106 protein-coding genes and 10 pseudogenes are annotated in these 113,236 nt (G+C 71.6%); 56 read left to right on the forward strand and 60 right to left on the reverse strand.

All coding sequences use genetic code 11. The features are described 5' to 3' along the window. Nucleotides 1–33: 33 nt before the first annotated feature. Nucleotides 34–1,248: an aminotransferase class V-fold PLP-dependent enzyme gene (locus OG472_RS42890; protein WP_405940653.1), complete on the reverse strand. Its 1,215-nt coding sequence runs from the start codon at nt 1,246–1,248 to the stop codon at nt 34–36. Nucleotides 1,249–1,611: 363 nt separating this feature from the next. Here OG472_RS42890 and OG472_RS42895 point away from each other — a divergent pair, with 363 nt between their 5' ends. Beyond that, nucleotides 1,612–1,791, forward strand: a complete 180-nt coding sequence (locus OG472_RS42895) for a hypothetical protein (RefSeq protein WP_405827039.1) — start codon at nt 1,612–1,614, stop codon at nt 1,789–1,791. Nucleotides 1,792–2,039: 248 nt separating this feature from the next. Further along, nucleotides 2,040–2,861 carry a BTAD domain-containing putative transcriptional regulator gene (locus OG472_RS42900; protein ID WP_405940652.1) on the forward strand — a complete coding sequence of 274 codons (822 nt, stop codon included), beginning with the start codon at nt 2,040–2,042 and terminating at the stop codon, nt 2,859–2,861. Nucleotides 2,862–2,912: 51 nt separating this feature from the next. Here OG472_RS42900 and OG472_RS42905 read toward each other — a convergent pair whose 3' ends face one another. The 5 genes from OG472_RS42905 to OG472_RS42925 form a co-directional block, all read right to left on the reverse strand. Next, nucleotides 2,913–4,955 carry a condensation domain-containing protein gene (locus OG472_RS42905; RefSeq protein ID WP_405940651.1) on the reverse strand — a complete coding sequence of 681 codons (2,043 nt, stop codon included), beginning with the start codon at nt 4,953–4,955 and terminating at the stop codon, nt 2,913–2,915. A 119-nt stretch (nt 4,956–5,074) separates the two neighbouring features. After that, entirely contained in the window at nt 5,075–5,992 is a 918-nt protein-coding gene (locus tag OG472_RS42910; protein WP_401614734.1) for a 4'-phosphopantetheinyl transferase family protein, read from the reverse strand. A gap of 98 nt (nt 5,993–6,090) precedes the next feature. Continuing rightward, entirely contained in the window at nt 6,091–7,053 is a 963-nt protein-coding gene (locus OG472_RS42915; protein WP_401614669.1) for an SRPBCC family protein, read from the reverse strand. A 68-nt stretch (nt 7,054–7,121) separates the two neighbouring features. Next, entirely contained in the window at nt 7,122–8,438 is a 1,317-nt protein-coding gene (locus tag OG472_RS42920) for a helix-turn-helix domain-containing protein (protein WP_405940650.1), read from the reverse strand. A gap of 407 nt (nt 8,439–8,845) precedes the next feature. Further along, on the reverse strand, nt 8,846–10,027 hold the full coding sequence (locus OG472_RS42925) for a serine hydrolase domain-containing protein (RefSeq protein ID WP_405940649.1): 1,182 nt from the start codon (nt 10,025–10,027) through the stop codon (nt 8,846–8,848). Between the two features lie 252 nt (nt 10,028–10,279). Between OG472_RS42925 and OG472_RS42930 the strand changes: the two genes are divergently transcribed. Beyond that, on the forward strand, nt 10,280–11,056 hold the full coding sequence (locus OG472_RS42930) for a MerR family transcriptional regulator (protein ID WP_405940648.1): 777 nt from the start codon (nt 10,280–10,282) through the stop codon (nt 11,054–11,056). Nucleotides 11,057–11,110: 54 nt separating this feature from the next. Here the strand turns inward: OG472_RS42930 and OG472_RS42935 are convergent, their stop codons facing one another. The 6 genes from OG472_RS42935 to OG472_RS42960 form a co-directional block, all read right to left on the reverse strand. Further along, nucleotides 11,111–11,944, reverse strand: coding sequence for a BTAD domain-containing putative transcriptional regulator (locus OG472_RS42935; RefSeq protein WP_405827034.1), 834 nt, complete (start codon nt 11,942–11,944; stop codon nt 11,111–11,113). A gap of 422 nt (nt 11,945–12,366) precedes the next feature. After that, entirely contained in the window at nt 12,367–13,053 is a 687-nt protein-coding gene (locus tag OG472_RS42940) for a ScbR family autoregulator-binding transcription factor (RefSeq protein WP_401614679.1), read from the reverse strand. 104 nt (nt 13,054–13,157) lie between these two features. Beyond that, a complete protein-coding gene (locus OG472_RS42945) occupies nt 13,158–14,045 on the reverse strand; it encodes a BTAD domain-containing putative transcriptional regulator (RefSeq protein WP_401614681.1) in 888 nt (295 codons plus the stop codon). A gap of 239 nt (nt 14,046–14,284) precedes the next feature. Next, nucleotides 14,285–14,962: a TetR family transcriptional regulator gene (locus OG472_RS42950; protein ID WP_405940647.1), complete on the reverse strand. Its 678-nt coding sequence runs from the start codon at nt 14,960–14,962 to the stop codon at nt 14,285–14,287. Between the two features lie 233 nt (nt 14,963–15,195). Next, nucleotides 15,196–15,873, reverse strand: coding sequence for a ScbR family autoregulator-binding transcription factor (locus tag OG472_RS42955; RefSeq protein ID WP_383577403.1), 678 nt, complete (start codon nt 15,871–15,873; stop codon nt 15,196–15,198). A gap of 183 nt (nt 15,874–16,056) precedes the next feature. Beyond that, a complete protein-coding gene (locus tag OG472_RS42960; RefSeq protein ID WP_401614685.1) occupies nt 16,057–17,343 on the reverse strand; it encodes a cytochrome P450 in 1,287 nt (428 codons plus the stop codon). 460 nt (nt 17,344–17,803) lie between these two features. Here OG472_RS42960 and OG472_RS42965 point away from each other — a divergent pair, with 460 nt between their 5' ends. Further along, nucleotides 17,804–18,790: a ScbA/BarX family gamma-butyrolactone biosynthesis protein gene (locus OG472_RS42965; protein ID WP_401614687.1), complete on the forward strand. Its 987-nt coding sequence runs from the start codon at nt 17,804–17,806 to the stop codon at nt 18,788–18,790. Nucleotides 18,791–18,867: 77 nt separating this feature from the next. Here the strand turns inward: OG472_RS42965 and OG472_RS42970 are convergent, their stop codons facing one another. Beyond that, the gene (locus OG472_RS42970; RefSeq protein ID WP_405940646.1) at nt 18,868–19,812 is read right to left on the reverse strand and encodes an NAD-dependent epimerase/dehydratase family protein; all 945 of its coding nucleotides are present in this window, start codon (nt 19,810–19,812) and stop codon (nt 18,868–18,870) included. A gap of 34 nt (nt 19,813–19,846) precedes the next feature. Between OG472_RS42970 and OG472_RS42975 the strand changes: the two genes are divergently transcribed. Together OG472_RS42975 and OG472_RS42980 are read left to right on the forward strand one after the other, a co-directional pair. Beyond that, nucleotides 19,847–20,623: an SDR family NAD(P)-dependent oxidoreductase gene (locus OG472_RS42975; protein WP_405940645.1), complete on the forward strand. Its 777-nt coding sequence runs from the start codon at nt 19,847–19,849 to the stop codon at nt 20,621–20,623. 184 nt (nt 20,624–20,807) lie between these two features. Further along, on the forward strand, nt 20,808–21,551 hold the full coding sequence (locus OG472_RS42980) for a class I SAM-dependent methyltransferase (RefSeq protein ID WP_405940644.1): 744 nt from the start codon (nt 20,808–20,810) through the stop codon (nt 21,549–21,551). Nucleotides 21,552–21,572: 21 nt separating this feature from the next. Here the strand turns inward: OG472_RS42980 and OG472_RS42985 are convergent, their stop codons facing one another. Together OG472_RS42985 and OG472_RS42990 are read right to left on the reverse strand one after the other, a co-directional pair. Beyond that, a complete protein-coding gene (locus OG472_RS42985) occupies nt 21,573–22,457 on the reverse strand; it encodes an aldo/keto reductase (protein WP_405940643.1) in 885 nt (294 codons plus the stop codon). Nucleotides 22,458–22,470: 13 nt separating this feature from the next. Beyond that, entirely contained in the window at nt 22,471–23,409 is a 939-nt protein-coding gene (locus tag OG472_RS42990; protein ID WP_405940642.1) for an NAD-dependent epimerase/dehydratase family protein, read from the reverse strand. A 70-nt stretch (nt 23,410–23,479) separates the two neighbouring features. On the opposite strand from OG472_RS42990, the gene OG472_RS42995 reads away from it, so the two are divergent. Next, complete coding sequence (locus OG472_RS42995) at nt 23,480–24,391, forward strand: LysR family transcriptional regulator (protein ID WP_401614699.1); 912 nt, start codon at nt 23,480–23,482, stop codon at nt 24,389–24,391. An 18-nt stretch (nt 24,392–24,409) separates the two neighbouring features. On the opposite strand, the gene OG472_RS43000 is transcribed toward OG472_RS42995, so the two are convergent. The 8 genes from OG472_RS43000 to OG472_RS43035 form a co-directional block, all read right to left on the reverse strand. Then, complete coding sequence (locus tag OG472_RS43000; RefSeq protein WP_401614701.1) at nt 24,410–25,192, reverse strand: lysophospholipid acyltransferase family protein; 783 nt, start codon at nt 25,190–25,192, stop codon at nt 24,410–24,412. Between the two features lie 167 nt (nt 25,193–25,359). Then, a complete protein-coding gene (locus OG472_RS43005) occupies nt 25,360–26,805 on the reverse strand; it encodes a hypothetical protein (protein ID WP_405940641.1) in 1,446 nt (481 codons plus the stop codon). 76 nt (nt 26,806–26,881) lie between these two features. Further along, a complete protein-coding gene (locus OG472_RS43010) occupies nt 26,882–28,363 on the reverse strand; it encodes a lipase family protein (protein WP_405940640.1) in 1,482 nt (493 codons plus the stop codon). 334 nt (nt 28,364–28,697) lie between these two features. Continuing rightward, a complete protein-coding gene (locus OG472_RS43015) occupies nt 28,698–29,486 on the reverse strand; it encodes a peptidoglycan recognition family protein (protein ID WP_405940639.1) in 789 nt (262 codons plus the stop codon). A 349-nt stretch (nt 29,487–29,835) separates the two neighbouring features. Beyond that, nucleotides 29,836–30,267, reverse strand: a complete 432-nt coding sequence (locus OG472_RS43020; RefSeq protein ID WP_401614708.1) for a hypothetical protein — start codon at nt 30,265–30,267, stop codon at nt 29,836–29,838. Nucleotides 30,268–30,424: 157 nt separating this feature from the next. Continuing rightward, nucleotides 30,425–31,171: an anti-sigma factor domain-containing protein gene (locus OG472_RS43025; RefSeq protein WP_405940638.1), complete on the reverse strand. Its 747-nt coding sequence runs from the start codon at nt 31,169–31,171 to the stop codon at nt 30,425–30,427. Further along, a complete protein-coding gene (gene sigK, locus OG472_RS43030; protein ID WP_405827024.1) occupies nt 31,168–31,752 on the reverse strand; it encodes an ECF RNA polymerase sigma factor SigK in 585 nt (194 codons plus the stop codon). Before sigK ends, OG472_RS43025 begins: the two co-directional genes overlap by 4 nt. A gap of 284 nt (nt 31,753–32,036) precedes the next feature. Next, a complete protein-coding gene (locus OG472_RS43035; RefSeq protein ID WP_401614714.1) occupies nt 32,037–32,951 on the reverse strand; it encodes a DUF4344 domain-containing metallopeptidase in 915 nt (304 codons plus the stop codon). A gap of 200 nt (nt 32,952–33,151) precedes the next feature. Between OG472_RS43035 and OG472_RS43040 the strand changes: the two genes are divergently transcribed. From OG472_RS43040 to OG472_RS43065, 6 genes are all read left to right on the forward strand, one after another. Further along, nucleotides 33,152–34,252, forward strand: coding sequence for an LLM class flavin-dependent oxidoreductase (locus OG472_RS43040; RefSeq protein WP_405940637.1), 1,101 nt, complete (start codon nt 33,152–33,154; stop codon nt 34,250–34,252). Beyond that, nucleotides 34,249–34,902 (forward strand): CE1759 family FMN reductase, encoded by a 654-nt coding sequence (locus OG472_RS43045; RefSeq protein ID WP_401614718.1) that lies wholly within the window; start codon nt 34,249–34,251, stop codon nt 34,900–34,902. The genes OG472_RS43040 and OG472_RS43045 overlap by 4 nt, the downstream gene beginning before the upstream one ends. A 145-nt stretch (nt 34,903–35,047) precedes the next feature. Next, nucleotides 35,048–35,518 carry a flavodoxin family protein gene (locus OG472_RS43050; RefSeq protein WP_405940636.1) on the forward strand — a complete coding sequence of 157 codons (471 nt, stop codon included), beginning with the start codon at nt 35,048–35,050 and terminating at the stop codon, nt 35,516–35,518. 135 nt (nt 35,519–35,653) lie between these two features. Continuing rightward, nucleotides 35,654–36,529 (forward strand): CPBP family intramembrane glutamic endopeptidase, encoded by an 876-nt coding sequence (locus OG472_RS43055; RefSeq protein ID WP_405940635.1) that lies wholly within the window; start codon nt 35,654–35,656, stop codon nt 36,527–36,529. A 22-nt stretch (nt 36,530–36,551) separates the two neighbouring features. Continuing rightward, the gene (locus tag OG472_RS43060) at nt 36,552–37,859 is read left to right on the forward strand and encodes a histidine kinase (RefSeq protein ID WP_405940634.1); all 1,308 of its coding nucleotides are present in this window, start codon (nt 36,552–36,554) and stop codon (nt 37,857–37,859) included. Next, the gene (locus OG472_RS43065) at nt 37,811–38,455 is read left to right on the forward strand and encodes a response regulator (protein WP_401614726.1); all 645 of its coding nucleotides are present in this window, start codon (nt 37,811–37,813) and stop codon (nt 38,453–38,455) included. Before OG472_RS43060 ends, OG472_RS43065 begins: the two co-directional genes overlap by 49 nt. A gap of 610 nt (nt 38,456–39,065) precedes the next feature. Here OG472_RS43065 and OG472_RS43070 read toward each other — a convergent pair. After that, a complete protein-coding gene (locus tag OG472_RS43070) occupies nt 39,066–39,686 on the reverse strand; it encodes a hypothetical protein (protein WP_405827018.1) in 621 nt (206 codons plus the stop codon). A 673-nt stretch (nt 39,687–40,359) separates the two neighbouring features. Here OG472_RS43070 and OG472_RS43075 point away from each other — a divergent pair. From OG472_RS43075 to OG472_RS43090, 4 genes are all read left to right on the forward strand, one after another. Next, nucleotides 40,360–40,965, forward strand: a complete 606-nt coding sequence (locus OG472_RS43075; RefSeq protein WP_401614730.1) for a hypothetical protein — start codon at nt 40,360–40,362, stop codon at nt 40,963–40,965. 116 nt (nt 40,966–41,081) lie between these two features. Then, nucleotides 41,082–43,190, forward strand: a complete 2,109-nt coding sequence (gene tap, locus OG472_RS43080; protein ID WP_405940633.1) for a telomere-associated protein Tap — start codon at nt 41,082–41,084, stop codon at nt 43,188–43,190. 95 nt (nt 43,191–43,285) lie between these two features. Beyond that, the gene (tpg, locus tag OG472_RS43085) at nt 43,286–43,840 is read left to right on the forward strand and encodes a telomere-protecting terminal protein Tpg (RefSeq protein WP_405827015.1); all 555 of its coding nucleotides are present in this window, start codon (nt 43,286–43,288) and stop codon (nt 43,838–43,840) included. 103 nt (nt 43,841–43,943) lie between these two features. Beyond that, nucleotides 43,944–45,143 (forward strand): SMI1/KNR4 family protein, encoded by a 1,200-nt coding sequence (locus OG472_RS43090; RefSeq protein WP_405940632.1) that lies wholly within the window; start codon nt 43,944–43,946, stop codon nt 45,141–45,143. Nucleotides 45,144–45,193: 50 nt separating this feature from the next. Here OG472_RS43090 and OG472_RS43095 read toward each other — a convergent pair whose 3' ends face one another. Next, the gene (locus OG472_RS43095) at nt 45,194–45,328 is read right to left on the reverse strand and encodes a hypothetical protein (RefSeq protein WP_405940631.1); all 135 of its coding nucleotides are present in this window, start codon (nt 45,326–45,328) and stop codon (nt 45,194–45,196) included. Nucleotides 45,329–45,596: 268 nt separating this feature from the next. Here OG472_RS43095 and OG472_RS43100 point away from each other — a divergent pair, with 268 nt between their 5' ends. After that, the gene (locus OG472_RS43100; RefSeq protein WP_405827012.1) at nt 45,597–45,944 is read left to right on the forward strand and encodes a hypothetical protein; all 348 of its coding nucleotides are present in this window, start codon (nt 45,597–45,599) and stop codon (nt 45,942–45,944) included. Nucleotides 45,945–47,452: 1,508 nt separating this feature from the next. Continuing rightward, nucleotides 47,453–47,995, forward strand: coding sequence for a hypothetical protein (locus tag OG472_RS43105; protein ID WP_405940630.1), 543 nt, complete (start codon nt 47,453–47,455; stop codon nt 47,993–47,995). A gap of 407 nt (nt 47,996–48,402) precedes the next feature. Here OG472_RS43105 and OG472_RS43110 read toward each other — a convergent pair whose 3' ends face one another. After that, on the reverse strand, nt 48,403–49,581 hold the full coding sequence (locus OG472_RS43110) for a CapA family protein (protein ID WP_405940629.1): 1,179 nt from the start codon (nt 49,579–49,581) through the stop codon (nt 48,403–48,405). Between the two features lie 331 nt (nt 49,582–49,912). On the opposite strand from OG472_RS43110, the gene OG472_RS43115 reads away from it, so the two are divergent. After that, a complete protein-coding gene (locus OG472_RS43115; RefSeq protein ID WP_405940628.1) occupies nt 49,913–50,425 on the forward strand; it encodes an EF-hand domain-containing protein in 513 nt (170 codons plus the stop codon). A 395-nt stretch (nt 50,426–50,820) separates the two neighbouring features. Here OG472_RS43115 and OG472_RS43120 read toward each other — a convergent pair whose 3' ends face one another. Continuing rightward, nucleotides 50,821–50,961, reverse strand: a complete 141-nt coding sequence (locus tag OG472_RS43120; protein ID WP_405940627.1) for a hypothetical protein — start codon at nt 50,959–50,961, stop codon at nt 50,821–50,823. Next, the gene (locus OG472_RS43125) at nt 50,958–51,344 is read right to left on the reverse strand and encodes a hypothetical protein (RefSeq protein ID WP_405940626.1); all 387 of its coding nucleotides are present in this window, start codon (nt 51,342–51,344) and stop codon (nt 50,958–50,960) included. Before OG472_RS43125 ends, OG472_RS43120 begins: the two co-directional genes overlap by 4 nt. A gap of 440 nt (nt 51,345–51,784) precedes the next feature. Between OG472_RS43125 and OG472_RS43130 the strand changes: the two genes are divergently transcribed. Next, nucleotides 51,785–52,318 carry a DUF3887 domain-containing protein gene (locus OG472_RS43130; protein ID WP_405827004.1) on the forward strand — a complete coding sequence of 178 codons (534 nt, stop codon included), beginning with the start codon at nt 51,785–51,787 and terminating at the stop codon, nt 52,316–52,318. A gap of 237 nt (nt 52,319–52,555) precedes the next feature. On the opposite strand, the pseudogene OG472_RS43135 reads toward OG472_RS43130, so the two are convergent. Beyond that, nucleotides 52,556–52,990, reverse strand: a pseudogene (locus tag OG472_RS43135) (winged helix-turn-helix domain-containing protein); the annotation flags it as partial. 65 nt (nt 52,991–53,055) lie between these two features. Between OG472_RS43135 and OG472_RS43140 the strand changes: the two are divergent. Further along, nucleotides 53,056–53,499 (forward strand): hypothetical protein, encoded by a 444-nt coding sequence (locus tag OG472_RS43140; protein WP_405940625.1) that lies wholly within the window; start codon nt 53,056–53,058, stop codon nt 53,497–53,499. Nucleotides 53,500–53,836: 337 nt separating this feature from the next. Here the strand turns inward: OG472_RS43140 and OG472_RS43145 are convergent, their stop codons facing one another. Next, on the reverse strand, nt 53,837–54,472 hold the full coding sequence (locus OG472_RS43145; RefSeq protein WP_405827002.1) for a TIGR03086 family metal-binding protein: 636 nt from the start codon (nt 54,470–54,472) through the stop codon (nt 53,837–53,839). A 97-nt stretch (nt 54,473–54,569) separates the two neighbouring features. Here OG472_RS43145 and OG472_RS43150 point away from each other — a divergent pair, with 97 nt between their 5' ends. From OG472_RS43150 to OG472_RS43160, 3 genes are all read left to right on the forward strand, one after another. Further along, the gene (locus tag OG472_RS43150; protein WP_405827001.1) at nt 54,570–55,541 is read left to right on the forward strand and encodes a helix-turn-helix transcriptional regulator; all 972 of its coding nucleotides are present in this window, start codon (nt 54,570–54,572) and stop codon (nt 55,539–55,541) included. 668 nt (nt 55,542–56,209) lie between these two features. Then, nucleotides 56,210–57,004: an SDR family NAD(P)-dependent oxidoreductase gene (locus OG472_RS43155; protein ID WP_405827000.1), complete on the forward strand. Its 795-nt coding sequence runs from the start codon at nt 56,210–56,212 to the stop codon at nt 57,002–57,004. 69 nt (nt 57,005–57,073) lie between these two features. Continuing rightward, the gene (locus OG472_RS43160; RefSeq protein WP_405940624.1) at nt 57,074–57,955 is read left to right on the forward strand and encodes a helix-turn-helix transcriptional regulator; all 882 of its coding nucleotides are present in this window, start codon (nt 57,074–57,076) and stop codon (nt 57,953–57,955) included. 150 nt (nt 57,956–58,105) lie between these two features. Here the strand turns inward: OG472_RS43160 and OG472_RS43165 are convergent, their stop codons facing one another. Next, nucleotides 58,106–58,969 (reverse strand): AraC family transcriptional regulator, encoded by an 864-nt coding sequence (locus tag OG472_RS43165; protein WP_405826998.1) that lies wholly within the window; start codon nt 58,967–58,969, stop codon nt 58,106–58,108. Between the two features lie 132 nt (nt 58,970–59,101). On the opposite strand from OG472_RS43165, the gene OG472_RS43170 reads away from it, so the two are divergent. Further along, nucleotides 59,102–59,659 carry a carboxymuconolactone decarboxylase family protein gene (locus tag OG472_RS43170; RefSeq protein ID WP_401614772.1) on the forward strand — a complete coding sequence of 186 codons (558 nt, stop codon included), beginning with the start codon at nt 59,102–59,104 and terminating at the stop codon, nt 59,657–59,659. 801 nt (nt 59,660–60,460) lie between these two features. On the opposite strand, the gene OG472_RS43175 is transcribed toward OG472_RS43170, so the two are convergent. Next, nucleotides 60,461–60,925, reverse strand: coding sequence for a MarR family winged helix-turn-helix transcriptional regulator (locus OG472_RS43175; protein ID WP_405835035.1), 465 nt, complete (start codon nt 60,923–60,925; stop codon nt 60,461–60,463). On the opposite strand from OG472_RS43175, the pseudogene OG472_RS43180 reads away from it, so the two are divergent. From OG472_RS43180 to OG472_RS43195, 4 genes and pseudogenes are all read left to right on the forward strand, one after another. Beyond that, nucleotides 60,848–61,195: pseudogene (locus tag OG472_RS43180) on the forward strand (serine/threonine protein kinase); the annotation flags it as partial. The gene OG472_RS43175 and the pseudogene OG472_RS43180 sit on opposite strands and share 78 nt — an antisense overlap. Nucleotides 61,196–61,317: 122 nt before the next feature. Beyond that, entirely contained in the window at nt 61,318–61,710 is a 393-nt protein-coding gene (locus OG472_RS43185) for a hypothetical protein (RefSeq protein ID WP_405826996.1), read from the forward strand. A gap of 194 nt (nt 61,711–61,904) precedes the next feature. Beyond that, complete coding sequence (locus OG472_RS43190; RefSeq protein WP_401614768.1) at nt 61,905–62,345, forward strand: hypothetical protein; 441 nt, start codon at nt 61,905–61,907, stop codon at nt 62,343–62,345. A gap of 158 nt (nt 62,346–62,503) precedes the next feature. After that, the gene (locus OG472_RS43195; RefSeq protein ID WP_405940623.1) at nt 62,504–62,731 is read left to right on the forward strand and encodes a hypothetical protein; all 228 of its coding nucleotides are present in this window, start codon (nt 62,504–62,506) and stop codon (nt 62,729–62,731) included. 287 nt (nt 62,732–63,018) lie between these two features. Here OG472_RS43195 and OG472_RS43200 read toward each other — a convergent pair whose 3' ends face one another. Then, the gene (locus tag OG472_RS43200; RefSeq protein ID WP_405940622.1) at nt 63,019–63,714 is read right to left on the reverse strand and encodes a hypothetical protein; all 696 of its coding nucleotides are present in this window, start codon (nt 63,712–63,714) and stop codon (nt 63,019–63,021) included. Nucleotides 63,715–64,403: 689 nt separating this feature from the next. Next, nucleotides 64,404–65,012 carry a ferredoxin gene (locus tag OG472_RS43205; protein WP_405940621.1) on the reverse strand — a complete coding sequence of 203 codons (609 nt, stop codon included), beginning with the start codon at nt 65,010–65,012 and terminating at the stop codon, nt 64,404–64,406. Nucleotides 65,013–65,455: 443 nt separating this feature from the next. Between OG472_RS43205 and OG472_RS43210 the strand changes: the two genes are divergently transcribed. From OG472_RS43210 to OG472_RS43225, 4 genes are all read left to right on the forward strand, one after another. Continuing rightward, entirely contained in the window at nt 65,456–66,676 is a 1,221-nt protein-coding gene (locus tag OG472_RS43210) for an alpha/beta hydrolase family protein (RefSeq protein WP_405940620.1), read from the forward strand. A gap of 197 nt (nt 66,677–66,873) precedes the next feature. Beyond that, a complete protein-coding gene (locus OG472_RS43215) occupies nt 66,874–67,017 on the forward strand; it encodes a hypothetical protein (RefSeq protein ID WP_405940619.1) in 144 nt (47 codons plus the stop codon). An 87-nt stretch (nt 67,018–67,104) separates the two neighbouring features. Continuing rightward, nucleotides 67,105–67,359: a hypothetical protein gene (locus OG472_RS43220; protein WP_405826992.1), complete on the forward strand. Its 255-nt coding sequence runs from the start codon at nt 67,105–67,107 to the stop codon at nt 67,357–67,359. 547 nt (nt 67,360–67,906) lie between these two features. Beyond that, complete coding sequence (locus OG472_RS43225) at nt 67,907–68,734, forward strand: hypothetical protein (RefSeq protein WP_405826991.1); 828 nt, start codon at nt 67,907–67,909, stop codon at nt 68,732–68,734. Nucleotides 68,735–68,756: 22 nt separating this feature from the next. Here the strand turns inward: OG472_RS43225 and OG472_RS43230 are convergent, their stop codons facing one another. After that, a complete protein-coding gene (locus OG472_RS43230) occupies nt 68,757–69,479 on the reverse strand; it encodes a C40 family peptidase (protein ID WP_405943258.1) in 723 nt (240 codons plus the stop codon). 44 nt (nt 69,480–69,523) lie between these two features. Between OG472_RS43230 and OG472_RS43235 the strand changes: the two genes are divergently transcribed. From OG472_RS43235 to OG472_RS43245, 3 genes are all read left to right on the forward strand, one after another. Beyond that, nucleotides 69,524–69,772, forward strand: a complete 249-nt coding sequence (locus tag OG472_RS43235) for a hypothetical protein (RefSeq protein WP_405940618.1) — start codon at nt 69,524–69,526, stop codon at nt 69,770–69,772. Next, nucleotides 69,769–70,458 carry a hypothetical protein gene (locus tag OG472_RS43240; protein WP_405940617.1) on the forward strand — a complete coding sequence of 230 codons (690 nt, stop codon included), beginning with the start codon at nt 69,769–69,771 and terminating at the stop codon, nt 70,456–70,458. Before OG472_RS43235 ends, OG472_RS43240 begins: the two co-directional genes overlap by 4 nt. Before the next feature lie 831 nt (nt 70,459–71,289). Continuing rightward, the gene (locus OG472_RS43245) at nt 71,290–71,523 is read left to right on the forward strand and encodes a hypothetical protein (protein ID WP_405943259.1); all 234 of its coding nucleotides are present in this window, start codon (nt 71,290–71,292) and stop codon (nt 71,521–71,523) included. Here the strand turns inward: OG472_RS43245 and OG472_RS43250 are convergent. Then, nucleotides 71,516–72,001 carry a hypothetical protein gene (locus OG472_RS43250; RefSeq protein WP_401614744.1) on the reverse strand — a complete coding sequence of 162 codons (486 nt, stop codon included), beginning with the start codon at nt 71,999–72,001 and terminating at the stop codon, nt 71,516–71,518. The two genes, OG472_RS43245 and OG472_RS43250, sit on opposite strands and share 8 nt — an antisense overlap. An 896-nt stretch (nt 72,002–72,897) precedes the next feature. On the opposite strand from OG472_RS43250, the gene OG472_RS43255 reads away from it, so the two are divergent. Beyond that, nucleotides 72,898–73,398, forward strand: a complete 501-nt coding sequence (locus OG472_RS43255) for a hypothetical protein (protein WP_362241918.1) — start codon at nt 72,898–72,900, stop codon at nt 73,396–73,398. A 155-nt stretch (nt 73,399–73,553) separates the two neighbouring features. Then, nucleotides 73,554–74,116, forward strand: a pseudogene (locus tag OG472_RS43260) (hypothetical protein). 35 nt (nt 74,117–74,151) lie between these two features. On the opposite strand, the pseudogene OG472_RS43265 reads toward OG472_RS43260, so the two are convergent. From OG472_RS43265 to OG472_RS43275, 3 genes and pseudogenes are all read right to left on the reverse strand, one after another. Continuing rightward, a pseudogene (locus OG472_RS43265) lies at nt 74,152–74,859 on the reverse strand (IS5 family transposase); the annotation flags it as partial. Nucleotides 74,860–75,296: 437 nt separating this feature from the next. Beyond that, the gene (locus OG472_RS43270) at nt 75,297–76,097 is read right to left on the reverse strand and encodes a maleylpyruvate isomerase family mycothiol-dependent enzyme (protein ID WP_405940616.1); all 801 of its coding nucleotides are present in this window, start codon (nt 76,095–76,097) and stop codon (nt 75,297–75,299) included. A 480-nt stretch (nt 76,098–76,577) separates the two neighbouring features. Continuing rightward, the gene (locus OG472_RS43275) at nt 76,578–77,513 is read right to left on the reverse strand and encodes a PIG-L family deacetylase (RefSeq protein WP_405940615.1); all 936 of its coding nucleotides are present in this window, start codon (nt 77,511–77,513) and stop codon (nt 76,578–76,580) included. A 681-nt stretch (nt 77,514–78,194) separates the two neighbouring features. Here OG472_RS43275 and OG472_RS43280 point away from each other — a divergent pair. The 3 genes and pseudogenes from OG472_RS43280 to OG472_RS43290 all read left to right on the forward strand — a co-directional run. Continuing rightward, on the forward strand, nt 78,195–78,485 hold the full coding sequence (locus OG472_RS43280) for a hypothetical protein (protein WP_405940614.1): 291 nt from the start codon (nt 78,195–78,197) through the stop codon (nt 78,483–78,485). A gap of 141 nt (nt 78,486–78,626) precedes the next feature. Then, nucleotides 78,627–79,481: a class I SAM-dependent methyltransferase gene (locus OG472_RS43285; RefSeq protein WP_405940613.1), complete on the forward strand. Its 855-nt coding sequence runs from the start codon at nt 78,627–78,629 to the stop codon at nt 79,479–79,481. A gap of 108 nt (nt 79,482–79,589) precedes the next feature. Next, a pseudogene (locus tag OG472_RS43290) lies at nt 79,590–79,921 on the forward strand (HNH endonuclease family protein); the annotation flags it as partial. A gap of 314 nt (nt 79,922–80,235) precedes the next feature. On the opposite strand, the gene OG472_RS43295 reads toward OG472_RS43290, so the two are convergent. After that, complete coding sequence (locus tag OG472_RS43295) at nt 80,236–80,580, reverse strand: hypothetical protein (protein WP_405940612.1); 345 nt, start codon at nt 80,578–80,580, stop codon at nt 80,236–80,238. A gap of 95 nt (nt 80,581–80,675) precedes the next feature. On the opposite strand from OG472_RS43295, the gene OG472_RS43300 reads away from it, so the two are divergent. Together OG472_RS43300 and OG472_RS43305 are read left to right on the forward strand one after the other, a co-directional pair. Further along, entirely contained in the window at nt 80,676–81,224 is a 549-nt protein-coding gene (locus tag OG472_RS43300; protein ID WP_405940611.1) for a hypothetical protein, read from the forward strand. 100 nt (nt 81,225–81,324) lie between these two features. After that, entirely contained in the window at nt 81,325–83,679 is a 2,355-nt protein-coding gene (locus tag OG472_RS43305; protein ID WP_405940610.1) for a glycosyltransferase, read from the forward strand. On the opposite strand, the gene OG472_RS43310 is transcribed toward OG472_RS43305, so the two are convergent. Further along, the gene (locus OG472_RS43310) at nt 83,680–83,856 is read right to left on the reverse strand and encodes a hypothetical protein (protein ID WP_405826982.1); all 177 of its coding nucleotides are present in this window, start codon (nt 83,854–83,856) and stop codon (nt 83,680–83,682) included. Between the two features lie 336 nt (nt 83,857–84,192). On the opposite strand from OG472_RS43310, the gene OG472_RS43315 reads away from it, so the two are divergent. Continuing rightward, entirely contained in the window at nt 84,193–85,278 is a 1,086-nt protein-coding gene (locus OG472_RS43315) for a lytic polysaccharide monooxygenase auxiliary activity family 9 protein (protein ID WP_405826981.1), read from the forward strand. A gap of 316 nt (nt 85,279–85,594) precedes the next feature. Here the strand turns inward: OG472_RS43315 and OG472_RS43320 are convergent, their stop codons facing one another. The 3 genes from OG472_RS43320 to OG472_RS43330 form a co-directional block, all read right to left on the reverse strand. Next, a complete protein-coding gene (locus tag OG472_RS43320) occupies nt 85,595–85,828 on the reverse strand; it encodes a hypothetical protein (protein WP_405835038.1) in 234 nt (77 codons plus the stop codon). Further along, nucleotides 85,753–86,352 carry a helicase associated domain-containing protein gene (locus OG472_RS43325; RefSeq protein ID WP_405940609.1) on the reverse strand — a complete coding sequence of 200 codons (600 nt, stop codon included), beginning with the start codon at nt 86,350–86,352 and terminating at the stop codon, nt 85,753–85,755. The genes OG472_RS43320 and OG472_RS43325 overlap by 76 nt, the downstream gene beginning before the upstream one ends. 387 nt (nt 86,353–86,739) lie before the next feature. Beyond that, nucleotides 86,740–87,642: a helix-turn-helix domain-containing protein gene (locus OG472_RS43330; protein ID WP_401614915.1), complete on the reverse strand. Its 903-nt coding sequence runs from the start codon at nt 87,640–87,642 to the stop codon at nt 86,740–86,742. 140 nt (nt 87,643–87,782) lie between these two features. On the opposite strand from OG472_RS43330, the gene OG472_RS43335 reads away from it, so the two are divergent. Continuing rightward, complete coding sequence (locus OG472_RS43335) at nt 87,783–88,298, forward strand: SRPBCC family protein (protein WP_401614918.1); 516 nt, start codon at nt 87,783–87,785, stop codon at nt 88,296–88,298. A gap of 641 nt (nt 88,299–88,939) precedes the next feature. Here OG472_RS43335 and OG472_RS43340 read toward each other — a convergent pair. Next, complete coding sequence (locus tag OG472_RS43340; protein ID WP_405826980.1) at nt 88,940–90,493, reverse strand: alpha/beta hydrolase; 1,554 nt, start codon at nt 90,491–90,493, stop codon at nt 88,940–88,942. 227 nt (nt 90,494–90,720) lie between these two features. Here OG472_RS43340 and OG472_RS43345 point away from each other — a divergent pair, with 227 nt between their 5' ends. Beyond that, on the forward strand, nt 90,721–91,212 hold the full coding sequence (locus tag OG472_RS43345) for a hypothetical protein (protein WP_405826979.1): 492 nt from the start codon (nt 90,721–90,723) through the stop codon (nt 91,210–91,212). Nucleotides 91,213–91,227: 15 nt separating this feature from the next. On the opposite strand, the pseudogene OG472_RS43350 reads toward OG472_RS43345, so the two are convergent. The 4 genes and pseudogenes from OG472_RS43350 to OG472_RS43365 form a co-directional block, all read right to left on the reverse strand. Continuing rightward, nucleotides 91,228–91,607: pseudogene (locus OG472_RS43350) on the reverse strand (transposase); the annotation flags it as partial. Beyond that, nucleotides 91,576–91,983, reverse strand: a complete 408-nt coding sequence (locus OG472_RS43355) for a hypothetical protein (protein WP_405826978.1) — start codon at nt 91,981–91,983, stop codon at nt 91,576–91,578. The pseudogene OG472_RS43350 and the gene OG472_RS43355, both read right to left, overlap by 32 nt. Nucleotides 91,984–92,683: 700 nt before the next feature. Beyond that, nucleotides 92,684–93,328, reverse strand: a complete 645-nt coding sequence (locus OG472_RS43360) for a hypothetical protein (RefSeq protein WP_405826977.1) — start codon at nt 93,326–93,328, stop codon at nt 92,684–92,686. Nucleotides 93,329–94,572: 1,244 nt separating this feature from the next. After that, nucleotides 94,573–95,097 (reverse strand): peptidylprolyl isomerase, encoded by a 525-nt coding sequence (locus OG472_RS43365; protein ID WP_405826976.1) that lies wholly within the window; start codon nt 95,095–95,097, stop codon nt 94,573–94,575. Between the two features lie 688 nt (nt 95,098–95,785). On the opposite strand from OG472_RS43365, the gene tpg (OG472_RS43370) reads away from it, so the two are divergent. Then, the gene (tpg, locus tag OG472_RS43370) at nt 95,786–96,340 is read left to right on the forward strand and encodes a telomere-protecting terminal protein Tpg (protein ID WP_405834720.1); all 555 of its coding nucleotides are present in this window, start codon (nt 95,786–95,788) and stop codon (nt 96,338–96,340) included. Nucleotides 96,341–96,629: 289 nt separating this feature from the next. Here the strand turns inward: tpg (OG472_RS43370) and OG472_RS43375 are convergent, their stop codons facing one another. From OG472_RS43375 to OG472_RS43395, 5 genes and pseudogenes are all read right to left on the reverse strand, one after another. Beyond that, on the reverse strand, nt 96,630–96,818 hold the full coding sequence (locus OG472_RS43375; protein WP_405826975.1) for a hypothetical protein: 189 nt from the start codon (nt 96,816–96,818) through the stop codon (nt 96,630–96,632). Nucleotides 96,819–97,096: 278 nt separating this feature from the next. Then, the gene (locus OG472_RS43380; RefSeq protein WP_405826974.1) at nt 97,097–97,816 is read right to left on the reverse strand and encodes an SGNH/GDSL hydrolase family protein; all 720 of its coding nucleotides are present in this window, start codon (nt 97,814–97,816) and stop codon (nt 97,097–97,099) included. Next, nucleotides 97,813–98,283: a cupin domain-containing protein gene (locus tag OG472_RS43385; RefSeq protein ID WP_405826973.1), complete on the reverse strand. Its 471-nt coding sequence runs from the start codon at nt 98,281–98,283 to the stop codon at nt 97,813–97,815. Before OG472_RS43385 ends, OG472_RS43380 begins: the two co-directional genes overlap by 4 nt. 82 nt (nt 98,284–98,365) lie before the next feature. Next, the gene (locus tag OG472_RS43390) at nt 98,366–99,202 is read right to left on the reverse strand and encodes a helix-turn-helix domain-containing protein (RefSeq protein WP_405826972.1); all 837 of its coding nucleotides are present in this window, start codon (nt 99,200–99,202) and stop codon (nt 98,366–98,368) included. A gap of 299 nt (nt 99,203–99,501) precedes the next feature. Next, nucleotides 99,502–99,911: pseudogene (locus OG472_RS43395) on the reverse strand (spore-associated protein). 233 nt (nt 99,912–100,144) lie between these two features. Here OG472_RS43395 and OG472_RS43400 point away from each other — a divergent pair. After that, nucleotides 100,145–100,455: pseudogene (locus OG472_RS43400) on the forward strand (transposase family protein); the annotation flags it as partial. 514 nt (nt 100,456–100,969) lie between these two features. Continuing rightward, the gene (locus OG472_RS43405) at nt 100,970–101,740 is read left to right on the forward strand and encodes a hypothetical protein (RefSeq protein ID WP_405826971.1); all 771 of its coding nucleotides are present in this window, start codon (nt 100,970–100,972) and stop codon (nt 101,738–101,740) included. 133 nt (nt 101,741–101,873) lie between these two features. Here OG472_RS43405 and OG472_RS43410 read toward each other — a convergent pair whose 3' ends face one another. After that, a complete protein-coding gene (locus OG472_RS43410) occupies nt 101,874–102,239 on the reverse strand; it encodes a hypothetical protein (protein ID WP_405826970.1) in 366 nt (121 codons plus the stop codon). 366 nt (nt 102,240–102,605) lie between these two features. Here OG472_RS43410 and OG472_RS43415 point away from each other — a divergent pair. Continuing rightward, a pseudogene (locus OG472_RS43415) lies at nt 102,606–103,259 on the forward strand (transposase family protein); the annotation flags it as partial. Between the two features lie 269 nt (nt 103,260–103,528). Then, the gene (locus OG472_RS43420; RefSeq protein ID WP_405826969.1) at nt 103,529–103,837 is read left to right on the forward strand and encodes a DUF6247 family protein; all 309 of its coding nucleotides are present in this window, start codon (nt 103,529–103,531) and stop codon (nt 103,835–103,837) included. A gap of 472 nt (nt 103,838–104,309) precedes the next feature. Here OG472_RS43420 and OG472_RS43425 read toward each other — a convergent pair. After that, nucleotides 104,310–104,499 (reverse strand): annotated as a pseudogene (locus OG472_RS43425) (hypothetical protein); the annotation flags it as partial. A gap of 608 nt (nt 104,500–105,107) precedes the next feature. Between OG472_RS43425 and OG472_RS43430 the strand changes: the two are divergent. Beyond that, nucleotides 105,108–106,466 carry a DUF4157 domain-containing protein gene (locus tag OG472_RS43430; RefSeq protein ID WP_405940608.1) on the forward strand — a complete coding sequence of 453 codons (1,359 nt, stop codon included), beginning with the start codon at nt 105,108–105,110 and terminating at the stop codon, nt 106,464–106,466. 359 nt (nt 106,467–106,825) lie between these two features. Here the strand turns inward: OG472_RS43430 and OG472_RS43435 are convergent, their stop codons facing one another. The 4 genes from OG472_RS43435 to OG472_RS43450 form a co-directional block, all read right to left on the reverse strand. Then, complete coding sequence (locus OG472_RS43435; protein ID WP_401614854.1) at nt 106,826–107,836, reverse strand: quinone oxidoreductase family protein; 1,011 nt, start codon at nt 107,834–107,836, stop codon at nt 106,826–106,828. A 168-nt stretch (nt 107,837–108,004) separates the two neighbouring features. Beyond that, nucleotides 108,005–108,385 carry a hypothetical protein gene (locus OG472_RS43440; RefSeq protein WP_405940607.1) on the reverse strand — a complete coding sequence of 127 codons (381 nt, stop codon included), beginning with the start codon at nt 108,383–108,385 and terminating at the stop codon, nt 108,005–108,007. A gap of 67 nt (nt 108,386–108,452) precedes the next feature. Further along, nucleotides 108,453–108,728 (reverse strand): isoamylase early set domain-containing protein, encoded by a 276-nt coding sequence (locus OG472_RS43445; RefSeq protein ID WP_401614857.1) that lies wholly within the window; start codon nt 108,726–108,728, stop codon nt 108,453–108,455. Between the two features lie 480 nt (nt 108,729–109,208). Next, a complete protein-coding gene (locus tag OG472_RS43450) occupies nt 109,209–110,963 on the reverse strand; it encodes an immunity 49 family protein (RefSeq protein WP_405940606.1) in 1,755 nt (584 codons plus the stop codon). 427 nt (nt 110,964–111,390) lie between these two features. Here OG472_RS43450 and OG472_RS43455 point away from each other — a divergent pair, with 427 nt between their 5' ends. The 3 genes from OG472_RS43455 to OG472_RS43465 all read left to right on the forward strand — a co-directional run bounded on the left by OG472_RS43455 (nt 111,391) and on the right by OG472_RS43465 (nt 112,891). Beyond that, complete coding sequence (locus tag OG472_RS43455) at nt 111,391–111,792, forward strand: hypothetical protein (protein WP_405826966.1); 402 nt, start codon at nt 111,391–111,393, stop codon at nt 111,790–111,792. A gap of 149 nt (nt 111,793–111,941) precedes the next feature. Beyond that, nucleotides 111,942–112,316: a hypothetical protein gene (locus tag OG472_RS43460; protein ID WP_405826965.1), complete on the forward strand. Its 375-nt coding sequence runs from the start codon at nt 111,942–111,944 to the stop codon at nt 112,314–112,316. Nucleotides 112,317–112,507: 191 nt separating this feature from the next. Continuing rightward, entirely contained in the window at nt 112,508–112,891 is a 384-nt protein-coding gene (locus OG472_RS43465) for a hypothetical protein (protein ID WP_405826964.1), read from the forward strand. Nucleotides 112,892–113,236: the final 345 nt, after the last annotated feature.

The raw sequence follows: 113,236 nt of genomic DNA on the forward strand, positions 1-113,236 counted from the left end.
CGGGCCCGGCGGCCTGACAGTGGGGGGCGGGGCTCAGGTCGTCCGGTGCAGTGTGAGGTGGCCGCGGCGGACCGGCGTCCCCCGGTACGGCGGCGGCCCGCCGAAGCGGTCCCCGCCGGCCGCGGCCAGCGCCGCACCCGGGGCCACGGCCGCGCCGCCGGTGTACTCCCGCTCCTCGCGCTCCTCCCGGAGGACGTCCCGCAGGGCCTGCTCGAAGCGGTCGATGTCCTGTGCGCTGTTGTCGCGGTGGACGGAGGCCCGCACGGCGGTGGCGCCGCCCCGCGCGGCCGGGTGGAGCGGGTTCTCCTGCGCGACGGTCTTCCAGAGGACGACCCCGCGCCGGGCCAGAGCGCGGCGGATGAGCGCGGCCGGCACCTCGCCGTGACGGAAGGCCAGCATCCCGGCCTGCTCCCGGCCCGGCGCGAGCACTTCGATCCCGGGCGTCCGCTCCACGGCGGCGCGCAGCCGGGGCAGCAGGTCCTCGTAGGGCAGGCGCACGGCGGCGGCATGGTGGGCGAGGGCGGCGTTCAGCGCGGCGACGGCGGCCGGGGCGGGCGCCGGCGGGCGTCCGCTCCACACCCCGTGCGCCGCGTAGGCGAAGCCCACGGCCTCCGGGCCGCGCAGGAACCGCCAGCCGTCCGCCGTGACCAGCTGCGCGCCGATGCGCGCGGCGTCGACGGGGAGCTGGCCGACCGAGTGGGAGGCGTCGACGGCGTACCGGGCCCGGTGGGGGGCCAGGAGCCGGCCCACCTGCTCGACGGGACTGACCGTTCCGCAGGCCGAGGAGACGTGGACCACCGAGACGAGGGCGACGTCCCCGTCGAGGTGGGCCCGCATCCAGTCCAGGTCGAGGTCGCCGTCCGCCCGCAGCGGGACGACCTCCAGCCGGCAACGGGTGCGGTCGCGCAGGGCGTAGAGGGTGCTCAGGCGGGCCACGCCCTCGTACGGGGTGGTCCAGATCCGGTCGCCGGGAGAGAGTTCCGCGGCGCGGACGAAGGCGTCGAAGGCCTCGGCCGCGCCGGTGGCCAGGACCGTGTCGCCGGCCGGGACGCCCAGCAGGGCGCCGAGTCGTTCGTGCACCTCGGTGTGCAGGACGGCGCCGAGGTGCTCCGCCAGCGCGCGGCTCCCGAAGCGGTCGTCGCGGGCCGTGCAGGCGGCGAGCACGGCCCGCACGCCGTCCGGCATCCGGCCCGTGCCCGCCGTGTTCAGGTGGGCCGTTCCTTCCGTGTCGTACGTCGGCGCATTCAATTCAGGGGCCTCCCCCCGCTGTCGGGGCCGCGGCACGTCCACGACCCTGTCTTCCACGCATTGCCAAAACGTCTGGCAATACATTGCCTATCGCTTGGCAGTTTTGGCAATGCCCGCTCCGGCGGCACTCGAGTTCCGGCCCCTTGGCAACACTTGGCAAGATTCCCCGCCGACCCCGCCCCATCGGCTTCCGCGCAGGTCGCAGCGATTCACAGCGGCATGCGGACCGCGCGGGAGACGGCAGGCGCCCCTTGCTCCAGTCCTTCTCAAGCGATTGACGAGCAAATCCCGAGCGGACGTTGCCAATCTTCTTGGCAGAGGACTTGCCAAAAACATTCGAAACGTTGCCACGGAGGAGCCACCATGAAGAACATCGCCCGCCTCGTCGCCACCGCCGCCCTGGCCACCACCGCCGTCCTCACCGCCGGCGCGGCCGCCCACGCCGACGGCGGCGACATCGACTGGCCGGTCGCCCCGGCCTCGGCCGGCGCCCCGGCCGCCCCCGGCACCGGCCCCGCCACCACCCTTATCGACTGGCCGTGACCGCCCGGGAATCCGCCCGGCAGGAATCCGCCCCGGAGTTCCCGAAACGGAAAAGACGACGGAATCCTTTCCCGCATTCCCGGCACCCGTGAGAAAAAGGTCACCCGGGCACGGCACCGCAGGTGGAAGGCGGCTCGAAACCCGCTACAGGAAAGAGATGGAACACATCCACCCCGGCTAGCGTGCCTCGAACGGGGGCAGCTCCTTGGCCACCGGAGGAAAAGAGCCAAGGAAGTACGGAGGAGACCGTGAGAATTCAGGTTCTGGGTCCACTGAGCGCCGAGGTCAACGGCGGATCCATAGTTCCGACCGCGGGCAAACCAAGACAGATCCTGTCACTCCTCGCGCTCTATCCAGGGCGCGTCATACCGGTTCCCACCCTCATGGAGGAGATCTGGGGAACCGCGCCGCCGCAGAGCGCCCTGACCACCCTGCAGACGTACATCCTCCAGCTGCGCAGGCGGCTGGGCACCGCGATGGGGCCCGACGCCCCCGGCGGCGCCAAGGAGGTGCTGGTCACCCGGCACGGCGGCTACCTCCTGCAGATACCCGAGGACGACGTCGACGTGCACGACTACGAACGCCTCGTCCGCGAGGGCCAGTCCGCCTTCGAGTCCGGCGACAGCCAGGTCTCCGCCGCCCGCTTCCGGGCCGCCCTGGACCTGTGGCGCGGCCCGGCACTCGTCGACGTACGGGTCGGACCGATCCTCGACATCGAGGTCATGCGCCTCGAGGAGAGCCGCCTGGTCACCGTGGAGCGGCGGATCGACGCCGACCTCAGGCTGGGCCGCCACGGCGAACTGATCGCCGAACTGACCGAGCTGACCGCACGCCACCCCCAGCACGAAGGACTCCACTCGCAGGTCATGGTCGCCCTGTACCGCGCGGGCCGGCAGGCGACCGCCCTGGACGTCTACCGCCGGCTGCGCGGCCGGCTGATCGAGGACCTCGGAGTGGAGCCGTCACCGCAACTCCAGCGCCTGCACCAGGCCATGCTGGCCGTCGACCCGCAGCTCGACGTGCTCGCCGGACCGCGCTGCACCTCCACCTTCGACCTCTTCGCCGCGTAACGCCCGGCCGGTCAGCCCCCGGCCGCCCGGCGGCCGGGCCGTCCGGCCGTTTCAGCCGCGCCGCACCGCCACCCCCGCGAGCCCCCGGGCGAGCGCGTCCGCGCTGCCCCGGGGACCGCCCAGGCCCGTCATGACCACGCTCACCGGCGATCCCGTCCCCTGCGCGAGGACCCGCCCGAGCTCGTACGCCGCCCCCGCGCCGGGACCGCACCCGCACAGCACCAGCCGCCTGCCCGACGCCAGCAGACCGGTCAGGGCGGTCAGCGCGGCGGGCACCACCGGGCCGGGCGGGCCCTCCAGGTCCAGCGCCACGATGGTCTGCGGGCCCCGGTGCTCCCGCGTGAACAGCTCGTAGCAGCCGCCCACCACCCCCGGGACCACCAGCAGACAGATCACGTCCGCCGAAGACGCCCCGCTGCGCAGCGTTCTGACGGCGGCGCGCCGCGCCGCGGCCGGCCGCCCGGCCATGACGGGGACCCCGTCGTCCGCCAGCAGGTCCAGCACCCGGCCGACGGTGGGATCCGGGTCCGGCAGATCGGTCAAGGCCCGCAGCAGGCCGACGCACTGGCCCAGGACCGCGGCCGCGTCCGCGTCCGCCAGCCTCGCCCGGTCGTAGACGGCGTCGAGCACCAGCGCGCCGCCGCTCTCGTGCCGGGCCACGACCGTGACGGGCACCCCGGCTCCGGCCCCGACGGTCCGCGGTGCATCCACGCCGATGCCCTGCGCCGCCAGTTCACGGCCCACGTCGGCCCCCGGCCCGGCCGGGCCGTCGAAGACGATGACACTCTCGGTGAGCCGCTCGCCCGGCCCCCGCCCGCTCCACACGCGGATGCGGTCGCCCGACACCCACGGGTAGGCGGCCATGTCCAGCCGGGCGTCGTGCACCTGCTGCAACAGGCCGGTCAGCGGGGCCGCCGGATCCACCCGCACCGTCATCGGCAGCGCACTGCCGAGCAGCCCGGGGATACCGGCCGCTCCGGGCAGCGCGATGTCGCCGCCGCAGAGCCGGACCCCGAAACTCACCGGCAGGGGCCCCTCGGCCGCAGCCGCCCGGTACAGCAGCAGCGCCCACACCAGGTGCAGGGCGCTGCTCTCACCGGCACCCCGGGCCGCGGCCCACGACCGCAGCCGGGGACCGTACGGTTCGCCCAGCCGCCGGCGCAGGCGCCCCTGACCGCTCTGGCGGGTGTCCGCACCGGGACGGCCCGGCGCGGTCGCGGCGCCGCGCGGGGGCGCCGCACGCGTCCACAACTCCCGGGCGCCCTCGTCGCTCTGCCGGGCCAGCCAGCGCGCGTGGTCCCACAGGTCGGGGCGGCGCTCACCCCCGGGCAGGACGCCTGCGGCCAGGTAGGCGCGGTAGAACGCGCGCAGCAGGAGACCGACGCCGCGCTCGTCGAGCAGGGCCCGGTGGCAGGTCAGCAGGATCCGGGTGGGCGCCCCCGGCTCCCCCTCCAGCAGGGTCAGGCGCAGCAGCGGCGGCCGGTTGAGGGCGAACCCCCGCGCCCGGTCCGCGTCGAGGAGGTCCTGCCAGGCGATCTCGGCGCGGGTGCGGTGGACGACCTCGACCTCGGCGCACGGATGCAGCAGGAGCCGTGGCACGGCCGTCCAGTCGAAGGCGGCCCGCAGGACCGACTCCCGCCCGCAGACGGACTGCCAGGCCGCGTCGAAGCGGTCCCGGTCGAGCGGTCCCGCCCAGTTCCAGTGGATCTGCTCCACGTACCGCTCCGCGCCCTCGGGACGGGTGACGGCCTCCACGAGCAGCTCGCGCCGGTACCCGTCCAGGGCCAGGGGTTCGCCGCCGCCCGGGTACGGGCCCAGCAGGTCGGCCAGCAGCCCGGCGCTCAGCGGAGCGGGGCCGGCCGCGGCGGCGTCCGGCAGGAGGCGCAGGGTGTGCCGGCCCGGACCGTGGCCCTCCAGGGTGACCCGGAAGCTGCGGTGGCGCTCGGCGATGCGGGCGGCGAACACCTCGGCGTCCGCGTCGTGGCGCAGCCCGCGCAGGCCGAGGACGAGCGTGGAGCCGGGCGCACCGCGGCCCGCCTCGTGCACCACCGCAAGGACCGGCCCCGGCCCGTCCGCGGCGTCACGGCGGCTCACCGGCCGGCCCGCACACAGCCGGCCCGGACGCCCGCCGCGCTCCCGTCAGTCGCCGGCACGGACACGGACACGACACGGCGGGGACGACGCGAAGGGCACCGCGGGACGTTCCCTTGCGTTCACGGCGTCCGCCTTCCCTCGCCCCGCCCGGAGGTCACCGGTCGCAGAAAGCGTAAGTGGTCCACCGGCCCGGACCCCCTTTCCTCGAGCGGGACTGCAGCGCTTCGCGAACCGGTGTCGACCTGCGCCTCCCGGGCCGCCGCCGGCAGGACGCGCCGGCGCCGGTGCGCGGCGCCGACCAGGTAGCGCTCCTGGACGAGATGGGTGGTGAACGACCAGTCCCCGGCCGGCCCCCCCTCCTGCACAGCGCCCGCCAGGACGACACGCCCCCGGTCGTCGTGGCCGAACCCGACGGTGGAAGAGCCGCGCCGCAGCCCGTGCCCGTGCCCGAGCGCCCTGGCGTGGGCCTCCTTCAGGGTCCACAGCCACAGCAGCCGGGCCCGGCGCTCGCTCTCGGGCAGCGCGGCCAGCGCCGCGCCCTCCGCCACGGTGCACAGGGGCCCGGCCGGCCCGTCGCAGGAGACGTCACGGTCTGCGGCCTGCACGTCCACACCGATCGGACCGGTGCGGCTGACGCCGACCACGATCAGCTCACCGGTGTGCGCCAGGCTCACCTCCAGGTCCTCGCCCGCACCCCGCACCAGGGGCTGTCCGCCCGGCTCGTACCCCAGTTCCAGGCCGTCCACGGGAACGTTCAGCGCCGCGGCGGCGGCGTGCCTGACCACGAACCGCGAGACGGCGAACCGCATCCTGCCGGCCGCGGGCTCCGTCTGCCGGTAGCGGGGCCAGTCGCTCCCGAGCAGGGGCCGCAGCGCGGGGTCGAGCAGCACGGCCGCCAGCCACTGGCCCCACGTCGTGCAGATGACCGCCCGGCCGACGTCGTCGAGCCGGTCGCCCACCTCGTCCCAGGGGCCTTCGGGACCGGCGATGTGCACCGGCGCGTCGAGCGGATCAGGGCGGTACCGGACGGGGACCATGGTCACGACCTCCTTCTCGTGCTCACAGCGGACCCGCGCTCACAGCGGACCCGCGCTCATCGCGGACCCGTGGACCCGCGGACGGCGAAACCCGGAAGTCACCGCAGCCGCCGGACGGCGCTCTGGGCGTGCCACCCGGCCAGGCGCAGCGTCTCGGTACCGGCCCGCCCCAGCCACGTCCGCACGTACCGGCGGGCCTCGACCAGGCCGCTCCCCGCACCCAGCACCTCCTCGACCGCTTCCTCCCGCAGCATCACCTGCCGGGCGCAGACCACCCGTACGCCGCCCCCGTCCGGGACCAGCGACCACTCGCCGCTGTGCGCGGCGATCAGCCGGGACGTCGTCAGCTCCTTGTGGACGATCCGCGCGGCCGAGGGGAAGCACAGCCGCACCGACCGGGTGGTGAGCGTGCGTCCGCCGGGGGCGGCGCAGGTGTCCACCGTGGCCAGCTGCACGCCGGGTACGTCCTCGATCACCCCGGCCGACTCCACGTGCGGGACGCGCTCGGGCCAGTCCCCGATCCGGTAGAGGAAGTCGTAGACCAGCTCGGCGGGACCGTCGACGTGCACGCTGTCCTCGAAGGAGAGCAGCAGCTGGTCCAGGCGCTCCCAGCGCTCGGCGACCTGCTTCACTTGGGCGAGCTGTTCGGCCGGCTCCGCCTGCCACTCCTGCCGGCTGCGCCCGGTCTCGGCGGCGGGCAGCCCCTCCAGGGTGCGTTCCTGACGCAGCGTCAGCAGTGATTCCGTCTCGCCGAGCGCCTCGACCGTCCAGAGGCCGGTGGTGGGCACACCCGGGCGGGCGGTGTCCTCCTGCTCGAACCCGACGGTCCTGGCGCGCGGGTCCAGCACCCGGCGCACGTGGAAGGAGCGGACCCTTTCGTCCCGCACGTCCCAGAGGCGCAGCCGCTCCCGGACCCCGTCGAAGTCCATCCGCTCGACGTGGACGTGCGAGGGCAGCAGAAGGGGCCAGCGGACCGCATCGGCCAGCAGTCCGTAGACGACGCCGGCCGGGGCGGCCACCCACGCCGTCTGCTCGCTCGCGTGCACGCGCTGCGACGACATGAGACGCACCCCCGCCCTGCTCGTTCCTGCGATGCCCTCCAGGCTGCACCACAGGACTCGAGCCTTCCTCAACCCCCGACGGGCGAGACCCCGCCGACCAGGCCCGACGGACCCGCCGGGCCCGCCTGACCGCCCTGACCGGCCTGACCTACCTGTCCTACCTGTCCTGCCTGTCCTGCCTGTCCTGCCGGGGTCAGTGCGTCGGCCAGCACTCGCCAGATCTCGGCGGCGAGGTCGATGTTGGCGTCCTCCTGAGCCTGCTGCGCCAGCGCCCGCAGGCCCTGGATCCCGCAGGGGTCGCCGCCGAGGATCAGCAGCTGATGCCGCAGGATCTCCAGCCGTACCCGGCCGCGGTAGGTCATCCTCGACTGGTCGCCGGCCAGCGCGGCGAGCAGGGCGCGCGCGTCGTCGTACCGGCCGGTGGCGAAGGCCAGGTCGGCCTGGAGCGCGGTCAGGTCCTGCCGCAGCGCCGGTGTGCCCACGAAGGCGAGAGCGGCCTCGGCCTCGGCGGCGCGGCGCTGGGCCTGCCCGGGATCGGCGGGCAGCTTCTGCAGGTGCAGCCGGGCCGTGGCCAGCCGCAGCCGGGTCCACAGGACCAGGTCCTCCTGGCTGCCGAACCGGTCGAGGGCATCGTCCAGGCAGGCCTGCGCGCCCGGGTAGTCGCCCTGGCGCATCCGGACGGCGGCGGCCGTCCACATGGCCTCGGCCCACAGCGCGTCGGCGCGGCCCTCGACGAGAACGGTCAGCTCGTCGGCGTGCACGCGCGCGTCGCCGATCCGGCCGGCCTCGGCCTGGACGGACACGAGCGCCAGCAGGGCGGTGGCCCGGTCCTCCACGCCCAACTCCTCGCCCAGCGCGATCCGGTGGGCCTCGACGGCGGCCTCCAGGGCCGCCTTGATCTCACCGATGGACCGCAGGCAGCGGGCGAGGCGGGTCAGGCCCCGTACGCGCAGCTCGCACACGCCCACTTCCTCGCCGAGCTCGACCAGGTGCGTGAGCCGCTCCCGTTCCAGCGCGTGGTCGCCCTGGACGCGGGCGGCACCGGCGAGCAGCCACAGCGCCTGCCAGCGCAGGACCGGGCTCTCGTGTTCCTCGGCGGTCAGCGCCTGGCGCAGAGCCTCGACGGCGTCGGGGGAGCCGGTGGACGCCGCGAGGGTGAGCGCATGGGCCAGCGAACCGGTGGCCGGCTCCTCGAAGTCGGCCGCCTCCAGGCCCAGTCGGCCGGCCAGGTACCCCACGGCCCGCTCGGTCGGCTGGCGTGCACCGGACTCCAGACGGGAGAGATAGCCGGTGGACATCCCCTCGCCGGCCAGCGCCGTCTGGGACAGTCCCCGGGCCGTCCGGAGCTTTCTCAGGCGGTGTCCGAACGCGGGCTGTCGCAGCATGAGCATCCCTGAGGTCGCGGGCAAGAAATCTGTCGGGAACCGCCAACGAGCGTAGGACGCCCGGCAATACGCGGGCAAACCTTTGCCAGGGGTTCGCGGCGGCTCTCATGCGCACGTCATGCGTTCCTCGAGCGTTCCTCGATCCGGCCGAGGCAGACTCTCCAGAACCCGGCCCCGGGACCCGGCCGGCGCCCCGCTCTTCCCGCATTCAGCGCCTTGGAGTCGACGATGAGGCCATCGGTGTGCGCATCCCGCGCGTCCTGGACGCCCGCAGCCCACACCACGCTCGCGGCCCCCGCCCTCCGGCCCGCCGAACCGACCGGGAAGACCCGCCCGGACGACGACATCGGCTGGCCCAGGAGATAGCCCCGGCCCGCACGACCGGCGTACGGGTCCCGGGCGGGTGCTCAGCCCGCCGGCCGAGCCGCCCCGGCCGCCGCCGAGGCGGCCGCACCGTCAGCCGATCCGGCCCGCCCGCCGCCGAACACCTCCTCGACGAGCCTGGCCTGCGCCTTCTGGAACGCCGCCGCCAGCGACATCGCCGCGTCGTCCACATAGTTCAGCGCGGCGGTCAGCGTCTTGCCGCCGTCGGGCGTGCTGTACATCAGCGCCGCATGGCCCGCCGCGCCGCCGTTGTGGAAGAAGACGGTGGCGCCGTTCCCGCCCACCTCCTGCACGCGCAGCCCCAGTCCGAAACCGCTCGCGGCGTGCGGCGTGCACATCTCGGCCAGCAGCGGGGCCGGCAGGAGCCTGCCGCCCAGCAGCGCGGAGATGAAGGTGTGCAGGTCCTTCGTGGTCGAGATCATGTCCCCGCCGGCGGAGATCCAGGAGGGGTTCTGCCGGGTGACGTCGACCGTCTCCTGCCGGCCGGCGTCCTCGTACCGGTAGTAGGCGTGGGCGTGCGGCTCGGGGATCTCCACGCCGGTGCCGGGCAGCGACGTTCCCGACAGGCCGAGCGGTCCCAGGATCCGCTCCTGCATCTCCTCGGCGCACGAGCGGCCGGTGACCCTCTCGACCAGCAGCCTGGCCAGCACGTAGTTGGTGTTGGAGTAGCTCCAGCCCGTCCCCGGCTCGAACCGCGCCGGCTTCGACAACGACAGCCGCACCAGCTCCTCGGGCCGGTAGGTCGTGAACCGGCCCTCCACCCACTCCCGGCCCGCGATCGTGGAAGGGATCCCGTGCGCGACCGTCCCGTCCTCCAGGAGCTCGCCGGTGTGGTTGAACACCCCGCTGGTGTGCTGCAGCAGCATCCGCACGGTGATCCGCCGGTCCAGCCCGAACCCGGGCAGGTGGCCGGCCACCGGGTCGTCCAGCCGGATCGCGCCCTCGGCCACCAGCTGCAGCACCACGGTCGCGGTGAAGGTCTTGGTGTTGCTGCCGATACGGACGTGGCCGTCGACCGGCGGCCCGGCGCTCTCGCCCAGCTCCGCGACACCGGCACTGCCGACCCACTCGCCCCGCTCGTCGTGCACGCGCAGCGTCACCCCGGCGATACCGGAACCGACGATCTCCCGGATGGCCTGCTGCAGCTCCGGGCGCTCCGGTACGGCGGCGGCGGAGTTCTTCGTGGTGGGGAGGGACTCGCTCATGGGTCATTCCTCAATCTCGCGATGGGCAGGCGTCCGGCACGGCTCGAAAGCGCAGCGTGGCCCCGTGAGTTGGAGGCCCGGTGGCCTCCGGCCCTTCCGAGGCGGCCGTGCGATGAGCGTGCACCCTGACCCAAGGTCAAGGTCAATCTCCCTCGCGACCGTGGACCGAGCCGATGCGCGCTACCCTCGCCCCTGTGATCGACTACAACCCGTACCTGAACGCCGCCCACGATCCGCAGGCGCGCTGATCCGATGGCAGACGGGCTCACGATCGGCCAGGCGGCGGCGTTCGTCGGCGTCACGATCAAGACCGTGCGGCACTACCACCGCCTCGGCCTGCTCGCCGAGCCGGAACGTGACGGTTCCGGCTACCGGCGCTACCGGTCGGCCGACCTGCTCCGCATGGTCCGGGTCCGGACCCTGGCCGGGGCCGGCGTGCCACTGGCCGAGATCGGTGACCTGCTCGACGCCGATCCCGAGCGGTTCGCCGCCGCCCTGGACGACGTCCACCGCCGGCTCACCGAACGGATCGAGGACCTGAGCGCACGCCGCGACACCCTGCACCGGCTCGCCCACGGCGACCGGGTCCTGCTGCCCGACCGGGCCTGCACGGCCTTGGACCGGCTCGCCGAACTCGGCTTCGCCCCCGACTACCTGGCCGGCCAGCGGGAGGCCCTGGTACTGGCCCGGGCCCTGGTTCCGGAGATCTTCGACAGCTTCCTGGCCCGCCTCGAGGACGTCCTCGACGACCCCGAGCACGTCGAGCTGACCAAGAGGGGCTGGGACGCGAGGTCCTGGGACCCGGACGACCCGCGCATCGAGGAACTGGCGTCCGCGCTGACCGGCAAACTGCTGGCCAACGGCGCGCTGCTGACGGCGCCGGCCGGCTTCCGGAACCGGCCCGACGCCGCCTCCCGGTACGCCCTGGTCAACCACCACCGCGAAGACCAGGCACCGTCCATCGCCCGGCTGAACACCCTGGTCGAGACGAACCTGCGCGCAGCCGGCATCGACATCCCGCATCAATGACGGCCACGGCCACGACCACGGCCACGGCCACCGCCGTGACCCCGGGCAGCGGGCTCAGACGGCGTACAGGTCGAAGGTCGACCCCCGCTTCGGCCCCGCCTGCACGTCCAGCGCCGGGTCGACGGCCAGCATGGCCTGGTGCAGGCGCTGCAGTTGCGGCGACGGCTCCACTCCCAGGTCCTCGATCAGCCGGCCCCGCAGCCGCCGGTACACGTCCAGGGCCGTCGCCTGCCGGCCCGACCGGTACAGCGCCACCATCGCCTGCGAGTGCAGCCCTTCGTGCTGCGGATGCCGGGCGATCAGCTCCGTGAGCTCGGCCAGCAGCTCCGAGTGCCGGCCCAGCCGAAGATCCACATCGATCCGCCGCTCCACGGTGACCAGCCGGCTCTCCTCCAGCCGCATCACCTCGATCTCCAGGATCGGGCCCACCCGTACGTCGACCAGCGCGGGCCCCTGCCACAGCGCGAGCGCCGCGCGCAGCAGGGCCGCCGCGCTCTCGTCGTCGCCCTGCTCGAAGTCGCTGTGGCCGCGGGCCACGAGGCCCTCGTACTCGTGCACGTCCACCGCCTCCGGCGGGATCTGCAGCAGGTACCCGCCGTGCCGCGTGACGAGGACCTCTTTCGCGCCACCGGCGCCCCCCGCGCCTGCGCCCGGTCCCATGGCGGTACCCAGCCGCCGGCGCAGCTGGAGTATGTACGTCTGCAGGGTCGTGAGCGCGCTCTGCGGCAGGTTGGTGCCCCAGAGTTCCTCCATGAGCGTGGGCACCGGCATCACCCGGCCCGGGTAGAGGGCGAGGAGCGTGAGGATCTGCCGCGGCTTGCGTGCGCTCGGAACGATCGAACCCCCGTTGACCTCGGCGCTCAACGGACCCAGCACCTGAATCTTCACCGTCTCCTCCGCACGTCGTCGAGTCCCTCGTTGTTCGGCCTTCGACTCGGGGCACGGTAGCGGTCCCTGAACGATGTCACCGGTTTCTCAAGCTCCCTTCGAGCCCCTCTCCAAGCCCCGCCCCGCAGCCGCGGCCATCACGGCCGCACCGGGCGGAACACCGCACGAACACTCCCCGAGAGCGCTCCCCGAACGTCTGGAAACATCCCCCGGACCGCACAAGCACCGGCACGCACAAGCACCGGCACGCGCGCTCACCGCCACACGCACCCGCACCGGCCGCAGCCGTGCACCCGCCCGAATCCCGCATCGAACCCGAAACCGTCCCGGCAGCGCCCGCCGAAGGGGAAGCCACGACACGGCACGCCCCATACCGGGCGGCCAACTCTGCTGCCGTACCGGTCCTTTGACGTCTGCGCGAGCTACACGCCCGCCGCGGCGGCCCCGGCCCCGGTGCCGGCCGACGCGCCATCGCGCGCCTGCGCCCGGTACTGCCGTACCCGCTCGCCGTCCACGAGGCTCGGCAGCAGCAGGGCCCACATCGCCGCCACCCTCCGCTGCAGCTCCCGGTAGGGCATCCCGGTACCGGACATGACCTCGATCCCGCACGCCGCAGCCGTCACCAGCGCCTCCGCGCCCTGCCACCCGCGCTCCGCCGCCGGCAGTTCACCCGCGTCCCTTGCCAGCCGCAGCAGCGAACAGACCGCCGAGATCCACGCCGAGTGGAAGTCCACCACCGCCGGCCGCGCCCCGGCCGGCCCCCGGGGCCCCGCCCCGCACTCCTTGGTGATCCGGAAGCTCGCCGGGATCGCCGGATCCTCGTGCAGCGTTGCGGCCAGCCAGTGCGTGATGTCGATCAGCGCCTGCAACGGCGAGGCCCCCGACTCGCGCAGGGCCCGTACCGCGTCGTGCAGCAGGGTGTGCCCCCGCTGCTGCACGGCCTCCGCCAGCTCGTCCTTGGAGGCGAAGTGAAAGTACAGCGCCCCCTTCGTCACCCCGGCCGCGCCCGCGATCTCGTCCAGCGTCGCGTTGGCGTAGCCGTTGCGGTGGAACATCTCGGCCGCGGCGCAGACCAGCCGCCGACGGGTTCGCTCCGACCTCTCCTGCACCGAGCCGTCCCCTCTCGCCGCCACCGGCGGAGCCCCCCGCCCCCCGAAGGCCCCTGACAGGCCGGGGAGCAAAGGCCCCGAAGGCCTCAGAGACCTCACACACCTCAGACCCGTACGAGCCGCTCGCCCCCGGGCTCGACGCCGGGCTCGGACAGGCTCTCGGGACCCGCCATCAGGATCGAGCGCTGCAGGCGCCGCAGCGCCACGGAGGGCTCCAGCCCCAGCTCGCGCACCAGCGTCCCGCGCAGCCGCTGGTAGACGTCCAGCGCCTCGCCGCGCCGGCCCGAGCGGTGCAGGGCGAGCATGAACTGGCCGTGCAGGTTCTCGTGCGTGCGGTACCGGCTCGCCAGCACGGTCAGTTCGGCCAGCAGCTCCCGGTGCCGGCCCAGCCGCAGGTCCGCCTCGATCCGCTGGTCGAGGGCGCACAGCCGCGTCTCCTCCAGCCGCCTGGCCTCCATGTCCAGCTGGACCCCGCTCTGCACGTCGGCGAAGGCGGGCCCGCTCCACAGGGCCAGCGCCTCGCGCAGCAGCCGCGCCGCGGCGGGGAAGTCGCCCGCGTCCATGGCGCGGTAGCCGCTCCCGGCGAGCCGGTCGAACTCCCGCACGTCCAGCACCCCGCCGCCACTGCTCAGCAGATAGCCGCCCGGCAGGGTGACGAGTATGTCCTTCGCGGTCCGCACGGCCCCGCCGGGACCTGCACCGGTCCCGGAATCCGTCCCGGGATGCGCACCGGCCTCCGCGCCGCCGGCCGCGCCCCGCTCCAGAGCGGTCGCGATGAGAGCACGCAACTGCAGGACGTACGTCTGGAGCGTCGTCCGCGCGCTGCGCGGCGGTTCACCCGCCCACAGCTCCTCGATCAGCGCCGATACGGGCACCACCTGATCGGCATGGAGGGCCAGGAGCGCCAGGACCTGCCGGGGCTTGGGGGCGGTCGGCGTGATGGAGATCCCGTTCTCCCGCACAGCCAACGCGCCCAGTACATCGATGTCCACGCCGTACTCCCCTGTCCTTGGATGAGTCGCACAGCCAGTAGAAAACAGGACCGACGGTTTGTCAATATCAAACCGGTTGTGCTGTTTTGGAGATCAACGCACCCTGACGGTCACTCAAAAACCCACTCTCAACTGGGATTTCACCTGCCCTCCGGCATCCTGGACCGATGCCCCGCATCCCTTGATCGCCCCCGACCGGGGCCCTGGAGATGGCTCCCGTAGCTCCTCAAACAGACCATTCAGTCTGGTACGGAGTCCTCGTGCGCGGCAGAACCATGTCCTGCCGAGCCTTCCGGCGCCAGCCCGCCCAGCGTCCCGTCGGCCGCGAGCCGGGGGAGTGCCAGTGTCCAGAACCGGGTGAGGGGTGGGGGCGCGAGCCAGTCCCGCTCGCGGGCCCCCAGGGCCTCCAGCCCCACGGTGGCAGCCACCACCACGCTCGCCGCGTCCTGCGGGGCGAGCCCGTCGGCCAGCGCACCGTGCCGCGCCGCCGCCCGTGTGACGGCTTCGACCCACAGGCGCCACTGACGGCGCAGGTCGATCTCGCTCAGGTGGGCGACGTCCGCGCACAACCCGAAGGCGGCCCGTACCGCCACGTCCGACGCCAGCAGGGCCATCAGGGCGTGGGAGGAATCCACCAGTACCTGCAGGGCGTTGCCGTCCACCGCCCCGGCCGGGGCCACGGCGACCCCCCACCTGTCGGTGGTGATGCGCCGCACCGCCTGCGACGCCCGGTCCTCGACGGCCCGGGCCAGCGCGGTCTTGCTCTCGAAGTGGAAGTGCAGCCCGCCGGCGCTCACGCCGGCCCGTCGGCTGATCGCCGCGATCGACGCGGTGACGAACCCCTGCTCGGAGAACACCTCCGCAGCGGCACGGATCAGAGTCTCTCGCGTGCGGGCCGCACGCTCCTGCTTGGCCATGGAGTCTCCACAAACCGTCAATGCGGTTTGCCCAGGGGGTACAAGATCTTGTCGCCCACCGTCCGCGGCCGCACCGGAGCGCGGCTCGCGTCCTGCTGGAGCCGACGCGCCGGGGCCGACGGGCTAGAGGCGACGTGCCGGGGCCGACGCGCACCGACCCGCCCCGCGGCCGGACCTCCAGAGCCTTGTACCCCAACCCCGCGCGTCCTCACCACGCGCCGGACGCTGCGGCCTCAGGGCAGCGCCGGCTCGGGTTCCTGTGCCGGGCCGCCGGCCGCGATCCCCATCTCCGCGGTCACCCGCCGCCCCCGGTCCGGCCCCATCTCCAGCCGCGCGAGCACCGCCGGCGTGGCGATGCTCGGGTAGATGTGCTGGTAGACGGCGGCAACCCGCTGTTCGAGGTCCGTCCGGTCGTTGAGGGTCTGGGAGAAGATCTGGGCGCCGGTCCAGCAGGCGGAAAGGATCCAGGCGGTCTCGGCGGGATCGACGTGCGGGAGCAGTTCGCCCTGCTCCTTCGCCTCGCTGAGCAGCGCGCGCGTGAACTCGATCCAGCCCGGCACGGACCCCCCGCCGAAGATGTCGCGCATGCCCGGGCCCAGGGAGAGCCGGGCCCCCGCGCTGAGCATCGGCTCGTGCTTCATGCGGTACGCCAGCACCAGCGCGACATCGACGAGTTCCTGGAGCTTGCTCTCCCGGTGCGGCACCCCGCCCTCGGCGAACTGCTCCTCGAGCACCCCCTGGGCCAGCTCCTGCTTGGAGGAGAAGTGGAAGTAGAGGGCGCCCTTGGTGACCCCCGCCCGGGCGAGGATGTCGGCGATGGTGGCCGCGTCGTATCCGCGCTCGTCGAAGACCGCCGCCGCCGCTTCCAAGATCGCGCGACGCGTACGTACCGCACGCTCTTGCCGTGCCACGGTGCCTCCGTTGTCCAGGGGTTGTGCCTGACGGACCCCCTGACAGGATCCGCCACCCCATCAAAACCAACCAGAAGGTCCGTATTTTAGTCAAGGACCTCTATCCAGCCGGGCATCACAATCCGTCACCTCTCCACAAAAACCCCACGCTCTCTTCCGTCACTTGCTTCCCTTCCGCCTCACCTACCCCCTTCTCCCGGCCCCCAGCACCACGGGCAGCTCCTGCAGTCCGTTGGAGATGAACGAGGCCACCCGCGCCAGCTCCCCGCTCTCCGCGGGCGCCAGAACCGGCTCCGGAAACCTCTCGAAGAAGCGCTGCACGGCGATCGCGCACTCGGTCCGCGCCAGGGTCGCGCCCAGGCAGTAGTGCGTCCCGAAACCGAAGGAGAGGTGCTGTCCGCGCGTCGCGCGCGTGACGTCGAACCGGTCCGCCTGCGCCCCGTGCAGGCCGGGATCCCGCCCGACCGAGCCGAACGACACCAGGATCGGGTCCCCTTGCGGGATCACCACCCCCTCGCCCATGTCGATGTCCTCCACCGCGAACCGCAGCAGCCCGTACGAGGCCGGCGGCTCGATGCGCAGCGCCTCCTCGACCACGTCCTCCCAGGAGGCGAGCCCCTCGCGCACCAGCTTCAACTGGTCCGGGCGGCACAGCAGTTCGTGCAGGGCCGTGCAGATGAGGTTGACGGTGGTCTCGTACCCGGCCGTGAAGAGCAGGATCAGGTTGTCGACCAGCTCCTTCTCGCTGAGCCGCGCCCCGTCCTCCTCACCGCCCGAGTCCCGGGCGGCGATCAGCACGCTGGTGATGTCGTCGCCCGGGTGCGCCCGCCGGTACGCGACCACGTCGGCCATCGTCACGTCCATGTCCACGGCGTTCTGCTGTGCGGCCTCGACCGTGATCGTCGTGTCGAAGAACCCTCTGATGATCTTGTGCAGGGGCGCCCACGACCGCTCCGGGATGCCGAACAGCTCGAAGACCATCCGGGTCGGCAGTTCGTGCGCGAACTCCGCCCGCAGATCGACCACCCGGCCCGGCGGCAGCGCGGCCAGGCCGTCCAGCAGCCCGTCCACGACCTCCTCGATCCTCGGTCGCAGGGCGGCCACGCGCCGCGAGGTGAACGCGGCGGCGACCGGCTTGCGCAGGCGCGTGTGCTCCTCGCCGTAGGCGGTGATCATGTTCTGCACCGAGACCCAGATCGCCAGCGGCCACTCGGCGCCGACCTCTCCCTCGATCCACGCCGGCCAGTGCCGGTAGGCGTCCTTCGACACTCTCGGATCCACCAGCAGCCTGCGGATGTCGGCGTGCCGGTTGACGGCCCAGCCTCTCACCCCGCCGGGCAGCAGCACCTGCGTCGCCGGCGCCTGCTCCCGGATGCGCGCCGCCTCGGCGTGCACGTCCGCTCCGGAGAGGTCGATCGCTATGGGGCACTGACGGGTCATCTGACGGCTCTCCCGGATGGTGGCGAACATCGGTCACAGGGTGCAGCGAGCTGCCGACACCCTGCGTTCAAAAACCATCCATCCGGTTCTTTTGATGACCGGCGGCGGCCCCGATTCTGGCATTGCACCACCCCGCCTGCCAATGGTTTGCAGGGCAGGTCCTGCCGCATGACGATCGCTCAAGAACGACTCGCGCCCCGCTCGTTGAACAACACGTGACGAAGCCCTGCCGGACCGGCGCAGATGACCGGAAGGCCTTCTCCCACTTGGGCCGCGATCCCTCACATCACGGCCGACGGCCGCCATCCTGATATTCGCTGGTCGACGTCACGGCGCCCCCGCACCGCCCTCTGCGACCGCACCCGCCACCGGTGCACGAGCGACATCCACTCTCCTTCCGCACCTTGCAAACAAAACCGGAGAGTACGTATCTTGCGTCTCGCGTACGCACCCCGTCCCATCCGTCAAACGGCTCTGCGGGAGAGGTCCCATGACCATGCTGACGATCCGGAACAACGCTCCCGTCCTCCCGCTCCGGGGAGCGGGAGACCCCTGGACGCGCTGCAACGAGGCCCCGGTACTGACCACCACGGTGCCCAGGGAGTACGTCCACCGCAGCTCACTCGCCGAGGTCTTCCTCACCGGCTGCGACCGCACCGGCGACGACACCTTCTCCCTCACCGGGCAGTGGCCCCGCGCCCACACCTTCTTCACCAGCGCCGACGGCGGCGGCCACGACCCGGTACAGGCCGGCGAGACCATCAGACAGACGGGGCTCTACCTCTGCCACGCCGTCTACGGAGTTCCCCTCGGCCACAACGTCCTCCTCTGGAGCCTGGACTTCACCTCCCGTCCCGAGCAGCTGCGCATAGGCCGCGGACCGAGCGAACTCGCCATGACCGCCACGTGCACGGACTTCACCTGGAAGGGCAGCCGCTTCTCCGGCTTCCTCCAGGTCGACATCCACCGCAACGGCGAACTCGCCGCCCGCGGCACCGCCCGCTTCACCTGCGTCGCCCCCGCCACCTACCGCCGGCTGCGCGGGGAGCGCGGCCACGCCGGCTTGGCGTTTCCGCTGCCCCGCCGCACCCCCGTGCCTCCCGCCTCCGCCGGCCGGCTGGCCCCCTTCGACGTGGTCCTCGCACCCGCCGACCGCCCCGGCCGCTGGCAGCTCAACCCCGACCTCGACCACCCGATCCTCTTCGAGCACGCGAACGACCACCACCCCGGCATGGTCCTGGTCGAGGCCGCCCGCCAGGCCGCGTGCGGGCTCCACCATCCCGGCACGTTCACCCCCACCGGCCTGTCCACCGAGTTCCACCAGTACGCCGAACTGGACGCCCCCTGCTGGGTGGACGCCACCCTCGCCGCACCCGGCCGCGTCGAGGTCACCGGCCACCAGGAGGGCCGCACCGTCTTCACCTCGACCGTCACCGGCGCAGCCCAGGACCGGCCCGGCCCGCACCCCCTGGCATGACCCCAGCACCCCCGCCACGGCACCCGCACCCCCGCGGTGACACCCGCTTCCACACCGCCCCCCGAACCCCCTGCGGGTCAGCGGCGACGCATCCGCTCCGCGCCGCGGTACCAGTCGGCGTACTGACCGAACGCCTGCGAGAACCGCGCCCCCGGGGACGCCGCCAGCTGCCCCCACAACCGCCCGCTGTCGTACCAGTGGTCCACCGCGAACAGCGACACCTGCCGCCGCACCACCGGATCCGGACCCTCCGGGCCCCCCAGCAACTCCAGGGCCCCGGACAGGTCCACCTCCCCCCTCGGCAACGGCAGCCCCAGCTCCCGCGCCACCGTCCCCACGAGCTCCCGCGCGCTCACCGGCTCCGGGTGACCCGCATGCAGCACACCCCCCACCCCCTCCTCCCGTACGGCCAGCTCCGCGATCGCACCCGCCAGCGCGTCCACCGACACCATGGACATCCGGGCCCGCCCGCCGTCCACCCAGTGCGGCAGCCGCGCCAGCAGCCGCACCAGCGACGGCACCACCCAGCGATCCCCCCGCCCGTACACCAGGTGGGGCCGCACCACCGCCCCGCCCGCCGCCAGCACCATCCGCTCACCGACGAGCCGGGTCACACTGGTCACCGACTCCGGCTCCTCGGCGAGCTCCCCCTCCACCGCACCCCGGTGCGCCCCGTCCCGGTAGACGGCCGCCGTCCCCAGCTGCACGATCCGCCGCACCCCGGCCCGCTCCGCCTCGGCCAGCAGCGCCCGCGTCCCTTCCACGTTGACGGCCCGGCACTCCTCCTGCGTGCCCCCGATCCGCGCCGCGAGGTGCAGCACGGCGCCGACACCGTCACACAGCCCGCGCACCGACCCGCAGCGCACGAGATCCCCCCGTACGCTCTCCACGCCCACTCCTGACGGCACCTCGGCCCGGTGCACCAACACCCTTACGGGCACGCCCTGTTGCGCCAGACGCTGCACCACCGCGGAACCGACGAATCCGCTGGCGCCGGTCACCAGCACGACTCTTTCCGTCATCACGCCCTCCATCCCCTCGTGTTACGGTCGCGCGATGACCCGGGAGACCAGCAACTCTTTGATGGCGGGCAAATCGGCGCTGATCACGGGCGCGAGCGCGGGCATCGGCGCGGCCGCCGCACGCGTATTCTGCCGCGAAGGCGCCTCGGTGACCCTGGTGGCCCGCCGCGAACCCCAACTCGCCGCCCTCACCCAGGAGTTGCGCGCCGCCGGCCACCAGGCCCAGTACGTGGTCGCCGACGTCTCCCGCACCCAGGACGTAGCCCGCGCCGTCGAGGCCGCCGTCGCCGCCTACGGCCGCCTCGACGCGGCCTTCAACAACGCCGGCATCGGCGTGACCCCCCGGCCGATGCACCTGCTGGACGAGGACGCCTACGACACCGTGATGGACACCAACGTCCGCGGCGTCTGGAACTGCATGCGCCACGAGATCCGCGCCATGCTCGCAGGCGACGGCGGCTCCATCGTGAACAACAGCAGCACCGCCGGCCTGGTCGCCACCCCGGTGACGGCGACCTACATCGCCTCCAAGCACGCGGTCCTCGGCCTCACCAAAGCCGCCGCCTGCGAATACGCCGCCCAGGGCATCCGCGTCAACGCCATCGCCCCGGGCTCCACCCGCAGCGAGATGATCGACAACTGGCTCCGGCAGAACCCGGCGATGGAAGAAGTCCTCCTCCGGTCGGCCCCCCTCCCGCGCATGGCGAACCCGACGGAAATCGCGGAGGCGGCCGCCTGGCTCTGCAGCGACCGCGCCTCCTTCGTCCTGGGCGCCACCCTGCCGGTCGACGGCGGCTGGACAACGCGCTAGCCGCCCGCCCGCCGCCACGCACCCGCCGTACACCACACCGGGACGACGCCCCGATCTTTGTGGCTTCAGCCAGTACGACGGCCTGCCCGCACCCGTACAGACTGCCAGTCACAAGCCGCGGCACGCCCCGCAGTCGGGGACCGGGGACCGCGGCCGGACATGCCGAAACGGGGAGAACACCACCATGAGCGCGCAGCAGCAGTACGACGAAATCGGTGAGGCCTACGAGGGGTTCAAGGCCCTGCCGCTGGAACAGTACGTAGTGGTCCCCAGCTTCCTCGCCCTGGTCGGCGACGTACGCGGCAAGTCGGTCCTCGACCTCGCCTGCGGCACCGGCTTCTACAGCAGGGAGTTCAAGCGGCGCGGCGCCAAGGAGGTCCTCGGCGTCGACGTCTCCGGCGAAATGGTCTCCGTCGCACAGCAGTTGGAAGAGCGCGATCCGCTGGGCGCCCGCTACGAGGTCGGCGACGTGGCCGAACTGCGGCCCATCGCCCAGCGCTTCGACGTCGGCCTGGCGGTCCAACTCCTCAACTACGCAGAGGACATCGCCACCACGGAGCGGATGTGCCGCAACGCGCACCGCAGCCTGAAGCCCGGCGGCGAGTTCTTCCTGCTCAACCAGTCGCCCGACTTCCGCTTCGACGGGCCGACCCCCGAGAAGTACGGCTTCCTCTCCGTCCTGACCGGCGAGGAAGCCGAGACCGGGCCGCAGGTGCGCACCACGGCGCTGCTCGACCAGCCGGTCTCCTTCGTCGCCAACCGCCCGCGCCGCGAGGTCTACGAGAAGAGCCTGCAGGCAGCCGGGTTCAGCGAGCTGACCTGGGTCCCGCTGACGGTGTCGGAGGCCGGCCTCCGCGCGTTCGGTGCGGACTTCTGGGCCGACTTCCACGCCAACCCCCCGCTGGAGATGCTGCGCTGCCGCGCCTGACACCCCACACCGTGACCCGCCTCAGCCCGGCAGCGCATCCTCGAGCAGCGCCAGCTCCTGCGTGCTCAGCGTGAGCTCCGCAGCCCTGGCCGAGTCGGTGATGGACAGCGGGCGACTGGCTCCCGGTACCGGGATCACGGCCGGGGAGCGGGCGAGCAGCCAGGCCAGGGCGACCTGCTGCGGGCTGACCCCGCGCCCGGCCGCGACACGGTGGAAGGCGGTGGCGGGGCGGCCGGGGCCGCCGGGGCCGTCCAGGGAGCTGCGGGAGATGCCGCCCAGGGGACTCCACGGCACAAACGCCAGCCCCAGCCGGGTGCTCAGCCGCAGCTGCGGCTCACTGTCACGGACGGCGGGCGAGTACCGGTTCTGCACGCAGACGAGAGCGCCGCCCAGGATCCGGTGCGCCTGGCGGATCTGGGCGGTGGTCACGTTGGAGATTCCCGCGGCGCGGATCGTGCCGGCGTCGAGCAGCTCGCGCAGCGCGCCGACGGACTCTGCCCACGGCACGGCCGGGTCCGGCTTGTGCAGCTGGTACAGGCCGATCGCCTCGACGCCCAGGCGCCTGGCCGAGGCCTGGGCTGCCTGCTTCAGGTGGGCGGGGGTGGCGGTGACGGTCCAGCTGCCGTCGCCGGGACGGCCCCGGCCCCCCTTGGTGGCCACCAGCACGCCGGAGGTGTCGCCGCCGTAGCGGGCCAGGGCGCGGGCGATCAGCAGCTCGTTGTGGCCGGCCTCGCCGGCGTGCCAGTGGTAGCTGTCGGCGGTGTCGATGAGCGTGACGCCGGCGTCGAGGGCGGCATGGACGGTGGCGATGGCCTGCCTTTCGTCCGGACGGTGCTCGATCGACAGCGGCATGGCGCCCAGGCCGATGGCGCCGACGACCGTGCCGGCGATGGTGCGGTACTGCATGGCGGCCCGATCCTCAGACGGTGGGGGACGGTTCGGCGGTGAGGGCTTCGGCGACGGCGCCGGGCAGCCAGTCGCCGGTGCGGGAGAAGGAGAACCCCAGCTCCTTCGCACGCGCGTTGCCCATGGCGTAATGGCGGTCGAAGGAGAACGCCGAAGCCTGCCCGCCCGCCGCGACGGTCCGGTACACGGGCTCCCGGCCCGCCTGCGCGGCGACGGCCGCGGCGAAGCCGTAGACATCGAGCGGGCCGTCGGAACACGCGTTGACCGCACCGGTGAAGCCGGCCGTGGCCGCCCACAGCAGCAGGTCCGCCAACTCCTCGTGGTGGATGAAGACCGTGGGCAGCGGCTGCGCGTGCACGGCGATCTCCTCACCCCTGGCGATGCGCCCCGCGTAGTACGCCAGCCGGCCGGTGAACTCCTGCGCGCCGCCGCCGAGCACATGGGCGCTGCGCACACTGGCGAACCCGAAGCCGCCGGCGCGGGCGAACACGGCCTCCGCCTGCCGCTTGCCCTCGGCGTAGTGCGCCTCCACGTACGCGTCCTCGTGCCAGGGAAGATCCATCGCCACCGGCCAGACGGCCGGGTCCACGCTCTCCTCCGGCACCGGCGTGCCCCACGGCACGGCCGGCAGCGCCGCGGTCGCGGGGTCGTAGACCTCGATCGTGGAGGTCATGACGTAGCGCCGGGTACGGCCGGCGAAGACGCGGGCGGCGACGGCGGCCTGCACCGGGGTGTAGCAGACCTGGTCCACCACGACATCGAAGGTGCGGGAGCCGAGCGCGGCCGTCAGGGCGGCCTCGTCGTTGCGGTCCGCGACGAGGTGCTCCACGCCGGCGGGCGGCGACGTGGAACCGCGGTTGACCACCGTGACCCGGTGCCCCGCCCCCTGCAGGCGCTTCACCAGGAGCTTTCCGAAGTACCGGCTTCCGCCGATGACACAGATCCTTTGCATGCCCCCATCCTGGAGACCTATCGTCATCAGCAGAAGTCCCGACCTGCTGGATACGTATGAAGGAAAACTGTTGATCGATGTGCAACGGCTCCGCGTCCTGCGGGCGGTGGCGGAGCACGGCAGCTTCAACCGGGCGGCCACGGCCCTGCGCCTCACCCCCTCGGCCGTCTCCCAGCAGGTGGCCGCCCTGGAGCGCGGCCTCGGCACCCAGGTCGTCTCCCGCAGCACCCGCGGCGTCACCCTCACCCAGGCCGGCCAGATCATGGTCGGCGCCGCCGAATCCGTCGCCGCCGAGCTCGAACACGCCCGACAGCAGGTCACCCGGCTCAGCACCGGCCGCACCCGACTCACCGTCGCCACCTTCACCAGCGGCGGCCGCCTCCTGCTGCCCGCCGCCCTCACCCGGCTCACCGCAGCCCACCCCGACGCCGTGCTCCACATCAGGGAGGGCGAACCCGAGGACACCCTGCCCCTCGTCCGCCAGGGCGCCGTGGACCTCGCCCTCGCCTACCACTTCGACGGCCCGCTCCCCGTCGGGCCGGGCGCCGGCTCCCGCCTGCAGTGGACGCCGCTCCTGGAAGACCCCCTGCACGTCGTCCTGCCGCACGGGCACCGGCTCGCCGGCCGCGACGCCCTCGACCTCGCCGAACTGGCAGCCGAACCCTGGGTGCTCGGCTGCCTGAAGACCGAGGCGTACCTGCGCCGCTACGCCGAGCGCGCCGGCTTCGATCCGCACGTGCGCGGAACCACCACCGACTACTTCTTCGCCCGCTCGCTCGTCGCCGCAGGCATGGGAATCTCCCTGATCCCCTCCATCGCACTCGCCCCGCACATCCCCGGCCTGTGCACCGTCCCCGTCACCTCGCCGGGGCCGATCCGCCACATCGGCGTCGCCGCACTCAGCCGTCGCGACCGGCCCCACCTCACCACGCTCATCGATGCCCTCCGCGAACAGGCGATCCGGCAGCACAAGGGAAGCTGACCCCGCCCCGCCGGCTCCTCAGTCGAACAGGTGCTCCCGATCGGCCAGTTCGCGGTCGATCAGCTCCTGGACGGCCGTACGCGTCCTCTCGCTCAGCGCCCGGGCGGCGTCCCGGCGGGCGGCCAGCCCGTCGGGACGGGCCGGCGCCGGGATCGGTTCCCCGATGGTGATCGTCCAGTTGGACGGCAGCGGGAACGGCGTGGTGACCGGGAAGTACGGCACGCCCAACAGCCGGGCAAGGGTCGGCACCTCGCCGAGCTTGGGGCACGCCTCCTCCGCGCCGACGATCCCGACGGGCACCACCGGAGCCCCCGAGCGGATGGCGGCGACCGCGAAGCCGGGGCTGAAGGACCGCAGCCGGTACCGCTCGGTGAACGGTTTCTCCAGACCCGCGATGCCCTCCGGGTACACCCCCACGAGCTGCCCCGCGTTGAGGTGCTCGACACCGGCCGTCGGACCGATCGGCAGCGCACCGTTACGGCGCGCGTGCCGCCCCAGGATGGGAGTGCGGAAGACGAACGGAGCCGCCAGGAAACGCACGCGCCGGTCCAGCGCCCTGCCCAGGACCTTGTCCAGGACGAACGCGTCGAGGCCCCAGGCACCGGAGTGATTGACGGCGATCACCGCCGGGCCCTGCGCGGGGATGTTCTCCAGGCCGAGCGCGACCACCCGGAAGTAGTCGTCGACGAGCCAGTCGAGGAGGCGGTCCCACGCCACACCGCCGGCCTCGCCGAGCAGCCTTCGGGCGGAGCCCAGTTCCGCCCCGGTCGCCCTGATCATCTCGACCACGCTGTCCCTCACGCCCGGACCCCACCCTCACCTCGTACGACGGCCGACTCGCTGCCCGCGAGACGGTGTTCCGCCGGTTCAACGGCCGCGAGCCCTGTTGATCACGGCCGGCCGGGACGGAAACCGCCTCAAGTCCTCCGTTCGGGGGCCCGGGGCGGGAGCAGCCCCGCGTACGGCCCTCAGTCCGCCAGCCACCGCGCCGCACTGCGCACGTCCGCAGCCGCCCGCGCACACCGGTCGGCGTGCGCGAGGAGGACCATGCGGAACCGCTCGCCCGCCTCGCTCCCGTTCCAGCCGGCGTCGGCTGCGCACGCGCAGAGGGCCTCGGCATGCCGGTCCAGCCGCTCCGCGCCGGCCCGCCCCCGCGCCCCGAACGCGGAGAGCGGCGCGGCCACGGCCCCGGCCCGGGAACCGGCGGTGCCGGGCGGGCAGTCCACCGCGAACCGCGCACGGGGAACCACGGGAGGCACCGCGCCGGCGACTGCGCGGACGACCTCCCGGCCGACGCGCACGGCGAACCCCGCGACGGCGCACCCGGACGGGTTCCCGCACAGCGCCCACGCCGGATCCGTGCGCTCGCCCGCCACCCGCCGGCCCAACAGCGCCGGGTCGTACAGGATCTCCTCCCCGGCTCCGATCACCAGGCCCTGCGCGCCGAACGGCGCGCGGACCGGATACACCACGGCGGTCAGTACAGGGTGCTGCTCCAGGGCCCGGTCCAGGGCCCGGTCCGCGGCCTGGCCGATCGCCTCCCCGGCCGACGGCGCGTTCCCCGTGGCATCGGCGCGCGTTCCGGAAGCGTCCGCGTCCGCGTCCCCGTTCGCGCCGAGCAGGGTCAGGGCCTTCAGCGCCGGTACGCCGGTGGCCGCCGAGACCAGGGCCAGCGCGTGCGCCACGGCCAGGAGCAGCTCCGGCCCGCCCTGGGCCCCGGCCGCCATCGGGCCGGCCAGGCAGCCGGGTTCGGGGTCGGCCAGGTACGGTGCCATCCGCCGTCGCAGGGCCGCCGCCCGTCCCTCGTACGCACGCCCGCCCGCGGCGGCGGCCGCCGCCGAGACCATCTCGCTCAGCAGGGTGTCCTCGGCGGCCTCGGCGCCCAGTACGACGCGCCGGCTCAGCCGCAGCATGCCGGCCTGCCAGCGGTCCCGGTCCAGGGTGCCGTCCTCCCGCCGGGCACCGGTCACCGCAGGGAGCTGCTCGGCCACCAGGGTGCCCAGCGCACCCGCGCCGCCGTGCGCCGGAACCTCCCACGCGCCCGCCGGCACCACGTGCGGCGACAGCCCGTACCGGCGTCCGTCGGCCGCGAGACCGCAGGGGGTGCCCAGCGCCCCGGCGTCGTCGGCACGGGCCAGCAGGCTCTGCGCGTCCGCCCGGGTGGGCGGTACGAGGAAGGCCCCGAAGGGGGTGCGCAGCCGCACCGGACGCCCGTCCCGGCCGCTCCTCAGGTGCGCCATCAGCCGGTCCGTCAGCCCGTCGAGGGTCAGCGCGTCCAGACCGAGCGTGCGCGCGGGCAGGTCCGCCCACGGCATCCGCCGGGCCACCAGCGCGGCACTGAACAGCAGGTTCTCCAGGGGCCAGGCCGTCTCGGGCCGCGCCGCCGCCGTGGCCGGGCCGTCGGCATGGGTCATCGGTCGCTCTCCCTCATGGTCGCGCACTCGCCCGTCACCGGCCGCTCGTCGCTCGTCACTGGTCACTTGTCGCTCGTCACTTGTCACGGAGCATGTACGGCTGGTTCCCGACGACTTCGCCGTCGTAGGCCCTGATCAGTTCGTTCACCCGGTCCCGGTGGTGCACCATCTCCCCGCGCAGGCTGTCGGAGTACGCCTGCGGCGCGTGCGACAGCGGATAGTCGTAGGACTCGTCCAGCCAGGTCAGTTCGACCCAGCCGGCGGGGATGTCGTGAGGAGAGGCGGGCCCGCGCCCGTCGAGCATGGGGATCACGTCGTGCTTGTTGACCAGACTGATCACCCGGGTGGTGTGGTCGGCCGGGCGCTTGTTGTCGATGGGGGAGCCGAGCGTGACCACGTGGGTGATCCGGTAGGCGGACGCCAGCTCCACGTCCATCGCCAGGTTCATCGCCGTCAGTCCGCCCAGGCTGTGCCCGACGAACATCAGCTCCGACCCGGCCGGCACCCCCGCCCGCCGCAGCAGCTTCCGCGCCGCGCGCGTGTACGTCGTGTCGGAGCGCAGGAACCCGTCGAACGCGCCGATCAGGTCCTGCGGGGTGCTGTTGCTCGGCAGGACGAAGCTCGTACCGGGCAGCAGCAGCACGTACCTGACGCGGCCGTCGGCGCACTCGACGCGCCGCAGCAGCACCAGCCCGTGGTTGCCGAGCGCACCGATGTCGTTGATGTAGCTGACGATGTCGTTGCGGGACGTCGTCAGGACCTTCGCGAGGATCGAGTCCGGCTCGGTCCGCTCCGCCCGCCCGGGGCCGGGGTTGAGGCGGGCGAGCAGCGAACTGGGCAGTCCGAGGAAGGGATCCGTGGTCGGCACTCCGCCGGCGAGCGTCACCCAGGAGAATCCGTCGTTGACCGGGTTCTCGTCGAGCAGCCCCAGCAGCGCCAGCAACTCCATGATCACCGGGCTGACGGTCGTCAGGGCGCGCGTCACGCCCAGCCGTTCGACCAGTGCGTACAGCGCCCGCAGGGCCTCCCACCGGTTCCCCTCCACCATGGCGTCGGTGAGCCGCCTCGCCGGTGCCGAGCCGAGGTTGGGGTGCTCCACCACCGCCGCCTCGATCCGCAGCGCGAAGGCGTCCACGGCCATGGACACCGCGGCCGGGCGGCGGTAGGTCACGCTCCCCGCCATCCGGGCCAGCTCCCCGGCGAGCCCGCCGTTCGGACCGAACCCGAGCCCCGAAGGGCTGGTCAGCGCCCTGGCGCATGAAAGCGCCGTGCCGAGCGCCCACCCGGGACGGCGCAGGGCGGCCGGTCCGAACCGCCAGCTGCTGAGCGCCCCGGTCAGTTCCGCACCGGCCCGCTTCGCGGTGAGGGCCGCATCCGCCAGCAGTACGGACGCCGCGACCAGGAGTTCCGCGTCGGGTCCCGCCGGCGGGGGCCCACCGGCTGCGGGGACGGCTCCGGGCCCGGGGCCGCCCGGCCTGCTCTGCCCCGGAATGGGCTGAGCCGCTTCACCGGCCGCCCGAGGCGTCACGGTCTGCGCTGCCACGGTCTGCGCTGCCACCGTCTGAGGCGTCACAGTCTGAGGTGTCACGGTCCTCCCTCTCATCCCTGTGCGGTGTTCGCCGCGCCGCCCCCCTTTCGCCGGGCATGCTGGCACCGAAAGTGATCCACCGCGCGCACGCGTCAGGCCGCGGGCATGCCTGATCCGCCTCCGGAGGACCGCCGAAGGGCTTCAGGACCCCGATTCCACGGGCTGCCGGGCGGGTACGGCCGTACCGTGCCCGCCACGCGGAATCGGCCGGCCCCAAGGATGAGCCGCAGGCCACGGTGTTGACGCGTGCCGCCCCCGGCCGCAGGGCCGGGGGCCGGCTGTTCGGTGCGGGCGCCGCCCCCGGTCAGGGCAGGAGGCCTGCCGGAAGGTATTCCGCGTAGGCCGCAGCCGGCGGGTTCGAGGCCTGCCGGACCAGGTCCCACACCCGGTCCGACTCCGGATCGGCCTGCGGGTCCTGCGGGTCCTGCAGGGGTGTGCCGAGGCGGGTGGCGACGTCCTTGCGGAGGGCCGGGAGCAGGGCGTAGAGGCGGTCGCCGGGACACGAGGTGGCGTTGAAGTCGCGGTGGCCGTAGATCTCGGAGGCGGGCAGGCCGTACTGGCTGCAGATGTGGGCGCACAGGTCGGCCAGCATCGCGTACTGCGCCGCCGGCGGGGCCTGCGAGGTGTACGTGCCCTCGTTCTCGATGCCGATCGACACGGTGTTCTGCCCGATGCAGTGCGCCGCCCGCACCTGGCGGGTGCCGGCGCGCAGCTCCGCGAGGCTGTTGTGGCGGCCCTCCAGCACGAAGGCCCCGCGGCTGACGGTGAAGTGCTGACCGGTGTCGATCCAGCCCTGCGCGTCCATGTGGTACGTCTGGATCGCCCGGGCCAGGGCGAAGGCGCGCTGCCTGGAGTAGTCCGTCACGTTCGCCGTGGCCGTGTGGTGGACGATGATCCGCTCCGGGCGGTTGGCCAGGACGACGACGGGCTCGGACGGGGCCCGCGCACCCCAGGCGGCGCAGCCGATGACGTCCGGCCCGGCGGCCGCGGAGTGCGCGCGCCCGGCTGCGGCCAGCGGCAGTGCCGCCGCGGCGGCCAGGGTGAAGCCGCCCGTGAGGACCGACCGGCGGGTGTGCAGTGCGGAGAAGGTCATACGGTGCCCGTTTTCCGTAGGAGGCTGTCCATTGAAGGGACCCCGGACCCACGGGCCGCGCAGACACACCGGGCCGCGGACGGACTGGCCCCGGCCGGCCGCGGCGCACAGGGGCCCGGCGCCGCCGCGGGGGAGCGGAGCCGCTACGGGGCCGCCCTGCGGGAGCCGCCGGGGAGGGCGGCGTACGGGGCCCGCACCGCCTGCGTCCGGGCAGATGCGGGACGGGTCTACTCACGGGCTGGTTACCGTCGGGCCTTGCTGCCCGAGCGAGCGGTTGCCGCCGTGCCTGCCGGAAAGGCGAGAGGGGCTCCGGGCGGTGCCCGGAGCCCCTGCGGGCCAGGTGAACCGGTCACCACTTGTTGTGGCAGTTCCAGTGCCCCGGCACCCAGTGGGTGTCGTGATGGCCGGGCACCCAGTGGTTCTGGGACCAGCCGTGGCCGTACCAGCCGGGGTGCCAGTGGCCCCGGTGGTCCCAGTGGCCGGGATGCCAGGTGCCGTGGTGCCACTTCTTCTCGTAGTGGCCCTTGCCCCACGTCTTGGCCCAGTGCCCCTTGGTCCACGAGCAGCGTTCGTGGTGGTCCGACCGGTGCTTCTTGTGGTCCCGGTCGTGCCGGTCACGGTCGCGGTCGCCGTTCAGAGCAGTGGCCGCCGATGCCGATGCCGATGCCGGTGTCGAAGCGGCGGCGGCTGTGCCGGTGGCCGCGAGCGTGGCGCCGCCCGAGAGCAGGCCGGCCACGGCCGCGCCCGCAAGAAGGCTGCGGGTCCGCACGGAAACGGTCATGGGTCTCACCTCCTTCTGCTTCACGAATGAGCGGATGCTCGGCCCCTGCTTCCGCAGGGGGCTTGTGAAGGGATTCGGTACCGTCCGCCAGAGGGATTGGAAAAACATCAAACCGACATATATGGGGACGCATCGGCGCCTTGGTCCGGTTCCCCGGTCAGGCGGGGAGGGGGAGGCGCAGCAGGGGGCTGGTGGTGGGCTCGGGCGAGCCGCCCGCGGGTTCGAGGGTGAGACCGACGGCGCGGGCGCTGTCGGGGCGTCCTTGCATGACGACGGCGCCGTCGCTGTGGACGAGGCCGGCGGAGCGCTTGGTGCCCTGGTCGTCGAACCACAGCTGGTAGGTCTTGCCGGCGGGAGGGGCGGGCAGACCGCTGCTGACGAAGACGGCCTGGTCGCGCAGTGCCGAGGTGGTCACGGACGTGCTCGCTCCGGTGGTGGTGCGTCCGTGCACCGTCCGGGCGTCGGGGGCGGCCAGGACGGCGGTCAGCTCCTGGGCCTGACGGGTGGCCTGCCGGGCCTGCGTACGGGCCTGTTCGGCCTGCTGGTACTGGTAGGCGGCGAGTCCGCCGAAGGCCGCGGCCACGGCGACGCAGGCCGCGGCGGCGAACGCTCCGGCCCTGCGCCTGAGGAGTGCGGTGAGCCGGGCCGGCGCCGCGGGCCGGGTGTGCGGGGGCAGCTGCGGGACGGTTTCGATGCGGTGCAGGACCGCCTGCCTCATCGGGGCGGGTGCGGACAGGCCGGCCGCCGCGGCCAGCTGCGCCACCGTCGCCTCGAACTCGCCGACCTCCCGGGCGCAGGCCGCGCAGTGCCCGAGGTGTGCGGTGAAGGCCTGCAGTTCCTCACCGGTGAGCGCGTCGAGTGCGTACGCGCCGGTGAGGGTGTGCAGGTGTTCGCCGTGCTTCACGCGGTCACCCCCATGCAGTCGCGCAGCCGGATCAGTCCGTCGCGCATCCGGGTCTTGACGGTCGCGAGCGGGGACCCCAGCCGGTCCGCGACCTCGCGGTAGGTCAGGCCCCGGTAGTAGGCGAGGGTCAGGGCCTGGCGCTGGAGTTCGGTCAGGCTGTCCAGGCAGCGGCGCACCTGCTCGCTCTCCAGCCGGCTCTCCACCTCTTCGGCGACCTCGTCGAAGGGCCGGTGCCGTTCGCGTACGGCGGTGGCGTGCTCGCGGTCGGAGGAGGCCTGGGCGGACCGGACGCGGTCCACCGCCCTGCGGTGCGCGATCGTCGCCACCCACGTCATGACGGTTCCCTGCTCCGGGCGGTAGCGGGCGGCCTGACGCCACAGGTCGATCATCACCTCCTGCGCCACCTCCTCCGCCTGGGCCCGGTCCCGGACGACTTTGACGACGATCCCGAACACGGTGGCGACGACCGCGTCGTACAGGACGGCGAAGGCGTCCCTGTCGCCGTGGCCCACCCGCTCCATCACCTCCTGCAGCCGCGGCCCGCCCGCGTCCGCACCGTGAAACCGCAGGGGCTGTGTCACCGCCGCCCCGCCCCGCGCCGCCGGGTGCCGTGCCGCGGCCCGGCGCCGCGGCGGCCACGCCCGCCCTTGTGCCTCGATGCCATCGACAGCTCTTTCGCCGAGAAGAAGGACCGGCCCCGCCCTGGGGCCGGCCATGGTGATCCGCTGGTCTCACCTCTTCTTCGTAGCGGGCATTTGTGCGGATTGCCCCGATCGGCAACGCCGCATCCCGCCCGTCATCCGATCGAGCGAAACCGGCATCCACCGCCCAGCCGCTGCACCCGCGCCACCGGACGGCGCGCCGGCTACTTCAGGTACGGCTCGAGGAGCCTGCTCCACGATTTCTTGATCTGCTCGTACTCGTGCCGGCAGCCCTCGGCCCGGAGCTCGGGCAGCACGCCGTCCGGGTTGCCGACGGCGATGACGACCGACCTGAAGGCCTCGGGGTCCGAGCCGTACAGCCAGCAGATCTCGTTGTAGAAGCGCTGCGCGCTGAGCGAGTGCTCGTCGGAGAAGAGGCCGGAGAGGTCACCGGCCTCCTGCGCGTCGGCCAGGGCGCCCAAGGTGTTGAGGGTGCTCACCGCATAGTCGATGTGCCGCTCGCCGCCGGTGGCGAGCAGCAGGGTGGCGAGCTGGTCGACGGCGTCCTCCTCCTTGCCGGTGATCGGCAGGTCGTACATGTCGACCAGGCCGTGGCCGAGCTCGTGCAGGAGCACGCCGTTGGAGAACCCGATGATGTCGTCGTCCACGGCCGCGGCCCGCTCCGCCGGGCTGCCGGAGCCCTCCCGGGCGGCCTGCTCCTGGAAGATGGGCCTGGTCTCCTCGACGAGCTCGTAGCAGTACGTGATGTCCCTCGCCTGCGGGTCCCAGGAGGCGTTCGCCCCGCCGCAGCTCTTCGCGATCACGGGCACGTCGTAGGACAGTGCGATCCGGTCGTTGACGAAGCCGGCGATGCGTTCCAGGACCTCGTTGTCCTGCAGGAATCTCTGGATCCGCCGGTCCTGGGCCGTCCTGCCGGTGTCGTAGCGCGGGATCAGCCGGCCGTGGCCCTTCGAGGCGGACGCGGACGCGGATGCCGGGGCGGCGGGGGACTGCGCCGCGTTCTGCGTCTTCGGGCCGGTGGAGCCGCTGCCGGTGGACGAGCAGCCCGTGGCGGCGGCGATCACGGACGCGGCCGCGACCGTGACGGCGGCCACCGCCCGCATCCTGGCTGCTCTCACCGCTGTCACCTCTCGGCGCGGTACGTCCTGCGCCCCAGCCTGCTGCCGCGGTGCCGCCCCGGCCCGCGCATGTGCGCCGGCCGGGTGAAAAAGCGGCACCGGCCGGCCCGGGGCGGCCCCGCGCCCCCTCGGGAATACCCCGGGCTCACCCCTCGTTCCGCAGTATGGTTGAATTGTAAACAATCTTGGGAAGGGGAGTCATGCAGTTCGGGATCTTCACCGTCGGTGACGTCACAGCCGATCCGACGACCGGACGCCTGCCGAGCGAGCACGAGCGCATCAAAGCGATGCTCGCCATCGCACAGAAAGCCGAGGAAGTCGGCCTCGACGTCTTCGCCACCGGCGAGCACCACAACCCGCCGTTCGTCCCCTCCTCACCGACGACCATGCTCGGCTACATCGCCGCACGCACCCAGAACCTGATCCTGTCCACCTCCACCACACTGATCACCACCAACGACCCCGTGAAGATCGCCGAGGACTTCGCGATGCTCCAGCACATCGCGGACGGCCGCGTCGACGTCATGATGGGCCGCGGCAACACCGGACCGGTCTACCCCTGGTTCGGCAAGGACATCCGCGACGGCATCGACCTCGCCGTGGAGAACTACGCCCTGCTGCGCCGCCTGTGGGACGAGGACACCGTCACCTGGAAGGGAAAATTCCGCACCCCCCTGCAGTCCTTCACCTCCACCCCGCGCCCGCTCGACGGCGTCGCACCCTTCGTATGGCACGGCTCCATCCGCTCACCGGAGATCGCCGAACAGGCCGCCTACTACGGCGACGGCTTCTTCCACAACAACATCTTCTGGCCCGCCTCCCACACCGAGCAGATGGTCAACCTCTACCGGCAGCGCTACGCCCACTACGGACACGGCACCCCCGAACAGGCCTTCGTCGGACTCGGCGGCCAGGTCTTCATGCGCAAGAACTCACAAGACGCAATCCGCGAGTTCCGCCCGTACTTCGACAACGCACCGGTCTACGGCCACGGTCCCTCCCTGGAGGAGTTCACCTCCCAGACGCCGCTGACCGTCGGCTCACCCCAGCAGGTCATCGAACGCACCCTCTCCTTCCGGGACTACGCCGGCGACTACCAGCGCCAGCTCTTCCTCATGGACCACGCAGGCCTGCCCCTCAAAACCGTCCTGGAGCAGCTCGACCTCCTCGGCGAAGAGGTCGTACCGGTGCTGCGCAAGGAATTCGCGAACCTGCGCCCGGCCGGTGTGCCGGACGCGCCGACCCACCCCGCCCGCGTGGCGGCGGCCCGGGACACCACGAAGCAGGAGACGCGGGCATGAAGCTCATCGTCGTATCGGCCGGCCTGAGCTCGCCCTCCTCCACCCGCCTGCTCGCCGACCGCCTCGCGGCCGCCACACTCGCCCACACGGACACCGAGCCCGAAGTGATCGAACTGAGGGACCTGGCGACCGAGATCGCCCAGCACCTCGTCACCGGTTTCCCGCCCGCCCGACTGGCCGCCGCACTCGACGCAGTGGCGGCCGCAGACGGCCTGATCGCCGTGACACCGGTGTTCGCCGCCTCCTACAGCGGCCTGTTCAAATCGTTCTTCGACCTCATCGACAAGGACGCCCTCACCGCAAAGCCGGTCCTCATCGGCGCGACCGGAGGCACGGCCCGGCACTCCCTGGTCACCGAACACGCCCTGCGCCCACTCTTCACCCACCTGCGCGCACTCGTCCCGCCGACCGCCGTATACGCGGCCTCGGAAGACTGGGGCCAGGAAGGACTGGCACAGCGGATCGCCCGCGCGGGCGCGGAACTGGCACACCTCATGGCACCCGCCGCCCGGGACGCCGCCCGGGACCCCGACACCGCCACCGTGCTCGCACCCCGCTCACCGACAGGGGCCATCACATCGGTGAAACCGGCCGCGGGCTTCGAGATCGTGCCCTTCGAACAGCGCCTGGCCGCACTACGGGCCGAATGACCGCAGCCGCCCCGCAACCAGCCCCCGCTCACGCAGAACCCCTCACCAGCGCAGGGGCTGTCACATCCGGCGGCTCCGCCCGGTCTCCCCTTACGGAAGGCGGCAGACGAAGCCGCAGACGAAGCCGCAGACGAAGGGGACGCCGATGAAGACTCTGCTCGTATGCACCTCCGTATCCCACGGCAACACCCGACGCGTGGCGCAGGCGATGGCCGACGTACTCGACGCCCGCGTGCTCACGCCGCAGGAGGCGTCGGCCACGGACCCGGCAGGCTACGACCTGGTGGGCTTCGGCTCCGGCGTCTTCTCCCAGCGGATGCACCCGGACCTGCTCGCATTCGCCCGCGCCCTGCCGCCCTCGTCGGGGCGGGCCTTCGTCTTCGCCACCAGCGGCCTGCCGCAGCTGCCGTTCGCCCCCTTCACCCGCCCCCTGACACGACTCCTCCACGCCAAGGGCTTCGCCGTCGAACCCGCCTTCACCTGCCGCGCCCTCGACACGTGGCCGCCGTTCAACCTCATCGGCGGCATCAACCGACAGCGCCCGGACGAGGACGACCTGAGCGCCGCCCGCGCCTTCGCCCGAGCACGCAAGAACCACCCCACAACCACAGCCTGACCCGCCCCCGAGAAGGTGTACCTGGATACACCCCCTCCGGCACCCACGTGCAAGGACCGCCCCGACCCCGACCGGCAGAGTCGAACGCGGGGCGCGACAGCCGCGCCCCGGCGATCCACGGGGAGGCCGGACCACATGCCGGACCACAAGCAGCAGCGACAGCGACAGCGACAGGGGCAGGGGCGGCGAGCACCGCGCAGCGGATGGGCGGCGCAGACAGGAGTGTTCCTCGCCGTCGCCTTCCTGGCGGCCGGACTCTGCGGCGCCCTCCAGCCCGCGACCGGCATACCCCCCGAGGTGCTCCAACTGACCCAGCTCGGCCCCGCCCTCGCCGTCGCAGCCGTGGCACTGCTGTGGCCCCGCCGGACCAGGGACCGCCTCGCCGGCACCCTGCCCGCCCCCGGCAACGCACCGGCAGACCACCAGGCCCGGACACCGACCCGAAGCCGGACGGCCCTCCTCCTCACCCCCGCCCTGATCATCGCCCTGTGCGCAGGTGGCGCCCTGCTCACCTCCGGCTCCCTCCCCACCACCAGCCCACAGGCCCTCACACACCCCCTCACCCTGCTCGTCACCGCCCAGCTCTTCGGCGCCTGCGCCGAAGAGATCGGCTGGCGCTGCTACCTCCAGCCGCTCCTGCGCACCCGCTTCGGCCCGGTCACCGCCTCCGTCCTGGTCGGGACGGCCTGGGGCCTGTGGCACGTGCCGGCCCTCGCCCAGGGGCCGGCCTACGCAGCCGGATTCCTGGCCGCCACCCTCGCGATGTCCGTGATCCTCGGCCTCGCCCTGGAACGCGTACGGAGCAACCGGCTGTTGCTCGCGGGCGCCTTCCACACCCTGGTCAACCTCGGCATGCTGTTCGTGACCGACGAAACATCCCCGGCAACAGCGCCGATGGCGATCTTCGGCGCCGCCTGCCTGGCCGCAGCAATCCCGTGGATCGCCTCCACCCGCCGGGCGGCGACCACACCGGATAGGATCACCGCCGCAACAGCGCACGGACCGCGCTGACATGACGGAACCACAGGCAGGCATGGCACAGGCAGACACACGCCCCGGCACCGGCCTCAGGGCCGCGCTCACCGACATCGGCCGCTGCCAGCTCCTCTCGCTGGCCGCGCTCGCCGTATCCGGAGCCGGCACCCTCGTGGTCGGGGCGCTGCTCCTCCTGCCCGTCGGCATCGGCTTCCTCCTGCTCCCGCCCGCCGCAGCCGCCCTGCGCCGCATCTCCGACCGCTACCGCGACTGGGCCGCCCGCTGGACCGCAACCGTGATCAGCCCACCACAACCACTGCCACCGCGCCCGGCGCCACCCGGGAACACCGCCGGCCGCCACCGGCAGGCCCGCGCCCTCCTCGGCGACGAAGGCTTCTGGCACGACCTGCGCTGGGCCTGGGCCGAGCCGTGGACAGGCGCACTGCTCGCCACCGTGCCGCTGGCCCTCGTCGAGTACGGCCTCTTCGGCGCGGCCGTGCAGCCCTTCGTCTGGCGGCTCCTGGGCGACGGCAACTGGTACGCCTTCATCCCGGTCGACTCCACCCCGGCGATGCTCGCCGCACTCCTGCTCGGCCTCGGATCCATCGCCGCCGGACTCAAACTGGCACCCGCCACCCTGCGACTCCACGCACGCTGGAGCAGACGCCTGCTGGCCGCCCCGCACACCACCGAACTCACCCGCCGCATCGAACACCTCGCAGGCTCCCGCGCCGACATCCTCGACGTCCAGGCCGCCGAACTACGGCGCATCGAACGAGACCTGCACGACGGAGCACAGGCCCGCCTCGTCGCCCTGGGCATGACCCTCGACGAAGCCACCCGCCTCCTGGACCGCGACCCACCGGCCGCCCGCGCACTCCTGCACGAGGTACGCGCCACCTCCCAACGCGCCCTCCAGGACCTCCGCGAACTCGTCCACGGCGTCCTGCCCCCCGTCCTCGCCGACCGCGGCCTCGGCGACGCGGTCCGCTCACTGGCCCTCGACAGCCACCTCGACGTACACATCGAGACAGCCCTGCCCGGCCGGCTCCCGGCCGCCGTGGAATCCGCCGGCTACTTCGCCGTCGCGGAACTCCTTGCCAACGCCGCCAAACACTCCGGCGCCCCCGAGGTCCGCATCCACCTCAGCCACACCGACGGGGCCCTGCGCGTCACGGTCACCGACGACGGGCGCGGCGGCGCCGACCCCGGCGGAAGCGGACTGCAAGGCGTACGCCGCCGCCTGGACCCCTTCGACGGAACCCTCGTCCTGCACAGCCCGCGGGGCGGCCCGACCACCGCAACCCTGGAGATACCGTGCGCGTCGTCCTCGCCGAAGACCTCTTCCTCCTCAGGGACGGACTGACCCGCACCCTCCAGGAACACGGATTCGAGGTGATCGCCGCGGTCGACAACGGCCCCGCCCTGCTCAGAACACTCCTCGACGAACAACCGGACGTCGCCGTCGTCGACATCCGCCTGCCACCCACCTTCACCGACGAGGGCCTCCAAGCCGCCCTGGAAGCACGCCGATCCCGGCCGGCGCTCCCGGTCCTCGTACTCTCCCAGTACGTCGACCAGCTCTACGCCCACGAACTGCTCGCCGGGGGCCAGGGCGCCATCGGCTACCTCCTGAAGGACCGGGTCACGCACACCACCCAGTTCATCGACGCGGTACGCACCGTCGCGGCGGGCGGCACGGTGATGGACCCGCAGGTCATCGCACGGCTGCTGGCCCGCAGCGACGCCCGCGGCACCACCGCCCAGCTGACACCGCGCGAACTGGACGTACTGGCCCTGATGGCCGAGGGCCGCTCCAACGCAGCCGTGGCGCAAACCCTGTTCATCAGCGAGAGCGCCGTCGCCAAACACACCGCCGCCATCTTCACCAAACTCCGGATCGAACCCTCCGCAGACGACAACCGCCGGGTCCTGGCCGTCCTGGCCTACCTGAAACGCTAGCCACGCGGGCCGCAAGAGGCACGCCCCTGCTGAGGCGACTTCTGACCGCCTACGTTCGTGTCAGGTCACGGACCAGACGGGTCAGCCGAGGCGACGGGGCAACCTTCAACTCCATGTGCAGCAACCGCCGGTAGTCCTGGTACCGCCCCCGCGGCGCCGAGGGCCGCAGGCACCGAGAGCGGAGAGGTCAAGGCGGACTGGGATGTACGACGAGTCCCAAGCGGGCGCCGCGGACCGCGGGGCCCGGATCAACCTCCCCGTACTGGGGACGGTGGAGCGCCGATGGGACACCTACCAGCCCTTCCTGAAGGAGGAGCCCCCGCCCAAGTCCACCTTAGGCTCCGCCGTCGCAGACCCGTCCGCCTCTGACGGGTGGACGACCGGGGCTGGAGCTGCCCGCCGGGTGAACCCTGTACGTGGCTCGGCCCGGTCTGGGAGGTGCCCCCTCCCCGGCCGCCGCCTACACGGCAGCGGCTGGGGAGACCGATGCCCACGGCCTGTTCGTGATCCGCCCATGGCGGCTTGCGCGTTTGTGCGTCATAGCCGGTAAGACGTACCCCGAGGGGTCGCCGTCGCGCTTCAGCCGGCGACTGAAAGGGCTGGCTCAAGGTCAGGGCGCATTCAAACCGAAGGCCTGGTTGTTGGTGTTGCTGGCGCCTGGGCTGTTGATGTTGCTGCTGGTGTTGATGTTGTTGAACAGGGTGAGGGCGCCGTTGAGGTTGATCGGCAGGATCGAGCCGCCCTCGCCTCCCTCACCGTTGCAGCCGCCTCCGGCGACCGTGGTCTGGTCGCTGTCCGTGGCGGAGCCAATGCTCGGGGAGGTGGCCGTGACAGTGTTAATGATGGAGCATGGTGCGTCGTTGGCGATGTTGACGACAACATCGAGTGTGGTAGTGAAATTCGCAATGGAGAAGTTTCCGCACTGTACCGTCGTACCGCTGTTGATGGCTTGACAGGCGATCGCGAAGTCGCCTCCGAGATTGTCGACCGTGAGGCCGGTCGGGAGGTGGTCCGTGACCGTAATGTCGTTGGCGCCGCCATCGCCGCTGACGGTCAGTGCGATGTGGTAGAGGCCTTGCCCCCCTCGCGTGAAGGTCCCTTCGTGGCTCTTGCTGATGCTCATGGTCGGTGCGGCTTGGGCGGGCGCGGCGAGGGCGAACGGCAGTGCGATGCCCAGTGCCAGTACGGTCGTGAGGGCGGACATCTGCCGCTTCAACCCGTGTGTGGTCATGGCTGGTTACTCCTGTCCATGAGCGTTCGTTGCGATCGGGCCCCTGAGCGAGTGAGGTCGATCGTGGGGAATCTACTGATCGGAGGGGCCGCATTGATCACCAAGTGGTGGAAACATGCCAACTTCACTCGATCGCTTCGGTTAACGCGTGAGGTGGCATCAGCCCGCTGGCGGGCTGGCCCTGGAGGCCGAAACCATCGGCCTGGGCGGCGGCATGCAGCGCCGCCCTCAACCCGGCGGTTGCTGGTGGATGGTGTGCGGGGAATGTCAGTGGCGCAGGCTCAGCGACCTGGTGGTTGCCACCGACAGTGGCTGCTCACCTGTTGCTGACGTGGTTGACGAAAAGCCGTGTCACTCATGCCGACCGCCAAGCCCCCCGACCATGCGTGCCGGTCGCCCGGGCTCTTGGCGTGTCGTCACGAACGGTGCGGGACCGGGGGAGTGGTGGTCCGGCCGCCCCGAACACTCCGCCGGCGCCATGCTCGTCCTCCACCTGGCGGCGCCACCGGCGCTGCGCCAACCCGGCACCGTGTCGCAGACGTGTGCCCGTGAACACCAGGGGAAGGACCGAGTCCGACGTACGGTCGGGCAACCGGCCGAGCCTCGCCGCCAGCACCGCACACCTCCGGCCGGGCCGGCCTCCCCGACGCCATGACCGGAACAGGAGCAGCCGATGCTTCTCTACGCCCAGACCCCAGCACGGCGCAACCGCCAGATCCTCGCGGACCTGATCGCCGTGGTCCTGATCGCCGCCGCGGTGTGGTTCGCCCTGGCCGTCCACGGCGCGATCATGCTGCTGGCCGAGCCGGGACGCAAGGTGGAGAGCTCCGGCGAAAGCCTCGCCACGGCCCTCGACGACGCCGGCGACACTGCCTCGAACGTGCCGCTGGTCGGCGACCTCCTGAAGAAGCCGTTCCAGTCCGCGGCCGACGCCGGGACCGGGCTCGCCGACGCAGGACAGTCGCTGCAGGACACCGTCAGCCAGGTGGCCACCCTGGCCGCAGTAGCCCTGATCGTCCTCCCCGTGGCCTTCGTACTACTGCTGTGGCTTCCCCTGCGCCTGCGCTGGATCCGTCGCAGCGCCGTCATCCGACGTCTCCTCGAGGCACCCGGAGGCGCCGACCTCCTCGCCCTGCGCGCCCTCACCGGACCGCCGGGCGACCTCTCTGCGATCCCCGCCCCGCCGGGCGGCCTCGCCGACGCCTGGCGCCGCGGCGACCGGCAAGTCGTCGCGGCTTTGTCCGAGATCGCACTCAGGCGAGCGGGCTTGCGGCCCTGACGGGAAAAACACCGCGACGCGCGCCGCCCGTGAGCGCGAACCGAACAACCGTCAATGGTTAAATCCAGAGTTAAGGGGAACGTAAATCCAAGGTTAAGGCATGCTAGGGTTGAGGTATGCCAACCGAGGAAGAGCTGTTCGCGGCCGTGGATGACCTGCTCACCGGTGAGCCCGCGATGCCGCCGCCGGCGGAGCGGGCCCGGCTGCGCGAGGCGGCCGGTATCACCCAGGCCCGTCTCGCCCAGGTCCTGCAGAGCACGACCCAGTCGGTGAAGAACTGGGAAGCGGGCAGGTCGGAACCGCGCCCGCCGCGCCGTCAGGCGTATCAGCGGCTGCTGGACGGCTGGGCCGCACAGCACCCCGCCGGCCCGGGCGTGACGGTGCCCGCAGCACTGTCCGGCAGGCCCGCCCCGGCCGCCCCCGCGCCGGCCGTTACGTCAGCCCCGGCCGTTACGTCAGCCGCGCCCGGCAGTGCGGCCGTTGCCGAGCCCGCGGTCCGCCCGGCGGCGACGCCGCGGCGCCCCGCCGCGAAGAAGGCCGCCGGGCCCGCCACCACTGCAGCCGTCGATTCCCGGTTCCCGCACGGCCCGCTCGCGGTGCTCGACGGTGACGGGGCCGCGTACGGCGTGGACGGGATCGTGCTGGACTGCCCCGCCGCCACCATCGTCGAGCTGGTGGAGTGGACGTTGACGGAGTCCGGTCTCGGCGCCCCGCGCCTGAACCGCAACGGCAAGGACTCCGACCCGCTGATCGTGCTCACCGCCGCAGCCGCCGTGAAGCTCGGCCTGCCCGAGCACCTGGAGGGCCGCGAGGAGCGCCGCTCGCTGCGCCTGGCGGAGGACCACCCGGTCGTCAAGCAGATCGCGAAGGCGAAGTGGCAGCTCACGCAACGCGGTTTCGGCCCGTGGGCGCGCGTCTACGGCAAGGCCGAGGGGAGCGCGCGGCAGTGCGTGCAGCTCGCGGTCCTGTCCTGGGACGCCCTCGACGCCCGTTCCTGGCCCGGCGTCGCCGACATGAACCCCGCCGACATCGCCCGTGTCCTGGGCGTCTACGCCCAGCGGGTCATCACCCCGTGCGGCTCCACCGCCGTGTCCGGGCTGGAGCTGATGACCGCCCTGCGCCCGCCCACCAGGGCCGTGCAGGAGAACGGGACGTGGGTGTCGGGCCGCAACCCCGGCAGTCTCGGTTCGGAGCCGGTGGACCCGGCGCCGCCGGAGGCCATCGCCGAACACCCCGTCGTCGTGAACTCCGGCTGGAGCGGGGGCTTCCTGAACGAGGAGGCTTACCAGTGGGTCCGCGACCCCGCCCTCCTCTCCGACGAGGAGTGCCTGCTGCCGTACGCGGTCGGCCTGGACCTGAACACCGCCTTCCTCGCGGCCGCCGCCCGCCTGATGGTGGGCCTGTCCGCCCCCGACCACTTCCACCGGCCGGTGTTCAACAAGAAGATCCCCGGCTCCTGGCTGGCCGACCTCTCCCACATCGAGCTCGACCCCCGCCTGCCCTCGCCGTTCACCCCGGACGGCACCCGGCCGAACGGTCCGGCCTGGTACCAGACCCACACCCTCGCCTACGCCCAGGAACTCGGCCACGACGTCCACCCCATCGAGGCCTACCTGCGCCGGGAGACCGGCGCCTACCTCGACCCGTGGCACGACCGCCTCAAGACCGCGTACCTGGACACCCTCGCCGACCTCGGCGTCACCGCCGATCTCACCGACGCCGCATTCCTGACGGCGATGGAGGTCCACAAGCAGACCGACCCGGCCATGGCCGCCGTCCTCTCCGCGGTCAAGGCCACGGTCAAGGGCGGCATCGGCAAGCTCCGCGAACGCCCCCAGGGCCGCACCTACCGGGACGGCGACCCGTGGCCCGCCATGCAACGCCCGACCTGGCGCCCCGACATCCGCGCCGCCGTCATCTCCAAGGCCCGCGTCAACATGCACCGCAAGCTCGCCAACATGGTCAAGCTGACCGGCTTGTACCCCCTCGCGGTGCTCTCCGACTGCGTCGTCTACCCCTCGCCCGGCCCGTCGCCGCTGGACTTCCTCCCGTACGCCGCCTCGGGCAAGCCGCTCATGGGCGGCTTCCGCCTCGGCCCCACCCCCGGCCTGGCCAAGCTGGAAGGGGTGCAGGAGATGGCGTGGGCGGTCGACCTGATGGAGAAGGGCCTCAACCCCGCCCGCCACATCAAGGGCGGCGACGCCGTCCTCGACGACGGCGAATAGAACCGGGCCGTGGCCTGCGGCGCCCCATCGCCGCAGGCCACGGCCGAGAGGCCACTTGAACCTGACGGACTTCTGTGCCGAGGAGCTGAACCGCTGTGGGAGAGATCGAGGACGCCATCGTCCGCGCCGACCAGGAGGCCTTCACCAAAGAGCCGCCCAAGACCCTGAAGGGCCGGATCAACTTCCTGCTGAAGCAGCTGAAGACGACCCGCGCGGTCGCCGCGGAGCTCGGGGTCAGCCAGCGGTCGGTGGAGCGTTACCGCAAGGGCGACCGCAAGACCCCGCCCAGGCCTGTCGCGGACCGTATCGACACGGCCGTGCGGGCGCGCTGGCAGCCGGTGGTACGGGGCCGGCGCCGCAAGGAGGCCGCCGCCAGCACCGGCATCACGGTCGAGACCCGGGCCCGCTTCGGCTACACCGCCCCCGTCGGCACCACCGACGACGGCCGCGTGCGCCGCCTCACGGTCCACCTGCCCGCCGTCTACGCCCAGCGCCTGTTCGATGCCCGCGCCCGGGGCGCCGCCGACCGAGACCTGCGCGCGATCGTCGCCGAGGGCTTGCAGGAGATCTACTTCAAGGACGGCGGGACCCGGGCCGACCAGCTCCGGGTCGAGTTCACCGACATCGACTACTTCGACGTCTCCTTCTGAACCCCGCCGCCGGGCCACACCCGGACGCGAGCCGTTGAGTCCGCCTGGTCCGCGGAGACGGAAGAATCTGCCGAGCACATGGCGCACGCTGGAAGGACAGCAATTGACATCGGACATAAGCACGTTCGCCACCCCTTCCGCCGAGCACCCGCTCTCCGCTGTACCCATCGACTGGGCGGCCGTCGAGCACTGGCTCGGACTGCGGCTGCCGGCCGACTACAAGCGGCTTGCCGACCGGTACGGGCCGCTGGACTTCGGTCAGTACGTGTGGATCCACGTGCCATGCGTCCAGCGGGACCGCTTCGACTACGGCGAGTGGCTGCGCGCGACGCACCGGAAGGCGCGGATCGAGGCGCGGAACCTGCCCGAGGCCGAGCGGCCTGTGCTCCACCCCGAGCCCGGCGGCCTGCTGGCCTGGGGCTGCACGCGAGGCAGCGACGTACTGTTCTGGGACACCTCGGCCTCCGCCGACCCCGACCAGTGGACCGTGGTGGTGCAGCACTCGGGGGCGGTGCCGGGCAGTGGCCTGCTCCGGTGGCACCGGTACGACCTGACGCTCACCGACTACCTGCGGCACACCGTCCGTGACACCTGGGAGCTCCCTTCCCCTCCCGGCCCGCTGCTGGGCCCGCTGCCGGGCGCCGTCGCGCGGACCGCCTTCCTTCCCGACGCCGAGGCGTGGATCCCGCCCGCACCGGTCCCGCCCCGGCTCACCGAGGCCGAGCGCCGAATCGCGCTGGAGACCGGCACCGGGCTGGACGGGCTGCGGCTGCTGTCGCCGCCACCCGAGCGGCCGTACCTCGGCAACGGCTCCTGGGAGGGGCTGTTCGCCGAGCTGGGCACACGGCTGCCCGGGGAGTACGTGCGGCTGATGGACGGGTACGGCGCCGGCATCTGGAGCGGGTGGCTGCGTTTCCACACCCCGCTCCGGACCGGCGAGCGGCGTTTCCTCACGCACGTCGAGGACACGGCGGACGCCTACCGGCAGCTCAAGGACGACGACGCGGGCTGGTACCCACTGGCCATCTGGCCCGAGCCCGGCGGCTTCCTCCCCTTCGCCAACTCCATCGACGGCGACTACCTCGGCTGGCTCACCGAGGGAGGGGATCCCGACACCTGGCCGCTGATCGTCTGGCCCCGCCACGCGGGCCAGGGACCGCCACTCGACGGCGGCCTGATCGACACCCTCCTCGACTGGCAACGCGGCACGCTGGTCACGCATGGGTTCGCCACCCTGGACGAGGACGACGACCCCGTCGAGTTCGCGGACTTCCGGCCCTGGGACGACGGCGCCTACTGGTGAGCCCCCGGCCGGCGATCGCCCGGTTGCCCGTCCGCCCGGTGCGCCGGGTGTCACGCTCGCGCCGCCGTCGACGACGTGCCGGCCGAGGCGATGACGGTGCACAGTGCGGTGATGAAGTACAGGACGCGGACGTCTTCGATCTCGTCGGTGTACTGGCGAAGCTCGGGCCGGGTGCCGTCGGCCACGTTGGTCTTGTGCTGCCGGTCGACGCGCAGGGCGGGAGCTTTCCGGGCATGGATGTGGAGTCGGTGGCGGTGGAGTCGTACGGGCTGCGGCTGCCGGAGTTCACCAAGCAAGGGCCGGGACGCGCACGTGGGCAAGGCCCGTAAGTGCCTGTTTCTGAACCCTCGGACTCTGCGGGGTCGGTAGCCGTGCAAGCTGGCCGGGATTGGACTATGCCCCCCTAAGCGAAGCCCGCGAGGATGGCCGAAAGTCTTCGAGCGGGGGGAACTGATGAGGCGTCCGACGACTGCTGTGGCCGCGGCCGGTCTGTTGCTGGCTCTGACGGCCTGCCAGTCGGGGGCGGCGTCCGGCAAGGTCCAGGGCACCGACGCCGAGTTGGCCTGTGCGGCCGTGAGCCGACTGCCGGAACGGATGCCGGGCACCGACGGCGGGCAGGCCTTCGACATCGTGGTGGCGCGCCTCGTCGGCGCCGAGGAACTGGCCAGGGCGGCTGCCCTGGCGGACGCCAAGTTCCAGCCCCTCGCCGACGCCCTGAGGGAGGCGCAGCAGCTGCTCAACGTGACCTCCGACCCCCAGCAGGCTGAACCCGCAGTCAAGAAGGCCCGGACGTACTGCTGAGTGCCTATTTCTGAGCCCTCGGACTCTGCGGGGTCGGTAGCCTGGTACCAGGTGAGTCGAGAGCCAAGTTGCTGCTGGGCAACTTGAGAACGATCAAGGCTGAGTCGGTCCACCGACCGCGTTCGCCGACCTCCGGGTGAAGGTCTCCCCGAAGACCGCCCCGCGCGTCCCACACACCCCAGCAGTTCCGTTCGCCGAACGGTCACGGTGACCGTTCGGCGAACGCTTCCGAGCTTCGCATTCCGGGCAATGGCTGGTTGACCTGCTGCTCTGGGGTTCAGAAACAGGCACTAAGACGGGGGACAGGCAGCTCGCCGCGGCGATCGGAGCGTTGCGGAAGCCGACGGTCGCGGCGTGGACGGCCGGTCTCCTGGCGCGCCGTCGGCCGGAGGAGGCGCGGGTCGCGCCGGGGGCGGGGCGGGCGCCCGCGCGGCGGACCGGCACCCGCGACGACGTCGTACGCATCCTCGTTGCCCGGCGAGGTGTACCGCCGCCCCGCACACCACAAGAAGGGGACGAAGCCGCGACGAACGAACTCAGGTGCCGCGGCGCGGCCGTCTCTGGCAGCATCACCCCATGACGTTCTACAGAAAGGCCCATGCCGCGTAGGCGGCCTGGGCGCGTCCGCGCCGAGCAGCGGCCGCGGCACCTGCCTTCCCATCGACCCTCGATCGCTGGCCTGTCCGCGTCTGCTCTTGCCGAGGTTGCCAGGGTCGAGTGGAGCCGGAACTACCTGTGGCCTGGTGTCACGGCTGAGTCCGTGAGCATTTGGCGGGGGTTCGTGCAGGACCCGTACCGCAACCTCTGGAGTGAGTACGGGGATGGCGGCTGCAGTGTGTGGGAATGCTGCGGCAGCCCCTTCGAAGCACGGGAGTTCCTGGATGCCGTGATACACGGCATGTCCCGGCGCCGAGCTCGTGAGCTTCGATTCCTCGTAGACCAGCTCGACAACTCGTACTGAGCGAGTTCAGGCAGGACGTCAAACGGCGAGTCAGCCGCGTTCCCAGTAGGTACAGGAGCGTGGGACGTCCCTGGCCTGTGCGGTTGGGTCGGGACAGCGCGAAGGCGTGCCACTGGGAACGGGAGCCCGCTCCCAGTGCGGTGACCTCGAACCAGGATCCTCCGATTCATCCAGGTAGAGAGTGAATGCGCCGCATAACAAGACGAGAGCCAGCCATCCCGCACCTGCCCACAACCAGACCTTCCGCGACACCGCTCCCCCTCGACCCCGGTCAACCAGGGATCAGCTTGCCTGACAGACCCATGCGGGCGTGCACCCTCAGCCTCAGGTACTTGATGGCCGAAGTCGGGTGGCGGACGCGGCGTTGGCGGTGCAGGTCGGCCGGATCCCGATGGGACCGGTCGCGACCGCGCCACCGCCCTCGTCGCCCTGGCCCAGGACCTGCCCCCGGCGGTCCTCGGGCCGATGCTCGGCCTCCACCCCGTCGTACGGCCGGTTTGGGAGGTGTCGCCTGCGGCGACCCCGAAAGAAGCTGCATTTTTTGAGCATGTTCAAATATATTGGAGTGTGGCCGCAGGCCGGGCATCCAATCTCTGGGGAGAGGTCTGTGGACATGCGTGGATGGCGGGCGACGGTTCTCGCGGCAACCGGGGTAGTTCTCACAGCGTCTTGCGGGTACGGCGCAGCCGTCCACGCGGCGAAGATTCCGCAGGAGCAGCTGGTAGGGACGTGGACCAGCCCAGCAGGGACGTCCCTGACCTTCTCGAAGGAACACACCTTCACCGGAACGGGATTCGACAAGGTCAAAGCGATGGCTGACTGCGCCCATCCCGAGAAGTTGTCCAGCGGCCGCTGGGCCTTCTACGCCAGCCCCAAAGGCGACGGCCTCTCCGTCCCCGACGAGAGCGCCACACGTGGCAAAGATCTTCAGCTGTCCTTCACCGAGGATCCGACGTGCACGGTCTGGGTCTACCTCTACGGGGACTTCGGAGACACAGACGATCCCAGCATGTGCCCCACAGAGGGCCCGGACGCGGGGTGTCCTCCTGACGGCTACATGAAGCGGAGCAAGGCCGGCACTCACTCCTGACACCCATCGACACCGGGGCACTCGCGCTCCTGCCAGACCACAACCGCCCCAACAGGCAGGCCGGCCCGAACCCCTCAACCACCGGGACCAGACAGGGATACCGCGCACTTCGAGTGACGCTCCCCGCCAGCTGGCGCTTCTGCTCGGACGGCGGCGCGTCGGGAGGCGTACGCGAACGACCAGGGCCAGTCGGCCTCCAGCCGCGGTGACGGCCCGCTCGAACAGGAGCATGGGCAAGGTCGCAGACGGGATCCGGCCGGCCTGCGGGCAGTGGACGTGGGAGAAGGCCGTCCGGCTGCTGCTCACCCGAGGCCACCCGGCCGGAGTACGGGCTGCTCCCAAGGGGCCGTCGCTGCACGGGACGCAGGATGCGGGATGCGAGTCTGAGGTCACTGAGGTCACTGAGGTCACACCTCGTGTATCCCCGAGGCGAGGGTGAGCGCCCCGTCGCTGCCGACGGTGAGCGCCGCGGAGAAGGGGTCGCCGTGCCGGGTGAGTGCGGCGTGCAGCCAGTGGGCGTCGCGGAGATGGGCCCGGTGCAGCGTGAGGCGGCGGGCCTGGAACGGGGTCAGGCGCAGTCCTCGCAGCGCCCCCGTGTCCTTGTCGAGGCGGGCCGTGTAGAGGAGGCGGAGGTCGTCGCGGTACTGCTCGTGACCGCTGATCCCTTCGTAGTCGTCGACCAGGTCTCCGCAGCCGTAGAGGATCAACCGGCCGCGATAGACCTCCAAGGGGCGGGCGTGGTGCGAGGAGTGGCCGTGGACGAGGTCGGCGCCGCCGTCGACGAGGTCGTGGGCGAAGCGGATGTGCTCGGGCGGGACCCGGTAGCCCCAGTTGGACCCCCAGTGGATCGAGACGGCTACCAGGTCGCCGGTCCGGCGGGCGCCCCGTATGCGGGCGACCAGGTCGGCCGCGGCGGCCGGCGAGGGTGCGCAGGCGAGGGCGATGCCACTGCGGTCCGGGGTGGCCGCCCAGTCGGGCGGGATGCCGCTCGAGGGGAGTCCGACCGAGAACACGAGGAGGCGCGGCCCGCGACGGGACGCGGACCCTGCGCGGGACGAGGGGGGCCGCAGTGCCACCCGTGCCGGCCGCCATGCCTCGGCGGCATCGCCGCCCGCACCGGCGGTGCGCAGCCCGGCGGCGCGGAGGCTGTCGAGGGTCTCGGCCAGCCCCTCGCGGCCGAAGTCGAGGACGTGGTTGTTGGCCAGTACGCACACGTCGGGCCGGGCGGCGGTCAGGCACGGCAGGTTCGCCGGATTCATGCGGTAGTGGACGCTCTTCCCGGGGGCGAAGCCGTTGGCCAGGGTCACGCTGGTCTCCAGGTTCAGCACCCAGGCGTCCGGCCCGGTGGCCCGGAGTTCCTGCAGCAGGTCGCCCCACGGCCGGTCGTAGCCGGTGGGCTGTGGTACCGGTCCGTTCGCGGCCTCGGCCATCTCGACGTACGCACGTGCGTCCGTCACCCACGGCTCGGCGAGCTGCGGGTCGCCCGGGTGTGGCAGCACCTGATCGATGCCCCGGCCGAGCATCACGTCGCCGGCGAGGCAGACGGTGACCTCGCGGTCCGTCGCAGGGCTGCCGCTCGCTCCCACTCCTCCACAGTAGGCCCGGCCCCCTTCCAGCGGCTGTGCGCCGTTCGGACCCCCGTGACGCACTGGGCAGCCCCCGGCACGAACGGCCTGCCGGACGGCGCTGGGGCGGGCGGTGACTGGAAGCGCGCCCCGGTCTTAGTGCCTGCTTCGATCTCAGACCCAGTGAAAGGCGGGGCTCACCTGGTCTTTACCGCGTCCCGCCTGTTGGATCTCGGTTTCGCCGGAGCGGATGCCGGGCCGCCGGCACCGGGTGACCTGGTGCCGGGTTGATCGTTTCCGGGGAGAGCGGCGCCCGCTGCTTCTCCGGCTTTGCGCAGGAAAGAGGGTCCGGGTGGACACCATCACGGCCAAGCGGCACATCTTCTCGATGCTGGACGTCGACGGCGACGGGGTCATCTCCCGCCAGGAGTACCTGGCCCGGCCCGAACGCGCGGCAGCGGCCCTGGGCCGGGCCGGCGACGACCCGCTCCTGTCCTTGGCACGCACCGCGCACGAGAGGGTGTTCGCGTCGATGGACTCGAACCAGGACGGCCGGGTGACCTTCACGGAGTACGAGGCGTGGGCGGGCGAGGAGGCCTTCGACGAAGTGTGCAGGCCGGCTCTGGGATCGTTGTTCGACCTGGCCGACGCTGACAGCGACGGCCACCTCGACCGGGCGGAGTTCACCCGGCTGCGCCATGCCCTGGGCAACCCCGCTGACAATGCCCGTTCGGCGTTCGACGCGCTGGACGAGGACGGCGACGGCCGTGTCGATCGGGACGCCTACCTGGCACAGATCCGTTCCTTCGTCACCGACGGTTCCTCTCCCATGGCGCGGGCTCTCCACGCGGAGGCCGGTAGCTGACCGGGGGACCGGCGGCTCTGCGGATACGCGACCGTCTGGCCTTCTTCACGAGCTGAGGAACTGGGGGGGGGGGGGCTGACGGGCCGCCGACGACGGGACCGGGGTCTGAAGTTGCACCCCGGACGACCACGGACGCGAGATCCGCGAGGTTCCTCGGGCTGGGCTGGTCTCCTCGCGTCCCCAACTCGCGGGTGGCAGTCATCGCCCCGGGGCTGGCCCCGCGTACGAGCGCGACGCGTCGGCCAACGCGACCGCCCGGCTGAGCTGAGCCGTGGCACAACGCCATCGCGGCAATGACCGGCGATGGCGCCGGCCGAACGCGGCGGCAGGCGGGCGATGGCACCCCTGGTCAGGTTTCGATGTAGGCGACCACGCGGTCCCGGGTGGATGCGATGTCATCCGCCCCTGAAGACACGGACGCGGTGCTGCCTCTGGAGGCGGGTGCCGGCCCGGTGTTGACGGCGGTACGGGTCGAGGTTGCCGGTCCGGCCGCGGTGCGGCTGGAGGGTGGCCTCCTCCTTGGCGGCGGCCGTCACGGTGTGCGTTCCGTCACCATCCGGGCCGCCACGGCCCGCGCGTCGGGTGGGTCGGTGTTGATCGGCACGTCGAGACGCCCGCAGAGCATGCCGCCTTCCATGGTGAGGACGCTGTGGCGCCAGCCCTCTGGCGTCGCCAACAGCACGATCCCCTTCGGAATGCCCCAGGCAGGCCGCTTCTGTTTCTCCTTCTTACGCCTCACCATGCGGCTATCCAACATCGTCCGCGTCATGGCAATGAGGACGCCGGTGGCGAGGACGCGTCCGACGTCGTAGCGGGTGGCGGTCCGCTGGTTCTTCGAGCCGGGCGGGCGGCCGGGGCCGGTCGGCTGGGTTTCGGTGCACGGGCTGGCGTGCCGGTCTTCGCGCGGAGGTTCCTGCACCCCCGGCGGACTCGGGCGGGGGTGAGCCTTGTGAATGGGGGCGGTGGTGGCTCCAGATGGGCGTCAGCCAGGACGGGACGGGTGTCCCCTGTACACGCTGCCCAGCCGTAGTGATCATGGCTGTCACGAGGTGACCAAGCTGCTGCCGTCGGGCGCCAATCCCGAAGACGGCCGGCCGCCATGGACGTGCCTGTTCACACCCGCTGCCTGGCGCCCAGTGGGGAAAGGCCCCGCGGTGAGCCGGGCGTGACGTATCGCCTACGGCCGGTGATGGGGCAGTGTGCCGGATGTGTCAAGCCCCGAAATTCAGTGCCGTGACCGCAGACCCGTGCGTGGGGCGCAATGGAGTGACGGATGACGCCGTAGGACGGCGGACGGCAACGCGCCCCACCGTATCCGCACCCCCGCACTCCACGACCTCTCGTAGGGAGCCCTTCTCCATGACCGGCACCAGGACCCGACGCCTCGCCCCCCTGCTGATCACCGCACTGCTCGCCGTCGGCGGCGCCTCACTGACCACCACCGCACACGCTGCACCCACCACTGCTCCCACCGGCGTCGGCTCCGGAGCAAACGGTTTCGCGCTGGCTGCGGGACAGGCCCACGTAACCACGACGGTCGCGGGCTCGGCCTCGGCAGCAACCCCGGCTCAGACTCGATACGACCGGATCGCCCTTCAGACGCTCAACGACATCGTGAAGGGCAACTTCACCGCGGCCACAGCCCGCTTCGATGCGACGATGCGTACACAACTGCCCCCAGCCACCCTCGCGACGGCATGGAAGACCTTCCAGAATCAGTTCGGACGCTATCGGTCACACGGGGATCCCAAGGACATCACAGTCGGCGAGTTCACTGCGGTCAATGTGCCGTTGCGCATGGAACGCACACCTGCGGAGTTCCGCGTGACCTTCCACAAGGACGGAAGCATCGCCGGTCTGTTTTTCCTCTGGACAGGAGCGCCGGTCTCGTAGATCAATCCACGTGCAGGGCCTTGGCCGGCTGCTTGGGCGGTGAAGCTGCGCCGGCCACCTTGCTTATGGTCCCGGTGCCGTCTGGGCCGGTAGCCGAGGCGGGAGCGTTCGCCCGCTTTGCAGCAGGTCAGGACCGCGACGGAGTAGCGGCGTTGGGAGCGTCCGCGGGCCCGGATGACGGGGGTGTGGCCGCGTTTGGCCCAGGTCCGTGAGGTCGGCGGCGTCATCGACCAGGCGCGAGCGCCGCCGCGGTGCTTCCACCAGCAACCACGTGTCCTTTACCCAGCCGGCCACCGCTTCCACGTTGCAACTCGAGAGCACGGCGGGCAGGCACCTGGTGACTCCAGCCGTGCCGCCTGAGCATCTGGGAGATGCCCGACAGGGTCATACTCTTGTGGAACCTTCGCCCGATGAGTGTCTTGATCGGGGCCAGGGTCCACCTCTGGTCCGGCGACCCGTGAGCGACCGGCCCCTTGGCCGGCTCCTCCTCGAGGACCGCGAACAAGGTCTTACTCAACTTCGGCCCGCAGGCAGCTCCTTGTGAACGCAGAGCCGGCTGACCGTTTTCCTGCCACGACTGCCGCCACCGCTGAACCGACCGGACGCATACGCGTAACTCCTTCGCGATCGCGGATTTCCCAGACCGCCGGCGAACATGCCGGCCGCTTCCATCCGGATCCGTTCACGGAAAGCCTGTCTCTCCGCAGTCAGACCCCCACCCTGCGCAGACTGCGGCGATGGCCTACCGCCTGGTGATGACCATCTCCGACGCGGTCCGCCGCGCCACCCCAAAACGCCTCACCGGCAAGGAGGAGGAACTCGGCGAGGGCGCGGAGAAGATGGCCCCGGGTTGGTCGGCCGACCAGCTGCGCGGCCACCTCGGCGACGACATCCTGGCCGTGCTGCTGCAGGGCGTGGACTGGCCGCAGTTGGCCCGCCGGCTCGTCGACCTGCGTGTGTTCCTGCCGCAGATGGGCCGGATGACCGCCGGGGTCCATCAGGCCGTGACTGCGAACACGGCGCGCATCAAGGCCGAGGGCACCGACCGGTGGGCCGACCTCCTGAGCACGTCGATGCCGGAGGGCTTGGTCCGCGAAGTCGATCCTGACCTGCTTGGGCGCGTGGGTGATCCTGTCCGAGCCGGCTCGCTGGGTGCCGGGCCTCCGGAGTCCTGGTCCTGATCATGTTCCTCACCGGCATCTCCATAACGCACCCGCCTCCCCTTCCACCGCCCTCCTGTTCGCAGCGGCAGCAGGCGGGGCGCGGCCCTCTGCCCGGCGGTGGGCAGGGGCCGCTCATCAAACGGGGTGGTCAGCCCTTGCCGAAGCTTCCGGCGATGCGACGGCGCTGGCGATGGCGGCACACTGGCGCCATTCAGCCTGGAAGGTGCTGTTCATGCTCTTCACGTCGCCTCCGCCGTGGGAGCGGAGACAGCCCTGGAATCCTTCGCAGTTCGCGGCGGTAGGGGTGAGGCGGAGGCCTGCCGCCGGGGCCGTGGTGCCGGCTGGCGCGGGGCACTCAGGGCCGGCGTCCGGCCCAGGCCACCAGCCGGTCGATGGCCGGGGCCCCGGGGTCCAAGGTCACCACTTCGCCGAAGGGGATCCGCCCGCCGCGGGTTTCGGCCGGCAGCGCGCGACGTACGACGCCGATCACACGCTCGATGAGAGCCGGGTCCCAGTCCGGGTCCTGCCCGGTCGCCCTGGCCAGGTCCCAGGTGTGCACCGTGAGTTCGTGGGTGTAGACGGCCGCGGCGGCCGCGCCCGGCAGGACGCCCATCGGCAGGCGCAGCTGCCGGCCGAGGATGCCCGGATCCGCCCACACCTCCGCAACCTCGCGGGCACCCGGCACCCAGGCCTCCGCCCACGCACCGTCGGCGACCTCATCGGCGAAGGAGGGGACGCTGAACGGGTCCTCGCCGCGCCCGATCACCGCGATCCGGCGGACGACGGCCACGAGGTGGCTCGACAGCCGCCGTACATCGAACTCCTCGCAGGGGGTCGGGGCGTCGTACTGCTCGGGCCGGACGGCGGCCAGCGTACGGCCCGCCAGCTCGACGGCCGCGGCGAGGTCGGTCCGCGGATCGAAGGAGAAGGGGGCGGCGACGGTACCGGTGGAGTCGGACGGGGTCTCGATGAGCTGCTCGATCTTGTTCATGGGTTCATCCTGTAAGCAAAAGTGGCCATCTTCTGGCCTGTTTTCCGAAGAGAATGAAAGGCGACGACGCGGCACCCACGAAGGAGGAAAAGGGCACATGAGAGCCGACCGGCTGGTGGCGACCCTGCTCTTCCTCCAAGAACGCGGCCGCGTCACCGTCCCCGAAGTGGCCGCCGAACTGGAGGTGTCCGAACGCACCGCGCGCCGAGACCTGGAGGCCTTGGCCGCGGCCGGCATCCCCGTCTACTCGCAGCGCGGCCGCGGCGGCGGCTGGTCCCTCGTCGGCGGGGCCCGTACCGACCTCACCGGACTGACCGCCGACGAGACCCGGGCGCTCTTCCTCGTCACCGGCCCCCTGTCGGCCACCCCCGAACTGCGCACCACACTGCGCAAGCTGGTCCGGGCCCTGCCGCCGACCATGCGGGCGCAGGCCCAGGCCGCGACCCGCGCGGGGGTCGTCGACGCCACGGACTGGTCCCGCAACGCCGTCACCGCCGATGCCGCCCACCGCTCCGCGCTCCAGGGCGCCGTCGTGGACGGGATCCGTGTCCGCCTCGGCTACGCGGGCGTCGGCAAACCAGTCGGCGAACGCACCGTCGACCCCCTCGGGCTCGTGGCCAAGGCGGGGGTGGACTACCTGGTCGCCGGTACGGACAAGGGCCTGCGCACCTTCCGGCTCAGCCGGGTCACCTCCGTCGAGCCGACCGGCGAACCGGTGGTCCGGCCGCCCGACTTCGACCTCGCCACGGCTTGGCAGGCGCTGTCCGGAGCCTTCCAGGACGGCATGTACGCGGTGACCGCCCGGGCCCGCGTCCACCCCGACACGCTGGCCCTGCTGCAACGGTTCCTCGGCGGCCGCGTGCGCGTCGGCGGTCCGCTGCCCGACGGCTGGACCGAGGTGTGGGTCGACGGCCCGGCCGCCAAGGCCCTGGCAGGACATCTGGCCGGGCTGGGAGCGGGGGTCGAGGTACTGGAGCCGCCGGAGGTACGACAGTGGCTGGCCCGGATCGCCGCCGAACTCACGGGAATGTACGCGGAGGATGAACCGTACGAACCCCACGGCCAGTAGCCGATGGCGAACCGCTTTCGGGGTGTGAGCCCTTGTCCCATGCCGGGCAGCAGTCGCCGGCCGTGCCCGGTCTCTCCGGTCTGTCCGGTCGCGGGTTACGGAACCCGGACTCAGGGCCCGGCCGGGGGTGGCCGTATCAACTGGACGGGGGTGTGTGACCGCGATGCAGGCAGCGCCTGCCGGCGCCGGCGTGCAGGCGCGGGTATTGCCGGCCGCGTGCGGCTGGTGGGCCGACCGCTCCGGGCACGAGAGTGCGGGCCCGTCCCTGAGCCTGCTGGCCGGGACGGCGGTGCCGGCGGGTGCGTGGCGCTCGGGGGCCCTGCACCTTCCACAGACCGCTCCGCGGGCGCCGGACCACGCGCAGCGGCCGGGGCGCTCGGTGCGCCAGGAGGCGGACGGGGAGCGGTCGCGGCGCCTGCTGGAGGCGATCGACGCAGCAGCCGACGACGACCCGGCCGGTCTGTCAGCGGGGATGTGGGGCGAGTGCTGCCTCGGCCGGGAGTTGATTTCGGGGCCGGGTGGTGTACGCCACGTCGTCGGACGGCCAAGGCGGTGTGGTGAAGGCTGTCTGTGGGAGGGGGAGGGGGAGGGGGAGGGGGAGGGGGCCCTGGGAGACCCAGGTTGATCTGGGCCTGGTTGGCCTGGAGGCCGGTGGCGAGGCTGTGGTCATGACCGACAACAACAGTGATGTGACCGGCTTCCGCAACCGCGTCGTCCTGATCACCGGCGGAACCAGCGGGATGGGCCTGGCCACCGCGCGTCTGCTCCTGGAAGCCGGCGCCGATATCGTCATCACCGGCCGCGACGATGCCCGCCTCGACCGCGCGGCCGAACAACTGGCCAAGGTCTCCGACCAGGGTGCCCGGCTGTTCACGGTCCGGGCCGACTCCGCCAGCCTTGCCGATCTCGACCGCTTGGCCGCCCTGATCCGTGAACGCCACGGACGTCTGGACGGGGTGTTCGCCAATGCCGGGGTCGGAGTGTTCCAGCGCAGTGGCGAGGTCACGGAGCAGGACTTCGATCTCAGCGTCGACGTCAACTTCAAGGGCGTGTTCTTCACGGTCCAGAAGGTTCTGCCGCTGCTGGACGCGGCGGGTGGCGGTTCCATCGTGATCAACGCCTCGTGGACACTGCACCGGGGCCTGGCCGTCGCACCCGTGTACGCGGCCACCAAGGCCGCCGTCCACAATCTGGCCCGCACGCTGGGCAGTGATCTCGCCGAGCGCGGCATCCGGGTCAACTCGGTCAGCCCGGGCTACATCGTCACCGAGATGTTCGATGCCGCCAACCCGGACCCCGCCTCGCACGATGCCATCCGCTCCCAGGTGCCGCTGCGGCGGCTCGGCCAGGCCCAGGACATCGCCGAGACCGTCGCCTTCCTCCTCTCCCCGCGGTCCTCGTACATCACCGCCCAGGACATCACCGTCGACGGGGGCCTGGTCAACGCGCTCCCCGCCTCCTGACGGCAGGCGTGGCTGCCTGGCCCCGACAGGGCCAGGCAGCCACCCGTCACGACCGGCCACAATCGTCGTATGAGCACAGCGATCAACATGGGCGAATTCCTCCGAACCCGCCGCGCCCTCCTGCACCCTGAAGACGTCGCCCTGCCGGACTTCGGAGGCCGGCGCCGGGTCGCGGGCCTGCGCCGCGAGGAGATCGCGCAGCTCGCCGGAGTGAGCGTCGACTACTACACACGGATGGAACAGGGCCGCGTGCCCAACCCCTCGGGCGCGGTACTCGACGCCCTCGCCCGCGCACTTCGGCTGGACGGGGATGCCACACGGCACCTGCACCGCCTCGCCCGACCGCAGCCCTCCGCCCGGAACGTTCCCCGGCGCCAGGACCGGCCGCAACGCGTGCGCCCCATGCTCCAGCGACTGCTGGACGATCTGGTGGACATGCCGGCGATGGTGATGGGCCGGCGCATGGACGTACTGGCCTGGAATGCGGCAGCGGCCGCCCTCTTCGGCGACTACGCGGCCCTGGACCGGGCCGAGCGCAACATCGCCCGGATCACCTTCCTCGACGAGACGTCCCGGGAACTGTATGCCGACTGGACCTCCTGCGCCCGCGAGAACGTGGCCTACCTCCACCTGGACGCCGGACGGCACCCCGAGGACTCCCGGTTGGCAAGCCTGATCGGCGAACTGTCGATGAAGAGCGAGGACTTCCGCCGCTGGTGGGCCGAACACCCGGTGCAGGACAAGACCTCGGGAACCAAGCGGTTCCACCATCCGGTGGTAGGCGATCTGGAACTGGCCTACGAGACCCTGCGCGCGACGGACGACCCCGATCAGGCCTTGATCACATATGCCGCCGAGCCGGGCAGCCCCTCGCACGACGCCCTGCGGATGCTGCTGGCCTGGGCCACCGAGGCCCCCTCCCCGATGCCGGCCGACGACCGCGCGCGCTGACCTTCCGGGCAGTCAGGGCTTCACCGCCGGCGCCCTGAAGCTACGTCAGTGCGTCTCCGCCGTGGCCGATCGCGGCCGCGACGGGCCGCCTCGGCGCCGCCGGGACTCAGAAGGAGGACGGCCCTCGGCGAGCCGAGCTGAGGCGCTCGTTCACGGCGTGGCGCCGGCGTCCGCTGCCAGCCAGGCACGCGGGGAGTGCCCTACGCGCTGGGAGAAGGCTCGGGAGAAGGCCGGCGGGTTCGCGTAGCCGAGCTCGGCTGCGGTGTGCGCCACCGAGGCGCCGGCGCGCAGCCGGCCCTGCGCGACGGTGACCCGCCATTGCGCGAGGTAGTCGGCCGGTGGCTGTCCGACCAGTTCTTTGAAGCGGGCGGCGAAGGAGCTGCGGGACATACGTGCTTCCCGCGCCATCGCGGCCAGAGTCCACGGCCCACCCGGTGTCTCGTGGATGGCCGTGAGCGCCCGGGCGAGACGCTCGTCCGAGAGGCCCGTGAGGAGGCCGCGGGGCAGCGCGACCTCGTCGGCGTGGCCGAGTATCCAGCGGTAGAGCTGGATCAGGACCACCTCGAACAGCCTGTCCGCCAATACCCGACTCCCACACCGAACGTTGTCGATCTCTGCGAACAGCAGATCGAGCGCGGGGCCGAGTGCATCGACGTCCTCGAGGGGCAGCACGACGACGGGAGGCAGAGTGCGCACCAGCGGATGGGCCGGGCCGCCGTCGAAATCGAGGGTGGCGCAAGCGAAGTCGGAGTCCTCGGTGGGGGCGTTGTGGAACGCGTGCTCCAGAGGACGCGGGTAGAACAGCAGGCTGGGTCGGTCGATCTGCAACCTCTCCAGGCGCCCGCCGACACCCTGGTGGGTGACCCCCATCTCGCCGTGCCTGAGGACATGAAGGAAACCGCGCCCGGGCTGCGCGGCGAAGGTCGTCACGCCGCACAGCGGGCCGGCGTGGAACAGCCGAGTGCGGACACGGAACTTCTCCAGCAGGGGCGAGATCCGGTCGAGGGGCACCATGGGCTCATCGTGGCAGACGAATTGGTAAGAAGTCGAGACGATATGAACCTCATCGTCCAGAACTCTTCAGCAGGATGATCTTACTTCGCCTCGACCGTCGCGAAGCAGTCATTCCTGAACCGAGGAGCAGTCATGTCCCACGTCCCCCTCGTCGAGCGCGAGTCCGCGACCGGAGCGGTCAAGGAGCAGTTCGACGAGATCCACGCCGCCTTCGGCGTGATACCGGCCATGTTCCGCGCCGTGGCCCATTCACCCGCGGCCCTGGCCAGCATGTGGGGATCGTTCGGTGCCTTCGCCGGCGGCACGCTCGGCCCGGCCCTCGGCGAGCAGATCGCCGTCGCGGTGGCCAACCGGAACGCCTGCGAATACTGCCTGTCGGCGCACACCGCGCTGGGCCGCAAGGCCGGGGTGTCCCGCGAGGCGCTGGAGGCCGCGCAGACCGGTTCATCCGACGACCCCCGCACCGCCGTGCTGCTCGGCTTCGCACTCAAGCTGGTCGAGGACCGCGGGCAGGTCACGGCACAGGACGTGCAGGCCGTCCGTGATCAGGGCTGGAGCGACGAGCACATCGTCGAGGTGATCGGACAGGTCGCACTCAACCTGTTCACCAACTACATCAACGTCGCCCTCCAGGTACCTGTCGACTTCCCGTCGGTGGCGCTGAGGCACGGCCGACACGAGGTGGTCTGACGCGAGGCGCGAACCCGCGAGGGGCCCTCACCAGGACGCGTATCTGTTTGTGATCAAAGGGCGGTTCGGGTGAGGTCACTCGCATCGCACGAGCCAGGACCCCGCCAGGGGTCCTGGCTCGCACGGCGTCCGCCGTCGGGTACTCAGAGGCTGTCCCGGCCGGGGACACCATGACGTTGCGCACGCCCAGCCGCGACCGCAACCGCAACCGCCCCGTCTGGTCGATGTCCGGGTGGCCGAAAGGCCGGCGCAGAGCGCCGCCGTAGGCGCCCTTGACCGGCCCGGCCCGGCATGGCCCGCACACTCCATACCCTGACGACGCCGCCGTCCGCACAGCCCGCGTCCGTGTCCGTGTCCCGGCTGCGGGTCTCCCCGTTGGCGGCCCGCTCCCGTTCCACCAACCGCCCCCACCACCCCGGCCCCGGGCGGGCCCCGGTCGAAGCGGCCGTCCCCGGCCACCGGCAACAGGCCGCCCCTGCCAGGACCGCAGGACGCGGTGGAGGCCGCCGCCTGGCACCGCGCGCAGGCGAAAGCCGCCGCCGACGCCTCGGCCGGCCGAGCGTCGGCAGGTGCGGCCTGACCGCGACATCCGGTGGCACCGCGGTGTGGGCGGACTCTCCCGCGATCACGGTGGCCGCCCTCTGGTCCCGGAGCCCGCCGAACGCTGGGGTGGTGCAGGGGCAGCTGGGCCCCTGCAGGCGAGCCGGATTCGCGAGAGCCCCGGCCAGTCGGTTCGAGGCCGTGACTTCAGCGGTACCAGTCGAGGGGTTCCGCCGCATACGTGCCTCGGAAAGGACCGCATCAGTCACCTCGAACCGCTGTCGGCGATCGCCAGCCGACTCCTGCCGGGTGATCACGGTTCCGGCAGGGCGGCTGCCGGCGATCCGCACCCGTGTGCCTGTCCGGGGCCCGCGTACCGATCAGGCTGTGCCTCGCGGGTTCCGGTGTTCCATGCGGCTCCATGGGCTGGGCGCCGGCGCGTACGAGGTTGTGCTCCAGGCGTTCCAGGGTGGCGAGGGCGTTGGCGCGCTCGTCGTCCGAGAGGCCCGTGGCCGAGAGGTCCTCGAGTCGGCTCCGGTCCCGCTCCACCTCCCGGCGCAGGGCGTGGCTGGCCGCTGTCGGTTCGATGAGCGAGGCGCGTCTGTCGGTGGGCGAGGGGCGGCGGCGGACGAAGCCGGCCTGTTCGAGGCGGCGGACCGTGCGGCGGGCGCGGGCGATCCGCAGGCCCTCCAGTTCCGCTTCGACGCGGCGCAGTGCCTGGAGCAGCTGGGCGAGGCGGCCGCGCTGACGGAGTACCGGGCGGTCCTGCCGTACTACGAGAACGGGCAGTCGGCGTTCGTCGCCGACCCGGCCCGCGCGTTCGACGTCCGCCGCCGGATCGGCCTGCTCCTCCTGACGACGGGCGACCACGCGGCGGGCCACCAGCAGCTCCACTCCCTCCACTACGACACCGAGCGCGCCTACGGCCCGTACCACGCCCTCGCGGTCGACCTCCGCCGCGCCCTGGACCGCCAGCAGATGGGCCGCCTCGCCTGACGGCGCGCCAGAATCACGAGTCCACAACTGATCGGGAAGTGGATCTTCAGGGTCCGTTTTGCCTGTTCCGGCGCATGTAGCGTTCGCGTCTGATCAGGTACACGTCCCCCAAGGAAGCCCAGATGACGACTCCTCCCGCCGCCCCCGACCAGCCGCTCGCGCCTGCCGAGCCGGCCGAGCCCGCGAAGAAGAAGGGCGGCTGGGGAAAGAAGATCCTCGGTGTCGTGGTGACCATCGTGGTCGCCCTCGCCGTGAAGTTCGGCATCGGGTACATCAGCGGTGACATCCCCGTGCACGCCGAGGCCGGCGACTGCGTCACCGTGACCGGGCCCGACAACGACCCCACGGTGGAGACCCAGGACTGCTCCGCCCAGAAGGCCGACCTCTACAAGGTCGTCAAGGTCGTCGACGGCACCTTCGACGTCGAGAAGTGCGGCGACTCGGGCGAGGTCTTCCTCGCGCAGCAGTGGGACCAGGAGAAGTTCGTGCTCTGCATGAACCCCGTCAAGAACTGACACCGCTCACACCGAAAGGACCCGGCTGGGACGCGGTTGGCTAAACCCGGGCCCTGATGCCTCGCCCCGTCGTCATGCGGCGGGGCGAAGTGCTGCCAGGGGCTGGCCCCGGTGCGGGCGCGGGGTCTGTCGGTGTTGAGACCTTGCCAGGGCCGTGGTGCTCGGGTGGCGGCCGGGCAGGCTACTTTGCTCGGATGAGTCTCCTTGATGATGTGGCCGAGCGCGACGGCTGGCAGTGCTGGGTGTGTGACGAACCGGTCGACCCCGACGAGTCGGTGAACGACCCGCGGGGGCCCAGTGTCGACAGCCGGACCGCCGACCGGAAGGCCAAGGTGGCCGAGCGGCTCGCGCACCGCGGGTGCAACACCCGCAAGGGTGCGGTCAAGGTGGTCATCGCCTGGCCGGAGCGCCTGTACGTAGTCGAACCCGCACCGTTGATCGCCGTCGCCGAGAGGCTGGAGCGCAAGGGGGGCCGCGAGATCGTGGGCCGCTGTCCGACCAGGAAGGACGCCCAAGAAGCGGCGGATTGGCTGGTGGACCGGTTCTCCCGACTGGTACCGGGAATGCCGGTGACCGCCGACATCCAGGCGGGCGGCGGTCAGTTCCTCGTCATCCTGGCCACCGGCCGCCGCTGATCGGGAATCACCCACACACACTCGCGTCGAGATGGTGGTCATCTGACCGCCGCCGTACCCCGCCACCCCCGCGCCCGCCGCGCCGCCCGGTACGGGGGGAAGCGGCCGAGCTATGGGCTGCGCCCGCGAGCCCGGACGTGAAGCATGCCTGGGGCCCGTTGACCGAGAGCCTGGACGTTCCCCGTGACCTCGACCTCGGCAACCGGGCCCGTGCCCTGAAACAGCTGAAGGTGCGGCTGGCCGCGCACTCGCAGATGGTGTCGATGATCAGGGAAGTCCTGCCGGAGCGGGAAGAGGGCCTCCTGACCGGCTCACGCCAGGGGCCGCTGCTCGCCGCCCGCAAGCAGCGGGTCGGCGAGAGCGGCGGCACCCACACCGTCACCTGAACCGCCTCACCACCGACACCTCCTGGCAGCAGGCCACGGGCACCGCACGCCCTGGTCAGCCGCCCTCGTGGACGTGACCCTCCACTGCCTGACCACGCCGCCGTCCGCGCCGCCCGCGTCCGCGCCCCGGCTGTGGGCCTCCCCGATGGCGGCCCGCTTCCGCCCTGCCCCGCCATATGACAGCCGTCAGCGCCCCCATGCGACCATGATCCAGCGCGCGCGCCCCGGGCCGCTCCAGGCACCCGAGAACATCATCGGCATCGGCATCAGCGTTGAGACGGTGTGACCTACAGGTCGAAGAGGAGGCTCCAGACCGGCGTGCTGGTGGCAGCGCGAATCACCACGTCCTTCAAGGCGATGTCATGGGGCGCCGACTCCGCAATCGTCACAGGCGGATCAACTCTGTCCATCCAGGTCAGCGAGCCCACGACGTCGGCGGGCCGTGCGACCCAGCCCCCGACGCGCAGGTCGCCGCAGAACCAGAGCAGGCCGCGTCCGTCCGTCATCGCGAGCCAGTCCGGCCGTGGCATCAAGCCCCGCAGGGCAGCGGCCACGGTCCGGTCGGGGGCCAGCAGTAGGACATCGGCAGTGACCATCGGCGAGGACGCGTCACTGCCCAGGGGCTCCAGCCGACACGGCCACACCTGCCACGGACGTCGGCGGACCATCTCCATCGCCTCTCGGCGGCGGGCCGGCAGTTCGGACGGCCAAGCCGCGACGCCGACGCAAAGGCCCACTGCCACGGCCGCGACGACGGCAACACCCAGCACCGAGCTGAAGAGCGCACCACACACCCCTGCGGCTAAGAGAGCGGCACACACGGCGTTGGAACGGCGGAGCTTGCGCCAATGCCTGTCTCCCTCAGCGATCTTCTCCCTCACACCGGGCACCCGGCCTGCCGGGCCTGGCGAAACCGCATATCCAAACTCCTCGGCCAACACCCCACGCGCCCCCATCAGCCGCCAGAAACCGGTCACCACCATCGTCCCGGCCGCCTTCGTACTCCGACAAGGCCGCGCCCCGGCCAGACCGCTCCTTGCGCCTTGGATCGCTCCGAGGACTCGGCCGACGGGATGGTCCAACACGGTGTGACGTACGCCGGCGCGAAGAGTGCATGTGCGGGCGGTACGACTGCGGTGGCGTCACCCCTGCCTTGTGATGCGGTGAGCACGGCAGTGCCGGGCCGGTGATGGAGCGGTATCCGGTGACGGGATCCGGTCGACGAAGCGGGCTGCGACGGGGACCGGCCTGCCAGGGGAGTGGTCGGAGTTCGAGCGGATCGTCTCCAAGGCGTTGCCGGACTCTCGGACGTACCGGGCCACGGCTACCGACACAAAGGCGAGAGATCTCAGTACCGGTGCCGGCCTCGACCGGCTGAAGGGCCGACAATGCCACCGGCGGCGACGACAGCGCGCAGCACGTGGCAGCGGCGAAGGACACGGCACTGCGGACCATGCGGGCTCACCTGCATCATGTCGTGGAAATGGACTGGTTCGGGCGCAGCCAGAACTGGCCGGGCTACCGCGAAATCCCGCGCCGGATCACCGCCGCCGGCGGACCGCACGCCCCGTAGCCGACCGATCCGGCCGACGCGCTGCGCGAGACGGCACGTCCGCCGCAACACCATGGGGCGAGCCTTTGCCGAGCGCGCAACCCGGGCACCGCCCCCCTGCTAGGCCCCGCGCGGGGAGAGGGTCGGCAAGGGTTCGCCGGGGTTGGCCGGACGGCCTTCGGACAGCCAGAAGAGGTAGTGGCGGAGGTCCTCCGCGAGGCCTCCGTCGATGTACGCGACGTACTCCCGGCTCCCGCCGGCCGCCTCGCGTTCCGCGGCCCGGTCTGAGACGGACCACGTACGATCCAGGGCCGCGGCCCACTCCCGCACCCGGCCCCGCTCCCTCCACCAGTCGCGGATGAGCTCCGGGGTCCAGTGGTCGTCACCGTCGCAGGCGTACCCGGCCATCGGGTCCTGCGCGACCGCGCCCAGCAGCGCCAGCGCCTGTGCCGTGTCACGGGGCTGCCGGTAGACGAACTCGGCGCCCCACTCGTCGTCGTAGAGCACGTGCGCGGGGGCGATCAGCCGGCCCATCCAGCAGTTGTCGGTCCCGGCCCCGTAGAACGGCCCCGGCACATTGCGCCAGTCGCGTTCTGCCCAGCGTTCGGGGCGGGCGTTCCACCAGTCGCCGCGGTACCCCGGGGCGGGCAGCCACGTGCCGCCGTCCGGCGCGGGCAGCAGCCCGGTCTCCGCAGCCCGGACGGCCGGCAGCGGGTCCCAGTAGCTCATGGTCCGCATCCTGTCAGACGGCGCGGGTGGAAAGGGATGCCGTGGCGTCGCCGGATTCCCGGGCCACGGCTACCCGCGCCCGTGCAGGCGGAGCGCCATGGGGGCGGGGGCGGGGGCCGGGAATGAGGACAGGGCCGGCCCGGCGGGTGCGGGTCGGCCCTGTCGTGTGCGGCACTCGCGCGCCAACGCGGTGCTGCGGTGTGACGTCAGCCCGGATACCGCGCCGTGGTGCTCGGGTACGTGCTCCGGAGCGGGTCGGGCAGGAGCGGACATGGGTGGACAGTGATCGTCTGCGTATGGCCTGGAAGGTGGACACCGTCCCGTCGGAATCTTGGATCACGCCGAAGAACGCACCGCGAGAGCGCGGCGAAGGGCCGGGCGAGCAGGCTCGCCATGGACCAAGAGGCGTCAATCCCCACCTTCAGATGACACAGGAGATTTCGATGAAGCCGCTGCTGTTCCCGAATAACGTCCAGTTCTGGTACGAGACCCTGCGGTCGATGAGTCACATTGCTTACGGCGGTGCGGACTTCGGCGAGGTGGTCTCCACCGGTGAGCGGATCACCGAAGGCGACTACGACAGCTGGTACGTCGAGTGGATGGCCACCGCGGACCGCGTGTCGGGCGAGGCGCAGAAGGCGCTGGCGGCCGGTCACCGCGTCAGTGCCCGGGACGGGTTCCTGCGTGCGTCGAACTACTACCGGTCGGCGGAGTTCTTCCTGCACGGTCACCCCTGCGACCCGCGTCACGATCACGCATACGACCGCTCCGTGGCCTGCTTCAAGGAGGCGGCGGCACTGTTCACCCCGGTCATCGAGCCGGTCGAGATCCCCTACGAGGACACCACGCTGCCCGGCTACTTCTACCGGGTCGACGACTCGGGGACACCGCGGCCGACACTGATCATGCACAACGGGTTCGACGGCACCGCGGAGGAACTGCACTTCTTCGGGGCGATGGCCGGTGTCGAACGCGGTTACAACGTGCTGGCCTTCGACGGCCCCGGCATGCCCGGACCGCGTCACCACCAGGGCCTGGTCTTCCGCCCGGACTGGGAGAACGTCATCACTCCCGTCGTGGACTTCGCCGAGACCCTCCCCGAGGCCGATGACAGCCGCATCGCGCTCCTCGGCGTCAGCATGGGAGGCATCCTCGCCCCCCGGGCCGCCGCGTTCGAGCACCGTCTGGCCGCGCTGATCGCCGTCGACGGCCTCTACGACCTCGGCCAGATCGCCGTCCGCAACATCCCCGGCCCCCGCGAGGAGGCCGAGCGCCTCCTGCGTGCCGCGTCCGCCCCGGAACTCGACGCCGCCTTCGAGCAGGCCATGACCAGCGACCCGATCGCACGCTGGGCGATCAACCACGGCATGTACGTCATGGGAGTGGACACCCCCCGCGCCTTCAACGCCTCCTACCTCGACCACACCCTCGCCGGGGGCATCGCCGAGCGGATCCAGTGCCCCACCCTCGTGTGCAACGCCGAAGAAGACATCTTCTTCAAGGGCCAGCCCGAGCAGCTCTACGACCACCTGACCTGCCCCAAGACCCTCATGGAGTTCACCACGGAGGAAGGCGCCGGCGCCCACTGCCACCCCGGCGCGATGCGCCTGTCCATCGCCCGCATCTACGACTGGCTCGACGACACCCTCGCCGCCGCAGCCTGACCGGACCGTGGACCCGCGCCGGGACGGAGTTGCGCCGCCGTTCGTGCCGTGGTTCACGCGACCGTCGGGACGCCCCTCGGCGCGGAGAAAACGCACCGGCCAGGCTCCGGCAAAGTCCCGGGGCCCGGCCTCGGGCCCATGTCCGAGCGGGCCAGGACACCAACGGGTGCGCGCTCGCGGCCGAGCACGCGGTGCCGGTGAAGACGACGGCGGCACTCGACGCGCTCGGCCGGCCCGGCACGGTCACGTGCACCGGATGCGACGCCGCCGAGACACTGCTGCCGATCCTCACCCACGGCCAGACCGACGGGGACGACACCCGGGAGAAAGCCGCCCTCTGAGCTACCTGTAGGCGAGTAGGTCCCGTCCGATATCCCCGGCAGGGGACCTCACCATGTCCATAGAATCCTGCCTCGATGAAGAGACGCGTGCAGTTCACCGAGCAGGTTGTGCGGTTCCGTGACTACATGCCGACCGCGGACCGGGAGAAGTTCCTGCGTCTCGTTGCCAGGATCGCAGCCGAGCCCGAAGGCGCCGACAGCCACCTTGCCTACACGAGCGACGCCGTGACGCGCGCGGCCTGGGAAGACCGCGTAATGGTCCACTACGTCGTGACGAGCTTCTGGGTGGTCGTCATCGAGGCTGACATCTACGACGCGTCGCGTGGCTTCAACGAGGTGTAGTCGGGCACGAGAGGGCCCTATCACTGATGGTCTGCGGGGGAGTGCCAGTGGAGATCCTCAGCTGGGTGTCAGCGGTGTGGCCCCAGCGAGCTGATAGTTCACACTGACAGGCCGTGACGCACCGGTGCCGACACGAGTGACGAATAGCCACGTCATTCTCACGCCGACCATCACCGCCAGCGAGTGCGGGGGCGACTGCCGAGGTGGGCTACCACCCCCACCTCGGCAGTCACATGCGTGGTCAACATCCTGCCCGGGCCGGGTGGACTTGCGGTGGGGCAGAAGGCGACGTGCGCCTGTCTCATCCCAGTCGGTTGGCCCTCGCGGGCATTCATGCTGCCCCCAGCGGTGGCGTTGTGCCTCTCCTGCGCCTATGGCCATCCCAGTAGCGTCCTTTAGGCAGACTGTCTACACGCGGGGAGTGTGCGCCGTGCCATTACGCAAGGACCGGGAAGAGGCCGAGGTCGCGACGAACGCGAACCGGCGCGCAGCGGATCCAGACAGGGGCCAGCGGGTCGCGCCGGAACTCCGACCGGTCAATCCGGCCATGGCCATGGCCATGCAGCGCTCGGTGGGCAATGCGACGCTCGGGCGGATGATCGCGCAGGGCCCGGCCGGGCCAAAGGTGCCGCACGCCGCTCCCGGTACGCGCGGCAAAAAGCGCACCCAGGACGAGGTCGTCGAGCGTGGCGAAAGCCCCCCGGCCAACCAGCAGAAGACCGAGGCAGGAGCGGCCACCCGGGCCACCCGCAGCGGCAAGGCCGGCGCGACGCCCTCGGTGAAGGGCAAGGAAAAGCAGGTCGAGGAAGAGATCGGCAACCCGACCCTTGTCTTCACCTCCCGCTACGACGGAGACGAGGAGCAGTCGCTGAACGGCGACAACAACATCGGCTTCGAACAGACGGCAACGCTGCGCCGCGCGGACGGGATGCAGACGCCCGCGGCAGACGCGTACGACTTCTGGCAGGAGGTCTCCGACGAAAGCCGCCAGATCATTCCGGCGTCGGTGAACTACCGGCCCAAGAAGTCCAGCCGCGCCTGGGTCGTGGACGGCCCCTTCCACCCCCCGTACAACGATGAGGACGGCAACATCATCAACGCCGCCGACCGGATCACCTTCGTCGACAACCCCGGCTTCTCCACCACCACACGCATGTCGGCCGGCTACTTCCTCGTCGACTACACAGTCCGGTTCCGCTGGAAGGTCCGCAAGAAGCAGGGCGGACGCTTCACCAAGGCCGAGCCGTTCTGGGCGAGCGACGAGATGGTGCACCGCGTCACGTCCGCCTTCGACGCGGAAAACCCGGAGGAGGCCGTGCAAGTCAACCACCACGCGGCCGGCAACCGCACCTGGAACGTACAGCTGCCCAACTGACCCCGCCGACGCGGCAGCGCGCTCACGCCCCCACATGATCTGAGCCCAGAGCAGGCCTTGAAGGGTGTTGCAGAAGGCCGGGGTCGGGCAGGTCTGAGTGGTGTCTGACCTGCTGTTTCACCGTGCCATGGCGAGGTTGTGCATGGTGGCGACGGCTGGAGGGCGTGGTGGAGGCCGTCTCCTGGAGGCAGTCGCGGAGGATCTTCCAGTTCTTGCAACCGGATACGTTGAAGCCAGAACGATGGGAAATGGCCAGGTCCAACGGGAACCTGCACACCCGCCACGCGCGGGTCGCGCCGCGGTATTCGGTGGCGGGCATGGCGGTGTCGAGGGGGACCACCACCTCGACGTTGCGGCCGGTGCGGGGTGCGTGGAGGACGCGGCCGTCACCGGCGTAGAAGCCGACGTGGCAGATGAACCCGTTGCGGCGGGCCCAGAAGAGCAGGTCGCCCGGGCGGAGCTCGCCGCGGGCGACGGGCCGGTGGGCGGTGGCCTCGTACTGCGCGGCGGCGGTGCGGGGGAGCTGGGTGCGGGGCCAGTAGGCGTACTGGACGAGGCTGCTGCAGTCGAACCCGACGGTGGAGGAGGAGCAGCGGCCGCGGAGGAAGCCGTTGCCGTCGTCGCAGAAGCCCCGGCCGGGGCCGCCGGGTCCGCCGCCCCCGTACGCGTACGGGGTGCCGATCCGGGCGGCCGCCCGGCGCAGAGCCAGTGCACCGGCTCCGCTGCCGCCGACGTTGAGCTGCAGGCCGGGAGGGGATGTCGCCCGCGTCGTGGGCGGGACGGCAGGTGATGGCGATCGCGCAGGAGGTCCTGGTACCGGTCTCCCATGACGCCGGGGACGTACTGTGCGAGCTGGTCGCGGCCCGGGCGCACCTACGCGAGACCGTCACCGCTCTGCGCGCCCTGACCCCCGCCGGTACTCCCGGTGCCGGCCTCCCGGACGCGGCCGTGCGGGTGTTGGAGGAGGCACTGGGGGCGGTGGCCCGGGTGGATACGGCCACGTGCGCGGTGATGCGGGAGAGGCACCCCCGCTCGTGATGCCGAAGAAGGCGCCGGGCGGGTCGACGACCGCCGAGCTCCTGGACTACCTCTTCGGTCCCGGCGAGCACGACGAGCACACCGCCCCCCACCTCGTCGCGGCCTGGAACCCGGACCCGCCGTGCCCGGCCCGCGCCCCGGACCGCATCACGCGCGCGGACCTGGCGCTGCTCTTGGACGCTCCCGTCGAAGCGCGGCGCGGCGTACGGCCGGCGGAGCACGTGTGGCACGTCTCGGTCCGCAACCACCCCGACAACCCGGTCCTCTTCGACGACCGGTGGGCGCAGGTCGCCGCCGCCATGGTGCACGCCGCGGGTATCGCCGAACACGCTGACGAACAGGCCTGCCGGTGGATCGCCGTACGGCACGCCACCGACCACATCCACATCCTCGCCACGTTGGCCCGGCAGGACGGCCGCCACCCCCGGCTGGTCGGCGGGCCAGTTGCGCGGCCATCTCGGCGACGACGTCCTGGCCGTGCTGATGCAGGGTGCGGACTTGCCGCTGATGGCCCCGGGTTGGGACGGGGCCGGCGCTGGCAAGCGTTCGCGTGGCCCTTTTTCCCCGGCCGCCGGTTAGGCCGTGGCCACCCCCGCGCAGACCGGGAGGTTAATGCCGTTGGGTTTCCCGTGCTGGAGGCTTCGCCACCGACCCCGTCGAAAGAGGACCCTAGCCGGGGCCACTGACACCCCGGCCGGCCCCGCCGGTCTATCGGCCTGCAGCAGGCGGGTGTCGACCTGGGGGTGTTCCTGCCGCAGGTGGGCCGGATGACTGCCGCCGCCCATCAGGCCGTCACTGCGAGCACGGCGCGTATCGAGGTGGAGCGCACTGACCGGTGCGCCGGCCTCCTGCGCACGACGATGCCGGAGGGCCCGGTGCGGGACACGATCCTGGCGTCTCCGGCGTGGCTGGAGATCGCGGCTGCGATGGGCCGCCTGGATGCTGCCGGGGTCGATGTCGCCCGGATCCTGGCCGATGCGCACCGGGCGGGGGTCGGTGTGGACCGGCCGCGCCCGCCCCGGCCGCGCGCCTCGTCCGCGCCTGCCCGGGTAGCGACTGCCTCGGCCGGCGCCGCTCCTGGACCCGCGGCCGGTGACCGGTGGGCCGCGCCCGCCCCGCCGCGCCCGCTACCCCCGCGCCCGCCCCGGCCGTGCCCGCCCGGGCGTCGACTGCCGCTCCCGTTCCGGCTCATGCACGCGCGGCCGGCGCCGCGGTACCGGCGGGGGACGTGCTGGCCGCGCGCATGGGCGCGGCCGGTGTCCCGTGGGCCCGCGCCCGCCCGCCGGTTTCCCGCGCCCGCTCCTGCGCCGCGCCCGCCGCCCGCCGCCCGCCGCCGCGCCGCCGGTACGGGGGACGGGGAGGCCGCCGGTCCGTGGGCTGCGCCCGCGATCCTGGACGTGAAGCGTGTCTGGGGTCCGTTGGCCGAGGGCGTGACGGTTCCCTGCGGTCTCGACCCCGGTAACCGGCCCCGTGGGTTGAAGCAGTTGAAGGTGCAGCCTGCCGCGCACTCCCGGAAGGTGGCGATATTGCGGGAGGTCCTGCCGGAGCGGGAAGCGGGCCTCCTGATCGGCTCATGGGGAGAGCGACGGCACCCGCACCGCCGCCGCCGTGACTGCGGTGCCGCCAACACCGCCGCGCCCGCCTCGTCGCAGGCTCTGCTCTGCTTCGCCAGACGGCGGGCCGATGTCCTCTTCGCGATGCTCCGTGAAGGCACCTTCTACGAGTCCCGGCCTGCGGCCGCGGTCACATGACCAGCGGCTCAGCCAGAAGGACGACCCGATCGGCCTCGACATCGAAGCCGAGCACCGGATGGCCGTAGTCGCCCTCCGGATCCATCAGAACCGGCTTGGCCAAGCGTCGCCCGATCTCCCGGAGGAAGCCGCAGAACACATCGAGTCGTTCCTGGCCCTGCAACTCCCGCAGGTCGACGTCGAAGTCGATGACCTCGTCGTCTTTGAAACGGAAGATCGCCAGCACGTCGGAAGTCGGCCAGACCCGCAGGTCCGGGCACTCAGCGTCCGCCGGGCGGGACAGCACGGTCTCCGCCCGGGGCACCGGCATCACCGTCTCGCCCTCGGAGTACTGGCAGTTCCAGCCCCTGGCCTCGACAAGATCGAGGACCGCCTGCCAATCCTCCACCGAGCAGCCCGGGACACGCACGTCCGGCAGCGACCCCATCAGGTCCGGATCGAAGAAACAGCTCACGTCATCCCACAGAAGATCAGCCACACCGCCATGCTGCCTGGCCGTTCGATCCAACGCAGTCTCGATTCCCTTGACCAAAGAGAGTAGGGGCCCCCGGCCGCGCCCCCCGGCGGGTCCCCGCCGCGGCCCCGGGTCCCGCTCCCGCCGCCGGCCCCGCACCGGCCGCCGCTCGCTCCCGCGGCTGCGGTCCCGGCGTGCCGGCTCCGGCCGGGGCTGCGGTCCCTGCCTGCCGGCAATGGACCGCGCCCGCCAGGGCTACGGGGCGCGGCCGGTGGGCGGCGGCTCCCGGTGCGGGCTGCGGGCTGGGCCTCGTGTCGTGCTCGGTGGACCGGGCCGTGATGTCCCGGCCTGCCGGGGGTTGGGTTGTGCCGCCCGCGCCCGCGGAGGATGGGAGGACCCCGTCTGGGTTCCGGTTGGTGGTTGGGGGAGGGGGGTGTGGGGTCGTGGTTGGCCGGGTGGTTGGTGGTGGGGGTCTGTGGTGTGCGGTGTCTGGTGTGCGGCACACCTCTGGCACTTTCGACACGCGGTCGCCGTTTGTCGGGGTTTTCCCGCCGGGCGGGACGCGGGGGACGGGCCGGTCTGAGGTCCTGGGAGTGCGGCCGTGTTGAGCGGATCGTCCTCTACGGCGTCGCCGGCCCCCCGGGCCGGGCGCCACCGGCCGCCTCCCGCCCCGTGTCTTCCCGGCCGCCGCCCGCTCCGGCTCCACCACACTCGCGGCCGCGGCCCCTGGCATGCCGGCTCCGGGTCGGGGCCGCGGTCCCCGCGCCCGCGGGGATGGTCCGCACGCCCACGACGGCGCGACGCCACAGCCCCAGTCGACCCTGCGCCCGCGGGGAGAACCCATGGGGGTCGGACACATCCCACCCGGAGAAGGTCGACATGCAGGGCCGGTGCCCCGCATCTACGGTGGGAAAGTGAGGGTGAGGCTGCGCACTACCCCACGTGTCGGGCAGTCCAAGACCGACTGCGCGGGCGCCGTCTACGGTTCCTTGCTTGCCGCGTCCGTACTGGCCACCGCCGGGGCCGTGGGGCACTATTCGCGATTCCAGCTCGTGATGCTGCTGGTCGTCACGGGCCTGGTGTTCTGGGCCGCGCACGTCTACGCGCACCTCGCGGGCGAACGGCTGGTCGGCCAGCCGTGGAGCGGACGCGAGATCCGTCTGGTCGCCGGGCACGAGTGGCCGATCGTCGAGGCCGCCGCCCTGCCTGCTGCGATCGTGGCGGTGAGCCCGCTCCTGGGGCTGGACTCGGGCGGCGGCGTATGGCTCGCTCTCGGCGTCGCCGTGGCGCAGCAGGTCACGTGGGCTTGCCTCAGCGCCGTCCGGGGCGGCGCGACCCGCCGCCAGTTGGTCGCCGAAGTGGCCGTCAACCTCGTGCTCGGGTTGATCATCGTGGCGGCCAAGGCGCTGCTGGGACACTGACGGCGAGTCGCGTGGCGAATCCTGTCGGAACGCAGCTGCCTTGGAGGTTGTTGTCTTTCCAGGCTTGAGGACTGCGTTCTCGCTGGTCAGGCATAGGGTCGGCGGTCTCGTGGCAGTGGTGACGTGTCGTGTCGTTGCTTTGCTGGAGGTCGAGGATGCCGTCGGTCGGGGGACTGCTGGAAGAGCGTGAGCTCACCGCTCGCCGTCGTGTCGACGATCTGCGGGAGGAGGCCGACCGCCTCCAGGCCGGGCCGGCCGTGGCTGAGCGGGAGTGGAACGAGTGGGTCATCGCCCGCTCACGCGTTGGCGAGGGACTGGCCCCGGGCAACGACGTCGTCGTCGGCCCCGCCGCCTCCGAGGGTCTGCCGGCTCCCGGTGTGCAGCCGGCGCGGCCCGAACCGGCGGAGGCGGCGAAGCCAAAACAGTGGTGCCGGTGTGGCGCGCGGGGCTGGCCTGGTCGGCGCTGTCGGTGGACTACCAGCGCATCCTGCAGGCCCTCAGCGACCGTAACCGACTCGGTCAAGGAGCTTTGACGTGGCAGGAGATGGCCGCCTGCTTCGGCCTGGACCCCGTACCGGGAAAGGTGGAGGCACTGCGATCGAAGGCCAAGCGGCTGACGGCGCGCGGCTGGCTGACCGAGCCGGCACCTGGCCGATTCACGCTCGCGAAGGACGTGGCCGGGCAACGCGGGGTCATGAGCATCGTCATCGACCAGTAGACCATCGCCTCCGCGCTGGCGATGGAACGCTCGAAGTCGCGCACGAGACGGCGACTTCGCATCAGGTGGGCGAAGAACCGCTCGACGATCCAACGCTTGGGCAGCACGACGAAGCCGCGCATGTCGTCGCTGCGTTTGACGATGGCGAGGACCAGGGCGAGGGCCGCGAGGCAGTACTCGACGAGGCTGCCGGTGTATCCGCCGTCGGCCCAGACCAGGGCCAGCAGGTGGTGCGCGGCAGTGACCTGGGTGAGCAGGACCTGGGCCGCGGCGCGGTCGCCCACATCCGCTGCGGTGACCATCACCGCGAGCAGCAGGCCAAGGGTGTCGACCACGACGTGCCGCTTGCGCCCGTTGATCAGCTTGCCGCCGTCGAAGCAGCGGCCGTCAGAGCCGACGACCGCGTCCGCTTTGACCGACTGCGAGTCGATCACGCCCGCGCCCGGCTCCGAGTCCCGCCCGGCCCGCTCGCGGACCAGGCGGCGGAGCCGGTCGTGGAACTCGCGGACCAGATCGTGATTGCGCCGGCGCCGGAAGAACGCGCAGACCCGGTCCCACGGTGGGAAGTCGGCAGGCATGGCCCGCCACTTCGTGCCGTTGTCGACCAGGTAGCGGATCGCGTCCAGCATCGCGCGGTGGCAATAAGCCTCCGGCTGCCCGCCCCGCCCCGCCCCGCCCCGGCCCCGCAGCCAGCCCGGCACCGGCAGCAGTGGCCGGACCACCGCCCACTCGGCGTCCGACATGTCGGTGGGATACCGACGCTCGCGCGCCCCGTGGTCTCTGGCGTTCCCGAACCTGCGAGCCAGACAGTCACACGCGAGAGTGGCTGAAGTGGACCCCACTCCCGCGTTGCCGTAGAAATGCGACAACAGGGCCCACTGGACCGCACGTTGGATTCGACACCCTTCGAGCCGAGCTACCAAGAGGCCCTGCTCTCATGCACAGCCGCCGCCGCAGTCACCCGATCGACTGACATCTCGACGAGATCGGGACGACGGCAGTCGCGTCGCTTCTCGTGATCGCTGGGACGGACAAATTCGCACCGCCATCCAGGTAGACGGTCGGCTTGGTGACGCCCCGAGGCCGCCTCGCGGGTTTGAGCCCGGTGCCGCGACTGACGAACCTGGCGAAGAGTCGTGTCCTACCGGCTCGAGGCGCGGCCAACCGTCCCCGCTACGTCCTACTTCTCCTCCGGCTCCCAGGCGCGGAGCAGGTCGAGCAGCCCTGCATCTCCGTCAACGTGCAAGGAGTCGGCCTGGATCCGGTCGTACAGGTAGAGGACCAGCTCACTGGCCGTGCCGTGGACGGAGGCGCCGGCTGCGTCCGAGTCTTCGCCGGTCGCGGCGGTGGGCGCGGGGATGCGGGTGATGCGTGCGCCGTCGCCGTCGACGGTGAGGCGCCAGGAGCGGCCCTCGGCGGCGTGGAAGTCGAAGGCCGTGGGCTTGTGCGGCCAGGCACTCGGCGTTGCGCAGACGGTGAACAGGAACTCCTCCACACCGTCGAGTGCCAGCTCGACCGGCAGCGGCTGCGGGGAGCCCCCGGCGAGCTGGGCGTCGTAAGTGTGCACCGCGGTCTCCTGGACCCGGTGCCGGGCGGTGCCGCCGGCGGTCTGCGGTGACTGCGACGCGGGCCACCACGTCCAGCAACCGCTCTCCGGTCCCGCCGCGCGCAGGGCGCCCAGCAGAAGCTGCGTCGACGCGTCCAGCCAGGCCAGCAGGGCCTCACGCTCCTGCGGCACTTCCAGCGCGGCGCGCGCGGCGACGGCCTCGGCCGGGGGAGCGTCGGCAGACCCCGCGCCGACGATGGCGGCCCAGAAACGGTCCCCCCCACCCAGGTGCTTCACCAGATCGAACAGCGTCCACCCGGGGCAGGACGGCACCTGCGCGTCGAGACCGGGCGCGGCGGCGACCACGGCGCGGAAGGCGGTCGACCGTTCATCGATCAGTCGCAACAGGTCAGGGAACTCAAGATTCTTTTCCACGCCGGATGTCTATCACCGTGCTCCGGTGATCGGACAGCGATTTTCACAGTCGCCGCCGGTTGGCCATTGCGGACGTCCTCGCCTCCCACCGCTCGGGTGACAAGCTGCGCACTGCCGCGAGGACACTGGTCGTGGCGGTACGCCAGGCGTCGTGCCTGTGGGTGCTCTGGCCTCGCCGTGCGGCCGGGCACCTCGGCGACGTGACGTCCACCCGGTGCGCGCGGTCATGCTGCCGCTCGATGTGATGGACGCGGAGGTCACGATGGCGGGGGGAGGACCGGTCGGGTCTGGAGTTCAGGTGACTCCCGTTCGACCAGCACTCCTCAAGTGCAGGCACTGTGTACCTGATCCGATCCTGCCGTCGGCATCGCGCCACCAGGTCTGGTCGTCCGATCCGTCGCAGGCTGCCAGTCCAAACCTTGGAGCGGTAGTCAGGCAGGCAGTGGTTCCGGCGGTCCTGATGGTGCCGCGGTCAAAGGTTCAGCGTTGGTCGCGGCTGCCAGCGCAGTCTTGCGTCTTCACGGTGTCGTCAGTGGCCTGCCCTACGCTGCGCGTGAGGCAGTGCTCGACGGCTGTCCGCGCAGGAGTACGACCGATGACCGACAAGGTCTCCCCGGGACGGGGCTGCCGGTGCAGCCTGCGGTGCTCCCTCTCCATCCACAGACGAAAGCTCCGGCTCAGGGTGAACCGGGAGGAGCAGGGCAGTGTGATACACCCTGCGTATGCGGCATAGGCGTAATAGGCAGCCTTCTTGTCGCGTTGCTGGCGCGCTGTAAGGTTTGGCGGCAGGAGCGGCAGACCATAGCCGATGTACGGTGTCACGGTAGGTCGGGCGGGGGAGCCGAATGCCGCCCGCCTGAATATCCGCCCGGCCATCTCGTGATCGCTGTGATCGGCCGGATGAGGCGGGCCGACCCCGAACGTGGCGCTGTCGTAGTCCAGTGTCAGAACGCGTTCCGCGTTGCGTAGCGTGAGCACCTCGGACAGCACCGAGGTCAGGTTCGCCGCCGTGAAGGATCTTGTGCCGTCCACCGGCCTCATCGAGGCGATCTGCCCGCGGAACAGCTTCAGCAGGCTCTGCTGAGAGTACTGCGGACTGCCGACACCCCTCGAGAATCCGTCGGGCAACCGGAGAAAGACGAGCCGTACGCCGGGGCGGCCGTTCAGGACGAAGGACACGAGGCTGCGGCCCCGCACCGTAAGATCGGCCCGGCGCCAGTGGCTCGGGACTCCCGCCATCAGCGCGTAGGCCGAACGCAGACCCTGTTCTCGCCGGAGTATGTAGGAGTCGTCGCCGGTGAACGGGCGCCCGGCGTCACCGGCCGTCAGGTAGACGGTGCCGGCAAAGCACCGGGCGCGTATCAGTCTCTGGACCTCAGCACCGACGAAGAGCAGGTCATCGTCCTGGTGTGCCACGCCAACCATCGTGGGCCGGCACTGCGTGTCCGGCTCCACGCCCCGGCGGGCCCCCACGTCGTGCGCATGTGCGGTCCCGGTCGGCAGGAAGGAAGCGATCGAGCCAAGCAGCAGGCCCAGAGCCACCGGAAGAACCGGCGATTGGCGCCATCGGACTCCACGTGGCGCGGGGTTGGTGCCCCCTGGACCCGCATACGCGCTTTCGTTCAGCGGTTCGGACCTCACCTCGGACCCCTTCGGCGGACTCACTCGTCGCCAAATTGCCACGAGCGGCGCCATGCGCATCCCGCACGTTGTGCACGATGCTACGAGTGAGCCCGCCAGACTCGCGACATGGGCGGGCCGATCGGTGGACGAAGGCGAGCACGGATCGTCCCGCAGTACCGGAGCGGCGAGTGGGCAACGGGCACCCTGCTGGGCGCGCAGCGCCATGAACCGGCCGCAAGCGCTGGACCAGCCCGTGGTACCGCCGCCCATGACGCTGCGCAGAGGGGGTGCTTCTGACGCGCAAAGCACCAGGTAGGCACGGGCAGGGCTGGGGTGCCCGGTGCTGCTCCCCGGGGGCCAGGAAGCCGGCACGGCGGGCTGCCGGGGGGCCGGGTCCTTTCCCGGGTGCGGAGCGTTGTCAGCACGGGTACGACCCGGTGGAACGCGACCCCCGGGTGGAAGGGAGAATCCGCGGTGGACCCGCGGCATTTCTACAGCGGTACCGCGCTCGGCCCCGCGCTGAGCGCCGCGGGCTGGGCCGTCCACCACTACGCCGGCCCCTGGGCCGGGCTGCGCGGCCCGGCCTCCTGGACACTGCTCCTCGCCGCCGTGGTGGTCCTCGCGGTCACCTGCGTCCGCATGGCCCTCGGCCCCGGCCGGCCGCCACGCCCTCCGGGTACGTTTCCCGGGCCGCGGGTGCCGGAGCCGGACGAGATCCGCTCGTACGCTGCGAGGATCTCCGACGGCCCTGGGCCCCAGGACTGATCCGCCCCGGGCCGTGAGCGCGTGCTTCCAATCTGCTCAGACTGCGGCACCACAGCACATGCCCAGGAAGTCGCAGGCGCCACTGCCCACGCGTCTCATACCATCGGCTCGCACCGACCGCCGAGTATCACCAAGGACTTTGTGAATCACTCCGATCTCCGCGCCAAGGCCCCGTCGCTCGCAGCCGGCATGGCCGCCGCCGATCACAGCCCGGACATCCAGCTGTCCCAGACTCGCCACCGCGCCGCGCTCGTGGCGAGCTGGCACATCGCACCAGGCTCCACTGTTCTCGAACTGGGCTGCGGCCAGGGCGACATGACCGCCGTCCTTGCAGAGGCGGTTGGCCCCCATGGGCGCGTGGTGGCCATTGACGTGGCCGACCCCTCCTATGGGACGCCGGTCACGCTCGGGGAATCGGCAGCCCGGCTCGCGGCGGGCCCTCTCGGGCCGCGCATCGACTTCCGCTTCGGCACCGACGTCCTCGACCGATCAGTCGACTTCCCCGAAAGCACCTTTGACCACGTGGTGCTCGCACATTGCTCCTGGTACTTCGCATCGCTCGGACAACTGCGCGACACACTGGCCCGGGTACGGCCGTGGGCGCGGCGGCTGTGGTTCACCGAGTGGGACCTGACGCCTGCATCTGGCGACCAGCTGGCGCACCTGCTCGCCGTGCTGATCCAGGGGCAGGCCGAGGCCGCAGGATCGCATGGCCAGGGCAACGTCCGCACGGCTTTCTCCCGCGAGGGGCTGCTGCGGCTCCTGCCTGAGGCCGGCTGGACAGCTGACGGCGGCAGGTCGGTCGATACCGAAGACCTTCAGGACGGTGACTGGGAAATCGCTGCTTGCCTCGACCTGGTCGGAACGGAGGAGCGTCTGGCCGCGCTGCCCGAGCCGGTGAGACAGCTCGTCCTGAGCCAGGCCGACGTTCTCCGGGCCATCGCCAAGCCGCGCGGCAACCGTGCGCTCGCCGCGTATTCGGTCACCGCGCGCTGACATATGGCCCCAGCGGCTGGCCGGTCAAGGTTCAGTGACATCGGCCAGCCTTCACCCGCCTCCGCTTCCAGACCGGGGATGTGGAGGTGTCCGGCGAGCCCTCGGCCGGGCCTGGAGATCGACCACATGATCCCGCTCGCCGAGGCCTGGGATTCAGGGGCGGCGGATGGCCCCCGGCCCGGCGGGAGGCGTACGCGAACGACCAGGGCCAGCCGGCCTCCCTGGTCGCGGTGACAGCCCGCTCGAACAAGAGCAAGGCCGACCAGGACCCGGCGGAGTGGCTGCCGCCGTCCGCGGACGCGCTGTGCCGGTACGGCGCCGAGTGGACCGCGACCAAGCTCCGCTGGGGGCTCGCGGTCGACGAGGCGGAGCAGGACCGGCTGCTGGACATCGCGGCCGGCTGCGGCGGCACCGACGTGGAGTTCACCCCCGCCCCATAGGACAGCCCGAAGGTGAGGGCCGCCGCCTCGACAAGTGGCGGCTCTTCGCCGTGCTCCTCGGCTGCTCGTGACCGCGGCATGCCCGGGCGGGTCCAACGACGTGCGCTGTGGGGCCGGCGGGGGTGATCAGTTTGGTGTGCAGTCCGGGGCGGAGGAGGGGTGGTATGCGCCGACGGCCGCCTTTGCCGTCGCTGTTGCGGTGTGACCTGCGGGTGTGCCGGACGCCGGGCACGCTGATCAGCCGTGGTCAGTCTCTGAGCGCCGACCGTCTTCGCTGACCCGTGGGGATGTAGAGCCGGTCCCTGGCTGTGTGCTCAGGCGCCGGAGTGTGCCCCGTCGCCGGCGCCGAGGAGGGGGACAGCGAGCCGGCGTTCGACGGCGTTCGGCAGCGACCACAGTTCGCTGCGCCGCCTCCGGTCCAGCACGCCTTGGCGGTCGGCGCGGCGGATCCCGGGCACGGCGAGGATCAGGACGGTCAGGGAAGCGGCCAGCCCGGCGCCGAGCAGTGCACCGGCGAGTACGGCCTCGTCTGCCAGGGCGAACGGGACGAAGCGCCCGGCCGGCCGGTCAACCAGGGCGGAGCGGGTGGATCGGCGCCGACCGGGGCATCCCGGTCGCCACCGCACGGAAAGGGACCGGTTCAGCACCGGGAGTGACACGGAAGGTGGTTCCAGCGCTGAACGGCATGGGGCGCCCTCTCGAGCGCGCCCCCGGCATCAGTCCGCTCCGCTTCCCGATCCAGAGGCCACCACGCATGCACCCACCCCTCGGCATCCCGGATCAGGACACGATGGAGCTCTTCCCCGGTGATATCGATGCGTACGGCACGGCACAGGTGCAGCCGGTCCCGGCCGCCGCCGAGCCCCCCGTCTTCGTCGACACGTCGGGGCGCAGACAGCGCCGGGTGCGTCGCTGGGGCTACCTGCTGGTGGTACCAGCCGTCGCCTATGTCGTGCTGCTCATGAGCACCCTGCTGGGCGGCCCCACCTTCCAGTCGCCTTTCCTGCCCTCCGCCCAGGCTCCCCACACCCCCCTGCCCGGGGGCACGGCAGGGGCCGGCACCGCAGGCCCCTCCACCCGCGGTCCGGCGAGCAGCACACGCCCCGCCCCGGCAGCCTCGCACAGCCGCGCCGCACCCTCCCCGGCCGCCACGACCGTGACCGACAAGGGGACGCCCAGCACCGGCCAGGGCCCGACGAAGGCCGCGACCGGACCGGCAGACCCCGCTCCGTCGCCTCGCGGTCGCGGCCGCGCCACCGCTCCCCCCGGACAGGGGGGCGGCAAGTCCACCGGCCGTCCCTGAGCCGGCCACGTCCGCCACGTCCGTCACACCGGACAGGCCCAGCACAGTGCAGGCAGCCGGCACCGCACCGCCCCACGCAGCAGGCAGGAAGTCCCACCCCTTGTCGAAGAACCGTCGCCGCCGCCCCCACGGCAGGCACAGCACCGTACGCAACGTCCCCCTGCGCACCCACTGGCTGTTGCTGACCACCCTGGTGCTCACCCTTTCGGCGGCGCTGCTCCTCCAGGGCTACACCCAGCACCTGTTCGACTCCACCCCCGACGGGGCTCACCGTGAGCAGGATCCGGGGACGTCCGTACCGGCGGAGATCAGCTCCGGCGGGCCGGTGATCGAGGGGAAGGCGGCCCGCACCGCTGCCCCGGCGGCCCGCACGATCGCTCTGACCTTCGACGACGGCCCCGACCCCGTCTGGACCCCGAAGATCCTCGACGTGCTGCGCCGCAACGCCGTGCCCGCGACCTTCTTCACCGTCGGCACCCGGGTCGCCGAGAATCCCGACCTCGCCCGCCGGATCGTCGACGAGGGCCACCAGATCGGCCTGCACAGCTTCACCCACACCGATCTCGGCGCCGCCTCCGCCTGGCGGCGTTCCCTGGAACTGCGCGAGACCCAGCTCGTCATCGCCGGCGCCACCGGCGTCACCACGCCGCTGCTGCGCCCGCCGTACTCCTCCACCGGCAAGGCGCTCGACGACGCCGACTGGAGCGCCGTCGTCCAGGCCGGGCAGGAGGGGTACCTGACCGTCCTGACGACCCTGGACAGCGAGGACTGGCGACGCCCGGGCGTGGAACAGATCGTCGCCGGCGCCACCCCCAAGGACACCGCCGGGCAGATCGTGCTCCTGCACGATGCGGGCGGAGACCGCACGCAGACAGTCGCCGCGCTCGAAGAGCTCGTGCCGCGGCTGAAGGCCTCCGGCTGGACGTTCGCCACGGTGGGCGATGCGGTCGCCCTCCGGGGGGCCGTGCAGCCCGCCGCGACCACGGACCGGTGGCAGGGCCTCGCCCTGATCACCGCGATCCGTACCAGCGACTGGATCCTCGAAGCCCTCATGTGGCTGCTGTGGGCAGCGGGCGCGATCAGCCTGCTGCGTGCGGTCGCCGTCTTCGTCGCCGCACGCCGGCACGTACGGATGCGCCGCAGGCCCTGGGGCGCTCCGGTCACCGAACCCGTGAGCGTCATCGTCCCCGCATACAACGAGAGCGCCGGCATCGAGGCGGCCGTCCGCTCCCTCGTGGCCTCCGACCACCAACTCGAGGTCATCGTCGTCGACGACGGCTCCACGGACGGCACCGCCGACATCGCCGAGGCCCTCCGGCTGCCCGGCGTACGGGTCATCCGGCAGCAGAACGCCGGAAAGCCGGCCGCCCTCAACACGGGTATCGCGGCCGCCTCCTGCAATCTGCTCGTCATGGTCGACGGCGACACCGTCTTCGAACCGGACGCCGTCCGCATGCTCGTCCAGCCCTTCGCCCAGCGCCGGGTGGGCGCGGTCTCCGGCAACGCCAAGGTGGTCAACCGGGGCGGGCTGCTCGGACGCTGGCAGCACATCGAGTACGTCGTCGGCTTCAACCTCGACCGCCGCCTGTTCGACCTCGCCGAGTGCATGCCCACCGTGCCCGGCGCCGTCGGCGCGTTCCGCCGCGAGGCACTGCTGCGGGTCGGCGGTGTCAGCGACACCACCCTGGCCGAGGACACCGACCTCACCATGGCCCTGTGCCGGGACGGCTGGCGCGTTGTCTACGAGGAGCGGGCCAAGGCCTGGACGGAAGCGCCCGCCTCGCTCGGTGCCCTGTGGAAGCAGCGTTACCGGTGGTGCTACGGCACCCTCCAGGCCATGTGGAAGCACCGGGGCGCCCTCGCCCAGCGGGGGCAGGCCGGCAAGCTCGGGCGACGCGGTCTGGTCTACCTGCTGATGTTCCAGGTCCTGCTGCCACTGCTCGCGCCCGTCGTGGACGTCTTCGCCGTCTACGGCCTGGTCTTCCTCGACCCCCTGCGCATCCTCGGCCTGTGGACGGCGTTCCTGCTCCTCCAGGTCCTGATGGGCCTGTACGCGTTCCGCCTGGACGGGGAGCGGCCGGGCCCGCTGTGGAGCCTGCCGCTGCAACAGTTCGTCTACCGCCAGCTCATGTACCTGGTGGTGATCCAGTCCGTCTTCACCGCCGTCGCCGGCTCCCGACTGCGCTGGCAGCGGATGGAGCGCTACGGCAGCCTGCAGGTACCCGCCACTCCCTCCGAGCCGCTGACCGCGGTGCCGTCCCGGCCCTCCGCCCCTCCGTACGGCCGCCCGCCCGCGCCCGGGGCGCCGCAGGTTGCCGGGGCTTGGGACGGTCCCGCGGCGGAGCCGCACGGCGGCTACGAGGCGGACCCGGCCTGGGCGCCCCACGCCTCGGCACCGATCCCGCACAGCCCGCAGGACCACATCTGGCCCTCACAGGTGCACCGCGACCTGTAGTCAGGGCCCGTCGTCCCCGGCCCGCGCGAGGGCCAGCACCCCCGCGCAGATCAGGGCGATGCCCAGCAGCCGGGGGAGCAACCACCAGCCCGACCGCAGGTGTTCCTCGTAGAGGACCACCCCCGGCACGTCCTGATGTACGCCGGCGAGCGGGCGGACCGACCCGCGTCCGAGCACCGCGAACCCCAAAGCCGCTGACCGCCGCCCTGCTGAACGGCCTCCTGGGCCCGAATCGAAACGCCGCCGCTGCTGGCCGCCGCCCGACTCGAAGGAGCCGTGCACCTGGCGATCGCCGAAGCCGTGCGTTCGGCCCCGGGCGGGAGCGGCCGTTCCAGAGGTCTGGAACGGCACCTGATGGGCTGAATGTTCGGCTTGGGTGGCCGTGATCCGTCTGTCCGGGTGGCCCCGGATGATCTACAGTGACTTTCTGTCACGGCCTGTAACTGTCGGTTGTGTGTGCTGCTCCGTGGTGATGGCCTCAGGGATGGATTCGATCGAGGAGAAGGGGACGCCGTGAGCAACTTCCAGACGACTGCTCCGTCCGACCTTCGCGCGGACATCAGGTACCGCGATGACGGCAAGTACACGATGTACGGGATCAGCCTGCGCTGGCAGATCGGGGACAACGCCCCCGATCATGAGGCCTGGCCACCACCGGCGGACTGGAACGAGGGCGACGCGCCCTACCCGCACCTGTACGAGGTGTGGCTCAACGACGAGCTGCGGCAGACGGTCTTCCTCCACTGGTCTTCATGGAACTGGATGCAGTCCAACTCCCACTGGGTCGACCTGGGGGACGAGGAGCCGACAGGGCAGCTCCATGTCAAGATCCGTGCCAAGGCAGGCGATCAGTTCACGCCGTTCACCAATGTGGTCGCCATCGGCTCGGAGCGGGCCGGCCTGGAGAAGTGGGCGGTGCGCCTGCCCCGCGAGAAGACACCTGAGACCGGCCCGGTGGATCCGCGGCACGGCACGGCCAACCACCCGCGCAGCCGGGCCGGCGCCGCGATCCGGGACCTGGACCCCTCACGGATCTGCGCCGAGGCGCGCCGCGTCAACACCAGCACCGACTGGCACGAAGTGGTGCCGGGGGCTGACAGGATGCTCGCCGACTACCCGTGGAACGACGCGCAGAAGTACCTGGAGTACCGCAAGTTCTTCGAGGGCAGCACCCTTGCGTCCGCGGGGAACCCGGCGTTCCGCGGTCTGGATCTGGCCCCGGACGACACCCTCGGGGACTGGCCCGTGACGGAACTGGACACCTCGGCCCCCACCCAGACCTTCACCTACGACTACATGGCGTATCACCAGGGCGAGAGCTGGTCCCACCGGTGGTTCATCACCCGCCCCGGCTGGGTTCCCTCGGAAGGCCTGAGCTGGAAGGACCTGGAGCCGATTCCCTTCCTGGTCGAGGTGCACGGTGCGCCCCGGGAAGAGGAATCCACCGCTTGGGAGTTCGCCTCAATCCCGCGCCGGACCGGCCGGGCGGCGATCGTGGACATCTGGGGCGGCCACGGAGGACCGGACACCCCGAACGGTGAGAACGGCGGCATGACCGGCGAGTTCTTCCTGTCCGTGTCCGACGTGATCCTGCGGTAGCCGAGCCACCGCACCTCCTGATCGACCGCCTCCTCCAGGCGGTCGATCCCCGGCGGTCGGTCCCGGGCGGGAGCGCGCTACCCGGCCAGTCCACGCCCAGCTCGGCCAGAGTGGCACGCTGCGCCTGGTCGAGCCGGTCGTGGCGCTGCTTCTGATTGGCCGGCCACACCCCGACGCGGCGAATGTCCCCGTCCGGCATCTCCTGCACACCGGCCCGCCCCGGCAGGGCGCCCTCCCGCGCGATGTACTGCTGGAGGGTCTGGAGACCCCTCTGGAACGCCTCGCCGCCCGCGCGCGGCCCGCACACCGCAGCCGTCTAAGCCGCCGCCTGGCGGGCGAGTGGGGCCTTCTTCACGCCGAGTTCGCCGAGCCAGCGCCGCTGCTCCTCGTTCAGCCGGTCCCAGCCCTGCTGTTGGGTGGCCAGCCACCGGCCGATGTCCTCGCCGTGCCGCGTCACCCCCGGCACGATCGCGGTCAGGCGGGCGCCTCCGGCCAGGAGCTGGGCGAGGCAGGCGTAGCGCCGCTGCCAGCCGACCGTCCACCCCAGCACCCCCGGGTTCCAGTCCGGGGCGATCGCTGCGAGCGCCGCGGTCCGTCCGCTTCGCCCGTACGGGGTCCATGCCCAGCCCGCCCGGGCGGCGGATGTTCGATAGATACCGCCCGACCTGGATGTCGGGGATGATGGCCCCCCCGTGGGGCTGCGAGGGTCCCGTGGAGCTCGTAGTAGGTGCGGGCGGCGGCGAGGTTGGTCTCGAACCCGTGGTCGGCGGTGTCCCAGACGATCCCCAGCTCCTCCAGCCCGGCCGCGCGCTCGCCGGTCATGGCCCCGGCCCGGAACATGCGCCGCTGATCCGACAGCCACCGCCCCAGCGGGAACGCCCCCACCACCTCGACGTGCTCGTAGGGGACGTCGAGGTGCCCCTCACGCTGCCGGTAGCGGTACGCGGCATCGGTAGGGGCCTGCCTGTCCCGTTGCCAGGGGGCAGGCTGCGCGGGTGCTCTCCGGCATGGGCGGGGGCGGCTGTCAAGACACGAATTTCGGGGACATGACGGGGCGACTGGGGTGGCATTCATTTGAAGCAGGTGCTCTTCGGGGAAATCCTCGGGCGAGATGGGGCCGAAATCCCACCCCTCCTGATGACTTGGGGAGAATTCCGATGTTCAAGATTTCCAACCGTCGTGTCGTGCTGGGCGCTGCTGCTGTGGCGCTGATCGGTGGGGGTGTGGCGCTGCCGGCGACCGGTGCGCGGCGATGCGGGCGCAGCTCAGTGGGGCGGAGGCGGCAGACGCGACGCCGGGGGTGGCCGCGACGACCGCTGCCGCGGTCAGTACGACGTGCCGCAGCGGTCTTGGACAACGTGAACTTGTTCTTGAACACGGTTCCTTCACTGTTTTCGGGCATGCGGCAGCGGTACGCCGATGCGGGGGTTGGGGGTTGCGGGGCTTGTGGGGTGCGCCAGGTCAGCGGGAGCCGGCCCGGATTCCCTGTCGCGCCGGGTCGTGCTGCGGCGTGACCTGGTCGAGCAGGGCCAGCGTGGTCCGCGCAGTCGAGTGGGCCTCGGTGGTGGCGACCACGATGTTCTGCCCCTGGTCCGGACCCAGGCCCTGACTCAGGGTCTGTTGGGTGACGGTCAGCGGGCCGACCAGCGGGTGCCGCATCTCGTAGGTCGCGACGGCGCACGCCGTGACGCGGTGGTCGGCCCACATCGAGGCGAACTCCGCGCTCTTCGAGCTCAGTTCACCCACGAGCGCGTGGAGCGTAGTGTCGTCCGGGTGCCGGCCCGCCACCAGGCGCAGATTCCCCACCACGGCCCTGGCCTTGGCAGGCCAGTCGGCGTACAGGTCACGGGTGTGCGCGTCGAGGAACACCAGCCGGGCCATGTTCGGCTGATCCGCCGGCCGGTCCGGGGCGCCCGGGTCCAGGTGTCCGGCGAACAGCGCGTGGCCCAGCCGGTTCCATGCCAGGACGTCACTGCGGCGGCCGGTCACGATGGCCGGGACGTGGGCCAGTGCCTCCAGCAGCTGGCCGGTCGCCTCCGTCACCCGCTCCGGGGCGGGCCGACGGCCTCGGCCTGAGTCCGTGGCCGACGACCGGGCCAGGTCGTGCAAGTGCAGGCGCTCGGCCTCCTCCAGCCGCAGGGCCCGGGCGATCGCGTCCAGCACCTGCGGTGAGGCGTTCAAGGACTGCCCCTGTTCCAGCCGGGTGTAGTACGAGACGCTGACACCCGCCAGCGACGCCAGCTCCTCTCGTCGAAGACCCGGCACACGGCGCCGCTCCCCGTAGCCGGGTATACCGAGATCCTCCGGTTGCAGCTGCGAGCGCCGCGTCTGCAGGAACTCCCCGAGCCGCACTTTTCCGTTCATGGATCCGAGTATGGGCCGGGCCCGACCGCACAGCCTGACCCTGGCGCGGATAGGCACCAGCGGGTCTGGCTGCCCGGCGGGAGCGGTGGTGACGTAGGCATTGCCGACATGACCCCACCACACCTGTCCAGGAGGACACCTTGCACGCCAGCGCCACCACCAGCGAACACGACGTCTTCGAGGTCCTGGACGCATCGGATTTCAGCTTCACCCGGCGCGCCTGGGTCGCTGCCGCGCCCGCCCGTGTCTACGACCTGGTCAGTGACGTGTCCGCCATCGGACGCTGGAGCCCCAACGCGAGCGACGTCACGTTCGACCAGGGCGCCGGCCCCCGGGTCGGTGCCTGGTTCAGCGGCCGCAACCACAAGGACGGCAAGCAGTGGACCACCCGCTCCCAGGTCGTAAGGGCCGACCCCGGCGCCTCCTTCGCCTTCGTGGTCGGCGGTGCCGAGGACGGCATCGTGCAATGGAGCTGGACCTGCCACCCCCAGGGACGTGGAACCGTCGTCGAGCAGTCCTGGCAACTCCTGCGCCTCGACCCTGTGCTCGGCGCCACCCGCGGCGACCTCGACGCCCTGCGCGACTACATGACCAGCAGCGTCGAAACCACCCTGCTCTCCCTCGCCCAGTGGATCGCCGAAACACCGGCCGGGTGAACGACCCCGCGGCGCGGTACACCTGGACCGTCTCGCGATCCGCAGGTACTCCGCAGCCCGCAAAGGCAACCGCGGCGGCCGGCCACCGGTGATCACCGACGACATTCTGCACGCCGCGCTCCGCTGCCGGGCGATCGCCCCAAATGCCGAGCACCACCTAGCCACCGCATCGACGTCCGGGGCCGCGACAACCGGTCCTGCGAGGGTGCGAACTGCCGGCCCCGGGCCACGAGGGGCCCGCCAGCCTCGCCCGCCGCCCTACGCGGCCCGGCCCGCCTGGACGCTGCTCCTCGCCGCTGTGGTGGTCCTCGCGGCAACCTGCGTCCGCATGGGGCCCTCGGCCCCGGCCGGCCTTCTCGCACCCCGGGTGGGTTTCCCCGGCCGCGGGTGCCCGAGTCGGACGAGGTCCGGTCGTACGTCGCGAGGATCTCCGAGACCGAGCGGTTCCAGGACTGATCCGCCCCGGGCAGAGCCCCCGCCCTGGCCGAGGGAGTGGTCGGAGCCTCAAGGGCGCAGGAGTGAGGCGGTGTGGACGGCTGCTGCGTATCCAGTGCCGGACAGGCAGGCCTCAGCAGGGGGCGCTTCGGTCGCTGAACAAGGTGTTCGAGAAGGGTTGACCGGCAAGATCCGAAGGAGACGACCTACCGGCTAGCGGTCGGGTCGGGAAGCGGCTTGCCCTCGCACGAGGCATCCTCGGTCGGCATCCGGCCGTCGACGAGGAAGCCCTCGACGTACGCGTCCACACAGGGGTTGTGCGACTGGTAGACGCCATGGTCGCCGCCGCCGACGGTGATCAGCCGGGATCCGGCCGTCCCCTGGTGGGCCCGCAGCGCGCCCTCGTAGTAAGTGGCCGGGTCGTGGAGCGAGTTGAGCATCATGATCGGCGGCAGCCCCCGCCCGGTGACCTGCACCCGGGGCGCCTGGGAACGCGGCCAGGCGGCGCAGACCGAGGCGAAGGTCAGCTCACGGGCCCCGGCCATCGGGTACGCGGCGCCGTCGGCCGCGCTGCGGCGGACCCAGAAGGCGCTGTCGTGGTTCCACGGGGTGTCCTGGCAGATGACGGAGAAGAAGTCTGCCGCGAACTGCGCCCCCAGCGGGTGCTTCAGCTTCTCGGCCAGGGCCTTGCGGGCGGCCGGCGGAGCCGCCTCCGGGTGCTCCAGGACATCGAGCAGCATTGCCAGATCGGGAAAGCGGTCGCCGCTGTAGATGATGGAGGTGGCGGCGGCGTCGAGGTGGTTGGGGGTGACCGTCGTCCCCTCCAAGTCCAGCGGGTGCTCGCCCAGCGCGCGCCGCAGCCGCTCGTACGAGGCTTTGGCCTCCTCGGCGGTCCGGCCCCGGTGGTACGTCGCGTCGTTCGCGGCGAGCCAGGGCAGGAAGTCCTGTTCGAACCGGCGCTGGAAGCTCATCGGCTGGCCCGTCAGGAACTTCTGCCAACTACCCGTGAAGCCGATGTTGCTGTCGAGTACCACCCGGTCGACCCGGTGCGGGAACTCGGTTGCGTAGTAGGCGCCGAGGAAGGTGGCGTACGAGGGTCCGTAGTAGGACACCTTCGACTCGCCGAGCAGCGCCCGGAACAGATCCATGTCGTGCACGGCCTGGTCGGTGGTGATGTACGGGAGCAGATCGCCCGACCGCCGCTCGCAGTCCCGTACGAAGTTCCGCGCCCGGTCCACGGTAGCGTCCACGGCCCGGCGAGAGCGGTCGCGCAGGTCGCCGCTGGTGAACAGGGCGTCCACCACGTCCTGGTCGGAGCAGACCACCTGCGTGCTGGCCCCGACCCCGCGCTGGTCGAAGCTGACGACGTCGTACGCGGCCGCCACCGTGGGCGAGTACGCCGCCAGCCCCGCCGGCCGGCCCAGCCCCGAGGCGCCCGGCCCGCCGGCCGCCATCATCAGCACGCCCCGCCGCGCGGCGGGGTCCGCAGCCCGGTGCCGGGACACCGCGACGGTCAGGTCCGCCCCCGTGCCCGGGTGGTACCAGTCGCGCGGCACCGTCATGGAGGCGCACTCCAGCGCACCGGACTGGCACGGCTGCCAGTCGAGGCGCTGCTGCGCGTACCGCGCGGGCACGGCCGGCGCGCCGCCCTTCGCCCCGGCCCCGGCGGCGCTCGCCAGCGACGCGGGCAGGGCGGCGAAAGCGAGCAGCCCGCACGCGGCGGCCGTGGCCCACCGCGCGGGCTTCTTGAAGAGGTGCATGTGAGTGGTCCCCCGGTCGGAGCGGTTCGGTACACCCCGATCCTCCGAGAACCCGGCCCACCGGACGACCACCCCACTGCCCGTATCCGGGGTGGTGCCAGCACCACCCCGGCCTGGCTAGTGCTGTGACCGCATAGGTTCGCCGGGTTGGACCGTGCGGCGTATGGCGGTTTGCGATCATGATGTGCGGTGTTGGTACGCCTTCTTGTTGACAGGAGGAGATCTGGGTGGCATTGATGTCGATCGCCATGCAGCAAGACGTATATGTCGTGGATGGCATGTTTGGTCTGGTTGATGAAGCGTGTGCGGGCGAAGGACTGCCGGACCGCCTACCAGGAAGCGATTGGGTCCATGCCAGTTCCGGCTCGGTGTTCCTGGAGACGGCTGACAGCTTGATCATCCAAGCGCGGCTGCGGGTCGAGGTGTGGGACGGATCCGCTGAGATCGATGAAGGGTACTGGCCTGATCAGGTGTGCATGTCGCTGGATCTGCCCACGGCGCGCTTCTTCGTGGATCAAAGCGACGCGGGCTCGGACAAGGGACCGCACCTATCATCGCCTGGCCGTTGGCGGCTGCGAATCAGCCGACGTGAAGCCCCTGAGGAACTTCCATGGGAGGCAGCCACAAGCGATCTCGTGGGGGCGTGCTTCCTCCTGCAGTTCTGGCCTGACGGCACCGTGACTGAGAATTGCGGTACGTCTAGTCCAATGACCGCATAGGTCCGCCGAGTGGGATCACGCCGCGGATTTGAGGGGGCGTCCGCCGCAACGGATGCCTTTCTTGCTGCGGATGCGGGCGCGTTTCACAGCGTTCGGCGGCCAGGACGTCGTGGTGGCGGGCGTTGGCGTTGCGCCAGCGCAGGTGAGCGTGCACGGCCCAGGTCTGAACAGTGTGGTTGGGGCGGCTGGCAGTTGGCGATGTTGAACTGTCGGAGCGGTCCGAAGTGGGCCTCGATGGCGTTGGCCCAGGACGCGTATGCCGGGGTGAAGCACAGCTCGACCTTGTTCTTCTTCGCCCAGCGGCGGATGCCGGTGCCCTTGTGGGCAGACAGGTTGTCGAGGATCACGTAGATCGGTGCGCCGTCAGGCCCGGCGGCGCGGGTCGAGTTCACCGACATCGACTACTTCGACGTCTCCTTCTGAACCTGTGACCCGCGCGTACCGGCGCCACACCCGGACGCGAGCACTCTGTCCGCTGGCTGCCACGGCCGTGTGGACGAGGCCGTGGACCGTTTTGAGGAAGTCGTGCTCGTCGAGCAGCGGGTAGTCCCAATCGGCGACGGCCAGCGCAGCCTGTGCAGCGGCTTTCTTGGCCGCCCACTGGTCCGCACGGAACGCCAGCACCCTCGCCCGCCGGCTGGTGACGACCAGCCTAGGCGGCACCCCGGTGAGCGACTTCGGCTTCGTCGCCGGCTGCGGCCGCGGCGGCTCCACCGGCTTCTTCCGAGGCGGCGGAACCTTCGGGCCCCTGGCTTCCACAACCTCGCTCATACCCCACCACGCTACGCCCGTTGACCACCGCAGCGCACCGGCATCGACCACAGTCGTCCACCGTGTACCCGTGCGAGGACACCCCGCTCGGGCCCCATCGTGGGGACCGCCGAGCCGCAGGCCGCGCAGCCCCTTGGGGGTGGGACTGTCACGGGACGCGGCCATGCGGCTGAGCGGGTGCGGCGCCGCTGGAACGGGCGGGGGCCGGCCATGCCGTTCTCGCCAGCCCGCCGTTGATCTCCAGTGAGGCAGCCGACCGCCCCCTTCCCGGGACCCACCAGCCGCTGCTCACGCCACGGCGGTGCGCTGACACCGCCTCAGGGAGGGAACCCCACCATGAGGAAGACCGCCATGATCGCCGCAGCTCGCCGAGGGCTACGGAGCCTCGCTGGTGAAGGAGGTCCGCCGCCGCGCGGGACGCTCCGAGCAGCCGACGGCCGCGATCATCGACGCGCAGTCGATCAAGGCCGCAGGGCACCAAGGTCTGGGCGGACCACGGTTACGACGGCGAACTCGTGCTCTGGAGCCGCCGGACCCTCGGCCTCGACCTGGAGATCCCCGATCACCCCGGCCGCCGCAAGAGCCAGGGCTTCAAGGCCATTCCCAAACGCTGGATAGTGGAACGCACCCTGGCGTGGATCACCAGCGGCGCCGCTGCCTGCGCGACGCCCCTGCCATGGGGGTGCGGTAGACGGGGCGGTCAGTGTTCGAGGTCGGCGCGCATGGCGGCGAAGAGGCGGGCGGCGTCGGCCGGGGTGGTGCGGGGGAAGAGTGCGACAGCGGCGGTCGTGGTGTCGGACCAGCCGCAGATGACGTCGGTGGTGTTGGCGGACTCGGGCAGGCTGAGGCACTCGAGGGATCCGCCGAATGGGCCGGGCTGGTACGGCTTGGCGGTGGTGGGGGTGCCGGTGGAGCCGTTCTGCAGCGCGTAGTCGATCAGGCCGCGCCAAAGGTGCTCGCGACGCTTGTTCGGGTCCTCGGGAACGCCGTCGACGCCAACGAAAAGGATGCGGCGGCCGGAGGTCTGCCCGGCACGGTTGTAGTCAGCGACCACCAGGTGCATGCCGTCACGCATCTCGCCCGGGTCAACCGGGACATCGGAGACCGCGCTGGCACCGGTGGCCTTGGTGAGCCCGCCGGCGGTGGCGGCCTCGGCCAGCGTGTGCTTGCCCGAACCGGCGGGCGAGTTGGAGGAGGCGGGCGCGGAGACAGTGGCGGAGGCGGCGGGAGGGGCGGGAGGAGCGGGAGGGGCTTCGGCTTCGGCTGCGGGGTCGCAGGCGGTCAGCGTCAGCGTGGTTGCGAGGGCGATCGTGGCGAGGAGGGTGCGGGGACCAAGGATGGGCATGGCAGCGTCTCCCGGGGTGTGGTGGTCGGCTGGGCTGCTGGGCCCAATGGCCGCACGCTAGTGGCCGACTGGGCGGGCGGGTGCCCCGAACCCAGTTCCCTTACAGCACCGGGACATGGTGGTGACGCAAGAGCCTGGTGATGACGGGCCCGGTGGTTCGAGTGTTGCGGGACGCGGCCGGTAGGCGCTGGACGGGGGAGCGGTGGTGATGACGGGCAGGCGGCGCTGTACCGGCGCCGCTGTGCCGGCGGGGACGGCGGCGCGTGCGGCTCGTGGGCCGACAGGGCCGGGTACGAGACCGTCGTCCTGTCCTTGTGCCTGCTGGCCGCAACGGTGGCGCTGGCCAGCGCGTGGCGCGGGTGCCCTGTACCCTCCGCGCCCCCGCTCCGCCGGCGCCGGACACCGCTGGGCGGCCGGAGGGCTCGGCCCGCCGGGAGGCGGACCGGGAGCGGTCGCTGCGCCTGCTGCAGGCGATCGACGAAGCCGGCGCCGACAACGCCGGCATGGCGGGGGTGTGGCCGGAGTTCGGGCGGATCGCCCTCCACAGCGTTGCAGGACTCCCGGGCCGCGAGAACCCGCCGCCGGGCCACGGCTACCCGCTCCTGTGCGGAGCGCCATGGGGTGGGGTCGGGGATGTGGAGGTCCGTGAACCGGTTCACGGAGCGGTGCGGGGGTGCGGGGGTGCGGGGGTGCGGGGCCGGGAATGCGGACAGGGCCAGCCCGGCGGGCGCGGGTCGGCCCTGTCGCGTGCAACATGCGCGCGGCAACGCGGTGCTGCTGTGTCCCTGTCTGCGAAGTCATCCTCGGCCGCGGCGACCGGGCCGTGCCCTGGAGCAGCTGAGGGTGCACCCGGCCGCGCACTCGCAGATGGTGTCGCTGGTCATGGACATCCTGCCGGCGCGGGAAGCGGGTCTCCTGGTCGGCTCACGCCAGTGGCAGCTGCCGGCCGCCCGCATGCAGAACATCCGCGAGAGCGACAGCACACACACCGTCGCCCAGCACCTGAACCGCCTGACGGCCGACACCTCCTGGAAGCAGGCCACCGGCACGGCCCTGATGGGCCGCCTCGTGGACGCCACCCTCCACGCCCTCACCACGCCGCTGACCGCACGGCCCGCGCCCGCGTCCCGGCTGTGGGTCTCCCCGATGACGGCCCGCTGCCGCTCCACCACCCCCACCCCCACCGTGGGCCCCCGGACAGACGCCACCGCAGCGGCCGCGGCTTCGGCGCGGGCCGCTGGGAGTCAATGCCAGCAGGACGGCCGGACGCGGAGCAGCTCGGTCCGCAGCACGGGTGTGCCGTCGACCGGTGCCGGGTCCTCCGCGGTCGGCTCGATTCCTCCGGCGGCGGTTTTGTCGAGTGTTGCCAGGCCGTCGGAGCCGACCGTGCCGAACACCGTGTAGTTCGGGCGTAGTGCGGAGTCGCCGTAGACGACGAAGAACTGTGAGCCGTTCGTGTCCGGACCGGCGTTGGCCATCGCCAGCAGGCCGCGCCCGTACAGACGGCGCGCGCCGGTCGGATCGGTCGGTGCGGGTGGCAAATCCACCGGCAGCTCGTCCTTGTACTTGTACCCGGGCCCTCCCTCACCGGTCCCGGTCGGGTCGCCGCACTGCAGGACCTTCAGCGTCGGATACGCCGTCAGACGGTGGCACACCGTCCGGTCGTAGAACCCATGCCGTGCCAGGTGCAGGAAACTCTGGACCGTGCACGGCGCCTTGGCCTGGTCCAAACGCAGCGGGAGCGGACCCTGGCTGGTCGGAACAGCCATGTCAACCGTGCCACGGCTAGGGGTGCGCCGCGGGTCAGGCGGCAGCGGAACATGACGTGCGGGCGGCTCGTCCGGGGTCTGTGTGTACTGGCAAGGGCCGTGCGTGGTGCGCGGCGGAGCGCCGTCGGAAGCGGTGGCGGCACTTCCCCCGGACACAACTAACGTCACGGCCGCAAATGCGCTGATCAGTGCTCGATTCATCTTGCGCGCCCTCCTGATGATCGCCAGGTTTTGGAGCGGTCGCAGTCTAGGGCGTGGTGTGGTCGGCGGGAATGGCCAACGACAGGAGGCCGGCGAGGGGCGCTGGTCCAGGACCGCAGTGGTCGGACCTGGTGGCGGCCGCCGGGCAGCGCCCCGGCGGCCTGGTCCTCAAGCGAGCTCGTCGTCTGGCACACCGCGGTCGGCCGGCTGTCGTTCCAGGCGTTGCAGCGCCGCCGCCCGCGCCCGCAGCGCCCCGGCCCTGGCCGCCCGGCGGCCGACCTAATTCATCTCCTTCGACCTCTCGCAGCTCGAAGCGAGCAGCTTCTACGGCGGCCTTACACCGCGGTCCGGCAGACTGCCACCACGACGGACGATGAGAGACCGCCCTGCACACGGCGGCGGCCAGCCCAGCGGCCGGGAGCGGGGTGGGGGCACCCCCGCCCCGGCGCTGCGCCCGTATGGGGCCGAGAGGAAGGCAATGCAGCTGGTGGGGGACATCGATGACGCCCTGCTCCGTGCGGACCGGGAAGGGTTCACGCGGGACCCGCCCAAGACCCTGAAGGGCCGGATCAACTTCCTGCTGAAGCAGCTGAAGACGACCCGCGCGGTCGCCGCGGAGCTCGGGGTCAGCCAGCGGTCGGTGGAGCGTTACCGCAAGGGCGACCGCAAGACCCCGCCCAGGCCTGTCGCGGACCGTATCGACGCGGCCGTGCGGGCGCGCTGGCAGCCGGTGGTACGGGGCCGGCGCCGCAAGGAGGCCGCCGCCAGCACCGGCATCACGGTGGAGACCCGGGCCCGCTTCGGCTACACCGCCCCCGTCGGCGCCACCGACGACGGCCGGGTGCGCCGCCTCACCGTCCACCTCCCCGCCGTCTACGCCCAGCGTCTGTTCGATGCCCGCGCCCGGGGCGCCGCCGACCGTGAACTGCGCGCGATCGTCGCCGAGGGCTTGCAGGAGATCTACTTCAAGGACGGCGGGACCCGGGCCGACCAGCTCCGGGTCGAGTTCACCGACATCGACTACTTCGACGTCTCCTTCTGAACCCCGCCGCCGGGCCACACCCCGGCAGCAGTACACCCGGACGCGAGCACTCTGGCCGGGTGGGATGCCGTCTCGTTCGAGTGCGTCAACGGCGCACTGCACCCGGCGGAGGGGTGCAATAGCCACTGCGGGGATCCGCCTTCGGATGGGCTGCTCCCAGCCCCCGTGGCGCTGCCGACCGCGGGCAGGAACCCGGCTGCCGTCACACGTCGCCGGTCACCGCCCCGGTCGGCAGCATCCAGTCCCACTCCGGCAACCGCCGGGGCAGACCGGGTTCTGGCCTGTGGTGCTACGCCAGGTGCTTCTTCGGCCGGGGTTGGGCGTCGAGGAGCGCCCACCAGGCGTGGCCGTCGTGGTCGGTGTGGCTGCCGCAGGCGTCGACGGTGCGCAGTACCGCCACCTCCGCCGGAGCGGGTCCCGCATCGTCCAGCTCGCCGGCCTGGTGGTTGAGGACCATGACGAGGATCTTGTCGTCCACGTGGACCGTCTTGAGAAAGCCGTGCTCGTGGTGGGCGAGGTGGACGCCGACGCGTTTCCCGCCGGACCGCCCGAGAAACGCTGCTCCTCGTCATCGACAGAGCCACCGGCTCGCCGAATGGGGTCGCGTGGACGACAGCAGCCGCCACGGGACCGTGACCCAGGTGCCCTCGCGGTGGCCACGCAGCCAGACGAGCCGGATGCCGTAGGCGTTCACCGCCTGGATCGGATGCCGCCTCCGCGGTAGATGGCATCCGACTGGCCGGGCGCCGGAACCAGCTACGCGCTCTGGGTCAGCAAACCGGCGTCGATGACCTCAGCGATAAGGGCGGCGCCGCGGCTGTTCTGGTGGATGTGGTCGGTCGTGAGCACGAGACCTCGCCGCCGCGAGATCGTGTCGAGGCTGCGGCGCAGCACTGCGTGCTGGACGAGGACGCCGACGACCGCTGCGGGCGTCACCTCCCGGTATGAAATCGGCGACGGGTCCGCTTGGCGCAGTTCCTCGATCTGGCGTTCGTGGAGCGGAAGGTAGGCCACCTCGTTGGTGGCGGCGACCTCGGCGATCATCCGGCTGTACGCCTGCGATGCCTGTGCCGCTGCTCCGTCGAGTTGTTGGCCGAGTACCGGTAGCGACAGCAGACCGATCGTCGCGTCGGTCTCCGCTCGCAGCCGTGCGACGACGGCTCCCAGGCACTGTTGGAACCAGCCGGCCGACGGGCGATCGGGGAGCTGTTTGCGCTTCATGGCCTGCTCGACGGGGTAGCCGGCAAGGCTCGCTCGGGCGTCGTTGGTCCCGATCAACACGGTGATCACTTCGGGTGGGTTCGTGACGACGGCATCGAGGCGCTGCAAGAGGTTGTAGGCGAAGTCGCCGTTGGCGCCGAAACGGGCAAGCTGCACGTCACCGGGAGGGTGGCGTCGTCCGAGTGGATCCAGGTAGTCGACGCTGAACTGCGCGCGGGTGAGGCTGTCGCCGAGGCACGCGATGCGTGTCGTCACGGCGCTTCCTCCGGGCTGGGCGTGCCGACGCGTTCGGTCGGGCGGGTGCCGGTCCGAGGACGGTGGTCGGTGCCGAGGGTCGCAGTGATGGCCAGGATGGACGTCGGCCCCTCCATGTCGACCACGTGCCATACCCCGGCCGGGTTGATGGTGGCCTCGCCCGGCCCGAGCAGAACGCGGTCGGGCACCCCGTCCACGTCGCGGGTGACCGTCACGGACCCGCTGAGGCAAACGACCAGTTCGTCGCCTGCAGGGTGGCTCTCCCAATGGTCGCCGAGCCCGTCGCCGTCGAAGATCATCACCATCCGGCCCTCGGCGCCGTCTGCCGCGACCGCGGCGCTGTAGGCCTGGAGCACCTCCGGGTCCCAGGTGAAGCCCGCGACGGGTTTCGCTCTCGATCCCAGTCCGAGGTGCACGGGGGTGGTCCGCAGGTCCATGGCATTGCGTTCGTGGTTGACGAGTCTCATGCCGACGATCGTCCACGACAGCGATCGGGCGGTCTTGAAGAAAAGGGAAGAGAAGCCGACGCGAAGGGCAGACGGGTGGCGGCTACCCAGCTCCGAGGAGGACTTCGCTGCGACGCCAGGCCGTCGGCGATCGGCCCGTGAACTCGCGCCAGTCCCGAACGAGATGGGCCTGGTCGGCGTAGCCGGAGACGGCTGCCACATCGCCCCACGGGAGCGGGTCCTGCACCGCCGCCAGTTCGTGCGCGTGCTCGAAGCGCAAGACTCGGGCGAAGGTCTTCGGCGACAGGCCCACCTCACCGCGAAACCGCTCGGTGAGGTACCGACGGCTCCAGCCGAGTTCCGCGGCGACCGCACCAACCTGGACGCAACCCCGCGCGGCGACGAGGCGGCGCCACGCCTCGGCTACCTCCGGGCGCACCCAGCGCACATGGTCGCCGCAGGCGCCACGACCGACAGCCCGGAGCAGCAATTCATCCAGCGCGGTGAACCGCGCCGCCCATGTCGTCGCCGATCGGAGCCGGTCGACCAGCTCGACGGCAAGCGCTCCGAGAAGCTCGTCAAGCGGGACCAGTCGGTGGGCGAGCTCGGCGGACGGCATGCCGTAGATGGCCCGGGCCCCGAGCGGTGTCAGCGATACCTGAACACCTTGCTGGCGTCCGTCGTGGTGAATCGCGACGGACCGGCACATCAGACCGCCGGCCACGCTGCCGAATCGGGTGACCGGTGACCCGTCGTCAACGCCCGCCGCCACCTCCAAAGGATCTGACAGGCTGATCACCGCAGTGAGCGCGCGGCCCGGCGGGCCGCAGTGCACCCCCGTCGGGAGCCCGCGGAGGTCGAAGCCGACATACGAGTCGACGTACTGCCGCAAGACGGGCGCCGGACGTGCACCGATCCCGGTGGCCGTGTGGTCCTCCATTTTCGTCAGTGTACGAGCCGCCCAGCCCAGGAAGATCACCATCCAAGGACTGATCACCGCCGTTTGCGGCTGGTGACGGTGACGCGGTTCTTACCGGCACCCCGTCACGCAGCGCTACATGCCCGTTGGCCGTAGCTAAACGAGAACAGGGCCTATCAGGGACCCCCGCCCCGGCAGAACTCGGCGAGTCTGCCGGGGCGAGCCGGACCGCGGCGGTTTCCGTGCGGTGGGCGGGTCGCAGATCCTGCCCCCGACGACCGCACGACGGCACGGAACGCCGCGGTCAGGAGGAGCTCGGGTCAGCGGACCTCGGTGACCCGGTGTTCCTTGAGCGCGCCACAGTTGGAGTTGTACACCTGCACGTGCACGTTGCTGATGCCCCCGCCCCAGTCGACGCAGTGGCCCTTGCCGTACACGTAGGCCGGGCCCGCGTACGACGTGTACCGGCCGTAGTCCTCGCCCCCCAGGTTTCGGGAACTTCGATCCAGAGGGCCATGTCCACGGCCGCACCCGGATTGTTGCGGATGGTCGCGACGCAGTTCTTGCCGTTCGAGGCGTTGTACGTCAGGTAGACGGTGCCCAGCGAGCCGATGGCGGCCGCGGGCTGCAGGCCGCGGGACGTTGCGCCCCCGGCGGCAGGCCGGCGAGGGCCGGCGGAGCCCAGTATTAGTCCCCGCCCGGTTGCGGCCCGTGCCCCATCAGTAGACAGTGCGCAGCGACGACACCGACCGGATGACGGCGGTGTCCTCCTGACGGCGACTGGTCGCAAGCCCGAACCGCAGGAAACCGGCGAGCGCGTTGGCCCGCGCCCGCCCAGCGCCTGGCCGGCACCGTCTGGTGTCGGCCTTCGGTGCGTTGCCGTCCGTCGGCTTCGACGACGCGCTCCGGCCAGCGCGGGCTCCGCGCAGATGTCCGGGTTGGCGATGTGATCGCGTGGATCGGCTTCACCACATCCGAGCCGCACGCGGACACGGCATCCTCACCGCCCTCGCCGCAGCAGACGTCAACTGCTGGGCGGACAAGGGCTACCAGGGTGCGGGCCCGGCTGTGTGCCCTACCGAGGCCGCTGGGAGAACCTTTCCCGCGGTGGCCAGCAGGCCGTGAACCGCTCGCAGGCCAAGATCCGAGCCCTGGTCGAACCCGCCATCGCCACCCCCAAGACCTGGCGGCTACTACGCAAGCTGCGATGCTCGACAACCCGGATCACCGGCCTCGTCCAAGCCGTCCTCACCCTCCACCTCACCTGCTCAAACCGAGGCTGGAAAAGGCTCAGTCATGTCGGCGGGCCAGTGCTGTGGCCGGACAGCGACATGTGGCCGGTCCGCCACGAGCCCCACCAGCGCGAAGCTGAGGGTTGCGCCCCGGACGAGATCCGCATCGCCCGGACCGCGGGCGAATCGCCGCGGAGCCGGCCATGCGCCCGGGCCAGCCACCCCAGGAGGAAGGACCGGTGCCCTTCGTGGGTCTCGCCCACGCCGGGCCTCGACGGGGCCGATGGCCATCTACTGCGAGTCCTGCGCGACCCCGATGCGACTGCTGCTGACCGCCGGGGGCGACGAGATGGACCGACCTGCTGGGACGTGAGCGTGGACTCGGCTGTCTGCCAAGAGCGACGCGGCGGTCGAGCAGGCCCAGACGCCGATGCCACTCGTGGCCACGGCCCGGCCCGGGCAGGAACCGCTCACCCCGTCCGCCCGTCATGTTCACGGGAGTTGCCAGAGAATCAACACCCGTTACGCTCTTCACCACCGAGGTTCGAGGAGATCCATGGTCGACACCGTCAACTCACTGGCCGCCCGTGTTCACGAACTGCTGGTTGAGGCCATGACCAATGGTCCCGCCGCGGTGGGCACCGCGGGCTTCCACGACGTCGTCGCGCGCGCCACGGCGCTCGGCCCCGACGGCACGTGGCTCGTCGCCGCCGGCCACTCGAGCCTCGGCGTCATGGCCGTCCTACGCGGAGAGGCGGACCAGGGAATCTTCCACCTCGACGCCGCGGTGGCAGCCGGTTACAACGACTGCGTGGCGCTTCACGTCGCTCCCTTGCGTCCGCTGCACGACGATCCCCGCTTCCGGGCCCTGTACCAGCGGATGCGCATCACTCAGGCGGACCTCGACGAGTTCTTCTGGCTGCACCAGGAAACGCAGCTCATGGTGCGGGACGCCCAGACAGCGGCCGTTGACAACATCGGCCGTCTCGACACGGGGGTGTCCCCGCTTCCGCAGGCCCCCATGCCGACCCGGGAACCGAACACCCTCGGCGTCCTGATCACCCGCATCGACCTCGCGGCGACCCAGACCGCACTCCAACAGGCAGCCTTGAAGGCGGAGTTCCAGCGCAGCTCCGGCAATACCAGCCTCAGTCTGATTGACGACTCGTGGGACTACGCCCGTGCTAGGCGCGACGCCTGGGACGCCGACGAGTTGGATTCCCAGCGCCTGCGGGCCGCCGAGGCCCGGGCTTTCGTCGAACGTCCCGGCGCCGGCACCATGCTCATTCCCTGCCCGCCGCTGGGCTCGATCGCATACCCGGGCTGAGGAGGACCGCACCGGCACGGTGGCCGGTGAGGCTTCTTCGCCGATTTCCGTCCGCCATTCGGGCGAGGCTGGTGAGAAGGGCTCCAGAGACCGCGACGCCCCCGTCAGCCGGCGGGGGCGCGGTGGCAGGTACTCAGGCTTCGGTCAGCCAGCCTTCTTCAAGACCGCCCAGAACAAACCCGTTCTCGAAGCGCACCTTGTATCTGATCTGAGCGCCGACTCCGGCGTCGAGCCCTCCGTGCCGGATGATCTGCTGACGGAGACTGTCGATCAGGCCGGCCGTGTGGCCATCGAACTGGACGCCGCGGACTCGCCGTTCGAATTCCGCGAGCCCGTCCTGGGCCACGCCGCTGGCTTCCTTTGCCGAGCCCGTGACGATGCCCTGCAAGCCCTCGGCCAGGCACAGCGGACCGGGGAAGCCGATCCTGGCCGCCGTGTCGTTTGCGGTGAGCTGCACATCCCTGGTCAGCTTCACCTTGGCGCCGGTCTCGTACGGCATGGGTGTACCCCCCCCTCGTTCGATCTTGGCCGTGACCATGGCAAGCGTAGTCGGGGATGCCATGGAAGGAATGGGTGTCCGGCAAGATCAGAAGCCTCAACGGCTTGCCAGGTGGGGCCCTTCGTATCGGCCTCGGCCTGCAACGCGCAGAACCCTGTTCCTGCTTCTCGTCGACATTTCCCAGAGCAGCCGCCCGCGGTCGCTCCCGGAATCCGGCTACAACCGTTTCTCTATCTGGGCCTACGTAGCCGGCCAGGACCTGACCACCGCCGGCACCTACATCGAGATGGCCTCCCGCCTCACCGAACCCATCCTCCTCGGCCCAAAGGGTGTTCCAGAAGGCTCAGGTTTGGGCATTTTGCCTGCATGGGTGGGGTGTTGCGGGCTGAGTCGGTGGGGGTGGAGACGTTCACCGGCTTGCGGATGGACCGGTTCGCGAGGCTGGTGAACGTGGTGCGGGAGCGCGGCGGGAACGGGACCGGTGGTGGCCGGCCCTGGTGCCTGCGGCTGGCTGACCGAGTCCTGTTGGTGGCGGCCTACTACCACAGGAACCTCACGATGCGGCAGCTCGCACCGCTGTTCGGGATCTCCCCGGCCGCGGTCTGCCGGGTGATCCAGCGCCTGCGGCCGCTGCTGGCGCTGGAGCCGGCCCCGAGGCCGGTCGCCGACGCGGACCGGTTGTGGATCGTGGACGGAACCCTGATCCCGGTCCGGGACCGTACGGTCGGCGCCTCATCGAGGAACTACCGGTTCTCGGCGAACGTGCAGGTCATCATCGACGCCGAAACCCGCCTGGTCGTCGCGAGCGCCCGCCCGGCCCCGGGGAACAAGGTCGACACCCACGTCTGGCGTGAGTCCGGTCTGCCAGCCGCGGCGGCCGGGACGACGGTCATCGCGGACGGCGCCTACCTGGGCACCGGCCTGATCGTCCCGCACCGCAGACGAGCCGGACGTCCCCTCCTGCGCGGCCAGGAGGAGGACAACGCCGAACACCGACGGGTCCGCGCCCGCGTCGAGCACACCTTTGTCTCATCCGGCTTGTCGGCCATGACGCCTCCTTCGTCCGTGGGCCGCCGCTGTGGCTGCCCGGCGCGGACAGACTGCGCCCGGCTCGTACAGTGCGCACGCCGAGCTCGCCCGAACGCGCGATACCCCGCTGTACCCGGCGAAGAGGGCCGCTGCGCCGCGGGTGCCCGGGACGGCAGTTCGGACTTCCTCGTCCGCCCGGACCTTCACGGCCCGGCTCCCGTCGTTCTACGTGGCGGTAGCACTCCGCCGAGGAGGAGCCGATGAGCGCCCAGCCCGACCACACCCCCGCCGCCCCGTACGCGCCCGCACCCGGGGCGCCGGCCGAACTCCTCGCCCAGCTCCGGGCCGATCGGCGCGCCGAGCGGTGGGTGCCGGCCTTCGAGCGGGAGTGGGCGTCCGCGTTGGAGGAGTCGCGCCGGACTTTCTCCTTGAACACCCTCTACGAGGTCGTCCACGTCTGGCAGGCCCGGCTCGCCTCCGCCCCCGCGGTCGACGGATTCGTGGAGTCCGGCCACGACGGGTCCGGGTTCATGGACATGGCCGAGCTGCGCGGCCGGCGGCGCCGGTGAGCCTGCCCCCGTACGCGGTCCGCCTCTCGACCCCGGCCGCGAAGGTCCTCGCCGCGAACTCCCCGAGCACGCCGAAGAGACGGTCTGGGACCTCCTCGACGCCGCCGCGGCCGACCCATGGGGCTTCCGCCAGTGGGACCCCGACGACCCCGAAGGCGAAGACGTCCGGATCGCGTCCGCCGGCCGCCTGCCCGTCATCTACTTCGCCAACCGGGCGCTGCGGCACCTGTCCGTCCTGGACATCGTCTGGCTCGGCTAGATCCTGGCCGCCGCGGCGGTACCGCGGCGACGATGCTCAGTGCGTGACAGCAGGGACGGCCGTCACGGGCACATCACACCTTCTACGCGTACAAGGGCGGCACGGGCCGCATCATGGCGCTGGCCAACACCGCCTGGATCCCGGCGGCCAACGGCAAGCGGTCCTGGCGATGGACTGGGACCTGGAGCCCTTGCGTGCTGCTCCTCCTGAACCTGCTGCCGACACGGTCACCGTGAGCCGCTCGGTCCCACCCTGTATTTCCGCGGTTCCGGCCCGATCTTGCGACCGCGGTGGGCGCAGAAGAGCAGTTCACCCCGGCTCAGCAGGACGACGCGCAGATATGCCTGGGCGCCGCAACGATCGCACCGGTCAGCGGGGTCGCGGGTGTCAGAAGAGTAGTCACGTCGCCTCTTCTCTAGCTCGACGAGCCGTCGTACCAGGCTCACAACCGACCTTTACGACCAGGTAGTCAGCCCGTCGTACCGTCAGGCCTCGGGTGATCGACAAGAACTCCGAGGTAGGCGGTCCAGTCGGTGGCGGCTCGCTGTCGCCATTGGGCTGCGGTGACGGGGTGGAGGCCGAGCATCGGTCCGAGGACCGCTGGGGGGAGGTCCTGGGCGAGGGCGACCAGGGCGGTGGCGCGGGCCGGCCGGGGACACCCGCGAACTCGACCTGGTGGTGACGGCCGGCGGACGGCACCGTACGGACGAAGGGGCTCACCCTCGCCGGCAAGCCGGGCCCGCAGACGATCCAGACGGGGTACAGCGACGTGGTGTCGGTGCGGCTGGTGATCCGTGAGGCGGCGGGGCTCACCCCGGGCCGTCATGTGGCGCCGGTGGAGGTCGAGTTCTTCAGGAGGAACTGAGACTGCCCTCACGGCCGGTCGAGTCTGCCCTCGGGTACCTGGCGTCCGCGGGGTCGCCCGGCGTATCCAGGACAAGGACGTACGCGAGACGTACGCAGGACACAGGCATCACGCACGGCTCCGATTCTCCGACGAAGGAAGCGCCAGTGCAGGACCACGCGAAGGTCAGGTCGAACGCCACCGAGGACCCCCGGTCGACGGTCCGCAGGCCGGTCACCGCACCACCCGCACAGGCCTCCGGGCTCCTCGGGCTGCAGGCGACGGTGGGGAACGCGGTGGTCGCCCAGCGTCTGAAGCAGCAGCCGCACCGGCACGGTGCGGGGTGCGGCCACGAGGCGGAGGAGGCGCCGGTCCAGCGCTCGGCCGTCCACGACGTGGTGCGGGCCGGCGGCAGGCCGCTGGATGGCAGCACGCGCGCGGACATGGAGAGCCGGCTGGGCGCCGACTTCTCCGACGTCCGCATCCACGACGACAGCGCGGCGAAGGCATCGGCAGCCGAGGTGGGCGCTCGGGCGTACACCAGTGGGAACCACGTGGTGATCGGGGAAGGCGGCGCCGACAAGCTCACGCTCGCCCACGAACTCACCCACGTGATCCAGCAGCGCCAGGGCCCCGTGGCGGGTACGGACAACGGAGCGGGCCTGCGGGTCTCCGACCCCTCCGACCGCTTCGAGCGGGAGGCGGAGAGCAACGCGCGCCGCGCCATGAGCGGGGCGGCGCCGAGGACCGAGCAGCACGCACAGGAGGCGGGCCGGGCCGACCAGGGGGCGGCCCAGAGGTCGGTCCAGCGCTGGGCGGCCCAGGCCGGCCCGAACCAGCAGCACATGACGGTCTCGGCGAACGGCGTCTTCGCCGTCCCGAGCGACGACGCCACGTCGATCTGGATCCGCGTCAACGCGCCCGCGGGGTCCTACTCCCCGGCCCTGCGCCCGACAAGCACGGCGCAGCAGGCCCTCTTCGGCGGCACGGAGCTGTACCAGGAGCACGAGCTGGCGCGGAACATCCTGGACGACTGCCTCCACACGGCGGAGGAGATCATGCACAACGCCGTCGGAGAGCTGGCCGACGGCGCGAACAGCAACGTCCGTACGAGCGCCGGGCTCAAGGCCTTCGGCATGTCGGACGAGCAGAACCGCGACCGCGCAGGCGACTTCCAGGGGGCGACGGACCGCGACGCCAGCCCGGTGGTGGGACAGTCCTACCTGATGCTCGCCATGAACCCCGGGGAGCAGATCATGTCGCAGTACCACGCCGCAGCGGTGGTGGGCATGGACGGCCAGGACACGGTGACGATGGAGGCCTTCGCCGGAAGCGGCCAGACGTCCGCGAACCCGATGACGTACACGATCGGCACGGTGGCCTCCTTCCACGACTACTGGACGGGCGCGTACTACACCCCGAACTACCCGGGGGTCACCATGAAGACAGTGGTCCTCGTCAAGCGCGGCAAGGGCCGCCGGGTGACGGCGGGCTCAGAACAGCCGGCCAACCCGAACGTCGCCTAGGCCAGGAGACCGCCCGAACCCGCCCGTGAAGCCCGCGCAACCACGCCCGCCGAACCTCGGGCAACCGCGCCAGGCTGTGAAGGAAGACGCGCGGGTCGGGCCGGAAGAGGCGCAACGGACTCAAGGGCAAGGGGTAGTCGTCGCGCAGCGACTAGGTGTTCTGTCCCGGGAGGCTGTGGACGGGTGAGCCAGGCCTCGGCTGAGGGATCTTGAAGGGGTGTGACCCGGATACGCCAGAAACCCGCCAGAACTTGATCTTGGCCTGCTGAGTGCCTGACGCTGTCGGGGATCTTGGCGATGACGGTCGGCCACGCCCTCGACATCTCAGTCTCCAAGATCCCCGACCTCGTCACCCGCGATCAGCTCTGCGTCTCCCCGCGGCGTCCAATAGCGGCCGCATCGGGTACGACGAGCAGCTTGCCGGTGGTACGCCGAGCCTCCAGATCGCTGTGGGCCTGGGCGGCCTCGGACAACGCGTAGCGGCCCGTTACGGTGACCTCAAGCGCCTTGGAGCGCACCCACTCGAACACATCGGCGGCCCGTCGGAGCAGTTCGGACCGATCGGCGATGAAGTCCCCGAGGCTGGGCCGGATCAGGGTCAGCGAACCGCCGTGGGCGAGCCGAATCGGATCAAACGGCGGCACGGCACCACTTGCCGCGCCGAAGAGCACGAGATGGCCGCGGGTTCGCAGGCTGGCGAGGCTCGCATCGAAGGTGTGCGCGCCGACGCCGTCGAAGACAACCGGCAGTCCCTGACCGCCGTTGAGCCGCCTCACCTCGGCTGCGAGATCGTCGACTGCGGAGGAAAGGATCACCTCAGCGGCCCCGGCACGCTTCGCCAGCTCGGCCTTCGCCGTGGTCGACGTCGTGCCGATCACCCTGCCGCCGAGATGGGTGATGAGCTGGGTCAAAAGCAGCCCCATGCCACCAGCAGCCGCATGCACGAGCACCGTGTCGCCCCCCTGAACCGGGTAGGCGTCCTTGACGAGATAGTGCGCGGTCATGCCTTGCAGGAGCACGGCGGCGGCTGTCTCGAAGCCGATATCGTCGGGCAGCGGCACCAGCCGGGAGGAGTCCACGACGGCCCGCTCGGCATACGTGCCGGGAATCTCCACCCAACCGACCCGGTCCCCGACTGCGACGTCAGCGACGCCGGGTCCAACTTCGACGACCGTGCCGGCGCCCTCAGCGCCCGGGGTGAAGGGCAGCGGGAGGCTGTACCGGCCTTCGCGGTGGTAGACGTCGAGGAAGTTGACCCCGGATGCGGCGACCTCCACGACCGCCTCGCCCGGACCCGGCCGCGGCTGGTCCACCTCGGCCTCCTGCAGCACCTCGGGACCGCCCACTTCGTACACCTGAATCGCTCGCATGACCCTCCAATATCGGCTCATCCCCCACCAACCCCGTTGATGGCGATCCGATTCCCGGCAAGACCAGCCCGCCGCCCCCGCCGAGAGCTGAGAACCTCGCGGTGGACGAGCTGGAGCGGGACCGGCTGCTGGACATCGCTGCCGGCTGCGGCGGCACCGACGTGGAGGTCACCCCCGCCCCGTAGACGCTCTCAGCCCGCCGGCCCCGCCACCTTCGGGGGTGGGGGGGCCGGCGGGGTGGTCGAAGAGGACCAGGAGCCATTCATCGCCGCGGGTCTCCACGGTCAGGCCGGCTGCGCGGAGTGCTGCGGCCATGGCGAGGCCGAAGGCGTGCCGGAGTCCGGGCAGATCGTGGGGCGAGGGGCGGCGGCGGTGGGGGCCGCGCCGCCGGGGAGGTGGGCTGGTGTCTTCGGGTAGCCAGCCGACCATGACTCCGCGGGCGTGCCGGATCAGGTGCACGCCTTCGGAGCCGGGGGCGATTTCCTCGAAGCCGGCGTCGGACAGCACCGTGCGGACGCGGGCCAGTAGTTCCTCGCCCTGATCATTCATGGCGCGACCCTGGAACGGCAGCGCATGGCTTTCCGCGCCCGGGGGTGAAGGGTCCGTAGGGCGGTGTTCAGGTGTGGATGAGGCTGTTGGGGCCGTCCTGGCCGTCGGCGGCCTCCTCGTTGAACCAGTGGCCGCCGGCGGCGAGGTAGCGGAAGGAGTGGCTGCGGCCTGTGGGCAGGTCCACGGTGACTGCCCGGTTGCCGTCCTTGCGCGGGGTCAGGGGATGGACTCCGGGACGCCAGTCGTTGAAGTCACCGACCACGCTCACCTCCGCCGGAGGCATGCCGGCGGGAAGGACGAAGGTGACCGTGGCCGTGTTCTTGCGAAGGGCGCGTTCCAGCACGAAAGGCTCCTGACAGACAGGGGGACCGGAGTTACGGGACCATGCTCGGTGCAGTGCCTGAGCGGTTCACGCTGACGGCGCCGCTGGGTCACCCGCCCGCCACACACGGCACGCCGGGACCCACGCACGCGTGTCACACCGGCCTCCCGTCGGGAACGGCCCGCTGAGTGTCCGTGACGGCATCGCTGTTCCCCTGCTCGTCACAGCTGAGGTCGCTGCTGGTGGCGATTGCCAGGGTCCGGCGAACCTGCTGGCGAGCGTAAGCGGCTGACTCGGATGTGTCAGAAGGCTTTCACGACAAGATCGTGTATGAGCCGAGGACGGAAGGCTTCCCGAAGCGTGACTGGTTGGAAGACCGGCGCGGTGGCGCACGGCGTGCCGAGGGACAGTTCTTGGGCCTCATCTACCAGAGCCAGCTGGGCATGTCGGTGGGGAACGGTCCGCCCAGTTCCGCGATGGCGACGTTGGTCAGCAAACGGCCTAGCAGGGTTCGGCGGCTCGCAGGAGGTCCTGCGGGAGGTAGGGGGATTCGACGCGGATGTTCCAGCCGCGACGGCGGGCGTGGCAGGCCAGCGCGAGGACGTCGAGGTTGACGGAGACCTCCGGATAGTCGGAGCGGTCGCCGACCTCGTAGTACGCGCGGTGGGCTTCCAGCGCGTCGGCCAGAGCGAGGTTGAAGCTCTCCTCGTCGCCCTCCACCAGCTGAGAGAGCAGCACGGCCGGCGGCATCGCGAAGCCCCAGTCCTTGGCCTTCTCGGCTTCGTGAAGCGCCCGCTGCGCGGCCGCTTCGGGGTCGGCGCCCTTCAGATAGGCGTGGAGGGCCTCGCGGTACGCGGTGAAGGCGGAGCCGTCCGGGCGGGCGAAGGTGGGGCCGGTGAGGACCAGCGGGGCGAGGTCCTCGCGTGCGCCGGTGATCAGGGCGAAGGCGGTGGCCGCCTGCCAGTACCCGGCACCGGCTTCCCTGCCCCGCTTGGCGGGGTAGCGCAGGGTGCGCCCGCCGATGGACACCTCAACCTCGGTGTCCGGCTCCGCGAGCGCGATGCGGAACAGGGCCGCCCCCATCTGAGAGGCCATGCGAAGAGTGGCGAGCTGGGCGTCCGCAACGTCGCCGGGATTTCCCGCCCGCCACTGGAACAGGCGCTGCTGGTCCTCCAGCACGCTGCCCAGATGCCAGACAGCAAGGGGCTTGCCGTCGACGGGAGCGAACGCTTCGTGGAGGTGTTCCTCGTACATGGCCTCGATCCGTGCGATCCCCTCGCGCTCACAGGCGGGCCGCTCCACGACCAGCGGGCCCGCGGCGAGCGCGGCGACCGCGTCCGGACGCCGGTTCCGGCCGAGCCCTCCGACTCGCGGCCCCCGGCTCTCGAAGCCGGTGACCAGCGCGTGCGGGAGGTAGTCGGTGCGAACAGCCGGTGCCCAGCCCAGGGTCCGGTACGCGATCGCGGCCAGGGCGATGGGCACGAGCGGGAGCAGGCTGCTCGGGGAGTCCGCCGGACCGTGCAGAGCGCTGTGCCTGACCAGGAGTTCGGCCAGTGCGGCGTCGAAGCCCGGGCGGTCCTCGGCGGCCAGCGTCCGCAGCGTCCGCAGCGCCAGGCCGTTCGGCTGGTCCAGGAGGGGCTCGCCCGTCTCCGCCGCACGGGTACGGATCCGGTCCAGGGCCGCGTCGACGGCGGCCAGCTTGGCCTGCGTGCTCGGCGGGTACTCGCCGTCGCCGGCGTCGTCCAGGGCCACGGCCGTCAACCCCGTGGCGAGCTCGCCAGCGGGCGTTCCCTTCGCCTGCTCGGCGAACTTCTGCCGGGCGAAGGTGAATTCCTCGCCGTGCCACTTGGCCTTGTCCCTGAGGGCCGACAGGCAGAGCGCGTCGATCCACTCCCCAGGCGTGACGCTCTCCTCGGGTGCGTCATCACCCGGGTCGTAGCTCATACCGAAGTTCACGTACTCCAGGAAGACGTTGAAGCCGCAGTGCGGGTGGTACGCCGCGTACGCGACGGCGCCGGCCGCGGCCTCGGAGGCGTCCTTGAGGGCGATCTTGGCCTCCGCGGTGTCGAGACCGGGCGTCTCGACGGACAGGGCGCCCAGGTAGTCGAGGAACTCGTCGGCGATCGACTGCCACTCGTAGGTGGCCATCCGGCCGCCCCTCGACATGGACCGCACCTGACCCCCGATGCGGTTCGTGAAGTCCTCGAGTGCCGCCGACACGACGGCGCCGCCCACCTGGTGACGCTCTATTCGCACTACCCTGCTTCCTTGATCGAATCTCTGCGTCCAGCCTAGGCCCGCGGTTGGTCCACCCCGCGCCCGCGGGGATGGTCCGGTGAGCTCCGGGAGGACGAAGCCCTCCGGAACCGCGCCCGACTGCTTCTCACGGCCTGCCCAGTCCCCGGAGCACTCTGACCCGCTGGGCATCGCCAGCCGCCTCGGCATACGAACCAGCGCACCGGGGAGCCCTGTCGGTTCCCTGTGTGACACGTGAGGGTGGTCCGCTTCCTCCCCGGTCGGCCGCGCCATGCGCGTTCACCCAGCTGTGCGGCTGCCGGTACGCCGGCCGGTGCGCGGGCGCGTGCCACGCTCCGAGCTCGGCCTCAGGCCGCTCTACCGGCGTCGCGTAAGTCGACTTACGCGACTATGAGGGCTTTGATCGGCCGGCCCATTCCACGGCGAGGTGGAGAAGGCCGCCTGTCGCGGCCTGGTCGAGACCGCCCGGGAGTCCCTGCAGCGCACTGTCCGGACCGCGGCCGCGCTCGCGCAGGGCGACGCGGGTTTCCTGGAGCGCCTCCGCGACACCGGACTGCGCGTCCGCGAGCGCCCGGGCGATGACGGCGCCCTGGTCGGGTACGCGGCCGCGCTGCCTGGTGACCGAGCGGTCTGCAGCTCCCGCCCGGTGTGGTTCGCGGGTTCGACGCTCGCCTACGACCTGTCGCTGCCGTGGGTCCGTGAGCGCTTCTTTCCGCACGTCGCCCCCGCGGACTGGGCGCTGGCCGGGCACCGGATCCGGGAGGCGTCCGCACTCCTGGGCCGCGCCGGACAAGCCTCCGGCGCCAGTGACGTCGCTCGCGCTCGGTGACCTCCTGGCGGTGGCCGCCACCCACTCCCCGGCCCTGGTCCGCGACCGTGTCCGGGCGGCGGCCGATGCCTTCGAGCAGGCCGCCCGCGCTCCCGGTGCCGTTGTCTGGAGGCCGCGCCCGCGCGGGCTGGCGGTAGTCGGCGCGGGCGTTGGAGCATGCGCCGCTCGCGGGCCGGGGCGGCGGCGCCGCGGTGGTGCTGACGCTGCTGATCGTGCTCGTGGAGGCGGTGGAGGCGGCCGGTTCCTGGCACCGGGCGCAGGAGTTGCGGGCGCAGGCGAAAGCAGCCGCGGAGGTGGCCGTGCTGCTGTGCGAGGTGGCAAGCCTGACCGGCAGCCGCCCGCTGGGGACGGGCCCGAAGCCGTGCACCGGCCGGGTGACGCGCACTGCGGGCCGTGGCCTGCTGCCCGCGGGGCCCGTACCGGTGTACTCGCCCGCGCCCCGCTCCGCCACCGCCGGACCGGACCGGCCCGTCGGCCCGTCCCGCAGCAACCGCGGAGGCGGGCGGATGCGTCAGGGACTGTGAGACCCAGCGTGAAGGAGTGAATTTTGCCTGGCGAACCCCCGACGAATCCACACGTCACCGCCGCCTTCGAAAACCCCGCACCTGTCTATAATCCTGAGTCTCGAGGGTGGGCGGTCCTTCGGCACTCACTGTCCATCGCCATTACGACAGCAGTCATCGTATTGGCATTCATGGTCGTTACCCTACCGATTGTGGCAGTCTTTTTCATTGACGATGACTTTATCGCCAGGGATTACGCCAAAGTCGTTCTGGTTGCCGCTGGTGTGGGGTTTGCCGCAAGTCTTCTCGTTTTTCCTGTTGCCTTTGGGTTTGAACGGTTGGTCACGCGCGGCGGTCGTGTATGGAAGGTACTGGCGGTGTGTGCACCTGCAGCCTCTCTGGTCGCGGCTGCGCTGATTTTTGTCTTACTGTTCAAAATTCAGCCATCGGCCGCCGTCGGTGATGTGCTCGGTGTGGCGATCCTGTTCTTTATGAGCTTCTCCGTCTATTGGTCGTCGCTGTGGTCGTTGAGTGCTGTTCGCTACGGCGCTTGGCGCCTTACCCAACGCATGGGCCGATGTCGGCGGTTCGGCTGAGCTTTCCGCGCTCACCCCAGCGTGGCTGATTTCGCGAGGTGCCGGAAGGGCGCACCGGGCCAGGTCAAACGCTTCCACCCCCGGAGCACTGGGCAGTGGCCGAGGTCGACCCCGCGCCCCGCGGGGAGGGTCCGGTCGGGAGGAGCAGATGGAGCCGGAGGGTGATTTTGCCCCGCACTCGTGGATGGTCGTTGGCTGCCTCCACTGGCGGGGGGGTCTCTCCCGTCAAGTCACGCCTTTCGGTGACATGACGGGGTTCATTGTCATCGCTCCTACTTGAGGGAGCGGTTCGATCAGGGCCCACTCGTCGTCGTAGGTGTCCGAGGGGTAACAGCGGCGCCGGAC

It is taken from the genome of Streptomyces sp. NBC_00207, from assembly GCF_045160965.1.
In the GTDB taxonomy this organism is placed as follows: Bacteria; Actinomycetota; Actinomycetes; order Streptomycetales; family Streptomycetaceae; genus Streptomyces.

Coding starts and splice junctions, on each gene's coding strand:
- OG472_RS42910 (WP_401614734.1), bottom strand. CDS start 5,992: ATGGTCCCCGTCCGGTACCGCCCTGATCCGCTCGACGCGCCGGTGCAC.
- OG472_RS43070 (WP_405827018.1), bottom strand. CDS start 39,686: ATGACCACACACGGGTTGAAGCGGCAGATGTCCGCCCTCACGACCGTA.
- OG472_RS42950 (WP_405940647.1), bottom strand. CDS start 14,962: ATGGCCAAGCAGGAGCGTGCGGCCCGCACGCGAGAGACTCTGATCCGT.
- OG472_RS43440 (WP_405940607.1), bottom strand. CDS start 108,385: ATGAATGATCAGGGCGAGGAACTACTGGCCCGCGTCCGCACGGTGCTG.
- OG472_RS43050 (WP_405940636.1), top strand. CDS start 35,048: ATGAAGACTCTGCTCGTATGCACCTCCGTATCCCACGGCAACACCCGA.
- OG472_RS43185 (WP_405826996.1), top strand. CDS start 61,318: ATGACGACTCCTCCCGCCGCCCCCGACCAGCCGCTCGCGCCTGCCGAG.
- OG472_RS42895 (WP_405827039.1), top strand. CDS start 1,612: ATGAAGAACATCGCCCGCCTCGTCGCCACCGCCGCCCTGGCCACCACC.
- OG472_RS42920 (WP_405940650.1), bottom strand. CDS start 8,438: ATGCTGCGACAGCCCGCGTTCGGACACCGCCTGAGAAAGCTCCGGACG.
- OG472_RS42915 (WP_401614669.1), bottom strand. CDS start 7,053: ATGTCGTCGCAGCGCGTGCACGCGAGCGAGCAGACGGCGTGGGTGGCC.
- OG472_RS43105 (WP_405940630.1), top strand. CDS start 47,453: ATGTTCAAATATATTGGAGTGTGGCCGCAGGCCGGGCATCCAATCTCT.
- OG472_RS42930 (WP_405940648.1), top strand. CDS start 10,280: ATGGCAGACGGGCTCACGATCGGCCAGGCGGCGGCGTTCGTCGGCGTC.
- OG472_RS43155 (WP_405827000.1), top strand. CDS start 56,210: ATGACCGACAACAACAGTGATGTGACCGGCTTCCGCAACCGCGTCGTC.
- OG472_RS43040 (WP_405940637.1), top strand. CDS start 33,152: ATGCAGTTCGGGATCTTCACCGTCGGTGACGTCACAGCCGATCCGACG.
- OG472_RS42960 (WP_401614685.1), bottom strand. CDS start 17,343: ATGTTCGCCACCATCCGGGAGAGCCGTCAGATGACCCGTCAGTGCCCC.
- tap (WP_405940633.1), top strand. CDS start 41,082: ATGCCAACCGAGGAAGAGCTGTTCGCGGCCGTGGATGACCTGCTCACC.
- OG472_RS43330 (WP_401614915.1), bottom strand. CDS start 87,642: ATGAACGGAAAAGTGCGGCTCGGGGAGTTCCTGCAGACGCGGCGCTCG.
- OG472_RS42970 (WP_405940646.1), bottom strand. CDS start 19,812: ATGACGGAAAGAGTCGTGCTGGTGACCGGCGCCAGCGGATTCGTCGGT.
- OG472_RS43140 (WP_405940625.1), top strand. CDS start 53,056: ATGGCCTACCGCCTGGTGATGACCATCTCCGACGCGGTCCGCCGCGCC.
- OG472_RS43200 (WP_405940622.1), bottom strand. CDS start 63,714: ATGGTGGTGACCGGTTTCTGGCGGCTGATGGGGGCGCGTGGGGTGTTG.
- OG472_RS43410 (WP_405826970.1), bottom strand. CDS start 102,239: ATGCCGTACGAGACCGGCGCCAAGGTGAAGCTGACCAGGGATGTGCAG.
- OG472_RS43130 (WP_405827004.1), top strand. CDS start 51,785: ATGACCGGCACCAGGACCCGACGCCTCGCCCCCCTGCTGATCACCGCA.
- OG472_RS43205 (WP_405940621.1), bottom strand. CDS start 65,012: ATGAGCTACTGGGACCCGCTGCCGGCCGTCCGGGCTGCGGAGACCGGG.
- OG472_RS43340 (WP_405826980.1), bottom strand. CDS start 90,493: ATGCACCTCTTCAAGAAGCCCGCGCGGTGGGCCACGGCCGCCGCGTGC.
- OG472_RS42965 (WP_401614687.1), top strand. CDS start 17,804: ATGACCATGCTGACGATCCGGAACAACGCTCCCGTCCTCCCGCTCCGG.
- OG472_RS43150 (WP_405827001.1), top strand. CDS start 54,570: ATGAGAGCCGACCGGCTGGTGGCGACCCTGCTCTTCCTCCAAGAACGC.
- OG472_RS43015 (WP_405940639.1), bottom strand. CDS start 29,486: ATGACCTTCTCCGCACTGCACACCCGCCGGTCGGTCCTCACGGGCGGC.
- OG472_RS43355 (WP_405826978.1), bottom strand. CDS start 91,983: ATGAGCGAGGTTGTGGAAGCCAGGGGCCCGAAGGTTCCGCCGCCTCGG.
- OG472_RS43020 (WP_401614708.1), bottom strand. CDS start 30,267: ATGACCGTTTCCGTGCGGACCCGCAGCCTTCTTGCGGGCGCGGCCGTG.
- OG472_RS43100 (WP_405827012.1), top strand. CDS start 45,597: ATGAGGCGTCCGACGACTGCTGTGGCCGCGGCCGGTCTGTTGCTGGCT.
- OG472_RS43385 (WP_405826973.1), bottom strand. CDS start 98,283: ATGAGACTCGTCAACCACGAACGCAATGCCATGGACCTGCGGACCACC.
- OG472_RS43325 (WP_405940609.1), bottom strand. CDS start 86,352: ATGAATGCCACCCCAGTCGCCCCGTCATGTCCCCGAAATTCGTGTCTT.
- OG472_RS43405 (WP_405826971.1), top strand. CDS start 100,970: ATGGTCGACACCGTCAACTCACTGGCCGCCCGTGTTCACGAACTGCTG.
- OG472_RS43165 (WP_405826998.1), bottom strand. CDS start 58,969: ATGGTGCCCCTCGACCGGATCTCGCCCCTGCTGGAGAAGTTCCGTGTC.
- OG472_RS43190 (WP_401614768.1), top strand. CDS start 61,905: ATGAGTCTCCTTGATGATGTGGCCGAGCGCGACGGCTGGCAGTGCTGG.
- OG472_RS43360 (WP_405826977.1), bottom strand. CDS start 93,328: ATGCCCATCCTTGGTCCCCGCACCCTCCTCGCCACGATCGCCCTCGCA.
- OG472_RS43055 (WP_405940635.1), top strand. CDS start 35,654: ATGCCGGACCACAAGCAGCAGCGACAGCGACAGCGACAGGGGCAGGGG.
- OG472_RS42925 (WP_405940649.1), bottom strand. CDS start 10,027: ATGAGCGAGTCCCTCCCCACCACGAAGAACTCCGCCGCCGCCGTACCG.
- OG472_RS42990 (WP_405940642.1), bottom strand. CDS start 23,409: ATGCAAAGGATCTGTGTCATCGGCGGAAGCCGGTACTTCGGAAAGCTC.
- OG472_RS42975 (WP_405940645.1), top strand. CDS start 19,847: ATGACCCGGGAGACCAGCAACTCTTTGATGGCGGGCAAATCGGCGCTG.
- OG472_RS43235 (WP_405940618.1), top strand. CDS start 69,524: ATGGCGATCGCGCAGGAGGTCCTGGTACCGGTCTCCCATGACGCCGGG.
- OG472_RS43075 (WP_401614730.1), top strand. CDS start 40,360: ATGCTTCTCTACGCCCAGACCCCAGCACGGCGCAACCGCCAGATCCTC.
- OG472_RS43420 (WP_405826969.1), top strand. CDS start 103,529: ATGAGCGCCCAGCCCGACCACACCCCCGCCGCCCCGTACGCGCCCGCA.
- OG472_RS43160 (WP_405940624.1), top strand. CDS start 57,074: ATGAGCACAGCGATCAACATGGGCGAATTCCTCCGAACCCGCCGCGCC.
- OG472_RS43300 (WP_405940611.1), top strand. CDS start 80,676: ATGCACCCACCCCTCGGCATCCCGGATCAGGACACGATGGAGCTCTTC.
- OG472_RS43435 (WP_401614854.1), bottom strand. CDS start 107,836: ATGCGAGCGATTCAGGTGTACGAAGTGGGCGGTCCCGAGGTGCTGCAG.
- OG472_RS43170 (WP_401614772.1), top strand. CDS start 59,102: ATGTCCCACGTCCCCCTCGTCGAGCGCGAGTCCGCGACCGGAGCGGTC.
- OG472_RS43060 (WP_405940634.1), top strand. CDS start 36,552: ATGGCACAGGCAGACACACGCCCCGGCACCGGCCTCAGGGCCGCGCTC.
- OG472_RS43005 (WP_405940641.1), bottom strand. CDS start 26,805: ATGACCCATGCCGACGGCCCGGCCACGGCGGCGGCGCGGCCCGAGACG.
- OG472_RS43390 (WP_405826972.1), bottom strand. CDS start 99,202: ATGGAGGACCACACGGCCACCGGGATCGGTGCACGTCCGGCGCCCGTC.
- OG472_RS43365 (WP_405826976.1), bottom strand. CDS start 95,097: ATGGCTGTTCCGACCAGCCAGGGTCCGCTCCCGCTGCGTTTGGACCAG.
- OG472_RS43045 (WP_401614718.1), top strand. CDS start 34,249: ATGAAGCTCATCGTCGTATCGGCCGGCCTGAGCTCGCCCTCCTCCACC.
- OG472_RS42985 (WP_405940643.1), bottom strand. CDS start 22,457: ATGCAGTACCGCACCATCGCCGGCACGGTCGTCGGCGCCATCGGCCTG.
- OG472_RS42980 (WP_405940644.1), top strand. CDS start 20,808: ATGAGCGCGCAGCAGCAGTACGACGAAATCGGTGAGGCCTACGAGGGG.
- OG472_RS43225 (WP_405826991.1), top strand. CDS start 67,907: ATGGCCATGGCCATGCAGCGCTCGGTGGGCAATGCGACGCTCGGGCGG.
- OG472_RS43210 (WP_405940620.1), top strand. CDS start 65,456: ATGAAGCCGCTGCTGTTCCCGAATAACGTCCAGTTCTGGTACGAGACC.
- OG472_RS43145 (WP_405827002.1), bottom strand. CDS start 54,472: ATGAACAAGATCGAGCAGCTCATCGAGACCCCGTCCGACTCCACCGGT.